At 70.0% G+C, this 111573-nt stretch carries 104 protein-coding genes and 8 pseudogenes (1 of these 112 only partly in view); 62 read left to right on the top strand and 50 right to left on the bottom strand.

Annotated features, from left to right (window positions below; genetic code table 11):
* Positions 1-239 carry the 3' end of a YbhB/YbcL family Raf kinase inhibitor-like protein gene (locus tag ACZ601_RS13595; protein WP_469536851.1) on the top strand. Its footprint begins 334 nt before the window's first position, so the window shows 239 of its 573 coding nt (coding positions 335-573); the start codon falls outside the window, past its left edge; its stop codon occupies positions 237-239.
* On the opposite strand, the gene ACZ601_RS13590 is transcribed toward ACZ601_RS13595, so the two are convergent.
* The 3 genes from ACZ601_RS13590 to ACZ601_RS13580 form a co-directional block, all read right to left on the bottom strand.
* Positions 227-1576 carry an MFS transporter gene (locus tag ACZ601_RS13590; RefSeq protein ID WP_469536848.1) on the bottom strand — a complete coding sequence of 450 codons (1350 nt, stop codon included), beginning with the start codon at positions 1574-1576 and terminating at the stop codon, positions 227-229. The genes ACZ601_RS13595 and ACZ601_RS13590 overlap by 13 nt on opposite strands.
* Complete coding sequence (locus ACZ601_RS13585; protein ID WP_469536847.1) at positions 1576-2115, bottom strand: helix-turn-helix domain-containing protein; 540 nt, start codon at positions 2113-2115, stop codon at positions 1576-1578. The genes ACZ601_RS13590 and ACZ601_RS13585 overlap by 1 nt, the downstream gene beginning before the upstream one ends.
* A gap of 156 nt (positions 2116-2271) precedes the next feature.
* Positions 2272-2895, bottom strand: coding sequence for a LysE family transporter (locus tag ACZ601_RS13580; protein ID WP_469536844.1), 624 nt, complete (start codon positions 2893-2895; stop codon positions 2272-2274).
* A 284-nt stretch (positions 2896-3179) separates the two neighbouring features.
* Between ACZ601_RS13580 and ACZ601_RS13575 the strand changes: the two genes are divergently transcribed.
* Positions 3180-4097, top strand: a complete 918-nt coding sequence (locus ACZ601_RS13575; protein ID WP_469536842.1) for a LysR family transcriptional regulator — start codon at positions 3180-3182, stop codon at positions 4095-4097.
* On the opposite strand, the gene ACZ601_RS13570 is transcribed toward ACZ601_RS13575, so the two are convergent.
* The 4 genes from ACZ601_RS13570 to pdxR form a co-directional block, all read right to left on the bottom strand.
* Complete coding sequence (locus tag ACZ601_RS13570; protein ID WP_469536839.1) at positions 4036-5586, bottom strand: hypothetical protein; 1551 nt, start codon at positions 5584-5586, stop codon at positions 4036-4038. The genes ACZ601_RS13575 and ACZ601_RS13570 overlap by 62 nt on opposite strands.
* 166 nt (positions 5587-5752) lie before the next feature.
* Positions 5753-6259: a hypothetical protein gene (locus ACZ601_RS13565; protein ID WP_469536837.1), complete on the bottom strand. Its 507-nt coding sequence runs from the start codon at positions 6257-6259 to the stop codon at positions 5753-5755.
* 119 nt (positions 6260-6378) lie between these two features.
* Complete coding sequence (locus ACZ601_RS13560; protein WP_469536834.1) at positions 6379-6879, bottom strand: hypothetical protein; 501 nt, start codon at positions 6877-6879, stop codon at positions 6379-6381.
* Between the two features lie 157 nt (positions 6880-7036).
* Positions 7037-8500 carry a MocR-like pyridoxine biosynthesis transcription factor PdxR gene (gene pdxR / locus ACZ601_RS13555; RefSeq protein ID WP_469536832.1) on the bottom strand — a complete coding sequence of 488 codons (1464 nt, stop codon included), beginning with the start codon at positions 8498-8500 and terminating at the stop codon, positions 7037-7039.
* Positions 8501-8541: 41 nt separating this feature from the next.
* On the opposite strand from pdxR, the gene ACZ601_RS13550 reads away from it, so the two are divergent.
* Positions 8542-9108: a carboxymuconolactone decarboxylase family protein gene (locus ACZ601_RS13550; RefSeq protein WP_469536830.1), complete on the top strand. Its 567-nt coding sequence runs from the start codon at positions 8542-8544 to the stop codon at positions 9106-9108.
* Positions 9108-10526 carry an MFS transporter gene (locus tag ACZ601_RS13545; RefSeq protein WP_469536827.1) on the top strand — a complete coding sequence of 473 codons (1419 nt, stop codon included), beginning with the start codon at positions 9108-9110 and terminating at the stop codon, positions 10524-10526. The genes ACZ601_RS13550 and ACZ601_RS13545 overlap by 1 nt, the downstream gene beginning before the upstream one ends.
* A gap of 131 nt (positions 10527-10657) precedes the next feature.
* On the opposite strand, the gene ACZ601_RS13540 is transcribed toward ACZ601_RS13545, so the two are convergent.
* From ACZ601_RS13540 to ACZ601_RS13530, 3 genes are all read right to left on the bottom strand, one after another.
* Positions 10658-11572 carry an RNA polymerase sigma-70 factor gene (locus tag ACZ601_RS13540; protein ID WP_469536824.1) on the bottom strand — a complete coding sequence of 305 codons (915 nt, stop codon included), beginning with the start codon at positions 11570-11572 and terminating at the stop codon, positions 10658-10660.
* The gene (locus ACZ601_RS13535) at positions 11569-12762 is read right to left on the bottom strand and encodes an NAD(P)/FAD-dependent oxidoreductase (RefSeq protein ID WP_469536822.1); all 1194 of its coding nucleotides are present in this window, start codon (positions 12760-12762) and stop codon (positions 11569-11571) included. Before ACZ601_RS13535 ends, ACZ601_RS13540 begins: the two co-directional genes overlap by 4 nt.
* A 261-nt stretch (positions 12763-13023) precedes the next feature.
* Positions 13024-13404 (bottom strand): FKBP-type peptidyl-prolyl cis-trans isomerase, encoded by a 381-nt coding sequence (locus tag ACZ601_RS13530; RefSeq protein ID WP_469536819.1) that lies wholly within the window; start codon positions 13402-13404, stop codon positions 13024-13026.
* 578 nt (positions 13405-13982) lie between these two features.
* On the opposite strand from ACZ601_RS13530, the gene ACZ601_RS13525 reads away from it, so the two are divergent.
* The 6 genes from ACZ601_RS13525 to ACZ601_RS13500 all read left to right on the top strand — a co-directional run bounded on the left by ACZ601_RS13525 (position 13983) and on the right by ACZ601_RS13500 (position 19853).
* Positions 13983-14855, top strand: a complete 873-nt coding sequence (locus ACZ601_RS13525) for an ABC transporter permease (RefSeq protein WP_469536817.1) — start codon at positions 13983-13985, stop codon at positions 14853-14855.
* An 89-nt stretch (positions 14856-14944) separates the two neighbouring features.
* The gene (locus tag ACZ601_RS13520; protein WP_469536815.1) at positions 14945-15997 is read left to right on the top strand and encodes a taurine ABC transporter substrate-binding protein; all 1053 of its coding nucleotides are present in this window, start codon (positions 14945-14947) and stop codon (positions 15995-15997) included.
* Positions 15981-16919 carry an ABC transporter ATP-binding protein gene (locus ACZ601_RS13515; RefSeq protein ID WP_469536812.1) on the top strand — a complete coding sequence of 313 codons (939 nt, stop codon included), beginning with the start codon at positions 15981-15983 and terminating at the stop codon, positions 16917-16919. Before ACZ601_RS13520 ends, ACZ601_RS13515 begins: the two co-directional genes overlap by 17 nt.
* A gap of 30 nt (positions 16920-16949) precedes the next feature.
* The gene (locus ACZ601_RS13510) at positions 16950-17891 is read left to right on the top strand and encodes a TauD/TfdA dioxygenase family protein (RefSeq protein WP_469536810.1); all 942 of its coding nucleotides are present in this window, start codon (positions 16950-16952) and stop codon (positions 17889-17891) included.
* Positions 17892-18131: 240 nt separating this feature from the next.
* Positions 18132-19313 carry an acyl-CoA dehydrogenase family protein gene (locus ACZ601_RS13505; RefSeq protein WP_469536808.1) on the top strand — a complete coding sequence of 394 codons (1182 nt, stop codon included), beginning with the start codon at positions 18132-18134 and terminating at the stop codon, positions 19311-19313.
* Positions 19314-19472: 159 nt separating this feature from the next.
* Positions 19473-19853: a hypothetical protein gene (locus tag ACZ601_RS13500; RefSeq protein WP_469536805.1), complete on the top strand. Its 381-nt coding sequence runs from the start codon at positions 19473-19475 to the stop codon at positions 19851-19853.
* Between the two features lie 58 nt (positions 19854-19911).
* Here ACZ601_RS13500 and ACZ601_RS13495 read toward each other — a convergent pair whose 3' ends face one another.
* Together ACZ601_RS13495 and ACZ601_RS13490 are read right to left on the bottom strand one after the other, a co-directional pair.
* On the bottom strand, positions 19912-20586 hold the full coding sequence (locus ACZ601_RS13495; RefSeq protein WP_469537599.1) for a DUF6328 family protein: 675 nt from the start codon (positions 20584-20586) through the stop codon (positions 19912-19914).
* 351 nt (positions 20587-20937) lie between these two features.
* Positions 20938-21288, bottom strand: coding sequence for a hypothetical protein (locus tag ACZ601_RS13490; protein WP_469536802.1), 351 nt, complete (start codon positions 21286-21288; stop codon positions 20938-20940).
* Between the two features lie 88 nt (positions 21289-21376).
* Here ACZ601_RS13490 and ACZ601_RS13485 point away from each other — a divergent pair, with 88 nt between their 5' ends.
* The gene (locus ACZ601_RS13485; protein ID WP_469536799.1) at positions 21377-21508 is read left to right on the top strand and encodes a hypothetical protein; all 132 of its coding nucleotides are present in this window, start codon (positions 21377-21379) and stop codon (positions 21506-21508) included.
* A gap of 463 nt (positions 21509-21971) precedes the next feature.
* Here ACZ601_RS13485 and ACZ601_RS13480 read toward each other — a convergent pair whose 3' ends face one another.
* A complete protein-coding gene (locus ACZ601_RS13480; protein WP_469536796.1) occupies positions 21972-22907 on the bottom strand; it encodes a helix-turn-helix domain-containing protein in 936 nt (311 codons plus the stop codon).
* A gap of 127 nt (positions 22908-23034) precedes the next feature.
* Here ACZ601_RS13480 and ACZ601_RS13475 point away from each other — a divergent pair, with 127 nt between their 5' ends.
* Positions 23035-24078, top strand: a complete 1044-nt coding sequence (locus tag ACZ601_RS13475; protein WP_469536794.1) for a saccharopine dehydrogenase family protein — start codon at positions 23035-23037, stop codon at positions 24076-24078.
* A gap of 35 nt (positions 24079-24113) precedes the next feature.
* On the opposite strand, the gene ACZ601_RS13470 is transcribed toward ACZ601_RS13475, so the two are convergent.
* Positions 24114-24245, bottom strand: coding sequence for a hypothetical protein (locus ACZ601_RS13470; protein WP_469536791.1), 132 nt, complete (start codon positions 24243-24245; stop codon positions 24114-24116).
* A 39-nt stretch (positions 24246-24284) separates the two neighbouring features.
* Here ACZ601_RS13470 and ACZ601_RS13465 point away from each other — a divergent pair, with 39 nt between their 5' ends.
* On the top strand, positions 24285-24587 hold the full coding sequence (locus ACZ601_RS13465; protein WP_469536789.1) for a hypothetical protein: 303 nt from the start codon (positions 24285-24287) through the stop codon (positions 24585-24587).
* Positions 24588-24760: 173 nt separating this feature from the next.
* On the opposite strand, the gene ACZ601_RS13460 is transcribed toward ACZ601_RS13465, so the two are convergent.
* Entirely contained in the window at positions 24761-25336 is a 576-nt protein-coding gene (locus tag ACZ601_RS13460; RefSeq protein WP_469536786.1) for a TetR/AcrR family transcriptional regulator, read from the bottom strand.
* A gap of 69 nt (positions 25337-25405) precedes the next feature.
* Here ACZ601_RS13460 and ACZ601_RS13455 point away from each other — a divergent pair, with 69 nt between their 5' ends.
* The 3 genes from ACZ601_RS13455 to ACZ601_RS13445 all read left to right on the top strand — a co-directional run bounded on the left by ACZ601_RS13455 (position 25406) and on the right by ACZ601_RS13445 (position 29249).
* The gene (locus ACZ601_RS13455; protein ID WP_469536785.1) at positions 25406-26299 is read left to right on the top strand and encodes an NADP-dependent oxidoreductase; all 894 of its coding nucleotides are present in this window, start codon (positions 25406-25408) and stop codon (positions 26297-26299) included.
* A 1119-nt stretch (positions 26300-27418) separates the two neighbouring features.
* Positions 27419-28864, top strand: a complete 1446-nt coding sequence (locus tag ACZ601_RS13450) for an FG-GAP and VCBS repeat-containing protein (RefSeq protein ID WP_469536782.1) — start codon at positions 27419-27421, stop codon at positions 28862-28864.
* Between the two features lie 166 nt (positions 28865-29030).
* Positions 29031-29249 carry a hypothetical protein gene (locus ACZ601_RS13445; RefSeq protein ID WP_469536779.1) on the top strand — a complete coding sequence of 73 codons (219 nt, stop codon included), beginning with the start codon at positions 29031-29033 and terminating at the stop codon, positions 29247-29249.
* Between the two features lie 593 nt (positions 29250-29842).
* Here the strand turns inward: ACZ601_RS13445 and ACZ601_RS13440 are convergent.
* Complete coding sequence (locus tag ACZ601_RS13440; RefSeq protein WP_469536777.1) at positions 29843-30061, bottom strand: hypothetical protein; 219 nt, start codon at positions 30059-30061, stop codon at positions 29843-29845.
* Between ACZ601_RS13440 and ACZ601_RS13435 the strand changes: the two genes are divergently transcribed.
* The 7 genes and pseudogenes from ACZ601_RS13435 (at position 30060) to ACZ601_RS13405 (ending at position 35908) form a co-directional block, all read left to right on the top strand.
* Positions 30060-30548, top strand: a complete 489-nt coding sequence (locus ACZ601_RS13435) for a GNAT family N-acetyltransferase (protein WP_440573490.1) — start codon at positions 30060-30062, stop codon at positions 30546-30548. The genes ACZ601_RS13440 and ACZ601_RS13435 overlap by 2 nt on opposite strands.
* A 1-nt stretch (position 30549) precedes the next feature.
* Entirely contained in the window at positions 30550-31131 is a 582-nt protein-coding gene (locus ACZ601_RS13430; protein WP_469536774.1) for a hypothetical protein, read from the top strand.
* Positions 31124-31924, top strand: a complete 801-nt coding sequence (locus ACZ601_RS13425; RefSeq protein WP_469536772.1) for a DUF6042 family protein — start codon at positions 31124-31126, stop codon at positions 31922-31924. Before ACZ601_RS13430 ends, ACZ601_RS13425 begins: the two co-directional genes overlap by 8 nt.
* A complete protein-coding gene (locus ACZ601_RS13420; protein ID WP_469536769.1) occupies positions 31921-32484 on the top strand; it encodes an AAA family ATPase in 564 nt (187 codons plus the stop codon). Before ACZ601_RS13425 ends, ACZ601_RS13420 begins: the two co-directional genes overlap by 4 nt.
* 71 nt (positions 32485-32555) lie before the next feature.
* Complete coding sequence (locus ACZ601_RS13415) at positions 32556-33176, top strand: zinc finger domain-containing protein (RefSeq protein WP_469536767.1); 621 nt, start codon at positions 32556-32558, stop codon at positions 33174-33176.
* A 149-nt stretch (positions 33177-33325) separates the two neighbouring features.
* Positions 33326-33747: pseudogene (locus ACZ601_RS13410) on the top strand (winged helix-turn-helix domain-containing protein); the annotation flags it as partial.
* Between the two features lie 619 nt (positions 33748-34366).
* Positions 34367-35908 (top strand): ISL3 family transposase, encoded by a 1542-nt coding sequence (locus ACZ601_RS13405; RefSeq protein ID WP_469536763.1) that lies wholly within the window; start codon positions 34367-34369, stop codon positions 35906-35908.
* 16 nt (positions 35909-35924) lie between these two features.
* Here ACZ601_RS13405 and ACZ601_RS13400 read toward each other — a convergent pair whose 3' ends face one another.
* Positions 35925-36509, bottom strand: a complete 585-nt coding sequence (locus ACZ601_RS13400) for a GNAT family N-acetyltransferase (protein ID WP_469536760.1) — start codon at positions 36507-36509, stop codon at positions 35925-35927.
* Positions 36510-36552: 43 nt separating this feature from the next.
* Between ACZ601_RS13400 and ACZ601_RS13395 the strand changes: the two genes are divergently transcribed.
* Positions 36553-36798: a hypothetical protein gene (locus ACZ601_RS13395; RefSeq protein WP_469536758.1), complete on the top strand. Its 246-nt coding sequence runs from the start codon at positions 36553-36555 to the stop codon at positions 36796-36798.
* A gap of 14 nt (positions 36799-36812) precedes the next feature.
* Positions 36813-38264, top strand: a complete 1452-nt coding sequence (locus tag ACZ601_RS13390) for a M1 family metallopeptidase (RefSeq protein ID WP_469537597.1) — start codon at positions 36813-36815, stop codon at positions 38262-38264.
* Positions 38265-38330: 66 nt separating this feature from the next.
* On the opposite strand, the gene ACZ601_RS13385 is transcribed toward ACZ601_RS13390, so the two are convergent.
* Entirely contained in the window at positions 38331-40370 is a 2040-nt protein-coding gene (locus ACZ601_RS13385) for a trypsin-like serine peptidase (protein WP_469536755.1), read from the bottom strand.
* Between the two features lie 36 nt (positions 40371-40406).
* Between ACZ601_RS13385 and ACZ601_RS13380 the strand changes: the two genes are divergently transcribed.
* Together ACZ601_RS13380 and ACZ601_RS13375 are read left to right on the top strand one after the other, a co-directional pair.
* A complete protein-coding gene (locus tag ACZ601_RS13380; RefSeq protein WP_073736290.1) occupies positions 40407-40973 on the top strand; it encodes a hypothetical protein in 567 nt (188 codons plus the stop codon).
* A 436-nt stretch (positions 40974-41409) separates the two neighbouring features.
* Complete coding sequence (locus ACZ601_RS13375) at positions 41410-43056, top strand: ISL3 family transposase (RefSeq protein WP_469536753.1); 1647 nt, start codon at positions 41410-41412, stop codon at positions 43054-43056.
* Between the two features lie 43 nt (positions 43057-43099).
* Here ACZ601_RS13375 and ACZ601_RS13370 read toward each other — a convergent pair whose 3' ends face one another.
* Positions 43100-43471: a hypothetical protein gene (locus ACZ601_RS13370; RefSeq protein WP_469536752.1), complete on the bottom strand. Its 372-nt coding sequence runs from the start codon at positions 43469-43471 to the stop codon at positions 43100-43102.
* A 293-nt stretch (positions 43472-43764) separates the two neighbouring features.
* Between ACZ601_RS13370 and ACZ601_RS13365 the strand changes: the two genes are divergently transcribed.
* A complete protein-coding gene (locus ACZ601_RS13365; RefSeq protein ID WP_469536749.1) occupies positions 43765-43944 on the top strand; it encodes a hypothetical protein in 180 nt (59 codons plus the stop codon).
* A 14-nt stretch (positions 43945-43958) separates the two neighbouring features.
* The gene (locus ACZ601_RS13360; protein WP_469536747.1) at positions 43959-45056 is read left to right on the top strand and encodes an IS630 family transposase; all 1098 of its coding nucleotides are present in this window, start codon (positions 43959-43961) and stop codon (positions 45054-45056) included.
* 23 nt (positions 45057-45079) lie between these two features.
* Here ACZ601_RS13360 and ACZ601_RS13355 read toward each other — a convergent pair whose 3' ends face one another.
* Positions 45080-45622 carry a GNAT family N-acetyltransferase gene (locus ACZ601_RS13355; protein WP_469536744.1) on the bottom strand — a complete coding sequence of 181 codons (543 nt, stop codon included), beginning with the start codon at positions 45620-45622 and terminating at the stop codon, positions 45080-45082.
* 223 nt (positions 45623-45845) lie between these two features.
* Here ACZ601_RS13355 and ACZ601_RS13350 point away from each other — a divergent pair.
* From ACZ601_RS13350 to ACZ601_RS13340, 3 genes and pseudogenes are all read left to right on the top strand, one after another.
* Positions 45846-47264 (top strand): annotated as a pseudogene (locus tag ACZ601_RS13350) (ISL3 family transposase); the annotation flags it as partial.
* 83 nt (positions 47265-47347) lie between these two features.
* Positions 47348-47788, top strand: coding sequence for a hypothetical protein (locus ACZ601_RS13345; protein ID WP_469537594.1), 441 nt, complete (start codon positions 47348-47350; stop codon positions 47786-47788).
* A 102-nt stretch (positions 47789-47890) separates the two neighbouring features.
* Positions 47891-48175, top strand: a pseudogene (locus ACZ601_RS13340) (restriction endonuclease); the annotation flags it as partial.
* A gap of 518 nt (positions 48176-48693) precedes the next feature.
* Here ACZ601_RS13340 and ACZ601_RS13335 read toward each other — a convergent pair.
* The gene (locus ACZ601_RS13335; RefSeq protein WP_469536741.1) at positions 48694-49467 is read right to left on the bottom strand and encodes an SDR family NAD(P)-dependent oxidoreductase; all 774 of its coding nucleotides are present in this window, start codon (positions 49465-49467) and stop codon (positions 48694-48696) included.
* 291 nt (positions 49468-49758) lie between these two features.
* Between ACZ601_RS13335 and ACZ601_RS13330 the strand changes: the two genes are divergently transcribed.
* The 4 genes from ACZ601_RS13330 (at position 49759) to ACZ601_RS13315 (ending at position 52818) form a co-directional block, all read left to right on the top strand.
* Complete coding sequence (locus ACZ601_RS13330) at positions 49759-50736, top strand: amino acid--tRNA ligase-related protein (RefSeq protein WP_469536739.1); 978 nt, start codon at positions 49759-49761, stop codon at positions 50734-50736.
* A complete protein-coding gene (locus ACZ601_RS13325) occupies positions 50736-51842 on the top strand; it encodes an LLM class flavin-dependent oxidoreductase (protein WP_469536736.1) in 1107 nt (368 codons plus the stop codon). The genes ACZ601_RS13330 and ACZ601_RS13325 overlap by 1 nt, the downstream gene beginning before the upstream one ends.
* Before the next feature lie 404 nt (positions 51843-52246).
* Complete coding sequence (locus ACZ601_RS13320) at positions 52247-52435, top strand: hypothetical protein (protein ID WP_469536733.1); 189 nt, start codon at positions 52247-52249, stop codon at positions 52433-52435.
* Positions 52432-52818: a DUF6415 family natural product biosynthesis protein gene (locus ACZ601_RS13315; RefSeq protein ID WP_469536731.1), complete on the top strand. Its 387-nt coding sequence runs from the start codon at positions 52432-52434 to the stop codon at positions 52816-52818. The genes ACZ601_RS13320 and ACZ601_RS13315 overlap by 4 nt, the downstream gene beginning before the upstream one ends.
* A gap of 66 nt (positions 52819-52884) precedes the next feature.
* On the opposite strand, the gene ACZ601_RS13310 is transcribed toward ACZ601_RS13315, so the two are convergent.
* The gene (locus tag ACZ601_RS13310) at positions 52885-53964 is read right to left on the bottom strand and encodes a hypothetical protein (protein ID WP_469536728.1); all 1080 of its coding nucleotides are present in this window, start codon (positions 53962-53964) and stop codon (positions 52885-52887) included.
* Between the two features lie 943 nt (positions 53965-54907).
* On the opposite strand from ACZ601_RS13310, the gene ACZ601_RS13305 reads away from it, so the two are divergent.
* Both ACZ601_RS13305 and ACZ601_RS13300 read left to right on the top strand, forming a co-directional pair.
* Positions 54908-56377 (top strand): serine/threonine-protein kinase, encoded by a 1470-nt coding sequence (locus tag ACZ601_RS13305; protein WP_469536725.1) that lies wholly within the window; start codon positions 54908-54910, stop codon positions 56375-56377.
* Between the two features lie 128 nt (positions 56378-56505).
* Positions 56506-57299 (top strand): annotated as a pseudogene (locus ACZ601_RS13300) (winged helix-turn-helix domain-containing protein); the annotation flags it as partial.
* A 423-nt stretch (positions 57300-57722) separates the two neighbouring features.
* On the opposite strand, the pseudogene ACZ601_RS13295 reads toward ACZ601_RS13300, so the two are convergent.
* Positions 57723-58316 (bottom strand): annotated as a pseudogene (locus tag ACZ601_RS13295) (alpha/beta fold hydrolase); the annotation flags it as partial.
* Between the two features lie 314 nt (positions 58317-58630).
* Positions 58631-59116 (bottom strand): annotated as a pseudogene (locus tag ACZ601_RS13290) (siderophore-interacting protein); the annotation flags it as partial.
* Between the two features lie 62 nt (positions 59117-59178).
* Between ACZ601_RS13290 and ACZ601_RS13285 the strand changes: the two are divergent.
* Together ACZ601_RS13285 and tnpB are read left to right on the top strand one after the other, a co-directional pair.
* Entirely contained in the window at positions 59179-59760 is a 582-nt protein-coding gene (locus tag ACZ601_RS13285) for an IS607 family transposase (RefSeq protein ID WP_469536722.1), read from the top strand.
* Positions 59757-61244, top strand: a complete 1488-nt coding sequence (gene tnpB / locus ACZ601_RS13280; RefSeq protein ID WP_469536719.1) for an IS607 family element RNA-guided endonuclease TnpB — start codon at positions 59757-59759, stop codon at positions 61242-61244. Before ACZ601_RS13285 ends, tnpB begins: the two co-directional genes overlap by 4 nt.
* Before the next feature lie 55 nt (positions 61245-61299).
* On the opposite strand, the gene ACZ601_RS13275 is transcribed toward tnpB, so the two are convergent.
* From ACZ601_RS13275 to ACZ601_RS13210, 14 genes and pseudogenes are all read right to left on the bottom strand, one after another.
* Positions 61300-61512, bottom strand: a complete 213-nt coding sequence (locus ACZ601_RS13275) for a hypothetical protein (RefSeq protein ID WP_469536717.1) — start codon at positions 61510-61512, stop codon at positions 61300-61302.
* A 372-nt stretch (positions 61513-61884) separates the two neighbouring features.
* Positions 61885-61989: pseudogene (locus tag ACZ601_RS13270) on the bottom strand (IS5/IS1182 family transposase); the annotation flags it as partial.
* Positions 61990-62120: 131 nt separating this feature from the next.
* Positions 62121-62849, bottom strand: coding sequence for a hypothetical protein (locus ACZ601_RS13265; protein ID WP_469536714.1), 729 nt, complete (start codon positions 62847-62849; stop codon positions 62121-62123).
* Entirely contained in the window at positions 62846-63853 is a 1008-nt protein-coding gene (locus ACZ601_RS13260) for a hypothetical protein (protein ID WP_469536712.1), read from the bottom strand. The genes ACZ601_RS13265 and ACZ601_RS13260 overlap by 4 nt, the downstream gene beginning before the upstream one ends.
* 180 nt (positions 63854-64033) lie before the next feature.
* Complete coding sequence (locus tag ACZ601_RS13255; RefSeq protein WP_469536710.1) at positions 64034-64327, bottom strand: hypothetical protein; 294 nt, start codon at positions 64325-64327, stop codon at positions 64034-64036.
* Positions 64328-64776: 449 nt separating this feature from the next.
* Positions 64777-65205, bottom strand: coding sequence for a hypothetical protein (locus tag ACZ601_RS13250; protein WP_469536707.1), 429 nt, complete (start codon positions 65203-65205; stop codon positions 64777-64779).
* 29 nt (positions 65206-65234) lie between these two features.
* Positions 65235-66230: a TniQ family protein gene (locus ACZ601_RS13245; protein ID WP_469537592.1), complete on the bottom strand. Its 996-nt coding sequence runs from the start codon at positions 66228-66230 to the stop codon at positions 65235-65237.
* A 226-nt stretch (positions 66231-66456) separates the two neighbouring features.
* Complete coding sequence (locus ACZ601_RS13240) at positions 66457-67686, bottom strand: epoxide hydrolase family protein (RefSeq protein ID WP_469536705.1); 1230 nt, start codon at positions 67684-67686, stop codon at positions 66457-66459.
* 111 nt (positions 67687-67797) lie between these two features.
* Positions 67798-68859 (bottom strand): epoxide hydrolase N-terminal domain-containing protein, encoded by a 1062-nt coding sequence (locus ACZ601_RS13235; RefSeq protein WP_469536703.1) that lies wholly within the window; start codon positions 68857-68859, stop codon positions 67798-67800.
* A 66-nt stretch (positions 68860-68925) separates the two neighbouring features.
* A complete protein-coding gene (locus ACZ601_RS13230) occupies positions 68926-69384 on the bottom strand; it encodes a nuclear transport factor 2 family protein (protein ID WP_469537589.1) in 459 nt (152 codons plus the stop codon).
* Positions 69385-69837: 453 nt separating this feature from the next.
* A pseudogene (locus tag ACZ601_RS13225) lies at positions 69838-70470 on the bottom strand (MFS transporter); the annotation flags it as partial.
* A gap of 55 nt (positions 70471-70525) precedes the next feature.
* Entirely contained in the window at positions 70526-71122 is a 597-nt protein-coding gene (locus ACZ601_RS13220) for a TetR/AcrR family transcriptional regulator (protein WP_469536700.1), read from the bottom strand.
* A gap of 122 nt (positions 71123-71244) precedes the next feature.
* On the bottom strand, positions 71245-71529 hold the full coding sequence (locus ACZ601_RS13215; RefSeq protein ID WP_469536697.1) for a GNAT family N-acetyltransferase: 285 nt from the start codon (positions 71527-71529) through the stop codon (positions 71245-71247).
* Positions 71530-71630: 101 nt separating this feature from the next.
* The gene (locus ACZ601_RS13210) at positions 71631-71816 is read right to left on the bottom strand and encodes a hypothetical protein (RefSeq protein WP_469536695.1); all 186 of its coding nucleotides are present in this window, start codon (positions 71814-71816) and stop codon (positions 71631-71633) included.
* 102 nt (positions 71817-71918) lie between these two features.
* Here ACZ601_RS13210 and ACZ601_RS13205 point away from each other — a divergent pair, with 102 nt between their 5' ends.
* Complete coding sequence (locus ACZ601_RS13205) at positions 71919-72872, top strand: Bax inhibitor-1/YccA family membrane protein (protein ID WP_469536692.1); 954 nt, start codon at positions 71919-71921, stop codon at positions 72870-72872.
* Between the two features lie 113 nt (positions 72873-72985).
* The gene (locus ACZ601_RS13200) at positions 72986-73450 is read left to right on the top strand and encodes a cupin domain-containing protein (RefSeq protein WP_469536690.1); all 465 of its coding nucleotides are present in this window, start codon (positions 72986-72988) and stop codon (positions 73448-73450) included.
* A 9-nt stretch (positions 73451-73459) separates the two neighbouring features.
* Here ACZ601_RS13200 and ACZ601_RS13195 read toward each other — a convergent pair whose 3' ends face one another.
* Both ACZ601_RS13195 and ACZ601_RS13190 read right to left on the bottom strand, forming a co-directional pair.
* Positions 73460-73843: an ankyrin repeat domain-containing protein gene (locus ACZ601_RS13195; protein WP_469536687.1), complete on the bottom strand. Its 384-nt coding sequence runs from the start codon at positions 73841-73843 to the stop codon at positions 73460-73462.
* Between the two features lie 104 nt (positions 73844-73947).
* On the bottom strand, positions 73948-75411 hold the full coding sequence (locus tag ACZ601_RS13190; protein ID WP_469536686.1) for a catalase: 1464 nt from the start codon (positions 75409-75411) through the stop codon (positions 73948-73950).
* 195 nt (positions 75412-75606) lie between these two features.
* Between ACZ601_RS13190 and ACZ601_RS13185 the strand changes: the two genes are divergently transcribed.
* The 4 genes from ACZ601_RS13185 to ACZ601_RS13170 all read left to right on the top strand — a co-directional run bounded on the left by ACZ601_RS13185 (position 75607) and on the right by ACZ601_RS13170 (position 78772).
* Positions 75607-76089 carry an SsgA family sporulation/cell division regulator gene (locus ACZ601_RS13185; RefSeq protein ID WP_469536683.1) on the top strand — a complete coding sequence of 161 codons (483 nt, stop codon included), beginning with the start codon at positions 75607-75609 and terminating at the stop codon, positions 76087-76089.
* The gene (locus tag ACZ601_RS13180) at positions 76086-76640 is read left to right on the top strand and encodes an SsgA family sporulation/cell division regulator (RefSeq protein ID WP_469536680.1); all 555 of its coding nucleotides are present in this window, start codon (positions 76086-76088) and stop codon (positions 76638-76640) included. Before ACZ601_RS13185 ends, ACZ601_RS13180 begins: the two co-directional genes overlap by 4 nt.
* Complete coding sequence (locus ACZ601_RS13175) at positions 76637-77185, top strand: CGNR zinc finger domain-containing protein (protein ID WP_469536677.1); 549 nt, start codon at positions 76637-76639, stop codon at positions 77183-77185. Before ACZ601_RS13180 ends, ACZ601_RS13175 begins: the two co-directional genes overlap by 4 nt.
* 237 nt (positions 77186-77422) lie before the next feature.
* Entirely contained in the window at positions 77423-78772 is a 1350-nt protein-coding gene (locus ACZ601_RS13170; RefSeq protein ID WP_469536674.1) for an epoxide hydrolase family protein, read from the top strand.
* Between the two features lie 63 nt (positions 78773-78835).
* Here the strand turns inward: ACZ601_RS13170 and ACZ601_RS13165 are convergent, their stop codons facing one another.
* The 3 genes from ACZ601_RS13165 to ACZ601_RS13155 all read right to left on the bottom strand — a co-directional run bounded on the left by ACZ601_RS13165 (position 78836) and on the right by ACZ601_RS13155 (position 80896).
* A complete protein-coding gene (locus tag ACZ601_RS13165; RefSeq protein ID WP_469536671.1) occupies positions 78836-79735 on the bottom strand; it encodes an alpha/beta fold hydrolase in 900 nt (299 codons plus the stop codon).
* Positions 79736-79959: 224 nt separating this feature from the next.
* The gene (locus tag ACZ601_RS13160; RefSeq protein WP_469536670.1) at positions 79960-80181 is read right to left on the bottom strand and encodes a hypothetical protein; all 222 of its coding nucleotides are present in this window, start codon (positions 80179-80181) and stop codon (positions 79960-79962) included.
* Between the two features lie 226 nt (positions 80182-80407).
* Positions 80408-80896, bottom strand: coding sequence for a TetR/AcrR family transcriptional regulator (locus tag ACZ601_RS13155; RefSeq protein WP_469537586.1), 489 nt, complete (start codon positions 80894-80896; stop codon positions 80408-80410).
* Positions 80897-81226: 330 nt separating this feature from the next.
* On the opposite strand from ACZ601_RS13155, the gene ACZ601_RS13150 reads away from it, so the two are divergent.
* From ACZ601_RS13150 to ACZ601_RS13125, 6 genes are all read left to right on the top strand, one after another.
* Entirely contained in the window at positions 81227-82108 is an 882-nt protein-coding gene (locus ACZ601_RS13150) for a Bax inhibitor-1/YccA family protein (protein ID WP_469536668.1), read from the top strand.
* A 53-nt stretch (positions 82109-82161) separates the two neighbouring features.
* On the top strand, positions 82162-83100 hold the full coding sequence (locus ACZ601_RS13145) for an RNA polymerase sigma factor (protein WP_469536664.1): 939 nt from the start codon (positions 82162-82164) through the stop codon (positions 83098-83100).
* Positions 83101-83235: 135 nt separating this feature from the next.
* Positions 83236-83844 carry an HAD family hydrolase gene (locus tag ACZ601_RS13140; RefSeq protein WP_469536661.1) on the top strand — a complete coding sequence of 203 codons (609 nt, stop codon included), beginning with the start codon at positions 83236-83238 and terminating at the stop codon, positions 83842-83844.
* 59 nt (positions 83845-83903) lie between these two features.
* A complete protein-coding gene (locus tag ACZ601_RS13135) occupies positions 83904-84077 on the top strand; it encodes a hypothetical protein (protein WP_469536658.1) in 174 nt (57 codons plus the stop codon).
* A 95-nt stretch (positions 84078-84172) separates the two neighbouring features.
* Entirely contained in the window at positions 84173-84559 is a 387-nt protein-coding gene (locus ACZ601_RS13130; protein WP_469536655.1) for a hypothetical protein, read from the top strand.
* Between the two features lie 161 nt (positions 84560-84720).
* Positions 84721-85749 carry an alpha/beta fold hydrolase gene (locus ACZ601_RS13125; RefSeq protein WP_469536653.1) on the top strand — a complete coding sequence of 343 codons (1029 nt, stop codon included), beginning with the start codon at positions 84721-84723 and terminating at the stop codon, positions 85747-85749.
* A gap of 25 nt (positions 85750-85774) precedes the next feature.
* Here the strand turns inward: ACZ601_RS13125 and ACZ601_RS13120 are convergent, their stop codons facing one another.
* Positions 85775-86575: a GNAT family N-acetyltransferase gene (locus ACZ601_RS13120; protein ID WP_469536651.1), complete on the bottom strand. Its 801-nt coding sequence runs from the start codon at positions 86573-86575 to the stop codon at positions 85775-85777.
* Between the two features lie 126 nt (positions 86576-86701).
* Positions 86702-87277 carry a TetR/AcrR family transcriptional regulator gene (locus ACZ601_RS13115; RefSeq protein WP_469536647.1) on the bottom strand — a complete coding sequence of 192 codons (576 nt, stop codon included), beginning with the start codon at positions 87275-87277 and terminating at the stop codon, positions 86702-86704.
* A gap of 241 nt (positions 87278-87518) precedes the next feature.
* Between ACZ601_RS13115 and ACZ601_RS13110 the strand changes: the two genes are divergently transcribed.
* A complete protein-coding gene (locus ACZ601_RS13110) occupies positions 87519-87983 on the top strand; it encodes a hypothetical protein (protein WP_469536644.1) in 465 nt (154 codons plus the stop codon).
* Between the two features lie 93 nt (positions 87984-88076).
* Positions 88077-90797, top strand: coding sequence for a helix-turn-helix transcriptional regulator (locus tag ACZ601_RS13105; RefSeq protein ID WP_469536638.1), 2721 nt, complete (start codon positions 88077-88079; stop codon positions 90795-90797).
* 34 nt (positions 90798-90831) lie between these two features.
* Here ACZ601_RS13105 and ACZ601_RS13100 read toward each other — a convergent pair whose 3' ends face one another.
* Both ACZ601_RS13100 and ACZ601_RS13095 read right to left on the bottom strand, forming a co-directional pair.
* Positions 90832-93630, bottom strand: coding sequence for a helix-turn-helix transcriptional regulator (locus ACZ601_RS13100; protein ID WP_469536635.1), 2799 nt, complete (start codon positions 93628-93630; stop codon positions 90832-90834).
* Between the two features lie 212 nt (positions 93631-93842).
* On the bottom strand, positions 93843-94046 hold the full coding sequence (locus tag ACZ601_RS13095) for a cold-shock protein (RefSeq protein WP_363193868.1): 204 nt from the start codon (positions 94044-94046) through the stop codon (positions 93843-93845).
* 233 nt (positions 94047-94279) lie between these two features.
* Between ACZ601_RS13095 and ACZ601_RS13090 the strand changes: the two genes are divergently transcribed.
* Positions 94280-96532: a tetratricopeptide repeat protein gene (locus tag ACZ601_RS13090; protein ID WP_469536632.1), complete on the top strand. Its 2253-nt coding sequence runs from the start codon at positions 94280-94282 to the stop codon at positions 96530-96532.
* A 2-nt stretch (positions 96533-96534) separates the two neighbouring features.
* Here ACZ601_RS13090 and ACZ601_RS13085 read toward each other — a convergent pair whose 3' ends face one another.
* Positions 96535-98775: an ATP-binding protein gene (locus ACZ601_RS13085; protein ID WP_469536629.1), complete on the bottom strand. Its 2241-nt coding sequence runs from the start codon at positions 98773-98775 to the stop codon at positions 96535-96537.
* A gap of 156 nt (positions 98776-98931) precedes the next feature.
* On the opposite strand from ACZ601_RS13085, the gene ACZ601_RS13080 reads away from it, so the two are divergent.
* The 5 genes from ACZ601_RS13080 to ACZ601_RS13060 all read left to right on the top strand — a co-directional run bounded on the left by ACZ601_RS13080 (position 98932) and on the right by ACZ601_RS13060 (position 101698).
* A complete protein-coding gene (locus ACZ601_RS13080) occupies positions 98932-99636 on the top strand; it encodes a TetR/AcrR family transcriptional regulator (RefSeq protein WP_469536626.1) in 705 nt (234 codons plus the stop codon).
* A 34-nt stretch (positions 99637-99670) separates the two neighbouring features.
* On the top strand, positions 99671-99886 hold the full coding sequence (locus tag ACZ601_RS13075) for a DUF6299 family protein (protein WP_469536623.1): 216 nt from the start codon (positions 99671-99673) through the stop codon (positions 99884-99886).
* A 98-nt stretch (positions 99887-99984) separates the two neighbouring features.
* Complete coding sequence (locus ACZ601_RS13070) at positions 99985-100179, top strand: hypothetical protein (RefSeq protein ID WP_469536622.1); 195 nt, start codon at positions 99985-99987, stop codon at positions 100177-100179.
* Positions 100180-100329: 150 nt separating this feature from the next.
* Positions 100330-101256, top strand: a complete 927-nt coding sequence (locus ACZ601_RS13065) for an alpha/beta hydrolase (RefSeq protein ID WP_469536620.1) — start codon at positions 100330-100332, stop codon at positions 101254-101256.
* A 4-nt stretch (positions 101257-101260) separates the two neighbouring features.
* Positions 101261-101698 (top strand): nuclear transport factor 2 family protein, encoded by a 438-nt coding sequence (locus ACZ601_RS13060; protein ID WP_469536617.1) that lies wholly within the window; start codon positions 101261-101263, stop codon positions 101696-101698.
* 242 nt (positions 101699-101940) lie between these two features.
* Here ACZ601_RS13060 and ACZ601_RS13055 read toward each other — a convergent pair whose 3' ends face one another.
* On the bottom strand, positions 101941-102504 hold the full coding sequence (locus tag ACZ601_RS13055; protein WP_469536615.1) for a CGNR zinc finger domain-containing protein: 564 nt from the start codon (positions 102502-102504) through the stop codon (positions 101941-101943).
* A 170-nt stretch (positions 102505-102674) separates the two neighbouring features.
* On the opposite strand from ACZ601_RS13055, the gene ACZ601_RS13050 reads away from it, so the two are divergent.
* Positions 102675-108788 carry a TcdA/TcdB catalytic glycosyltransferase domain-containing protein gene (locus ACZ601_RS13050; protein WP_469536612.1) on the top strand — a complete coding sequence of 2038 codons (6114 nt, stop codon included), beginning with the start codon at positions 102675-102677 and terminating at the stop codon, positions 108786-108788.
* Between the two features lie 83 nt (positions 108789-108871).
* Complete coding sequence (locus tag ACZ601_RS13045; protein WP_469536610.1) at positions 108872-109642, top strand: transposase; 771 nt, start codon at positions 108872-108874, stop codon at positions 109640-109642.
* A gap of 56 nt (positions 109643-109698) precedes the next feature.
* Here ACZ601_RS13045 and ACZ601_RS13040 read toward each other — a convergent pair.
* A partial coding sequence (locus ACZ601_RS13040; protein WP_469536609.1) for a hypothetical protein occupies positions 109699-111573 on the bottom strand: 1875 nt, incomplete at its 5' end.

Here is a 111573-nt window from a genome sequence, read left to right as displayed (position 1 = left end):
GGCCCGCCACCGGGGTGCGGGTGCTCCGTTCCACCATCGGACGGGGCTACCACGGCCCCGCGCCCATCAAGGGCCACGGACCACACCGCTACACCTTCCAGTTGTTCGCCCTCGGGGCCACTGCGGACGGTGCCCTCGGCGCGGAGGCGGCCGACCGGACACGGCCCCGCGCACTCCTGGGCGCCATCACCGCGCCCGTCCTCGCCCGGGGCCGGCTGACCGGCACCTACGAACGCTGACCGGGGACATGTGAGGTCTCCGCGGCACCGTCCGCTACAGGTTCACGACGACGAGCGGGCGCACCCTCCAGGACGGGGCTCCCGGCTGCCGGCCGAACCGGACCGCCGGCCGGCTCGGCGCCCCGCAGCGCGGCCTCGACCCGGCGGTTGCCGGTCATGCTCGCGGTGAGGGCCGTCATGGTGAGGAGAACTCCGGCGGCGGCGTAGAGCGGGGTGCGGACGTCGTACGCGGTGGCCAGCCATCCACCGGCGAAAGCGCCGAACGGGGCCGCGCACATGGCGAGCATCCGGGAGGTGGAGGCGACCCGCCCCATCAGGCGGGCAGGGACGATCGCCTGCCGGAGGGAGGGCGCGAGCACCATCGTGGCGCCCATGCCCGCCCCGCAGACGGCGAGCGCGAACCCGGCCACGTACGGATTCGGGGCAGCGGCAAGCCCCAGGACGGCAAGGCCCTCGGCCGCGGCCGTGCAGGTCAGCGCGGTGCCGGTGCCCAGCCGCCGGCCGAGGAAGGAGGCGATGCCCGCCCCGAGGAGCCCGCCGGTGGCCTCCGCCGTGAGCAGCAGGCCGAAGCCGAAGGCGCCGATGCCGAGACGGTCGTGCGCGAAGAGGGCGAGGACGGTCTCCACGGCGAGGAAGGCCACGTTCCCGACCGCCGGACGGAGCGCGAGCCCGAGCAGCAACCGGTCCCGGAACACGTACGAGGCCCCGTCCCGTGCCTCCCGGAGCAGCGACGCGCGGACGCCCCCGGCCGGCCGGGGCACGGCGGGCAGCGACCGTACGAGCAGCGCGGAGAGCGCGAACGACACCGCGTCGGCGACCAGCGGAACCGCCCGGCCGAGCGCGAGCAGCGCACTGCCCGCGGGCGGCCCGGCGAATCCGGCCATGGCGGTCTGGGCGCCGCGCAGCCGGGAGTTGGCGCGCTCCAGATGTACGGGGTCGCGGCCGAGCAGATCGGGCAGATAGGCCGTGGCGGCCGTGTCGAAGAAGAGCCCGCCGAGGCCGAGCAGGAAGGCGACGGCCGCGAGCAGCGGAATGCTCAGCACGCCGAGCACCGCGGCCGCCGCCGGCATCACGAGCAGCACCGCACGAGCCGTGTCCGCGACCCACATCGTGCGCCGGCGGTCCCAGCGGTCCATCAGCGCGCCGCCGACCACCCCGAAGAGCAGCCACGGCAGCGTCCCGGCGGCTGTGACGACGGCGAGCGCCATCGGATCCCGTGTCAGCGTCAACGCGAGCAGCGGCAGCGCGGCATGCGTCACGCCGTCACCGAGCGAGGATACGGTCTGAGCGGTCCACAGCCGCCCGAACCCGGTCGGCAACTTCCGCACGTCCGACATCACTTGGCCTCCCCCTCGCCCTGCTCGCGCGACCCCGGCCGGAACAGCGCGAAGGCCAGCGACACATCCGGCAGTGCCGGATCCGACAGCTGCCGGTACTCGTCGGCCAGCTCCTCCAGCCGCGCCCCCAGCTCCGTGAACTGCTCCTCTGTGAGCCGCAGATGAGCCATCCGTACATACCGCTCGCCCTCCACGGGCGCCGCTTCCAGGTCCGCCACCGCATGCCGCATCAGCACATCCGGCTGTCCGGTCCCCGGATCCGGCAGCACGATCGCCCGCGCGGCCATCGCGTAGTACCGCTCGGTGACCCCCCGAACCTTCCGCGTCCGTACGACCTTCACCAGACCGGCCCGCTCCAGCAGCCGCACGTGATAGCTGGAACTCCCCTTCGCGAGGCCCACCCGCCCGGCGATCTGCGTGATCGTCGCCGGCTCGAAGCGGAGCACGGCCATGATCCGGTGGCGCGTGAGGCTGGAGACGGCGCGTAGCTGCTCGTCGGTGGTGACGTGAAGCGTCTCGGGCAGATCATCCGTAGTCATGCGTCCCAATGGTCAACGTTTCTTGACCATTGGGCAAGGGGTTTCCGTGATTTCCGTGACCTCATTCAGAATTCGCTGTCCAAGGTGCTGAGCCGTCGCTGCCGACCGGCCGGCGCCGAAGAGCTGTCACTCAACGACTGTGCGGTGAAAGAGTGTTCAGCCGACTGCCATGTGCAGACCGAGACCGAGGATCAGGCAGCTGGAGACCACCGCGGTGACAGTGCGGCCGCGAGGACCGGTGAGGGCGCCCCCGAGCAGCCGGCCGCCGCCGGCCAGGAGCAGCTGCCAGCTCACCGAGGCGAAGGTGATGGCGGTCAGGTAGCCGGCCGACTCGGCTCCGCTCATGCGCTGTTGAGCCTGCTGCCCGAAGACCAGCGTGACGAAGTAGATGGCGGGCCAGGGGTTGAGCGCGGTCAGCGACAGATAGGTGACATAGGCGCGCAGCGGGGTGACCGGTGGGTGGGCCGGGGTGTTCGCGGCGGCATCCGGCCCGCGTCGCAGCGCTGTGCGCAGGACGCGCGCTGCCATGAGGGCCAGAATCGCGAAGGCGGTCCAGCGCAGCGGCCCCAGCACCGGCCGCACGGCCACCACCAGCGAGCTGCCGCCGAGAACCGCCGCCACCGCATAGCCCGCGTCGGCGGTGGCCGCGCCGAACGCGGCCGCGGCGCCGGTCCGAAACGAGGTCGCCGCGGTCATGTTCACCATCAGCACGGCGACGGCCCCGACCGGCATCGCGAGACCGTATCCGGCGAGCAGCCCGGCGACGACCGCAGCGGTCACGACGCGGCCCCGCCGCGCCCGAACACCCCGCACGGCCGGCCGCGCGCACCGGCCCTCCGGCCGAACCCCACCGCCCGGCCGCTGAACGGGCGTCGACAGACAGCGGACACGTCGGAGACGGCCACCTCAAGATGTTTGATCATGGTTCAGCTGCTCCTTCGACGGGCGGGCGACGACAGCGCCGCGAGAACCAGGTGAGAGAACCGGTCCGACGTTCAGATTGGAGAACTACGATCGTTCGTGTCCATCGAAGAGTTGTGCACACAATCGTGTGAGGAGGCCACATGATCGACCCGCGTCTGCAGACCCTCCGGGTACTTGCCGAGACCGGTACCGTCACCGCCACGGCGGAGTCCCTGCACCTCACCCCCTCCACCGTCTCTCAGCAGCTGCGCCGTCTCGCCGCCGAGCTGAATGTGCGTCTGCTCGAACCGCACGGCCGCCGGGTCCGGCTCACGCCCGCCGCCCGCACACTCGTCGAACACGCGGATGTCCTGCACGCGCAGTGGGAGCGGGCCGCCGCAGACCTGGCCGCGCACCGGAACAACGGTCCGGGTGAGCTGCGTATCACCTCGGTGGCGACGGCGCTCGGCCCCCTGGTGGTCCCGGCCGTCGCCCGGCTGCTCTCCTGGCATCCGGGGATGACGTACTACATCGGTGAGGATCCGGAGGCCGACCGCTTCCGGATGCTGCTGACGCGTGAACGCGACATCGCCATCGTCATTCCCGCCCCCGGCACACCCACCGCCGACGACGAACGCTTCGAACAGCACCTGCTGCTCCAGGAGCCGCAGGACCTCCTGGTGCCGCGCGCCCACCGGTTCGCCGACCGCGCCTCGGTCGAACTGCACGAGGCGGACATCGAGACGTGGCTCCGCGCCGGCGACCCCAGGGACCAGCACCTGCTGCTCACCTCGGCGTGCGCGGCAGCGGGCTTCTCACCCCGCGTCACCCACAACGCGGTCGACTGGTCCGCGATCGCGGCGCTGGTCGCCGGCGGCCATGGAATCTGCCTGCTGCCGCGCCTCGCGACGTTCCCCCAGGGCTATGAGCTCGTACGCGTACCGTTGACCGGCGACGTGCTGCCGACGCGTCGGCTGGTCGGCTTCGTCCGACGCGGCGGGGGGAGCACGCCCCTGGTCAGTGACGGGCTGCGGGCGCTGCGGGAGTCCGCTCGGCTCGGGGTACCAGGTCTCTCATGACCGACGGCGGCAGCGAGGGGTTGGCGGCGGCGGCCTCCACCACCTGCCAGTCGTCGTCGGCGAGTAGTTCGACCACGGCCCGGGGCGGAAGGGCCGGGTGCCGGGCGGCCAGGGGCCGGGCCCGGCTGTCGGCGAGACAGGCGAGCAGTGCGGGTCCCGTCGCGTTGCGGTGCCGGGCGATCTCACGCAGTGCTCTGCGGGCCGGTGGATCGTGGCGGGACAGCTCTTCGAGCAGGGCCTGCGGTGTGTCCGGATTGGCCGCCACCCCGGCCATGGCCTGGACTCCGTGCCGTCCGATCATGGCCCGCAGTTGATGCTCCGACAGGCCCAGGTGCGGTGCTATGGACTTGACCACCTTCGCGTCGGGGTCGGCGGCCAGCCTGTCGCGAACCCCGGCCGGTAGATCGCGTCGTTGGGCCAGGAACATCCGTACCGAGGGATTCGACGAGCGGGACAGCTCCTCGGCCTCTGAGGCGGTGGCGGCGGATATCCGCGGCAGCAGCGTCGGTCCGATCCTGACGGCGGCCGCGAGCCGGGGCAGTACGTCCAGCGGCACCCGGGGGTTGTGCGCGAGTGTGCGCTGCACGTCGTAGCCGCGGTCGGTGGCCAGCTTCTGGATGAGCGCCGTGTCGATCGCCGGGTTCTCCGCGAGTTCGGCCCGGACTCCGGGAATGGGATCGTCGGCGAGCTTCAGCCCTGTCTCCGGCGGCAGGCCGGGATGGGCCGCGAGGGCCCAGCGCAGCATCATGGAGGGGTGGCCGGCGAACCGGAGGAGAGCCTCGACCGGCGCGGCGGGATTCCGCAGTACCCGCTCGGCCGTTTCATGGACGGTGGATTCGTGGGAGCCGTCGCAGGAGGCGCCGGACCGCAGATCGCAGTCGGGCCGGGGGCAGTGCGGATCGTGGACGAATGGTGTCGCCACGCTGTCGCAGACCAGGCAGCGTTCCGCCGGGGGAAGTCCTTCACCGGTGGCGAGCGCGGCCAGGAGGTCCGGTGGCGTGGCCTCGTTCGCCGCCGCCGCGCGGCGGACCTCCGCGTGAGGATGACGGGCGAGCCGGGCCGCCATGCCTGCTGTTGTCCACAGCGCCAGTTCCGCGACGACCCGGATGTCCGGGTCCGAGGCGAGCACTTCTCGTACGTCGTCCGGAAGCCCGGGGCAGGCGGCCAGCTTCTCCCTGCGCCGCGCATCCGGGTCCGTGGCGAAGTGCCGTGCCCACTCCGGATCCCCGGCACGCCGGTCGAGCAGGGCGAGCGCTGCGTCCGGCTGTGTGACGGGATCGATGTCGGCGGCGGTCAGCAGACCCTCGTACGCCAGTCGTTCAGCACTCCCCTCGACCCGGGCGGCCAGGGTGACCGCCTGCTCGGGGCTGAGGCCGGCACGGCCGGCCAGGCTCTCGGCGATGTCCGCGTCCGCGACCGCGATCAGACGCTGCACCAGCTCGGAGGGCAGAGCCGCGTTGACGGCGAGGCCGCACAGTACATGATTCACAGCAACACATACTGCCCGCCCCGTGATTGGCCCCACAACCAGCAGCTGACCGGCAGCGAGACCGCCGCCGTCGCTCCGGCGCCTTAAGGGCTGTCCCACGATCCCTGGCGGGCGCGCGACGCCGGCTACGGCACCTCGCCGCGTTGTCGGAACGCCCGGATACCGGTCAATGGAGCGCTTCGAGCAGGGGAATCGTCTGCTCGGGCCCCGGTAGCGCGTTGATCTCCTCTCCGACCCGCTCGGCGGCGCTGCGGTAGGCGACGTCGGTCGCGCAGGGAATGGCGAGCGACTCGGCCGCGATCGCGGTGCCGAAGTCGACCTCGTCACGCACCAGGACGTCGGGCTTCCACGCACGCGCGCGTTCAAGGACGGCCGAGGCGTGCCGCCGTGCCCCGCGCTGGGCGAAGCCCTCCGCGAGGTGCCGCACATCCGCTTCCGGATCGGGTGGCTCCACCGTCCGGCGTTCTGCGGGCTCGGCGGCTTCCGCGGCTTCCGTACGTCTGCGCGGCTCGCTCGTGGCCAGGGCGGTGAACCCGGCGGCTGCGATCTCGGGACCCCTCCCACCCGCACCGGCGAAAGCGACCGTGTGTCCTGCCGCCTGAGCTGCTCGGGCCACCGGGATGAGAGGTCGGAAGTGTCCGCTGCCGCCGATGAACGTGAACAGGATTCGCATCGGCTGAGGCTAAGGGCTGTGCCGCCCCGGGCTACTGGCGCCGGTCGCGGGCGGAGCCCGCGCAGCGGGTCGTCCGGCGGAAACGCGCCGCCGGGGGCAACGGCGCGGAGCCGGTGCGCCTACTGCGGCAGGTTGGCCGTGGCCGCCCGGCGGAAGACGTCCGCGCACGTCGGGGACGGTGACGGCTCGCGGGCGGCAAGGACGATCAACGTGCGGCGTACTTCCGTGCCGAGTCGAATGAGCTGGAGACTGGTCCGGCCGCCCTTGTAGGCGTACAGCCGGAAGACCTTGACAGCGATTTCGTCGCGCTCGTCGGCGAAGGTGTCCGGGAGCCCGGCGAGCAGCTCGAAGTCGCACTTGCCGGTCGCCGCGTCGGCCACGGTGCTGAGGGGCAGGTTCTCGAACTCGGCCGCGGACAGGGAAGCGTCCAGCGCGACAGCGTGGCCTGCCAGGGCCGCGATGACCTCGATGAGCCGTTCCCCCACCGACGTGTCGATGCCCCAGCCCCGCAGCCCCTCCCGGCGGCGATCCCGGCGCCATACCTCCTGGTCGAGCAGTGGCAGCAGGGCGCGACCCAGGTAGGCGCAGCGAGGCCACAGCATGTCGTGGTCCCAGGCCATGTGCGATCCCTTCCGCAGGAGCCGCCGGCCCCCAACTTCCCACTCCACGCGGGGCGCGTAAAGAACGGGCCGTTCGCCGGGCCGCGATCCGAGGAGCCCCGGGCTCACGAGGATCCCGTACGTCCTCGGGAAGACAGTCGAGGAGGCCTGGGCGGCCTCACGGCCGCGGGGCCGGGGACTCGGCCGTGCTGGGTGGCAGGGCCCGGAGCAGTGCCTCTACCGCTGCCCCGTAGGCGTGCTCCGCGGGCGTCGAGTACCCGATGACCAGACCGTCCCTGGCCGGCATCGAGGCCCGTGGGTGCCGGAACCCGGCGAGGCCGTCCAGCGCGATCCCCTGCCAGGACGCGGCCTTGACCGCGGACGCCTCCGTGCCGGGCGGCAGCCGGAGGACGGCGTGCAGTCCCGCCGCGACACCGGTGGCCGTGATGTGCGGGGCCTGTTCGGCGAGGGCGGTGACGAGCCGGTCGCGGCGGTGCCGGTAGCGCTGCCGCATCCGGCGGACGTGACGGTCGTACTGCCCGGAGGCGATGAAGTCGGCGAGCGTGAGCTGGTCGAGGACGCTCGCCGACGCCTCCCGGGCGCCCTTGGCGGCGAGCACGCTCTCGACGAGGCGAACGGGCAGCACCATCCAGCCGATGCGCATCGCGGGGGACAGGCTCTTGCTGACCGAGCCGAGGTAGACGACCCGTTCGGGGTCCAGGCCCTGCACGGCGCCGACGGGCACGCGGTCGTAGCGGAACTCCCCGTCGTAGTCGTCCTCAAGGACCAGACCGTCTTGCGTGCGGGCCCAGTCGATGACCGCGGCGCGCCGGGCCGGGTGCAGCGGGCCGCCGGTCGGGAACTGGTGCGCGGGTGTGAGCAGGACGCCGCGTACCCGTGGCTCCTCGGCCAACTGCTCGACAAGGGCGCCCTGTTCGTCCAGGTCCAGCGGCACCGTCCGAACGCCCGAGCCCTCCAGGATGTCGCTGTGGAAGCGGAGCCCGTACGACTCCACGGCGAAGGGGCCGCGCAGCGTCCCGCCGCCCGCACCGCGCGAACCGTCGAACAGCAGCCGCAGCGCGTGCGCGAAGCCGGAGCACACCACGATCCGCTCGGGATCGACACGAACCCCACGGACGCGCGTCAGATAGTCGGTGAGCGCGCGGCGAAGCTCGATGCGGCCGCGTGGATCGCCGGGTCCGAAGACCTCGTCCGGCGCGGCGCCCAGCGCCCGCCGGGCGGCCGCGAGCCAGGCCGTACGAGGGAAGGAGGCGGCCTCCGGAACGCCCTGGCGCAGGTCGTGCCGGTGGGCAGCGGGCCGTACGGGGGCGGGCTTCGGCCTCCGGGCGCGCGTGGGCGGCGCGGCACCTTCCGCCACCCGCGTCCCGGAGCCCTGGCGCGCGGTCAGCCAGCCCTCGGCGACCAGTTCCGCGTAGGCGTCGGCGACCGTGTTGCGGGCCAGGCCCAGGTCGGCGGCGAGTGAGCGGTAGGGCGGCAGCCGGGTGCCCGGCGCGAGCAGTCCCTCGCGCACGGCGTCCCGCAGCGCGCGGATGAGAACGGCACGGCGACTGCCGGTACCCGACAGCTCCAGATACAGGTCACTGCCGATGCGCTCCGCCAAATTGACCCATGATTCCGGCACGAGAATGAACCTTACCCGAGGTCTTTCACGACCGTAGATTCATGATCATGACAGACAACGCGCACACCACCCGGACCGCACCGCACACCACCCGGACCGCACCGAACACCACCCAGACCGCACCCCACACGCCCGCCACAGCTCACGACCACGCCCCGCGCATCAACTTCGCCAAGGCCGCGCCCAAGGCGTTCAAGGCCCTCATCGGCTTCGATGCCGCCGCCCGCGAGGGCCTCGACCCGGCCCTCGTCGAGCTGATCCAGATCCGCGCCTCGCTCCTCAACGGCTGCGCCTACTGCCTCCACATGCACACCTCCGACGCCCGCAAGGCCGGCGAGGACGAGGCCAGGCTGCACATGATCGGCGTGTGGCGCGAGGCCCGCCGCTTCTTCACCGAGAAGGAGCAGGCCGCCCTCGCCCTGACCGAGGCGGTCACCCTGGTCTCCGACGGCGGCGTTCCCGACGACGTCTACGCACAGGCCGCCCGCCACTTCGACGAACCGGATCTGGCCCGCGTCCTCGCCCTGATATTCACCATCAACACCTGGAACCGCATCGCCCTGAGCACCGCGAAGGTCGCGGGCGAGGACGAGCGGACGGCCCACTGATGGCGGCCCAGGAGACGGCGGCCCGCCCACACCCGGCCCCCGCCAGGAGCGGGAGGGCGAGCGCCGCGACACTCGCCCTCCTCGCCTTCGCCCAACTGATCATCTCCGTCGACTACAACATCGTCTACGTGGCGCTGCCCCGGATCGGCAGCGGCCTGGGCTTCTCCGCGCAGCACCTCCAGTGGGTGATCAGCGCCTACGCCGTCGCCTTCGGCGGCTTCCTGCTCCTCGGCGGCCGCGCCTGCGACCTGTTCGGCCCACGCCGCACCTTCGTGCTCGGACTGAGCCTGTACGGCGTCTCGTCGCTGGCGGGCGGACTCGCCACCGGACCCGCTCTGCTGATCGCGGCCCGCGCCGTGCAGGGCATCGGCGGCGCGTTCCTCTTCCCCGCGACACTCACCCTCGTCGGCACGCTCTTCCCCGAGGGCCGAGAGCGCAACCGCGCCTACTCGGTGTGGGGCGCGGCAGGCGGCAGCGGACTCATCGTGGGCGCGCTGCTCGGCGGCGTACTGACCCAACTGCTCGGCTGGCGCTCGGTGCTGTACGTCAATGTCCCGCTGGCCCTGATCGGGGTGGTGGCCGCCTTCCGCCTCATCGCCCCGGACACCGCCCGGCGGGCCGGCCGCCGCATCGACCTGCCCGGCGCCCTGACCTCCACGCTCGGCGTCACAGGCCTGGTCGTCGCCCTGGTCCAGGGTCCGGAGTCGAGCTGGCTGTCCGCGACGGTCGCACTCTCCGCGACGGCGGGCGCGACCCTGCTGGCCGCCTTCCTCCTCATCGAGGCCCGCACCCGCGATCCCCTGATGCCCCTGCGGCTGCTCCGCGGCCGAGCCCTGCGCACCGGCATGGCGGTGACGTTCCTCTTCATGGCGACGATCGGCAGCCTCGCGTACTTCCTCACCGGCTATTTCCAGAACGTGCTGGGCTACGGCGCCCTGCGCACCGGCCTCGCCTACCTCGTCCCGATGCTGGCGATCACCGCGGGCTCCCTGCTCGCCGGCCGGACCACCACATGGCTCGGCACCCGGGCCGCGATGGCCGGCAGCCTGGCGCTCGGCGCGGCGGGCACCGCGACGGTGGCCCTCGCCATGGCCGCCGACGGCTCGTACGCCGCGCTGGTCCCCGGCTTCCTGGCACTCGGCCTCGGTCAGGGGACGGCCTACACCCTGATGTTCGGCGCCGCCGCCGCGGGCATCGCGGGCCACGAGCAGGGCATCGCCTCCGGTATGGCGTCCACGGCTCAGCAGATCGGCGGCGCGGTGGGCCTGGCGGTTCTGGTCGGCATAGCGGGTCTCGGCGAACACACCTCGGCGGCGGCCACGGTGGACGGCACGCGCACCGCGCTCTTCGTGGCGACGGCGGGCATCGTGCTGACGGCCCTGGTCGCCCTGGGCTTCCCCCGCAGGGCCACCCGATGACCTGGCGGGGCAGCGACGGCCGGGCGCCCGCCGTGGGTACCTGGCCACCGCAGGTCCTCACCCACCCGCGTACGGCTGGACGGCACAGGCTCACGGCAGGGCAGGGCAGGGCATGTCATCCGCCAGGCAGCTCAGGCGAGTTCACGCGGGGTCCCCTCGGTGACGGCGCGGAGCTTGTCGGGGTTGGCCACGTTATGGATGGCCGAGATACGGCCTTCCGGGTCGAAGTCGAACGACAGCGTCGCAAGCACCCGGTCCGGGGCATGGAAGACCACACCCGGTCCGCCGTTGATCGAGGTGAACTCGGCCCGCATCTCGTGGGGTTCGACCCCCTGGTAGCTGGCCGTGCCGAGTGCGGCGAACCAGCCCGCCACGCTCTTCAGGCCCACGACCGGCTTGAGTGCCTGACGGACCTTGCCGCCGCCATCGGTCCACAGGGTGACGTCCGGAGACAGCAACTCCATGAGGGCATTGATGTCACCACCGGTCGCCGCCGCGAAGAACCGCTCAGCCACGTCGCGTTGGGCGGCACGGTCGGTGGTGAACCGAGGACGCCGGGCCCGTACGTGCTCGCGTGCACGGTGCGCCGCCTGCCGGACGGCCGGCTCGGCGCGTTCCACCGCCTCCGCGATCTCCGCGTAGCTGAAGGCGAACACCTCCTTCAGCACGAAGACCGCACGCTCCAGCGGACTGAGTGTCTCCAGGACGACGAGCAGGGCCATGGAGACCGAGTCCGCGGCGACGTCGCCGGCCGTGGCGGGGCCGGTGAGGATCGGTTCGGGGAGCCAGGGCCCGACATACGTCTCACGGTGGCGACGGGTCGAACGGAGCAGCTCCATCGACAGGTTGGAGACGATCCGGGTCAGGTAGGCCTTGGGGTCGGCGACCTGGGACCGATCGGCCGCCGACCACTTGAGCCAGGCGTCCTGGACGACGTCCTCCGCATCGACGGCGGTACCGAGGATGCGGTAGGCGACGGAGAAGAGCAGGGTGCGGTACTGCTGGAAGGCCAGCTGATCGCGGTCGGTACGGGGCGGCTGAGTCATTCGGCACTCCGGATACGGGTGTAGCGGCCTCCGCGCGGCCAGAACGCGCCGGAGGCGGGAATCTTCTTCATGCGGGCGAAGGTCGGCCACGGCGAGGCGGTGACCGTCTCCTTATACCGTGCGGCCCGCTTCCCGGTCAGCACGATGCGGCGCGGGCTGTCGTCGGGGCGGGTGAACTGCACGACGCCGTCTTCGCGGCCCAGACTGACCGGTGTGTGGTAGTAGCCGAAGCGAAAGGGCTTGGGCTCCTTGCCGGCCAGCGTCCGGAGGATCGTGAGGGCCGCGTGGACACCGGTGGGCATGCCGCCCTGGCAGGTCCCGTGCATCACGCCGTAGCCCTGCCGGATCGCCGCCGCGTCGCCCACGGCGTGGACATCGGGGTGGGAGACGGACCGCAGCGCCCTGTCGGTGATCAGCCGGCCTCGCCCGTCGACGCTCAGGCCCGCGGCGGCGGCCAGTGGCGAGACGCGGGTCCCGCTGGTCCACAGCACGGCGGCCGCCGGGACGCTGGAGCCGTCCGCCAGCTCGACGCTGTCCGGCAGCACCTTGGTGACCTCGACACCGCCGAGTACCCGTACTCCGAGCCGGGCGAGTGCTCCATCCAGATGGGCCTTGGCCCTCGGGTGCAGGCCCGCCCCGGGTTCCCCGCGGCCCAGCAGTGTCACCTGGAGCTCCGGGTACCGTTCGGCGATCTCTGCCGCGGCCTCGACTCCGGTGAGGCCGCTGCCGGCGACCACCACCGTCCCGCCGCCGAGCCGGGCCAGCCGGTCCGCGAGGAGGGCGGCGTCCTGTGGGCTGTTCAGGGTGTGCGCGTGGGCATCGACTCCGGGGACGGCGACGGTGTCCGCGACGCTGCCCAGACCGTAGACAAGGGTGTCGTAGCCCAGAACCCGGTCGTCGTCGATCCGGACGGTTTTCGCCTCGGCGTCCACGGCGGTGACCCAGCCTCGGACGAATTCGGCGCCGGTCCCCTCCAACAGCTCCCGGATGCTCATCCCGGCCGTCTCCTGACCCGTGGCGGTCATGTGCAGGCGGAGCCGTTCGGTGAAGTTCTCGAAGGGGTTGACCAGCGTCACGCGCACGTCTCCACGCTTCCTGGTGCGGGCCGCGAGTTGGATCGCGGCGGCGAGACCGGCGTATCCGGCACCTAGGACCAGGACCTCGTGCTTCTTTGCCTCTGTTGCGTTCATCGCGTTGCCGCCTCTTTCGTCTCGGTCGTCCGGGCCTTGCGAACGACCACCAGACGCAAGCTGCCCGCCCGTTCGTGACATGAGGCAGACGTGACCTGCGTCACGTGACCGAGCCGTGCGCCGAGCGGCGGCCGGTAGCCCTGACATGAGGCGTCGGAAGCGTCCAACGGGCCCTGATCGCGGAGGCCGAGGTGACTGAGACCGGCCTGTCCCGAGCAGCATTCCCGGCATGCCGGGCGACCGGACGTGAGGTCGGGGGCGTCAGACCGCGACGGAGAGCAGGTCCACCACGAAGACGAGGGTCGAGCCCGCCGGGATCAGCACAGAGGGTGACTGGTTGCCGTACCCGAGGCGCGGAGGAACGATGATCTCGCGCCGGCCGCCGACCTTCATCCCCCTGACCCCGCGGTCCCAGCCCTTGATCACCTTGCCACCGCCCACGGCGAACTTGAACGCCTTGTCCCGGCTCCAGGAGGAATCGAATTCCTTTCCGGACGCGAAGGTGACCCCGACGTAGTGAACCTGGACCACCCTGCCCGGCTTCGCCTCAAGCCCGTCCCCGACGATGAGGTCGCGGATTGTCAGCTCGTTGGGAGCATCACCCTCCGGACGGTCGATCCCGGGCTTCGTCGGTTCACTCATCGCGGCCTCATTCGCTCACCGCCGGTGGCTCTCTTGCGGACCGGCCGGCGCGCAGTCACTCTATGCCGTCACCACCTCGACCGTGCCGACCGTTACCGACCGTGCCGAACGCGGCGGGCAGGGGCGCTTGCCTTTGTGACGGGCGACCACGTCCTCACCGTGGCTCTCACCATCGTGCCCATGCCGCCACCGTCCACCGGCGAGGATTCCGACGAAACGACAAAGTCCGTATATGTCAACTGATGCCTTCCTGTGGCGTCTCAGTCCTCGGCGGCCTGCTGGTGTCGCTCCGGCCGCTGTGCTAGAAAAACTGCCGTGACAGGCGATCGTCTTCTGGTGGAGTGTCTCCACATCGATCTCTGCCGCGTTTCCAGCGCTTCCTGTTGAAGCCTGCCGCGGCGTCCACAGTGATGCCTGAGTGACGTCCCCGTGAAGCTCACGGGCCGTACGGATCTCCCCTCCCGATAGGCCGCGGGCCTCGCGCGTTCGGCGCGTTCCCACCCAGCTGTGTACGCGCAACTCGCCCCGCCGATCTGTCCCCAGGCCCGGCGCCACTCCACGCCACCGGAGAGCTTTTCATGTCCATGCCCACATTTGTACAGGAGCGGTCCGCCGAGTCGGGCCCGTCCAGCGAGCAGCCTCGGGTCGACCGCCGGCCTGAACGCGCCGCTCGGTGGCGCCGTGTGGGGCTCCGGTCGGTGGCGCTCGTCGCTCTTCTCGCTCTGTGGCAGCTGGTGGTCTCGCTCCAGGTGTGGTCACCGGTACTGGTGCCGTCGCCCGGTGCCGTGTGGCGGGCGCTGCTGGAGACCTCGGGGACCCACGACGGGGTGCGCGGCTATCAGGGACACACCCTGATCGAGCACCTCGGCATCAGCCTGCGCCGAATCCTCATCGGCGCCGGTGCGGGGGTTGCCGCAGGTCTCGTCATCGGGCTCCTCATGGGCACGCTGCCGTGGGTACGGGCCGTGCTTGAGCCCGCGGTGGCGTTCCTGCGCACGCTGCCACCGCTCGCCTACTTCAGCCTGCTGATCATCTGGTTCGGCATCGACGAGGCGCCCAAGCTCTGGCTGCTGGCCATCGCGGCGATGCCGCCGGTCGCGGTGGCCACCGCCTCGGCCGTGGCGTCCGCGCCGACCGCACTGGTGGAGGCCGCCCGCGCGATCGGGGCCCGGCGCGGACAGGTCGTCGCCTCGGTCGTCCTGCCTTCCGCACTGCCCGAGATCCTCATCGGCGTCCGGCTCGCCTTCGGCATCGCGTACTCCTCGGTGGTGGCCGCCGAGACGGTGAACGGACTGCCGGGGATCGGCGGAATGATCCGCGACGCCCAGCGCTACAACCAGTCCGACACGGTCGTCCTCGGCCTCTTCGCCATCGGTATCTCCGGCCTGCTCATCGACGCCGTGCTGCGGGGGCTGGAGAACCGGCTCGCCCCGTGGCGGCGGCACGCATGACCGGGGGCCGAGCACCACTCTTCCGCGTACCGCTTCCCTCCTTTCGTACCCCTTCTCTTCCCGCTCGTACTCGTCAGAAGGACACGCATATGCCCAGAACACGCGGTTGGCTCCGCACCTCTTCGCTCGCGGCGGCACTGGGAGCCCTGCTGGTGGTGACCGCGTGCGGCCAGGGCGGTTCCGGGGAGGAGGGAAAGGGCGGCGGCAAGACCATACGGATCGCCTACCAGGCCTTCCCCAGCGGTGACTTGATCGTCAAGGAGAAGGGGTGGCTGGAGAAGGCGCTGCCGGACTACACGATCAAGTGGACCAAATTCGACTCCGGCGCCAGCATCAACACCGCCTTCGTCGCAGGGGCCGTGGACCTCGCCGCCATCGGGTCCAGCCCGGTCGCCCGAGGGCTCTCTAAGCCGCTGAACATCCCCTACCAGGTCACCTGGGTACTGGATGTGGCCGGGGAGAACGAAGCCCTGGTCGCCCGCAACGGCTCCAAGATCTCCTCGGTCAAGGACCTGGAAGGGCACAAGGTAGCGACCCCGTTCAGCTCCACCTCCCACTACAGCCTGCTGGCCGCTCTCGACAAGGCAGGCGTGAACGCCTCGAAGGTCCAGCTCCTCGACCTTGAGCCGCAGGACATCCTGGCCGCCTGGACTCGCGGTGACATCGACGCCTCGTACGTCTGGCTGCCGACCCTCGACGAGCTGAAGAAGACCGGCAAGGTGCTCATCTCCAGCCGCGAGCTCGCCGCGTCCGGAAATCCCACCCTCGACCTCGGGGTCGCCTCCACCGCCTTCATCAAGGCGCACCCGGATGCGCTGGCCGCCTGGCGGAAGGCGCAGGCCCAGGCGCTCGACCTCATTCACGACGATCCCACCGCGGCCTCCACCGCCGTGGGCAAGCAGCTCGGTATCAGCCCCGGCGAAGCGGCCGCACAGATCAAACAGGGCACCTTCCTCAAGCCGGCCGACCAGGCGGACGCCAAGTGGCTCGGCACCCCGGGCAAGGTCGGCGGGCTGGCGGACAACCTGCGGAGCGCCGCGCAGTTCCTGGTCGACCAGAAGCAGATCGACGCGGCACCCGACCTCGACACGCTGCGCAAGTCCGTCTACGTGGAAGGGCTCACCGATGCCGTCGCTCCCTGATGTAGACAAGGACAGCCGCGCCGCCGACAAGGACAGCCGCGCCGCCGACGAGGACATCGCCCATGTCGATGGGGCAGCGGCCCCTGCTGCGGAGAAGGAGGACCCGACCGGCACCACGCGTGCCGAACGGGCCGCTGCGGAGGGCGCAGAAGCGGCGCCGACGGCTGTCTCCGTGCACGACGTACGACATACATACGGTCGCGGTGCGGAGGCGGTGACCGCGCTCGGACCGGTCACACTGGAGATCCCGGCCGGTGAGTTCCTCGTTCTCGTCGGTCCCTCCGGATGTGGCAAGAGCACCCTGCTGCGGCTGATCGCGGGCTTCGAGCGGGCCTCCCAGGGGAAGGTCACCGTCAACGGCGAGACCCCCGAACCCGGCCGACAGGCGGGAATCGTGTTCCAACAGCCTCGACTCTTCCCCTGGCGCACAGTTGGCGACAACATCGCTCAAGCGTTGAAGTACGCCCGCGTTCCGCGGGCCGAACGTGCCGGCCGCATCGCCGAACTGCTGGAGCGGGTCGGGCTGGCCGACACCGCCGACCGCCGCACCTGGCAGATCTCCGGAGGCCAGCAACAGCGCGTCGCCATCGCCCGCGCACTGGCGGGCGGCAAGCGACTCCTGCTGCTCGACGAGCCGTTCGCTGCGCTCGACGCGCTCACCCGCGAGCGGCTTCAGGAAGATCTGCGGACGGTCAGCGCGCAGACCGGAACCACCTCGGTCTTCGTCACGCACAGCGTCGACGAAGCGGTCTTCCTCGGCACCCGCACCGTCGTCCTCTCCGACAGGCCGGGAACCGTCGCCCTCGACATCCCCATCGGCCTGCCCAGAACCGGCGTCGCCCCCGACGACCTGCGCGGCCTGCCCGAGTACGCCGCGCTGCGCGCCGAGATCGGAACAGCCGTACGTAACGCCGCCCGCTGACCGCACCCCCGCCGAACCGGAGGAGAAGACATGACCGCCGCCACCGAGACCCCGACCGGCACCCCGCCCGCCCTGCGCGACCACCGCGTCCCCGCCGACGGACTCTACGAAGGCCCGCGCACTCTGCGGCGGGTGCCCGAAGGATGGACAGACCGGCCCTACGAACTGTTCACGGTGGTCCCGTCGGGGCGGGTCATCGGCGCGGAGATCCACGGCCTCGACCTGTCGCGGCCCGTCGGCCCGGCTCTGGGCGCGGAGCTCGACAGGGCGCTGCTTGAGTGGAAGGTGCTGTTCTTCCGCGACCAGCACCTCACCTCCCGGCAGCAGCGTGACTTCGCCGGACACTGGGGGGAGCTGGAGACCAACCCGCTGCTCGCCACCGGCGACGACCCCGAGGTCGTCCGCCTGGACCGGACGGCCGTACCGACGTTCGAGAACGTCTGGCACGCCGATGTGACCTTCCGCGAGCGCCCGGCCCTCGGGGCGGTCCTCCAACTGCGGGAGGTGCCTCCTGTCGGCGGCGACACCCTGTGGGCGGACATGGCCGCCGCCTACGACAACCTGCCGCCGGAGGTGAAGGAGCGCATCGAGGGAGCGCGGGCCGTGCACGACTTCATTCCCGGGTTCTCCCGCTTCTACCCGGCGGACCGGCTGGCGCCGCACCAGGAGGAGTTCCCGCCGGTGGAGCACCCGGTGGTGCGGCGCCACCCCGGTACGGGACGCCGGACCCTCTTCGTCAACGCCTCGTTCACCACCCGGATCGTGGGCTTCTCCAGGGAGGAGAGCGACCGCCTGCTGCGGCTGCTGTTCCAGCAGGCCCATGCCCCGGAGTTCCAGGTCAGGTTCAGCTGGCGCGCGGGTGATGTGGCGTTCTGGGACAACCGGGCCACCCAGCACTACGCGGTCAACGACTACGCCCCGCACCGCCGGGTGGCCGAACGCGTCGCCATCGCCGGCGACCGCCCGTACTGAGAGCCGTCCGTCAGCCGCGCCCCGGAGCCGCTGTCCGGAAGCCGTCCGGGAACGGCTCCGGGACGGCCCCCAGGGGCGCGTCCGGCGCGGCGTCACCCCGGACCGAGCCTGATGGTGTCTCCTGTCGGGTGCGGTGCCTGGCCGGTGCCGTGACCACCGGCGGGTATTCCTGGTGGATCACCGGGTAGGCGGTCGGGCAGCGGAAGAGCTCGACCGATTACGCGGCGTGAGGGCGGACAGATGGCTGACGGCATGCTGGAAGAGGACCTCTACCGATTCGAGGAGCTGCTGGACGACGGGGAGCGCAAGACACTCCACCGCGTCCGGGAGTTCCTCCGCGAGGAGGTGGCCCCGCATGCGGACACCTGGTGGGGCAAGGCGTCCTTCCCACACCACTTGATCCCGCGTTACGGGGAGTTGGGCATCGCCGGCCTGGCCTTCGAGGAGTGCGGCACCAGCACGGCGAGCAGCCTGCTCAGCGGCTTCATCGCGATGGAGATGGCCCGCGTCGACGCCTCGATGGCCACGTTCTACGGCGTACACGCCGGACTGGCCATGGGCAGTATCGCCCGCTGCGGTTCCGCCGAGCAGCGCAGCCGCTGGCTGCCCGCGATGGGGCGGATGGAGAAGATCGGGGCGTTCGCGCTGACCGAACCGCAGGGCGGGTCCGATGTCGCGGCGGGTCTGCGGACCACAGCGAGGCGTGACGGCGACACCTGGGTGCTCAACGGTGAGAAGCGGTGGATCGGCAATGCCACCTTCGCCGATCTCGTGGTCGTCTGGGCCAGGGAGGACGGAGGCGAGGGTGGCGTACTCGGCTTCGTGGTCGACAGCTCGACGCCCGGGTTCTCGGCGAGCATCATCGAGAACAAGATCGCCTTGCGAACCGTGGAGAACGCCGACATCGTCCTGAAGGACTGCCGAGTCCCTGAGGAGAACAGGCTCCAGGAGGCCCACGGCTTCCGGGACACCGCAGACGTCCTGCGGCACACCCGGAGCGGTGTGGCCTGGGAAGCCGTGGGCGTCATGCTGGCGGCATACCGCATCGCCCTGGACTACACGCGTGAGCGCGAGCAGTTCGGCGGGCCGGTCGCCCGCTTCCAGCTGGTCCAGGACCTGCTGGTACGCATGTTGAGCGACGCCACCTCCTGCCTCGGGATGGTCGTGCGGCTCGCCCAGTTGGAGGACGCGGGCACCTTCCGCGACGAGCACTCGGCAATGGCGAAGGCCCACTGCACGACGCGTATGCGCGAGGTCGTCGGCTGGGGGCGCGAGCTCCTGGCCGGCAACGGGATCGTGCTCGACTACAGCATCGGTCGCTTCGTCGCCGACGCCGAGGCGCTCTACTCGTACGAGGGGACCAGGGAGATCAACACACTCATCACCGGGCGCGCGGTCACCGGACTCGGCGCGTTCGTCTGAGCCGCCGGGGGAGGGGCACCCAGGGCCCGGAGGCTGGGACTCGGGATCACCAGGTGCCGGGATCACCAGGGTCGACGCCGTCGTCGGGCAGGGGTGGGCGAGCCGGATCGCTGTGGCTGCGCCCTCTGCCCGGAGCACCTGGGCAGAGGGCGCCGTGGGGTGGCGATGGCAACGAGCGGCGGCTCCTCCGCTCCCTCTGCCGACGGGACGACCCGCGGACAGACCTTCCCCGAGCTCCTGGCGTGCTCGAAAACCATCGTCGAGGGAACGCTGAAAGATGTCCGCTCCGCAGGCAAGTCGCATGTGCGGGTGACCATGTCGGTGGACCAATGGCTGAAGCCCAGGACGGGACTCGACACAGCCACCTCCGACCTGGCCGACCCCACCGAGCGAGACCCGGAAGAGGCCTATGGCCAGGGTGACCGTGTGCTCATGGTGATCCCGTCGAACGCTGATCAGATCGCTACCGCGGCTTCCCCTTCCAGGGGCAGGAAATCCCAGCGACGAGAGACCGGATCATCCGCACGCTGCCAGGCGTGACCGACGCCGACTGCCCGACAGACTTCCGCTGACCCGCGAATCCCAAACGATGGCAGAGTCAGGAAGGCGCCTGAGAGCGCGAAGTCGGATGGGCCGAGCGAGTCCGGCCCTCACCGCTGTCGCCGGCCTGCTTGGCGCCCCTGTCCCTGTCCCTGTCCCCCTCCCCGTCGTCGGCGCGGCGGGCTGAGCGGAGCTTGAGGACGAGCGGCAGCAAGAACCACGCTGCGCCGAACCACACCATGACGGCTCCGACGAGCAACTCCGCCAGCGTATCGGTGAGGACGGTGTGCAGCAGGAGCAGAAGTGTGCACCCGATGGTGAGCGCGAGCAACACCATGCCGCACACCATGAACCGGCCCGCGATGACGACCACTTCGTCCTTCATCTGGGACCCCGAGAGGAACCGGTGCAGCGCGACGGGCGCTATGAGCGCTCCGATGGCGGCGGCTCCGAGTACGACGGTAACCACGTAGACGCGGTGATCGAAATCTCCCAGGCGTTCGAATCGCTGGGTGAAGGCGACGCTGAGGAGGAAGCCGAAGAGGATCTGGATACCGGTCTGCGCGACCCGTGTCTCCTGAAGGATCTCGTTCCACCGCCGGTTGACCCGCTCTCTGGGGTCCTCCCGCGACGGCTCCTCCGGGCCTCTGACCTTCTCACGCCCCGGGTCGGAGACGATCGTGCCAGGCGCCCTCGCTCTGCCGTTCTCGCTGTCCGAGGGCGCGGAGTCCATTGACTTCATGTCGCCTCCTCTCATTGGCACACATGTGCCCCCAGTGGAGTCGGCCACGCCCTCATCAGCGACGGAACCCGAACGAGCCTCCAAGGTGCGCAGGCTGGGGGCACACAAGGACATCCGTGGCCCGTACCCCACCGCTCCTCCCGGGCCCCCAAGAGACACGCCTGGTCGACGAGGGCGACGAGTCGCTGAGACGACGCCGTGCCAGAGCTGTGAGTGGTGTTGGTGGTGGCTGGGCGGGGCTCGGGAAGCCGGGCTTCGGGGGCCGCGATGGCGCGGTGCCGAATTCCTCTACCGCGTCGGCGACCTCAAGCGCTGAGCACGCAACTGGCCCCGCGCCGCCGTCTACTTGTATGCCTGATTCAGCTCCCAGATCCCCCATACGATCACAGCCAGCGGAATCAGAACGGCTGCGGCGCCGAGCACGACACCCGCCCGCGCCCGGAAGCGATCGGCTCCCTCTCTGCCCCTCAACCTGCGCAGAGTGATGATGCCTGAGACCACCGCAGAGATCCCCACGGGCACGACGAAATACACGGGCAGAAAGCGGACCCATATCGGGACCAGAGGGGGCAGAAAGGGACAGGCCACCATTGATACGGCGGCAGCGCCCAGTACAAGCGCCGTCGTCCCCGTCGACTCCTGCTGCGCCGCCACCTGTTCACTCGATCCGGCTATCTGCTCATCGGAACTCATGTTCGGGATGTTAGGCAGTAGGTATCGCACTCCGCTTGGGCGCGAGTACCTAGGTTGTCCTGAGTAGCCCGCTGCCGGACCACTGCGAGTGGGACGAAGCGCAACCGCCGACAGTGCCTGGAAAGGCAAGGGCACGCGGACGGTGGAGCAGATCATCGCCGGTGCTGCCCGGCGCTGGGCTGTACACGCGTACGCGGACGCGCTCTACTCGGCGGACTGATGATCTGCGGGTTTTCGTCGGTGGTGGTTCGGCATTGTGGTGTCAGCGCGGTAGCTATCGGGTTTCTGCTGTTCGGCGTGGTGTGGTCAGGGATTCGATCGGTGACACGAAGCCAGATTTGGTGCTGATGATTTTGTTGATGGTGCAGGTCGGTTGGTTGCCGGTCGGTTGAAGCTTCCTACGGTGGGAGCTTCAGGTTGTAGCGGATTCCTCTTGCAGTGAGCCGGAGTTGTTCACCGTTCTGGACTGTGATGAGCGGGAACAGCGAGCTGCCTGGGGCGCGGTCCAGCAGGCTGGACCCCTCCCCAGCCCTTCACGATCGAACATCAAGGTGACGCTCTGCGACGACACCCCAAGACCTGCGCCAGAACCGAGCTTGAGCAGCGTTTGTTCACCACGTCGGACGGCACCGTGCTTTGGCACTGTTCGATTGGCCGCGAGGGTCTTGGAATTACTCTTTCAGTCAGGGACGGAAGGTGCGGCGGTAGGTGTCGGGTGGGACGCCGACACTGCGGTGGAAGTGGCGGCGCAAGGTCGTGGCGGTACCCATGCCGGTGGCCGCAGCGATGGTGTCCACCGTGGCATCGGTGGTCTCCAGCAGTTCTTGGGCTCGACGAATGCGCTGGGTGTGGAGCCACCGCAGTGGCGTGGTGCCGGTGAGGTGCTTGAAGTGGCGGCCTAGGTGGCGTGAGCTCATCCGGGCCTGGCGGGCCAGATCCTCCACGGTCAGTGGCTGGTTCAGCCGCTCCAGCGCCCAGGGCAAGAGCTCGCCCAGGGGGTGGTTGCCCGGGGCGGGGAGAGGGGTGGCGATGAACTGGGCCTGGCCGCCGTCTCGGTGGGGCGGGATGACCAGGCGTCGGGCGATCTTGTTCGCGTTGGCCGAGCCGTGGTCGAGGCGGACCAGGTGCAGGCACAGGTCCATGGCGGCGGCCTTGCCCGCGGAGGTGAGGATGTCGCCGTCGTCGACGTAGAGGACGTCCGGATCGACGGTGGCCGCCGGGTGGCGCCGGGCCAGTTCCCGCGCGTGGGCCCAGTGTGTGGTGGCGCGCCTGCCGTCGAGCAGTCCTGCCGCGCCCAGGACGAAGGCGCCCGTGCACAGCGAGGCTACGCGGGCGCCGGCCGCGCCGGCCGCACGCACCGCCTCGATCAGCTCGGCAGGCGGGTCGCGGTCGGTGTCAGCCCAGCTGGGGACGATCACTGTGTCCGCGTGCGCTAGATGGTCGAGCCCGTGGTCGGGTTCCAAATGGAAGCGGCCGACGTGCACCGGACCGCTCCCGCAGAGGGAGAAGTCGTACCAGGGGTCCACGATGTGGGTCAGGTCGGCTCCGAAAATCTCAACGGCCACGGACAGTTCGTAGTGGAGCATGCCGTCGGTGACGGCCAGTGCAACAACGGGCATGTCTGAAACTGTACGCACCATGTCGTTTCCGACGATCGTGCGAGGCGCTTCCGGACGGACAGGATGGGGGTGTCAGGCCGCAGCGGATGGACCTCGCAGCGGGCGTTCGAGTGCAGGGAGCGATCTCATGGGATCAGGTCAACTGGTGACGGTGTTCGGCGCATACGGCCACACCGGGCGGTTCGTCGTCGCGGAACTCGCCGCCCGTGGGTTCGTCCCGGTGCTGTCCGGGCGCAATGCGCAGACCTTGGAGGAGCTGGCCCGAGAACGCGGGCTGGAGGCCCGGGTGGCGTCGGTCGACGACCCGGCCTCGCTGGACCGGGCTCTGGTGGGAACGGCGGCGGTCATCAACTGCGCCGGTCCTTTCGCCTCGACCGTCGGCCCCGTGATCGAGGCCGCGCTCCGCGCGAAAGTCCCCTATCTGGACGTGGCCGCCGAGCTTGAGGCCAACCTCGACACCTTCGCCCACTACCACGAGCGGGCCCTGGACGCGGGAGCTGTGATCGTCCCGGCCATGGCCTTCTTCGGCGGCCTCGGCGACCTACTGACCACCGCCGCGATGGGCGACTGGACCGATGCCAACGAGGCACACATCGCCTACGCGCTCAGCAACTGGAACCCCACCGCCGGTACCCGGCTCTCGGGGGCGGTCTCCCGCGAGCGGCGCGGCGACCACCGCCTGCGCTACAGCGGCGGACAGTGGGAGCACCGCACCGGCGCCGCGCCCACCCTTGAATGGGCCTTCCCGGAACCGATGGGACCGCGGCAGGTCATCGGGGAGTTCACGATGGCGGACGTCGTCACCGTCCCCCAGCACCTCTCCATTCCCGACGTGACCACCTACATGACCGTCGAGGCGGCCCGAGACGTCGCCGCCCCCCACACGCCGGCCCCGACCGCCACCGACGAGAGCGGGCGCTCGAACCAGACCTTCCTCGTCGACGCCGTCGTCCGCTCCGGCGGAGCCGAACGCCGGGCCACGGCCGGCGGCCAGGACATCTACGCCGTCACCGCACCCCTCGTCACCGAGGCCCTCGAACGCGTCCTGACCGGCCGCACCAAGACCGTCGGCGTCGCCTCCGCCGGCGAGATCTTCGACGCCCCCGACTTCCTGCACGCGCTCGACCCGCACATCACACTCGACCTGCACCCGCAGAACCAGAACACCTGACCCGAGCCATCCGCCCTGCCCTCGGGCGCGCACCCTCAGCGGGCCGTGACGGCATGGACGCCGGCGTCCCCGTTCGATTCCCTCACCTTCAACGGCAGGGGCAGCGGAACGTACTCGAAACGGAACGTGCCTGCCACCAGGTCCCGCTGGAGTCGGAGAGCGGCCATCTGCGACCCTCCGGGTATACCCCAGGTGTCCGAGCCGCCGTGCAGGACGTAGAAGCCGTGCTCCCCGCCAGCCCGCTCGGGGGCGTCCCCCGCTACGGCGGTCCGGTCGCCCTGCTGACGTCCGCGACGATGTTCAGCGCAGGTGAGACGTACGCCCAGGTCCTCATCGGCCGGCCAGGCGGGACCGTCCGCATGGGGGCGAACACGCAGGCACCTTCTCCGACACCCTGGACCACACACCACACACCGCACACCGCCACGGCGGTCTGGCTTCCGGACGAGGAGTTCCTTACCCGCCGTGGAGAGACCTTCGACGGCGCGGGCATCCCCCCATATCCGTAGACCGGTCTTCACCGAGGAGGAGTTCGCGACGGACCGGGACTCGGCCTTCGGCGCGGCGTCGCGGTACGCGGGATCAGAAGCTGTACCGGGTGGAGCCACGCGCCCGTCGGCGTGGCGTGTCGTGGCAGAGCAACTGTGCGGGGCCGCCGCCCCTCGGGAGTGACGGACACGCCCTAGGGGGAGGTGACGCGCCACGCCGCCTCGATCATCTCGAAGATCTCGTCCACCGCGGCCTGCGGGTCGGGCGCCTCGCGGGCCAGTGCGTACGCGTCGATCACGAACCTCGCGATTGTCCGGCAGGCCGTTGTGGTCCGTGCCAGGTCAGGATCGGCGGCCATAACCGCCGCCAGCGTCTCCGCATGGCGCAGCCTCATCGACTCCTCGTACTCCCGCAGAGCGGGGGACCCGGCGATCATGTGCCAGACCGTGGCGTTGCCGTCTGCGGTGCAGTGGCGCACGAGGGCGTGGATCTCGCGGCGCAGTGGGGGGAGGAGCGGCTCGTGCGGCGCCCGTCCGGTGACCGCCTGGGTGAGGCGCTGCTCGAAGTCCGTGTCCTGCTCGAACACCAGGGCCTCTTTGGAGGCGAAGTGGGAGAAGAGGGTGGTGACGGCTACATCGGCTTCGGCCGCCACGTCACGGATGCCCACCGCGCCGTACCCGCGTTCCGTGAAGAGCCGGAGGGCGGTGTCGGCGATCTTCTGGCGGGTCGCGGCCTTCTTGCGCTCACGGCGTCCGGACTCAACGGTCATGCATTGACGCTAGCAGGTGGTAAATCCTAACTGTTTCAAAAAGCTAACCGTTAGTGTTAAGTTCTCGGCATGAAGAAAGTGAACTTCGCCGAGTTCGGCGGTCCGGACGTCCTGCGCCTCATCGATGCCGAGGAGCCCCACGCCGGCCCCGGCCGGATACGCGTCGCCGTGAGAGCGGCGGGCGTGAACCCCGTCGACTGGCGGATCCGGGAAGGGCAAGTTCTGGGCGCCCACCCGACCGAATTGCCCGCCGGAGTCGGGCTGGACGCCGCCGGGGTCGTGGACGAGGTCGGTGAGGGCGTCGACGGGATCGAGATCGGCGACCACGTGTTCGGCGAGGGCTCCAGTACGTACGCCGAGTTCGCCGTCCTGTCGGCCTGGTCCCGGATGCCCGAGGGACTGCCGTTCGAAGAGGCGGCCGGGTACCCCTCCGTGGTGGAGACCGCGCTGCGCGTCATCCGCGAGGTCGGTGTGCTGCCGGGGCAGACGCTGCTGGTCAGCGGGGCGTCCGGGGGAGTCGGGTCGGCGGTGCTGCAGATCGCCCGCGACCGTGGCATCGCGGTGATCGGCACGGGCAGTGCTTCGAACCAGGAATATCTGCGCGGCCTTGGCGCCCTCGCCACCACGTACGGCGAGGGCTGGGCCGAGCGGGTGCGGCAGCTCGGCCGGGTCGACGCCGCTCTCGATCTCGCCGGTTCGGGAGTGATCCGCGAGCTCGTCGATCTGACAGGGGATCCGCAGAGGGTCGTCTCCATCGCCGATCTCGGCGCGCCGGAGTCCGGGGTCCGGTTCTCCGGCGTGGCCGGGAGCGTGCCGGAGGCGCTCGCCGAGGCCGCCCGTCTCATCGCGCGAGGGAAGCTCCACATCCCGGTCGAGAAGGTGTACACGCTCGCCGAGGCCGCGGCGGCCCACATCGACAGCCAGGCCGGCCACACCCGCGGGCGTCGGGTCATAGTCGTCTGACCAGGCCCACGCGCCGGCCGTGACCGGAACCGGGAGGGGACGGGCACGGATGCGGGACCTCGCGGGTTCGGGGCTGCGTGCGAGGAGTACGCGCCCGGACCCTTCCGTGGTCCGCCGAACCGCTGCCCGGCTGGGAGGGCGAGAAGCAGCTGCACTCCGGGTTCCACTCCGGAAAACCGGACAGTCCCGGCTACACGAAGGAGCAGGCCCGCCGTCTACCGGGCCCGGGTGCTGGAACCGTCCGCGACCCTGATGACACACCCGCACCGGGGTTGAGATGTCGTGGCAGATCCGGCCGCAGCGGGCCGGACGTCCCGCGATGCTGCACTCCGGCGGCTGCACCCGCTCCTTCGGGGAGGGCGTGTTGATCAACCGGCCGGAGGCGCAGATCGCGCAGGCGGCCCCGACACCGCAAAAGGGGCCGGGCCGGTGGTTTGAGCGGAAGCTCGACGGACACCACACCGCCGTGCGGCACACCCAGGAGACCGTGATTCTCTACGACCGGTTCAGGCAACCGAACCCGATCGATGTCGAATCCAGGCCAACCGGGTTCGGGCCAGCACCTGGTCCACGTAGACGACGAGGCAGCCACGACACGTCGCCCTCCCACCCTCCCCACAAGCCGTCAGGACGGCTGAAGCTAGGCCAGTATGAGGCCCGCCCACCCAGTCCGTATCTGCTGTGAGGGGTGATCAGATACGCGCCGGTGGTCATGTCCTCTTCCGCCCAGCCGGTCACCTCGATCAGCTGCCCGTCCGGCGGCCCACCGGTCAGCTCGCGGTAGTCGCGTCCGGGCGGCGCCCCCGGTGGCGGGTCATCACGCTCGCTGCCGTACACCCTCTCGGTCCCTGTGCCACGAGACCAATCTGGTGCGGCGCCGGGTTCACCAGCACGCAATCGGCGCGACACCACCGCGAAGACCCCACTGCGCGTGACGCAACACCTGCCCCGTACAACCCTGAGGCCCCTCCAACAGTCCATACCTGCACCGAACGACGTGGGTGCGCGCGCGTACGCGCCTGAACGCCTGCCCACTCGCGCACCCGCGCCGACCGATCGAACGAATTCCGAGTGCCGTACCACCGGACATCCGGCCTGCCGCAGGAGAAGAAGACCCACATGCACCAGAGCCTCCGTATCGCCACCGCTACCACTGCCGCGGCCGCGTTCACCGGCGCGCTGCTCGTCGCCGGGGCGGCCGGCGCCTCCGCCGCGCCTTCCAGGCTGCAGGGCGACTTCAACGGTGACGGCTACCGCGACCTCGTCATAGCCGCGCCCATCGGCAAGATCTCGGGCAAGGAAGGGGCCGGTTACGTCACGGTCGTCTACGGCACCAAGAGCGGCCTCGACAAGTCCAAGCACACAGTCATCAGCCAGGCCACGGCGGGCATCCCCGGCACTCCGGAGGCCAGTGACTACTTCGGTGACCGGCTCACCACAGGCGACCTCGACGGCGACGGGTACACCGACCTCGTGGTCGGTGTGCACTCCGAGCGGATCGGCTCCACCGACTCGTCCGGTGTCCTCACCGTCATCTGGGGCGGGGCGACCGGCCTCAAGACCGCCACCGACATCGCGTCCCCGCTGCCCAAGTACCGGAACGAACTCGGCTGGGCCCTGGCGACCGGCGACTTCGACGGCGACGGACACACCGACCTCGCCGCCGGTAGCAACTCCACCCCGAGCCTGAACATCTTCAAGGGCCCCATCTCCCGTACCGGCAAGGCCGCCGCACTCGTCGGCATCGACACCACCGCCGCCACCGGCATCTACCCGGACAAGCTCGTCGCCGGCAACGTCAACCGGGACGGCGCGGCCGACCTCCTCGTCATGGGCCAGCAGGAGAGCGGCAACGGGTACGCCACCCGCAGCGTCCTCTACAAGGGCAGCTCCACCGGCCTCAAGGCGTCGAGCAAACTCGCGGGCGGCTACGCGGCGGCCATCGCCGACGTCGACAAGGACGGTTACGAGGACATCATCACCGGCAACTTCATGGAGAAGTCAGCCGGGGAACCGAACGGCGGTCCGGGCGGTGCGGTCACCGTGACGTACGGAAGCGCCTCCGGACTGTCCACCCGGACCCCTGTCCGGATCACCCAGGACACCGCCTCGGTGCCGGGCACCGCCGAGAAGAACGACCACTTCGGGTGGAGCGTGTCCGCGGGGGACACCAACGGCGACGGGTACGCCGATATCGTAGTGGGCGCCCCGGGTGAGGCCCTCGGATCAAAGCAGTCGGCCGGCACGGTCACCGTGCTGCGCGGCTCGGCCAAGGGACTGACCGGGATTGGCTCGAAGAGCTTCTCCCAGGACACAGCAGGAGTCCCCGGAGCCGCCGAGGCCCGTGACGAGTTCGGCGCCTCCGTATGGGCCACGGACAGCAACAACGACGGCCGTGCGGAACTGGTGGCCGGTGCCGCCGCGGAGAACAACGGCGTTGGTTCGGTCTGGCTGTTCAAGACGGGTGCCAGCGGCATCACTGCGACCGGATCGACGTCCTTCGGTCCGGGATCGGTCGGCGGGCCTGCCGGCATCTCCTACTTCGGCGACAACTTCGCCAACTGATCGCTCGGGCTCTGACAGACCCCTTGGGCTCTGGTCGTACCCACGTACGCTCAGGTTCTGCCCCTGTGCGTACGTCGGTACGTCCCCTTCAGTTATCCGCGAGGCTGCGCTGGGGTTCTTCAAGGTTGTCCTCGGCCCCGTCTTTGGGGCGCTGGACAACGATCTGATGCGCCGCTTCGCGCACAGCGGTACCGAATGCCGCCGCAAGCTCCTCAACGGCCAGTACCGGGAGCTGGACAAACAGCTCCGCGCTCTCCGACGGGCGCAGGAGCGCATCAAGGAGAACCCCGAGATCGGACTGGACGCGCTGGCTGCTCTGGGCTTCGGCGTCGCGGAACTCGGCATGAGCGATGCCGACCTGACGGCTCTGGCAGGAGCGGTATGAACGGCGTTTCCTACTCCTCGACCCAGTGGCACGACTACTGGAAGTCCAGGTGCCGGCGACCTAACGTGAACAGCGGCGCGGAAACCACATCGCCGATGTGATCGCGGCCGACGGATGCGTGGTGGAGATCCAGCACGCGAGCATGTCCCCGACATCATGGGCCGCGAACTGGACCACGGCCACATGGTGTGGATCTGGGACGGCCGCTCCGCCTAGGCCACACCGATGCCCTCTCACTCACCGCCTTCGCCAACGGCATCGTGAGCTTCCGGTGGAAGAACCAGCGCCTCAACCTCCGTACGTGCCGGCGCCCGTGCTTCCTGGACTCTGGATGCTGGGGGAGTCCGGGAAACAGATGCTGCTGAAGGTCGACATCCTCAACAAGGACGGAACGGGCTCCGGTCAGCTGGTCACCCACGACATCATGCGGCTGTGGATCGTCTCCGGCCTTCCTCGCCGTCCCTCGCCGAGCTCCCCGAAGGCTGCGGCATCCGGCGGTGAAATTCGCCGCGGCAGTCGCTCAGCACCACCATCCACCTGCCGGGCCCTGTACCAAGTCTTGCAGTTCGGGGCCCGGTTGGGCGCGGGAATGGTCAGTAGCCATCGCGTTCGAAGGGCGGCCCGCACTGCTCGATGAGGTCGCAGGTACACGTACCGTTCTCGTAGGAGGCCTTGTCGCACTCCTCGTAGTACTCCCGTACCGCGGCTTCGATGACCGGCCGCCGGACCTGCCCAGTCCATCGCTGGAGAAGGCCATCACCGCGTGCCTGGCCCCCGAACCCGCCGACCGCGAAGGAGCTGACCACCCGCATGGTGACCCTGCGCGCCCTGCGCCCCGACGACGCCACCGCCCTCACCCGCGTCTACAGCGGCGCCTCCATCCGGCACACCACCGGCAAGCCCCTCACGCTCGAACAGGCCCACGAGAAGATCCGCGCAGCCCTCGCCCGAGCCGCCGAAACCCCCCGTGCACAGTGGAGCTGGGGCATCCTCACCGCAGACGAGATGATCGGCCTGATCTCCCTACGGCGACGAACCCCGTCCGTGGGCACCATCAGCTACATCCTCCGCGAGGACACCTGGGGCCACGGCTACGCCACCCACGCCGCCCACCACGTTGTTTCCGTCGCCTTCACCACCGCCGGCCTCAACCGGCTGGAGGCCATGCACCACCCCGACAACCCCGCCTCCGGCCGCGTCCTGGCCAAAGCCGGGTTCACCCGCATCGGCACATCCGACCGGCACACCGATGACGGAACCGTCCCCTACGAGCTGTACGCGCTGGAGAGCAGTGCCTGACATGAAGCTCAACGACCTCGGCCCGCTGATGGCTCGCCGCCAAGACAGCGGCCTCAGTTTCGAGCGCTTCCGCGCCGCCCCGGCACTGGCTGATCTGCAATGGCCCAACGACGTCCTGAGGGACTTCCTCTTCGACCACGGCGACAATGGCCACTTCGTGGACGACTACGGAGACGTCGATCTGTGCGCCATCACCTGGAAGCTGGAGACGATCCCGGCTGCGGCCTTCCCCATCATGCCGACTGGCGAGAGCGACGTCGGCTGCATCGAGAGCTACGCCGCCGACCCGGTGCACTGGGTCAAGGTGCGGCCCCCGGAAGTCGGCCGGTACTGGGAAGAGCACGGGACGTGGCTGCGCACGCCGCTCCTCATCGACCGGCGCCTCCTCGACCCGGCGGACAGCGGACTGCAGGTCCTGGAGGGCCCGCACCCGCGTCGGAGTGCTGCGCGGTCGCCTCCGCGAGCAGCTACGCGTCGCCCCTCACCACCAGGCATGGGTGGGACGTCCGTGAGAACCTGCCTCGTCTCGCTGCGTACGCTGCGAGCATCGAGGTGTTTTCGAGGAGGAGCTGCGGATGACTGAGAAGGCGTCTGTGCCCGGGCCGCGCCGGGACATGGCGATGCACAACGACTGGTGGGTGTCGGGCTGGGAGCACGTGCTGCCCCGTCAAGGCTTCCCGCTGACCATGTTGATCGGGACCGCGAGCCGGCCTGGCTTCACCGGCTCGCTGGACGACCTGGTGCACGAGATCTTCGACGGGCAATGGGACATGATCGGCGGCGACCTCGACGGCGCGCTCACCTTTTCCTGGCCTGATGAGGAATGGGACTACGAGACGGCGCCGGAGGGCCGCGAGGCATGCGAGGCGGCCCGCTGGGAGCAGTTCAGCACCATGCTGACGACCGCCGGCTTCCCGGTACCCACCACCGTGCGGGACCTGTCCGAGCTGTACCTGACGTGGGGCCTGGCCCGCCGCGAAGAGACACCGGACGGGCTCCAATGGTCCATGCCCGCCGCGCTGCCGCTGCCGGGTGACCTGCTGCCCCTGGACCCCGAACTCACCGAGCGCCTCGACGGGATCCGCTGGACCATGCGCACCGGCCCGCTCCTCGACACCCTCATCGACCACCTGGTCGACGATCTGGGTGAACCGGCAGAGACCCTCACCTCCCTGGACCGGCTGGCGGAAGCCACGGGCCAGGACGTCGACGACACCCGGCTCGCTCTTACGGAACTCGTGAAATCCGGCGACGCCCGTGTCCAGCGCGGCGAGGAACCGGCCGACGCGGAGCGCCTGGAGGCCCACCGCCGCTTCCGCCTGGTCATGGACTGGGAGCACTTCCACGAGAACCGCATCCAGGTCAGCCGCGGGTGACCGAGACCGCGCACGGCACCGTGGGGACCAGCGGCACGCGCCTAATCGTGCTCCGAGGCAACAGCGCCTCGGGCAAGTCGTCCGTCGCGGCCGGCCTGCGCGAAAAGTTCGGCCGCAACCTCGCCATCATCGCCCAGGACAACCTCCGCCGGATCGTGCTGCGCGAACGCGACCGGCCCGCCGGCGCCAGTATCGGTCTGATCGACCTCACCGCCCGCTACGCCCTGGACCACGGCTTCCACGTTGTCCTGGAGGGCATCCTGTACGCCGACCGCTACGGCACGATGCTCCAGGACCTGGTGCGCGCCCACCAGGGCGTCACACGGTGCTACTACCTCCACGTGCCCTTCAAGGAGACAGCGCTCCGGCACGCGTCGAAACCAGATGCCGAGTACCTTGCGCACGTCAACGAGGACCACCTACGCGACTGGTACCGAGAGAAGGACCTGCTCCCCAATGGCCTGGAGACCGTTGTCGACGCGGCCAGCACCCTGGACGACACGGTCCAACAGATCTACTCCGAGAGCGGCCTGGACGGTGTTCTCCCGATCGACCGCTGAGGGGTGCCACCCGCAGGTACGGTCATAACCACGGCATCGACGACAGCACACACCACCGGACCCAGGGGGCAATGGGCGTGGAGAACGGATCGGACAGCATCCCGTGGGGCGGCGAGTGGCGACGCCACCTCCGCTCCGATGCCGAGATGGATCTCGTGCGCTCGTGGAAGCGCCGTGTCGAATGCCCGACTTGCAAGGCAGCCGCAGGGCGGGCCTGCCGCACCGCGGGTGGCAGCCCGACCAACGAACACCGTGCACGTCGTGACGCCGTCGGCCCCATCCCGTACACGAAGTGGCGAAAGGAGGGCCTCATCCCGGAGCAGCGGACGTACACGATTCCGGCCGTGCTCAAGGAGTCGGAGAAGGCCCGCGCCGACTTCAACGTGGACACCGCCCTGGCCGACGGTGTGGCGGTCGTCCGCATGTTCCTCGCCGACCGGCTCGGATTGTTCCTCCAAGGCGAGGAGGCCATGGACCGCATCGACGACGCCGTGCGCAAACTCATTGAGGTCCGCGGCCCGGTGGGGACGGCCGACGTGGTCACTGTCCTCGCCGGCCAAGTCGCCTCGCTGCTGGCTGCGAACGCCGGACCCGACACCGATCCGGAGGCACTGTTCGACACGACGATCCGCGCGCAGATCGACATGGCCCGCAGGATGAATGCGGTCGAGAAGGAACGAGCCGACGGCTGACCGGCCGGTCAACACTGACGTAGTCCCACCCACTAACCTCCTGCCGATGCAGTACCAACCTGCACGCCTGGCGGTGTCCCGTTACTGAGATTGAACTCGTGAAGTCATGGGGGCTGACGGTTGGTGCCTGCCTGCGGTATCACCGGAGGATGAGGTATCCACAGGGTGGTGGGTTGACTGCTGAACGGCCGTGCAAGCGCGAGGAGTTACGGCTTCAGGCGGCTGAGCGGTTTGCCCTGGGCGAGGGCAGTTCAGCGATCGCCAGGGATCTGCGGGTCAGCGTCCGGTCGGTGCAGAGATGGCGTCAGGCATGGGCCGAGGGCGGGCCGCGATCCCTGCGATCGCAGGGGCCTGCATCGCTGCCGCGCACGGCTGGGAGGACCAGCGCTGGACTCTGAGCCGTGTGAAGACGGTGATCGGACGGCGCTTCCACCTCACTTACACGATCCAGGGCGTACGCAAGTTGTTGGCGCGTAACGGCTGGTCCTGCCAGGTTCCGGCCCGTCGTGCCGTGGAGCGCGATGACGGCGCGGTGGCTGGGTGGGTCAAGGAGGTGTGGCCCCGCGCGGAAGACTAGCGGCGGCCGTCAATTCACCTTGGCCTGACACAAGATCAATGATCAGAGTGCTTGCACTCGGACTCCCACCCGGGGTCCGTCACGAACCGGCTCAGCCGGTAGGTGGTCGGCAGTGCCAGGCGCCCGCACAGCGTGTCGATCCGGATCATCGACCCGTCGACTCCTGCCTCCCGAAGGCGGCGCAACTGCGTGCGCATCTCCGCCTGGTCCCGAGTCTCAACGATCACTTCCCACTGCCCCGCGTCCGGCGCGGCGCGAGCGGCAAGCCGCTGAGTCTCGGCCTCTTGTCGCCGCCTCCTTTTCCCTTGTCCTGGCACCAGTCCAGACTCACTGGCCGACCTCAGAACGGCAAGGCAATTGGATCGAGCACGCACATCCCCGCTCGGTGATCATTTGTCAGACACGACCTAGTGCCGTCAGTTGTTCATGGTTTGGGCTCTGGCACACATTCCGTGACGCGGGCACTGTGAGTGACGGTCGAGGGTCGTGTTGGCCTTCGGGAAGTTGCCTAAAAATGATCAGTGGAGATCTTGGATAGGTGACAGTTCGGGTTCGTGGAAGAGATGACCATCCGGCTGGAGGAGTTGCTGTTCCCGTCGATCCCGGTGTCGCGGTGTCGTCGGTCGACGTGAGCAATGAGGCGGTATTGATAGAGGCCCGGTGCACGATGCTCGGGGCCGACTGCGCTGGGTGCGGGGGCTGGTCGAACCAGGTTCACAGCTCCTATTTGCGGTTTCCCGCTGACGTGCTCAGTGCGGGCAAGCGGGTTCGGCTGTGCCTGCGGGTCCGCCGGTTCGTCTGCGGAAATGCCTTGTGTGAACGACGGACCTTTGTCGAGCAGATAGCCGGGCTGATCCGACGATACGGCCGGTGGACCGAGCGGCTGCGGTCGACATTGGCCGCAGTCGGCCTCGCGCTCGCTGGCCGGGCTGGTGCCCGCATGGCTGGGGTCTTCGGAGTGGCCGTCAGCCGCAGCACTGTGCTCCGGCTGGTCGAGGCCCTGCTTGATCCCGAACCACCGGTGCCGCGGGTGCTCGGCGTCGACGAGTACGCGACGCGCAAGGGCCGTTTCTATGGGACCGTGCTGGTCGACGTCGAAACCCGACGGCCGGTCGACCTGCTGCCCGACCGGGCAGCATCCAGCCTGGCCGCCTGGCTGGCCGAACGCCCTGGCGTAGAGGTCGTCTGCCGCGACCGTGCACCGTTCTTCGCAGAAGGAGCCACCATCGGGGCGCCCCAAGCCGTGCAGGTCGCAGACAGATGGCACTTGTGGCACAACCTCAGCGAGGCCGCCGAGCGGTGCGTTGCCCAGCACCGTGGCTGCCTTGGAGTCCTGGCTCGTGAACCAGTCGAGTTCGCAGCTGCGGCTCCACCGCCCAAGGAGATGACCGGATCACCATGGCCAACAGGCCACCGGTTCGCCGACCGTATCCGGGACAGGCATGCCATCGTCCACAGCCTGCTGGCGGCAGGACACAGCCGACGGTCGATCGGCCGACAGCTCCACATGACCCACCGCACAGTCAAGCGCCTGGTTGACGCTGTCGTCCCCGAGGACCTCTTCCAGGGACAGTGGCAAAACCGCCCCACAGTCCTTGACGAGTACAAGCCCTATCTGGACGACCGCTGGAACCACGGTTGCACCAATGCCTGGGCCTTGTGGGAAGAGATCGTGCCGTTGGGCTACAAGGGCAGCTACCAGCGAGTTCGCGCCTACTTGCGGGAGAAACGCCTCTCACCTGGACCGGTCTCCGCCCGGCCGCCGACCCCTCGGACGGTCTCCGGGTGGATTCTGCGGCACCCCGAAAACCTCACAGAGAGCGAACAGATGCGGCTCAAGGCTGTGCTGGCTCATTGCCCAGAACTGGACGCCCTCGCCGGGCACGTCCGGTCCTTCGCCCGGATGCTCACCGAGCGCGGGGGCGAGCGACTACCGGAGTGGCTCGACGCCGTCCGGCAAGACGACCTGCCCACCATCCACACCCTCGCCGCAGGCATCGACCGCGACCGAGACGCCGTCATCGCCGGCCTCACTCTGCCCTGGAGCTCCGGCGTCGTCGAGGGACACGCCAACCGGATCAAGATGCTCAAGCGCCAGATGTTCGGCCGTGCCGGCTTCGCTCTCCTGCGTAAGCGAGTACTCCTCGCTACATGAGGGGCGGTTGCCCGATTCAGGCGGTGACCTTGGCCGCAATCCTGGCCAGCAACTTGCCACGAACGATTGGCCACTCGTCTGTGAGCAGGCTGTAGTACAGCGAGTCACGGCGCGTGCCGTCCTGGCGCACCATGTGGCTGCGGAGCGTCCCTTCGTAGATCAGTCCCAGACGCGTCAAAGCCTGCTGGGACCGCTCATTGAGGTTGTCGGTGCGCAGAGCGATCCTGATGAGACCCAAGGCGTCGAATGCATGGCCGAAAAGCAAGAGCTTGGATTCGGCATTATAAGGGCCGCCCCAGCAGGAGCGATCGAACCACGTCGCACCGATCTCAGCGCGACGCTGAGCCATATCAAGCTCATAAAGGCTGGTCGAACCGATCACCACCCCGTCGGCTAGACGTTGGACCGCAAAGCACTGGCGGGCTGGATCCGCCAACATCTGGCTGAGCATTGCCCGCATCTGTTCCAAGGATTCAGGACGAGGCCGGGGCATCCACCGCCATACCGCGGGGTCTGACGCGGAGGGAAAGAGGGCTTCGGCATGGTCAACAGACAACGTAATAAGGCGGACACTGCGACCGGTGAGAGAGTCTTTACTCATGTCGACACGGTAGCCCTGGCGTCATAGACGCACAGGTGAAGTGGTGATCACCGCCGACTTCTCACTCACGGTGTTCGTCTCACGGAATGTGTGCCAGAGCCCGGAAGGGTCAGTAGGCCTGGAGTTCGACGAGCAGGCTGTGGATGTGCGCGTCGGCACCGACGAGACCCTGGCCAACCTCGTCAGCCGCAAGGCGCGTAAAGAACTTCTGCCAGTCTTGAAGCAACCAATGGACGATGCCGACGTTCTGACGTCTCGCGCCCTGCGATCGATGGGAGACACGAGATGAAACCGCATATGGCGATGGGAAGCCGCCCTCGGTCGGCGGTCCCGGGCTGTCTGTCCGGCTGGGCTCCGGCCACAGCGCTCCTCCTGGCCGTGACGACATCCTGCACCGGCTCCGCACCGGGAAACGGTGGCGTCGCGGCCGGAAAGCCTGGCACGGCCGGAGTAGGAGATCGGCTCTTCCCAGGGCTCGGCAATGGTGGCTATGACGTGGTGCACTACGGGCTGACGCTGGATTACGTGCCCGAGACCAACCACCTGAAGGGCACGGCGATCATCACAGCGCAGGCCACCCAGGACCTGAGCCGCTTCAACCTCGACCTTTCAGGGCTGCGGCTACGCGGCACCACGGTGCAGGGAGCCAAGGCCCAAGTCGCCCGCGCAGGAGATGAATTGCTCGTGACACCGGCGAAGACGGTGAGGAACCGCGAAGTCTTCAAGACAGTCGTCACCTACGACGGCACACCGCGCACGCTCAAGGACGACGACGGAGGCCTGGAGGGCTGGATGGAGACCGACGACGGCTCGACGGCCCTGGGTCAGCCGTCCGGCTCCATGACCTGGTTTCCGGGCAACCACCACCCGTCGGACAAGGCCACGTACGACACCACGGTCACCGTGCCCAAGGACGAGGACGGCGACCCCTACGACGTGATCAGTAACGGCAAGCTGATCACGGAGGAGGACAAAGGGAAAACGGTAACCCGCCACTGGCGAACCGAGGAGCCCATGGCCAGCTACCTCGCACACGTCTCCATCGGATACTTCGAGACCCACAAGGGGCGGACGGACGATGACGTGCCCGTCTACGTCGCCATCGACCCCGACGAGGCCGAAGACTCCGCCGATGTCCCAGACCTGGTGCCTGAGATCGTCGACTGGGCCAGCAAACTCTTCGGCCCCTACCCCTTCTCCTCCGCCGGTGCCATCGTCGACCACCTGCCAGGGCTCGACTACGCCCTGGAGACCCAGACCAAGCCCTACTTCGGCGAGGCGCCCGAAGAGGCGCTGCTCGTGCACGAACTGGCACACCAGTGGTTCGGCAACTCCGTCACCCCACGCGAGTGGAAGGACCTGTGGCTCAGTGAGGGTCTGGCCACCTACGCGGAGTGGCTCTGGGAAGAGGAGCGGGGCGACAGGGGCACCACGGAGATCTTCGAGGATTACTACGACGGCACGGACACCGAGAGCGAGGGCATCTGGGCGTTCCCGCCGGCGGATCCGCCCGGCGCAGGACGCGTCTCAGATCCGCCTGTCTACGGACGCGGTGCCATGGTCGTGCACAAGGTGCGCAGGGCTGTCGGCGACGAGACCTTCTTCGACATCCTTCGTACCTGGACCCGGCAGCACCGGCACGGCAATGTTGACACCCGGCAGTTCATCGCCCTGTGCGAGAGCAAGTCCGGGAAGGACTTGAGCGCGCTCTTCAACATCTGGCTCTTCGACGAGAAGAAGCCCTCCCGGATGTGAGGAGGGCGATCCGACGAGAGAAGGGCTCTCCCCGAGGGAAGGCCCTTCTCCGGCCCGCAGAAGGCCCTATGCAGGCGGGTACACCAACGTGATCTCGCGGTTCAGGCCGGTCTCGTCCGCATCCGGGTACATGGACACTTCACCGTCGGACCACCGCACCAGGAAGTCGTCCGGGTGGCGGTTGTCCGTGTAGTCGCCCGCGCCCAGGACGGTGGCGTGCGTCCAGAGCCGGTTGGGCTTCTTGACCTGGCTCTCGCCGTGGAAACCGTTCTGGTCGACGTCCTTGTAGAGGGTCAGCTCTCCGTCCGTCCAGCGCACGATGAGGTCGTGCTGGTCGTTGCCGGTGAAGTCGCCCGACGTGATCGTCGCGGCGTGCTTCCAGGTGCCGTTGGGCGCGGCGAGTTTCTTCTCGCCGTGGAAGCCGTCGCGGTTGACGTCGGTGTACAGGGTGACTTCACCGTCGCTCCAGCGGACCAGGAGATCGTCGGCCCACTTGTTACTGGTCGTGTAGCGACCACCGGTTATGGAAGTGGCGTGCTTCCACAGATCATTGGGCTTTTGCAGCTGTACCTCGCCGTGGAGCCCTTTCTCGTCGACATCGGGATACAGCGTCAGTTCGCCATCCGTCCAGCGGACGATGAGGTCGTCGCGGTCGGCCCCGGTGAAGTCGCCCGCGGCCATGGTCTCGGCGTGCTTCCAGGTGCCGTTGGGCGCGATGAGACGAATCTCCCTGTCGAAGTTGTCGCCTTCCTCCCCGGCACCTCGGTACAAGGTCAACTCGCCGTCGGACCAGCGCACGATCAGGTCGGAGTAGTCCCAGGAACCCGGATTACCGTCAGTGAAGTAGCCACCCGCCATGACCTCGGCATGCTGCCAGGTCTCAGCTTTGCCCAAAACACCACGGCCCGCCGGCTGACGGTTGTTGACCGCGTCGTCGTACAGCGACTTGGCGTCACCGTCGAGGTAGGAGCTGTAGGAGATCTCGTCCTTGTCGCCGCCCGTCTTCCAGCCGCCGATCACGCCGATGATGCCCCAGTCGCTGCCTCGCTTGATGAGGAACGGCCCACCGGACGCACCACCCGAGTACTTGTCACAGGCGATGCGCAGGAAGCTGCCCGGGATCTTAGGGTCGGTGCTGTCGTATCGGACGGTCTTGTCCGTGCAGTCCAGCGGGCGCTTCTGGTTGGCCGGGTAGCCGATGAGGCGGGTGGGGTTGTGGTTGTACCCGGCATTGATCATCAACTCGGCGCCGCCGACAACGTCCTCGACGTTCTTGCCGCCGCGCGGTTCGAGCAGCAGGAAGTTGAAGTCGAGGTCGGCCGCGGCGTCCGGGCCCTTGGCCAGGTACCGCTTGTCGACATAGATGCGTCCGGGCTTGACAGTGAAGGAGCCGTGCGGCTTCTTCCCGTCGTCGTACTGCGGGACGAACGCGAGGTTTTTGCGCGCGTCCTGGTCGTCGAAGCAGTGGCCGGCGCTCATCACGATGTTCTTGCCGGGGCTCTTGACGACCGTGCCGCCGCAGAAGCGGCCGGTCGCGGTGCCGTCGTTCCAGAAGAAGGTGCCGACGATGGGCAGCCCTTCGAACGGCTGACTGGCGGCGCGCCCCGTCCTGGGCGGGGCGGGAAAGTGCTTGGCCTCCTGCTCCTTGACGGGCTTCGCGGCCCGCATGCGCTCTGGGGTCCAGTAGTCGTCGGCGTCAGCCGGCGTGAACCCGCGCGCGTCGTCGTCCCCGCCTGCCGGGACGGGGACCGACGGAGCGGAAGACTGCTCCTTCGGGACAGGGGCAGACGGAACGGAAGGCTCCGTCGGTTGCACGGAGGCCGGCGGAACGGAAGGCTCCGTCGGTTGCACGGAGGCCGGCGGAACAGAAGGCTGCTCCGGGGCCGTCGGCGAAGCGGAGGACGGCTGCGCCGGGGTGCTCGGGACGGAGCTCCCCGAGGGAGCCGGATCGCCCTGGTCGGCAATCGCCGGAAAGCCCGGCAGCAGCATGAGTGCTGCGGCGCCCGCCGCAGTACCCAGCGCTCTGCGTATTCTCATGGTTGTTCCCCCACACGAAAAGATGACGCATGCCACGCCGTCTGGCGTGGCTGTGTCAAGGTCAGTCAAGATCGTATGACTACTAATGGCACGGGGAAAACGCATATGCTCGACTTCACACGTTCGTCCATCCGCTGCGGACTTGCCGCTACTGCCCTGCCGCTGATGTTGCTCGGGCAGGCCGGAGCGGCCCACGCCGATCAGCTCCCCTTCCCCAAGCAGGGGTACAGCTTCGTCGGTGGCCCCGCGGCGCCTGGCGAGGTAGTGAACCTCACGGTCAAGGAACGCCCCGGCAACCCGCACCCGACGGACGTCGAGGTCTCAAGCCCTGCGCTGACCGACGACACCGTCCTCGGTGACACCAGGAGAGCCTGGGTGGGCGCGGGCCGGATCAAGAAGACGGTGAAGCCCGGAACGTATCCGGTGACATTCACGCTGCGACACAAGAGCGCCGAATGCGTGACGGAAGAGGACCGCGACTACGTGTGCGACTATCCCGCGATCGTCCTGCGCTCGAAGGTGACGGTATCGGGTCAGGACGAGACTGCGGCATCGAGCGAAGGGCCAGGCTTCGGTGGCGGATTGGCCATCGGTATCGCGTCGGGCGCCGTGGCGACACTGGCGGTGGGTGGGGTACTGCTGCGCCTTCGCCGCCGCCAAGTTCCGTCTTGACCCTCGTCGGCACCCCGGGGCCCGGTTCAGCGCGTCGAGCTGCCGGTCGAGCCGTTGTGATCCGGTGCTGACCCGCATACCCCATACGGATGTCGGTCAGTACGCGCGGCCACGCGGAGAGTAGATGTTGTCGGCGGCGTCCAGCGCCTCGGTCAGGGCGTCCCCCGGACAGGAAGCCCTCAAGTAGCCATCGGTTTCTGAGGATTGGCCGCAGGTCACCGGAACGAGCTCGACTGCCGCGACGAGGAAGAGTGCCCCAGTTGCGGGCACACCACCGGCAAGACCCTGCTCCCGCCGTACGCGGCCGGCATCATCGCCGCCCATCCGCTCACCGCTGACTTCCTGTACCTACTGACACACCTCATGGCAGAACCACTGACATCCAGTGGCAGACTCCGCTGACGTCCCGAGGCTCTGGCACTGATCTTGTGGTCTCGTGACGCAACGTCATCGGATTCCGTCATCATGTGTGGCGTGCGATCTTCGAGGTCTTGAAGTGTTGTTGCCGCATCTGGCTGGCCTTGTCTCAGTGGATGAAGTCGAGCGGGCGCCGGGCGTGATCCGTATCGTGGCGAGGGCACGGGCCTCCGAGGGGCTGTGCCCGGCGTGTGGCACGGCCTCCTCGCGTGTGCATGGCCGCTATGAGCGAAGCTTGGGCGACAGCGCGATGGGCGGCTCGGCAGTCGTCATCCGACTGCGGATTCGCCGGTTCTTATGCCGGAAGCCGGAGTGCACCACGGTCACGTTCGCCGAGCAGATACCAGGACTTACCTCCCCACATGCGCGTTTCAGCCCGTTACGGCTGGAGGCTATGAGGGCGATCGCTCGGGCACTTGCCGGCCGGGCGGGGGCCCGGCTGGCTCGGATGCTGGGCATGCCCGTCAACCGCATGACCTTGCTCCGCCTGCTCAGGCGCCTGCCCGATCCCGAGTTGACCACCGCACCGTCCGTGCTCGGCGTCGACGATTTCGCGTTGAGACGCGGACACGTCTATGGAACGGTCCTGCTCGACATGGACACCCATCGACCGGTCGATCTTCTGCCAGGGCGGACGGCTGGAATCTTCGCCGCGTGGCTGCGCGAGCATCCCGGAGCGCGGGTCATCTGCCGGGATCGCGCGGGTTCCTATGCCGACGGAGCCCGCACCCGAGCCCCCGACGCGTTGCAGGTCGCCGACCGATTCCATCTGTGGCACAACCTCGGCGAGGTAGTCGATAAGACGGTCCGCTCCCACCAGACCTGCTTGCGCCCGGTCCCGCACTTGGATCGCGACGCCGAAGAGGAGCCTCCGTCGGGAGCCCCGCAACCCGGGTTCCACGACGTCAACGGCCGGGAGCGACGTCTTGTCACACGAACCGTCGAGCGCCATTCGGCGGTCCACCGGCTCCTGGCCGAGGGCGCGTCACTCAACGCCATCTCCCGCCGTCTCGGCCTGGCCTTTCGCACTGTTCGCCGGTTCGCCCGCGCGGCGACCGCCGACGAACTTCTGGCCGGAGCTGTCCACCGCCCCAGCAAGCTGGACGAGTACAAGCCCTACCTGACCCGTCGATGGAACGAGGGATGCCGGGACGGCGCCCGGCTCCACGAAGAGATCAAGGCCGACGGCTGGAACGGCGCCGCGCGGACGGTCCAGCGATACGTGAGCACCTTCCGCGGCCACGCCATTGCCGAGCCGGCCCCCGCCCCACCACCGAAGCCCCGACATCTGACCACCTGGATCATGTCCCACCCCGACAACCTCGCCCCTGACGAAGCCGTCCGCCTCAAGGCAGCTCTTGAGGAGTGCGCCGAGCTCCGCTCCCTCGTTGGGCACGTCCGGGACTTCGCGCAGATGATGACCAAGCGCGACGGACACCGACTCGACGACTGGATTGCCGCGGCCACGGTCGAGCAGCTGCCCAACCTGTGTTCCTTCGCCCGCGGCCTCCGCCACGATCACGCAGCGGTCTCCGCCGGGCTCACCCTGCCCCACAGCTCCGGCGCCGTGGAAGGAACCGTCAACAAGATCAAGATGCTGAAGCGCCAGATGTTCGGCCGAGCGAACTTCGACCTCCTCCGCATCCGGGTCCTCCACACCCTCTGATCCACAGAGCGTTGCGAGGCCACCAGTGCCGGACACGACTTCGTCATATGGCCGGATGCCGGCCGGTGCCAAGGAAGCGTGTGACGGAAGAATCGAGGAGGTTGCCGAACTCCTCCGGGGTGGTGATCTGCGGGCATTCGGTGGTGACCTCGTTGTCGGTCAGTGCGTCGAGGTCTGCCCAGCCACCTCGGAACAGGACGAGGTGCACCTCAGTCCAACCGTCGGTGCCCAGGATGCGTACGCCGATCGAATCCGGGTCGGCGACGACGGCCCGGTCGGTCTCCAGCCGCTGAGGCCAGAGAAGGGTCTCGTCCCGCCAGGTGATCGGTCCGGGGCTGAGTCCGAACGCAGTCCAGGCGGGAAGGCGTGCGGTGATCTCGGCGGCAGCTTGGTCGAGGTCGATGGCGTGGTCCATGGAGCGATCTTCGCTTGGTGGAGCTCAACCGCGAAGTGCTGGCTGTGTTCTGGTGACGGACGACACGGGTGAGGCACGCACGGTTAGCGACCACAAGATCAGTGCCAGAGCCGAACACGGTTCTGGCACAGATCTTGGGGAGTCGTCGCGGAGCGTCACCTCGATGTTCGATTGCGAGGGGGCTGTCCGTGTGAGACCGCGTACGCCTTGTGCTGCGACAGCCGTAAGTGACGCTCCCTCAGGTGTCTCCTGGCTGCTGCTGTCGGCGGCTATGGGCGGTGATGGTGCTGGTCATGCAGACCGATGCGCCGTTTTGGGACTCGCTGGTGTTCGAGGGGATCGACGATGTGGAGGTCGAGGCGGTTTCGGCCGCGTTCGGCACGGTCGAGGTGGTGGCTAGTGGCTCGTTTCGGATGATTGGACGGGTAATTGATCCTTCGTCGGTGAAACGGCAGGCTGCTTCCAGGTCGTGATCGTGGAGGTGGTGGTGGGGCGTCGCCCGGGAGTGTTCGTCCGGCCGGTCAGCATGGAGGAGGGGCGTCGGCTGCAGCGGATCAGCCGGACCTCGAAGGATCCGGTGAGGCTGGGGCGGGCGATCGTGGTGATGATGTCCGCCCAGGGCCAGTCGGTGCCGGACATCACCTCGCTGATGCAGGTCAGCGCCGAATATGCGCGCGATGTGATCCACGCGTTCAACGAGCGGGGGTTCGAGGCACTGGACCCAAAATGGAGAGGGGGACGCCCCCGCGCGATCAGTAGTCAGGTGCGTGAGCACATCTGTCTGATCGCCCGGACATCCCCTGCCGACTGGCGCATCACCGCGTTCTCCACCTGGAGCCTGACCAAACTCGCCGAGCACCTGGTCAAACAGCAGGTGGTCCCCGCGGTCAGCCGCGAGACACTGCGGCGGATACTACGCGAGGGGAAGGTCTCCTGGCAGACCACCACGACCTGGAAGTCCTCCAATGACCCGGACTTCATCACCAAGATGCACCGGATCCTGGCCCTCTACGACACCCCGCCGGCCGACGGCCGGGTGGTGTGCGTGGACGAGTTCGGGCCGCTGAACCTGATGCCCCGCAAGGGCAAGGCGTGGCGTCCGCTGCGGTCACCCCGCCGGCTGCGGGCCACCTACAACCGCTACGACGGGGTGATGCACATGCTCGCCGCCCTCGACCTGGCCACCGGCAAGATGTACTACCGCATCCGGCAGCGCAAACGCTGGCGCGAGTTCCTGTCCCTGCTCAAGGCCCTGCGAGCCCGCTGGTCAGGGGAGAAGCTGTACATCGTGCTGGACAACTTCTCCCCGCACAAGCACCCGAACGTCCGTGCCTGGGCGTTCGCCAACGACGTCGAACTGGTCTTCCTGCCGACCTACGGCTCGTGGCTGAACTGGATCGAAGCCGAGTTCGCCGCCCTGCGCTACTTCGCCCTCAACGGTACCGACCACCGCAGCCACGGCGAGCAGGACGCCGCCATCGGCGCCTACATCCGCTGGCGCAACGCCCGGGCCGAGCCGAAGACCGGCTTCGCCACCGACTCGCCCATCCGCACCTGGGACCGGTATCCGGCCCAGGCGGCTTGACCAGCCTCCCGCCGAACCAGGTCTCAGCTCACCCCTGCCAGGCCGAGCGGAGACCTGCCCGTGGTGGCCAGGCGGCGGGTCAGCACGCGAGTGGTGCTGCCGTCGTCCTCGCTGATGTCCCCGACGTGTTCGAAGCCGATCCTGTCCAGCAGGTTCAGCGAGGCGCTGTTCAGTGCGGTTACCGTGGCGTGCACCTCGGTCAGCCCGAGGGTGTCAAAGCCGTAGCCGACGACGGCCCGGGCCAACTCCGTCCCCAGACCGGATCCCCACGCCGCCGCGGCCAGCGCGTAGACGATCTCGTGGCCCCCGACCACATCGGTCGGCTTGATCTCGGCATGCCCGATCAACGCACCGTCCCTGCGAACGGCCCAGACATCGAACAGGTCCTGGGCATAGACCTTCGTGAAGATCCGCCCGAACAGGGCCCGGTCCTCCTCCTCGGAAGCGGGACCGTCACCCATCCACTGCGACACCCTCACATCCTGGAACAAGGCCACGAAGCCCTCTTCGTCCCCGGGAACGTAGCGGTCCAGGAGCAGTCGCTCGGTGCGCAGGGTCGGGGTCATGGACGGCGACGCTACCCACCCGACGCCGCGCCCGGCAAACCACTTTCACCAGCGCAAACTTCACCCGGCCCAGCACCAGCCGCCATAGCGTCAGGCCGTCCACACCGAGGAATCGCCTCAGGACGATTGCCCGGTCAACCATCCGAGCCAAGCCACTAGAGGCCGCGCGGCTGGCTCTGCATGTCCGGGATGCGGATGCTTCTCGGACCGGGTCCACGACCGTTACCAGCGAAGGCTGAAGGATCTTCCGCTCGCTGAGCAGAGCTTTGTGATCCGGCTGACGGTCCGGCGCTTCATCTGCGGATCGGTGGACTGCCCGCGTCGGACGTTCGCCGAGCCGTTTCCCCGGCTGGCCGCCCCGCACGCACAGTTCACCACGCGGCTCAACCATGCCTTGGAGCGAGTGGGGCTCGCGCTGGCCGGGCGGGCCGGCGCCAGGCTGGCTGCCCAGTTGGACTTCGGCGCGGGACGGATGACCTTGTTACGCAGGGTGATGGCACTACCCGATCCGCAGTTCACAACGCCGCGAGTGCTGGGCGTGGACGACTTCGCGATCCGCCGCGGCCAGACCTACTCCACCGTCTTGACCAGCGTCGAAGACCACTGCGTGGTCGACGTGCTGTCGACCCGTGAAGCCGGACCGCTGGCCGCGTGGCTGGCCCGTCATCCCGGCGTGGAGATTATCTGCCGGGACCGGGCGAGTGCCTACGCCGAGGGCGCCCGCCGCGGTGCCCCCGACGCTCTGCAGGTTGCTGACCGGTTTCATCTGTGGCAGGGCCTGGGCCGGGCCGTGGAAACCTGCGTCGCCGCCCACCGCGACTGCCTGCGCGATCCTTCGCCCAGCGGCATGTTGCCGAGGGCCATCCCGGGTCCTGGCCAGCCGCAGGACGACTCGGAGCCCGTCGGCCGGCGAGCCGAGCGGAAGAAGGCAGCGCACGCCCTGGTCCACGACCTCCTTGCCCAAGGCCACTCACGCCGGGCGATCGCCCGACACCTGGGCTGGGGGCTCAACACCGTCCTTCGGTACGCAAACGCCCCACGCTGGCAGGAAACCTTCCGCGAGAACCGGCCCCGGCCCAGCAGACTGGACCCCTACAAGCCCTACCTGGAGCGACGCTTCGCCGCGGGATGCACCAGCGTCACCCACCTCCACCATGAACTCGTCGCCGGCAACGCGCCCGTCACCTACCAGATGGTCCGCGCCCACATCGCGACGCTCCGCGGGGCTCCTGCCGGCGCGCCGCCCCGACCCCTGACGGTGCGGCAGGTAACCGGCTGGCTCACCCGGCACCCCGCCACGCTGAGCGAGGACGACCGCGCCGGTCTGAAGCGCGTCCTGGCCCGCTGCCCCGAACTGGACAAGGCCGCCGTGCACGTCCGCGACTTCGGCGAGATACTCGGCAACCGCCTGGGTGCAACGCTCCCTGCCTGGATCGACTCGGTCGAGGCGAGCCAACTACCCGGCCTCACCGGCTTCGCACTCCACCTGCTCCGGGACCTCGACGCCGTGACAGCGGGGCTCACCCTGGACTGGAGCTCCGGCAGTATCGAGGGCGCCGTAAACCGCATCAAGAAGATCAAGAGGCAACTCTATGGCCGAGCCGGATTCGAGCTTCTCCGCAAGATGATCCTGCTTCAATAACCTTCAGTCCCGCACCAGTGGCTGGCCCAGCCAACTCGATCGACGCAGGGCACAGGGGCTCGTAGTCTCCCGCTGTGACGGATATGACTGAGGCGCGAGACGCCTTCAAGAACCGATGCACCAACGCCGCATGCACACTCGCATCGTGCGTCGGCTACACCATCAGTCGCATCTCGTTCGACGCCTTCCCCGAGGAGGACTCCCTGGAGATCACCCTCAGGGAAGGGCCGTGGAAGCCGGACGTAGTGCTCTCCCTCTCCAATCTCCACCACGTCTCGGTCGACAAGCCCCCGCAGACCGTCGGCAGCTCCATCGACGAGATCTCCTTGATCTACCTCCCGGTGCTCCCACAACCGTGGCCTGCGGGCGCCGCTGACCGCGTCCGACGGTTCGACGGACTCTGCGAACTCGCATGGCTTCGGATCGTCGGACCGGCCGAAGTTAATGCCGTCGCATCGATCGTGACCATCTACACCGCAATGAGTGACGACCGGGCCTCAACAGTTCAGAATCACCTGTGCTGACGGCCGCATCGTCGCTCGACCCCTGATCGAACATCGAGGTGACGCTCCGCGACGACTCCCCAAGATCTGTGCCAGAACCCCTCAACAATCGACGAAGCCACCTGGAAGAACCCGGACCTCGAACCCCGCGACTACGAGCAGATCGCCCTTCAGCTGACCGGGCACGCCCGCACGGTCGCCGCCGATGTCCGGCGACAAGCTGCCACCCTGCCCAAGAGCGACGGCTGCGGCGCCCTCGCCGGAGTCGTCCTCCGCGAAGCCGACAGTCGGCTCTCCGTCCCGCTGGAACGAACCGTGCGCTGCGTCCAGAACCGTGCTCGCCTGGTTCGTGCCCTCTACGAACGCCTGGACCGGCTGGACTCCGCGCTCGCCCCGGAGAGAGGCTGAAGCGTCCTCCATCGAGGCGAAGGACTCTGGTGGTGGAGGCCGTGGCGGGCGGGACGGCTGCCCCTGAACGTCCGGTCCCCCACTGAATAGCCCTGTCTTCAGCTGCTCTCCGTCAGCGGTTCGTCTCCGGGTCGTCTGCCTTGTGTCAGCCTGACCTCCGGATCCGAGCTGCCGGGATCGGAGAGCGGGGCATCCTCGTCATCGTCTTCGGCGGGGCTCTGGAGACCCTTTGTCAGCGCGGATGCGGCGATCTGGTTGATGGTTGGCTGATCGACTTCGGCTGCGCCGGTCTCGGCGAACCCGCCGTCGACCTGATCGCGGCCGGGTACGTCCTCCCGCCGCGGCCCGCCCCGCCTTCCGGGTCGCACTGGACCCGGACGACGCGATGTGGACACGTGCCCACGGCTGGGCCCTGTCGATCACCCTCATGGAATTGAACTGCTCCAAGGAGACGAACCCCGTCATGGCGCCCACCGCCCGCCACGTCATCGGCGAACTCCTCGCCGGCGGCCCGGCGACTACAGGTGTCCGCCACCGTCGATGACGACGACGGTGCCGGTGCTGAGCCGCAGCGATGTGACGGCGCCGATCAGGGAGCAGGCCACGTCGTCCGGGTCCGCGGCGATCCGGAGCGGCGCCGACGCGGCTTGGGCTCGGACCGCGGCCGGATCGCGGCCGGGGACGAAGCCGGTGTCGACCGCTGCTGGCGAGAGGTTGAAGACGCGCACCTGTGGGCCGAGCACGCGCGCCAGGGATGTGGTCATGACGTCCAGGCCCGCCTTGGCCGCGCAGTAGGCAATGCTGCTTCCCAGCCCCGTGGAGCCGGATATCGAGGAGATGTTGGCGATAACCGCGTCGCCGGAGGACCGTAGGAGCGGGGCGAACGCGCGAATCACGGAGAAGGTACCCCGTACGTTCACCGTCAGGATCCGGTCGAACTCTGCGTCCGTCAGCCCTTCGAGGTCGCCGTGGTCCACCTGCTTGGTGGTGCCGGCGGAGTTGACCAGTACGTGCACCACACCGTGGCGGTCGGCGACGAGGCTAGCGGCCTTGCCCACGGTGGTGGAGTCGTCGAGCGGTATGTGTGCCGAGCTGTGACCTTCACCGGGTAGGGCGGCGACGACGCCCTCCGCACGGGCTGCACCGGAGTTGTAGCCGACGACCACGTGGGCTCCGGCCTCCGCGAGACGCCGGGCACACGCGGCCCCTATGCCACTGCTGCCACCGGTGACGACAGCCACCTTGCCGGTCAGATCGAAGAATCCAAGGCCACCCGTACGCAGTTCGGCCATGAGCACATCCTCGTTTCGGCAAGAGCATCGTCAGAGAAATGGTCCACACTATCGCCGGGCCTATCGGTGGGCAACGAGTGAAGGCGTACCCAACAAAACTGGCCGATCATGGACGTAAATAATGATCACACTGATAGGGCAGCGTCCTCTTCCCGATACCGAAGGGCGTCCGGAAGGATCAGGCCATAGCGGCGGGTTGGCGTTTGTCTCCGGGCGACGAGACGCAGAAACGAGGGGAAACCCCGGAGCGGTCACGCGACCGGTAATCGCCACAACTTCATCGGAGTGACAGTGAGTTTCTCGCCCGCACAGTCGTATCAGTGGACCGGCCGGATCCTTCAGGCTTTGCGTAGAAGTCTTCTTGATCACGATTTCTTGGAAATCCTTCCCGCGCTGCTGTCCTCTCAGAGCGAGCCGGGCGCACGGCACTCGATCGCGGTCCTGGGGGACCGGGCGCGCCCACAGGTGAAGGACGAGGGCGGCCGCGTTTCAGTGGAGGGAAAATGGGCGTATCAGCTTCCCGTGAGCCATTCCGTGGAAAAGCAGATGGCTCTTGAGCATGCGGACCGGGTCTACTGCGTCACCCCGTGTCTGCGTCTGCTCATGGACGGCGAGGACACGTCGGGAAGGCACCTGTACACGTTCTTCCAGGTGGTGGTCGAGTGGCGGGCCGGGGACGCGAACGAGGTGTTCGGCGTCACCGAGGACATCCTCGGCGGGCTTGCCGCCCAACTGGAACCGATCCTCCCGGAGGAGGGGCGCGGGGCTGCGGAGCGCTTGGCCGGCCTGCGGAGCGGCCCTTACCCGCGGGTTTCCTTCACCGAGGCGCTCGAACTTGCCGGGAGAGGACCTCGGGAGTCGCAGAACACCGATCTGACCCATCACGAGGAACGGATTCTCACCGAGAAATTCACTTCACCGTTCTGGATCCACCGTTATCCGCTCGGCGTGCGCGACTCGCTGTACCAGCAGGGTGAGGACGGGCTCCAGGAGACCTACGACCTGATGCTGCCCGCAGGCCACGGTGAGCTCGCCACGGGAGGGCTCCGGCCGAAGGACGCGAACGAGATCTCCGAGCAGTCCCGGTTGCTCGGCGGCGAACCGAATCGCGTCTACGCGGCGTGGAAGAAGCGGTCCGGGATACAGACGGCCGGCTTCGGGCTCGGCCTGGAACGGCTGGTACGCCATATCGCCGGTGCCGACAGCGTCCTAGACCTGCTGGCGGCCCACGATTCCGGCCCGAACCGGCACATCGGGTCGGGCGAGTAATGACACTGACCTTCCATTGGTTCCTGCCCACGTACGGCGACGGCCGGAACGTGGTGGGCGGCGGCCACGACGTCGCCGCCGGCAGCAAGGAGGAACAACGGCCCGCCACCGTCCGCTACCTCGCGCAGATCGCCGTCGCCGCCGAACAGCTGGGCTTCGACGGTGCGCTCACCCCGGCGGGTGCCTGGTGTGAGGACGCCTGGGTGACCACCGCGATGCTCGCGCGGGAAACGGAACGCCTCAAGTTCATGGTCGCCTTGCGGCCCGGCTTCGTCTCCCCGACCCTCACCGCGCAGATGGCCGCCACCTTCCAGCGCCATTCGGAGGGCCGGCTCCTCCTTCACGTCGTCACCGGTGGCGAGAGCCGGGAGCAGCGCGCCTACGGCGACTTCCTGGAGAAGGATGCCCGGTACGGCAGAACCGGCGAGTTCCTGGACATCGTGCGACGGCTGTGGGGCGGCGAGTCGGTCGACTTCAGCGGATCGCACCTGCGCGTGGAGGGCGCCCGGCTCGGCCGGCTGCCCGACCCGGTGCCATCCGTCTACTTCGGAGGATCGTCGCAGGCGGCCATCGAGGTCGCCGCACTCCACAGCGATGTCTACCTGACGTTCGGGGAACCACCCCTGCAGATCGCGGAGAAGCTGGCCCTTGTACGCGCACTCGCCGCACGGGCCGGGCGGCGACTGCGTTTCGGCATCCGGCTTCATGTGATCACCCGGGACACCGCCGGGCAGGCGTGGGCCGAGGCCCGGCGGCTGCTCGAAGGATTCGGGCCCGAGGCGATCCGCTCGGTCCAGGCGGGACTGCGCGACAGCGAATCGGAAGGCCAGCACCGGATGAGAGCGCTGCATGGAGGGCGCTCCGACGGCCTGGAGATCACGCCCAACCTGTGGGCCGGCATTGGCTTGGTCCGCGGCGGAGCGGGCACGGCCCTGGTGGGAGGGCACCAGGAAGTGGCCGACCGGATCATCGAATATCACCGGCTCGGGATCGACGAGTTCGTGCTCTCGGGGGTTCCGCACCTCGAGGAGGCGTACTGGTTCGGTGAAGGCGTCCTCCCACTGCTCGCCCAGGCGGGACTCTGGAATCACCCGGCGCACGACTGATCGGAACGCCCCGAGCCGACCGGACGGTCGGCTCGCCGGAGAGAACCACCGCCTGTGGCGTCGGTTGTCAACGGCCATTGAGATACCTAGGTAGGTGGCCGTTGGGTGTCCAGGCTGGTGGCCATCAGAAATCTAGGCGTGTGGCCAGTGGTGTTCCTGGGGTGGGGTCAGTTCAAGGGGACCACTCCCTTGCCGGCGAGGGCCTCGGCGAGGCGGTGTGAGTCACCGGTGGTGGTCACGAGGTGAGCGTGGTGCATGAGGCGGTCAGCCCGCGCCCTCATCCGGGCCGCGATCGACGCCCTGGAGTGAACCTCCCGCAATTCTCCGCAATCCGATTGAGGACCAATCCACTTCCTCCGCAGCGTCGAACACCACCGACACCCCAGCAACGGAGGCGGTGCCCCATGAGCGCACCCACACCCACCGACCCTCAGCCGGAAGGCCGTGGCCTCCAGCCGCCCGACTTCGGCTGGCCTTCCCCCACGCTGCTGGAACGAGCAGACCGCGGCTACGCCCGCTTCCTCGCCGTCCAGGCCCCGGACGCCCACACCGGCGACCACGGCCAGGACGACGACGCGGCGAGCACCCGATGAGTGGCACCACCATCGTGCTCCACGACCCCCACGGCCTCTTCGAGGCCGGACTGCCCCTGGACCGCGCCCCGCACGAAGCCCTCGTGACCGCCGTCCTCGCGTGGAAGAACCCGGACCTCGCCCCCAGCGACTACGAGCAGATCGCCCTCCAACTCACCGGGCACGCCCGCGCCGTCGCCTCCGACGTCCGGCGCCACGTCGCCGCCCTGCCCAAAAGCGACGGCCGCGGCGCCCTCGCCGAAGTCGTCCTCCGCGAAGCCGACGGCCGCCTCTCCACCCCGATCGAAGGAACGGCCCGCTGCGCCCAGAACCGCGCCCGCCTTGTGCGGGCCCTCTACACGCGGCTGGACCGCCTCACCGAGCCCGTCCCGGCCGCGGCTTAACCCGACGGCCCGATGGGTCGGACACCCCTTGAGGACGCCGCGTCCGCGCCCGGAGGCCCACAGCAGCTACGCGTCGTCTTCTTCTTCGTCGGGGCGATCGAGATCCTGGTCCAACGCACGCAGCAAGGCGTGGGCGAGGAGGATTGCTGGCAGAACGAACTCCGGACGGTAGGCGTCGGGCGAAGCCTGGTGCGCTCCAAGGTGGCGGTTGAAGGTGTCCTGGGTGGCGCCAGGCCCGAAGGCGTTTCGCATGCCCGCGAGCACCAGGTAGTGCTTGAACTGCCGCAGAGTGAGATCGCCCCAATCGTCCGCGTCGCCCAGGGCACTGCCGATGGTGCCGTGGTGCCCGGCCCTCGGCGGGTAGGTCACCTGGGGGAAGGAACGCCGGGTCCAGGCGTTGCCGTGCTTCTTCATCGCGGTCTCGAGCACATTGCCCGCCAGGGCTTGGGCGCCCTCACCGAAGCCGGCCCGCGCGGTGCGGGTGGCAGCGCTCAGGATGGCGACCATGCCGGTCAGCTCAGGATGGGTGACGCTCTGGAGACTGGCGTCGACGTCGTGGAGAACGTCTCCGCGGCGTTCACCCAGGAGGGCATAGCGCTCTTGGCGCTCCTCGAGGGGGAACAGGGCTTTGACGATCTCGGCCCGGGGTGCCCACGCGAGGGACAGCCCGTCGTCCTCACCCATCTCCAGAATCGTGTAGAGGTCCTCAGCGTCCAGGCCGACGAGATTGCCAGGCAGGAAAAGGGCCGCTGTCGCTGCGAGTTGGTCCAGCAGCGTGCGGGGAAGCGACACGCTGCGCACGACGTCACTGATGCGGCCGTGCCAGTCGTAGATGTCCCTGAGATCGCTCTGCAGTGCCAGGATGGGCTCAGCGATCGCCTGGTAATGGCGCTGGGCGTTCAGTGCAGCCTGGTAGGCCGTATTGCCCGGTCCCATGACGCTTTCGATGGTCCGGCGGGTGGACTCCATCTGTCGGATGTGGCGGCGGGTGGGCTCCAACATCTTGTCTTGCCAGGCCGAGATCTGCCTGATCGACTCCATGAAGCCGGACAGGTCGTAGTTGGCGCCACGACCCTGGTGCGGCTCCGCTTCCTGGCCGAAGTCTTCATCGCCGTCTTCTGCGTCTGGGGAGTCCTCGCTATTCATGCCCCCATGATCCTGAATCCGTCACGCGTGAGCACTCATATTTGCGGCACCGTGCTCTGTATGAGGAGCCCGTTATGCCCGGAACCGCGTCCGGCTCGTACGGGTCCTCTACACGCGGCTGGACCGTCTCACCGAACCCGCCCCGACCGTCAGATAGCCCCGCGGAGGCCACCCACGATCCCAGGGGCTACGTGCGATGCCACGCCGCCCGGACCCACGGCATCAAACTGGAGTGCGTGTTGGCCCTGGGGCGCGATGCCGCTGGCACCGGGGGCGAAGTCGGCGCTGGTGGGTGACACCTGCGCCCTGCCGTTCGTTGATCCCGCATGCCTGTACTGCCATCCCCTGAAGAGATCTACGCCGCCCGCACAGAAAAGGGTGCCTGGACGCGTGCCACGCTCGCCGAATGGGGCATCCCCTGGCCTCCCGTGAAGGGATGGAAGGATGAGCTGATCGCACGCTGGGAGACCGCCCAGCAGGGCCACCCCCCCCGACGCCGCCTCCGTCGACGCCGCCCCCGGACACGCTCGGCTTCGGCTGACCACACAGCAGCGGGGCCGAACGGGATCATCCTGCTCGGCCCCGCTGCTCGTTCCCGGCTGCTTACCTGCTGAGGCGGATCCGCGGCCCCCACACGAACTTGAGGTCGTCCAGCAGAATGACAAGTGGCGCGGTGTCGGAGCTGAGCTAGGGGCGAACCATTAGCTCCATCCCGTCAACGGAGCTGGCACTTACAGCTTCCCGCTGCCCCACGGACTCGCGCGCGACAGCATGCTGAGGTTCCGCCGCGAGGACGGCCTCACCAAAATGCTCCAGACCGTCATGCAGCCGGCAAGGGCACGCCCTCCTCAGCATGCCCGCTTGAGTGAACGCGGATCGGGTGTCGGAGTGCTCCGGCATGATGATTCAGACAGAGCGGTCGAAGATGGCGAGGCGCGTGCTCATGAGATTGAAACTGGCCCGTGAATGGGTCGTTGGCGAGCCCATCGGAGAGCGAGGCGGCTTCGGCGCCGTCTACGCAGCGCAGGATGTCAACGGCTTGCCCGCCGCAGTGAAGATGGTCCCGAAGCGGCCTGGCGCGGAACGGGAGATGCTGTTCACCGAACTCGATGGCGTACGCAACATCGTGCCGATCCTTGACAACGGTGAGCACGAAGACCACTGGGTACTCGTCATGCCCCGGGCGGAGAAGTCCCTGCGGGCACACCTGCAGCAGCACGGGCCTCTCGCCCTGGCCGAGGCCGTGCGCGTCCTTACGGACATCGCCGAGACCCTGACCGACCTTGACGGCCAGGTCGTCCACCGCGACCTCAAGCCTGAGAACGTCCTGCTTCTCAACGGCCGCTGGTGCCTGGCCGACTTCGGCATCGCCCGCTACGCCGAAGCGACCACTGCACAGCAGACCTATAAGTTCGCTGGCACCCTTGCCTACATGGCCCCGGAGCGCTGGAAGAACCTACGGGCCACGAGCGCGAGCGACATCTACGCCTTGGGCGTCCTCGCCTACGAGCTCCTGGAGGGCACCACGCCCTTCACCGGGCCGTACGAGCACGACTACCAGGACCAGCACCTCCACGGCACTCCACCGCCGCTCACCACCGCACCCGCCCTGCTGGCTGCGCTGATCACCGAATGCCTTTTCCGCGCTCCCCAGGGCCGCCCCGCGGCCGGCAATGTACTGGAGCGACTGAGGCGCATCCCCACCGCATCCCTGGCGGGCGGGCTGGCCGCCCTGGCCGAGGCGAACCGGGCCGAAGCCGCACGTCGCTCCGAAGCCGACCGCCAGGCGTCGGCGGAAGCCACGGAAGCCGAGCGGCGCCGGGACCTCCTGGAAGCCGCCCGCACATCGCTCAGCCTCATCTCCGACCAGTTCCTGACCACGATCACGAACATCGTCTCCACGGCCGAGGCACGCAGGGACAATCAGGGAGGCTGGACGGTCCGCCTGTCCAGTGCCCAGCTGACCTTCACCGGCGCCAAGGCGACCGACCCCAGCGTCTGGAACGCCGAGACGATGGCGCCGTTCGATGTGATCGCCCACGCGGCCATCCAACTCAAGATCCCGCAGAACCGGAGTGGCTACGAGGGCCGTAGCCACTCCCTCTGGTACGCCGACGCCAAGGCGGTCGAGCGGTACCAGTGGTTCGAGACGGCCTTCATGGCGATGCCGCTACGCGGCGGGATGTCAACGATGGACCCGTTCGCCCTCGACCCCCACCATGAGGCCCGTGGTGCAGTCGGCCCAGGCATGGCCATGAACCAGGTGGCCTGGCCCTTCACTTCTCTCTCGATCAGCGATCTGGACGAGTTCATCGACAGGTGGACGAACTGGTTGGCCGTGGCTGCCAGCGGGGAGCTGGGACACCCCAGCCGCATGCCCGAGCGGGAGCCGCAAGGGTCGTGGAGGAAGTGACGAGTTGAGTGCACGGGAGCCAGCCCCACCTGCTAGGGCAGGCTCCCGTGGTTCTCATGGTTACTGAGATTGAACTCGTGAAGTCATAGGGGCTGACGGTTGGTGCCCGCCCGCGGTATCACCGGAGGATGAGGTATCCACAGGGTGGCGGGTTGACTGCTGAACGGCAGTGCAAGCGCGCGGAGTTACGGATTCAGGCGGCTGAGCGGTTTGCCCGGGGCGAGGGCAGTTCAGCGATCGCCAGAGATCTGCGGGTCAGCGTCCGGTCGGTGCAGAGATGGCGTCAGGCATGGGCCGAGGGCGGTCCACGATCCCTGAGATCGCAGGGGCCTGCATCGCTGCCGAGACTCAAGGAGAAGCAGTTCGCTCAGCTGGAATCGGAGCTGGCCAAGGGGCCGGCCGCGCACGGCTGGGAGGACCAGCGCTGGACTCTGAGCCGTGTGAAGACGGTGATCGGACGGCGCTTCCACCTCACTTACACGATCCAGGGCGTACGCAAGTTGTTGGTGCGGAACGGCTGGTCCTGCCAGGTTCCGGCCCGTCGTGCCATGGAGCGCGATGACGACGCGGTGGCTGGGTGGGTCGAGGAGGTGTGGCCCCGCGCGGAAGACTAGCGGCGGCTCGTGGAGCCTGGCTGGTCTTCGAGGACGAAGCCGGCTTCTCCATGACGCCGTCGCATGCCAAGACCTGGTCCCAGCGCGGCCGGACCCCGGTGGTGCGGGTCCGCGGCCGCTCTCGCAGACGGATATCGATCGCCGCGCTGACCTGCTACAAACCCGGCCACCGATCCCGGCTGATCTACCGTCCCCGCCGGGACGACGGCCGGCGCGACGGGCGCAAGAGCTTCTCCTGGCGCGACTACCGGGACCTTCTGATCGCAGCCCACCAACAGCTCGGCGGCCCGATCGTCCTCATCTTCGACTGCGGGCCGAGGGCAGTCTCAGCCGCGGTCATGTGTCGGCGACCGCACAGTGCCTGAATATTTCGGACCGCACTGTGTGGAGGTGGCTGGCCGACGCCACCACCACACCCGCCATCACTGCGTCCCCGGGCGCCCGCCGTACGACCCGCCTCGAGATCACCCCTGAACTCCCGGTGCTTTTGGCGTACTGGCACGGCAATGCCTCCGCGGTCCACCGCGAGCTCGTCGCCCGCGCCCGCACGGGAACCACCACATCCCCACCACCGGACACTGGCCCTTCCGCCTGACGAACCGGCCGTGCCGCCGCCTCGCTCTTCCGTCCCGGGCGGCGCCCTCCACAGGCCGTCCCGCTGCTCGACCCGGTGCCTTCCTTGGCGACGGTCCTGCGGACGGTCCGCCGGGACCTGACCGCGACGGAGAGGGCCGGATACCGCCAGTGCCCCGAGGCCGCCCGCGCCCATCGTCCTGATTTTCCTGCCCCATGGCTTCGGGGTCGCCGCGGTACCAGGCGTCGGGATCGGCGTTGATGACGCGTTCGGGGATCTCCGGCTGGGTGAAGAAGAACCAGTGCCACCACGCGGTGGCGAACCGGGCATCCGCACGGGTCAGGTGCTCGCTCAGCGGCAGGCCGTCCACGAACGCCACCCGGGTCACCGCGGTGGGGTGGTCCAGCACCAGGCGGAGCGCCACAGCAGCCCCCCGGTCGTGGCCGACGAGATCGAAGCGCTGGTGCCCGAGCGTCTGCATGACCTCGATCATGTCCTTGGCCACGGCGCGCTTGGAGTGCGGGACATGATCCGAAGCGGGCGCCGGGCCGCAGGAGCGCCCGTACCCGCGCATGTCGGGGCAGACGACGCTGTAACCGCGCCGCACCAGGACGGGTGCGACCCGGTGCCAAGTCGCCGACGTGCGTGGGTGGCGATGCAACAACAGGAGGGGCGGGCCCTCGCCCCCGTGCCGAACGAAGACGGACGCCTCACTGGTGCGCACCGTCCTGGTGGTGAATTCCTCGAACACGAAACGACCCTTCCGCTCCGGGGCTCAGCCCGCGCTACCCCACCGTCTCACCTGCCCATGAGGAGCCCCGGCTGAGCCGGGACACGATGGTTGGAACCATGCCATGCATGGTGGAACCAGTTCCGGTGACCACTCAACCGATTTGGTCCAGGTCACAGTTGATCTGGGCCGTTTCGTGTCCTGTCTCAGGTGAACTGCTTCGGCGGCGTGACGTCACAGGGCGGCACCCAAGGGGGTGCCGCCCTGTGACGTGTGTTGGGGCTGGGCCAGGTGCCTGGCTACGTAGTGGCGGACGGAGGCGTACACCCTGGCCGTCAGTCCATGCCCTTCTTGCCCGGCGTCCAGAACGGCTTGGTCAGGACCGCGCGCCGGTCCCACCCCGCTTCCTGGACGAGCACCCGCCGCACTGCTTGCACGTCCCGTGCCTCTCCGGCGACATACGCGATCCCGCCGGGTTCGGGGGCGAGACGTCGTACCGCGTCCGGCAGTGACGTCTCACCTCGGAGTACCCAGTCGAGCCGGTCGCCGCCCGCTAGGGGCAGCTGGTCCGCAGCTGTCGCCGTCTCGACGCACCCGGAGACGACGGCTTCCCCGGGCAGCGCCGCGAGCATCGCACCGAACGCGACCGAGGCCGTCTCGTCGCCCACGAAGAGGTGGCGGGCGGCGTCGGGACGCAGTGTGAAGGTGCCCTCGGGGCGCCGCAGCCGCACCTGTTCGCCTGGTGCGACGGTGCGGCCCCATTGGGCGCCCGGTCCGCCCGCTGCGTGGTCCAGCACGCACAACTCGACGCCGCCGGAGGGTAAACAACTGTTCCTATTTCTTTCAGTGGATATGCGGTGCCCTCTGTGAATATCGTGGTGTTGTGAAGCTTTCTGAGTGGGCGGCGCGTAACGGTGTGCACTATCAGACTGCGTGGACGTGGGCGAAGGAGGGCCGGATGCCGGTTCCGGTCGTTCAGACGCCGTCGGGTACGTGGCTGGTGACGGTGCCCGTCCTGGAGTCGGTGGGCCGGGTGGTGGTGTATTGCCGTGTGTCGTCGGGTGATCAGAAGGCGGATCTGGAGCGGCAGGTGGCGCGGGCGGTTCAGGGGGCGACCGCCCGGGGCCTGGCGGTCTCGGAGGTGGTGACGGAGATCGGGTCCGGTCTGAACGGGCGCCGCCGTAAGCTGCACGGGCTTCTGGTCGATCCGGGCGTGGGGACGATCGTGGTCGAGCATCGGGACCGGCTCGCACGGTTCGGCGTCGAGCACCTCGAAGCGGCGTTCTCGGCCTCGGGGCGTCGCCTGCTGGTCCTCGACCCGGCTGAGACCGCCGATGACCTGGTGCGGGACGTCACCGAGGTCCTCACCTCGATGTGCGCCCGCCTGTACGGCCGGCACTCGGCGAAGAACCGGGCGGCCCGCGCTGTCGCTGCCGCGACCGCCCCGCAGGACGTGGCCGGATGAAGAAGTTCGTCCCGCAGCCGGGCTTCGCCGTGTCTGCGCACAGGCTGGCTCTGGATCCGAACGCCACGGCCGGAGCCCGTCTGTATTCGCATGCGGGTGCGGCGCGGGCTGCGTACAACTGGGCCGTTGCCCATGTCACGGCGGTGTGGTGGCAGCGCAGAGCCGAAGCCTCGTACGGGATCGCGGAGGATGAGCTGACACCGTGGCGGTCGTGGTCGTTGCCGTCATTGCGGAAGGCATTCAACGAGGCCAAGCGGACCGATCCACGGTTCGCGGGGTGGTGGGAAGAGAACTCCAAGGAGGCCTACAACACCGGTCTGGCCAACGCTTCGGCCGCCTTCGACACCTACGCGAAGTCCAGGAACGGGAAGCGCAAGGGGGCGCGGGTGGGTGTGCCGCGTTTCAAGTCGAAGCGGAAGGCGCGTCCGGCATGCCGGTTCACGACGGGCACGATCCGTATCGAACCCGATGGCAGGCATGTCACCCTGCCCAGGATCGGAACGATCCGTCTCCATGAACACCGCTCCGATCTGCGTGCCCGTATCGACGCGGGCACGATGCGGATCCTGTCCGCGACGGTGCGTCTGGACCGGGGGCGCTGGTTCGTCGCCTTCCAGGTCGAACAGCGAAACGAGCTGGTGCGGGTCGCCCGCCCGGATACCGCGGTCGGGATCGACCTCGGCATCACCTCCCTGGCGGTCCTCGCGGACAGCGACGGGAACGTGACCGAGGAACCCAACCCCCGCCACCTGGACCGCGCACAGAAACAACTAGCCCGTGCCAGCCGTGTGGTGTCCCGGCGCCGGGGCCCCGACCGGCGCAGGGGGCAGAAGCCCTCCCGTCGGTGGGAGAAGGCGAACCGGGTCCGGAACAAGGTCCATCACCGGGTCGCGAACCTGCGCGAGGACACCCTCCACAAGCTGACCACCCGCCTCACCTCCGAGTACGGCACCCTGGTGGTCGAGGACCTCAACGTGGCGGGGATGGGCCGTAACCGGCGGTTGTCACGCCGGGTCGCGGATGCGGCGTTCGGCGAGATCCGCCGCCAGTTGACGTACAAGACCCGCCGCCACGGGACACGCCTCGTTGTGGCCGACCGGTGGTTCCCCTCCTCGAAGACATGCTCACGCTGTGGTGCGGTGAAAGCCAAGCTGCCCCTCAGCGTGCGCGTCTTCGAGTGCGACATCTGCGGACTCGTCCTGGACCGGGACACCAACGCCGGACACAATCTGCTCGCCCTCACGACCCGCACCACACGCATCACGCGCACCACCCGCAGTACAGGTACCGGAGTGGCCGGAGACCTGGACCCCACCGTCACGGTGAGGTCGAAGCCCCGTGGAGCCGACCGTAAGACCCGCACCACCCGCCCACGCCTCACGGCGCGGGCGGGGCGGGCAGGTGGCACAATCCCCGACCCCAGAGCCGGGACAGAAACGGGAGACCGTCAACAGGACATCAGAACGCAACTCGCACTCTGGTGACACCGTTACGGACCATTCCGGCAGAAACGCCGGAATTGCTGAGATCTACTGATGATTAAAGCAACGGGTCGTAGTGCCAGATCGAATACGTACGGAGGGTGAGTCCGCCGACCAGGACTCGCACCTGCTGGCCCGGCTGGACCTCCAGGCCGGCCAGCTGTCTGCCGTCGATGCGCAGCCGACGCATCCGGGCAGTGACCTGCTCGGCCTCGGTGACGGTGCCGCGTACGGTCAGAAGATCGAGGACGGGGTTCAGGACAGCGGGCATGAAGGGCTCCTCAACAGGGCGGGTTGTCGTACTCAGCGGGAGGCTGAACGCGATAGTACGCGTTTTACGAGGGCTCGCGATAGTGCGTGTTGGGGTGACGTCGCCGTAACCGGCGACCATGGCCGCCGTCGCCGCCAGGACCAGCAGAGCGACCGTGCGCAGGGCCGGGCCCAGGACGGAGCTCAGGTCGGCGTGGGCGGACAGGTGATGCCGGTGGCCGCGACGCCCAAGGCCGCGCCGGCCTCCCGGGCCGCGTGGTGCCGAGACCGGAGCCCAGGCCCGCCTGGTGCGGCGGGAGCGAGGTCGCCACACCGAGGGTGAGGACCGGCATGGCCAGGAGCCAGCAGGCATACGTTCAGTCCGGAGCCTGTTTCATCCTGTGTAGCGGTTCGCTTCGACATGGTGCAGAACGAGGATGGCCTGCACGATCGCGGTTGCGTGGCGCGGGCGGCAGCGCAGTCTGATCAGGATGGTCCATAAAGCGTGGCCAGGTTCCAACCATCGCGTCCCGGCTCACCGGCACTCCGCCAACTGTCGAGCTCGGTGGCCAATCAGCTTGCTCAAGCGCCAACTATCGCGCTCAGCCACACGTCCTATGACTTAGCGCTCTACTTGGCCCCTACGGCCAACCGAACGCTCAGCGGCGGGACCGACGAGCTTGGCCTTCGGGGGTCAGGTGCCGCCGAGGCCCATGCATCGAGTCCGTCGTAGATATGTGCCCTGAGGCAGTGGGGGGCGTCAAAGCCGGAGGCTTCGCCGCGGTAGACGGCGATCAGTGAGTCCTTGCCCCGCCACCAGGTGTCAGCAAGTCCCTGGACTTCAGGTACCGGCTCAAATCCGTCGAGGTGCAGCTCCTCAACGGCGTCACCCTTGATCTTCGTGATCGTCTTGGCCCAGTAACCCGCATGGTCGGCCAGAGCCAGGGCTTCCACCCACCCCTCTGTGCTGGCGTGCAGCGGTGTCCAGTGGTCGGCGTCGATCCCGAACTCGCCTTCCGGCCCGATCATGAACCCGTGGGCCATCGAGACGCGACAGCCGCCGGCGGAGAACCGCCATCCGCCCACGGCCGAGCCTTCGGGCACATCGGCTTCCAGAACCCGCGGGCCGCCCTCGTATGCGGGGGCAGGGGGCAGAGCGATGCCGCCCCAGCGCTCTTGGAAGGCGACAGCCCGGTCGATCTCCGCAGGTGGTATCCCATGTTGTAGCCATACCTCCCGACAGAGCGTGAGGTCGCGGCGGGGAACACGGAGCCCGTGCCCCTCGACGAAGTAGCGAGCTCGTCGGCTCAGGCTTTCAGGCGCCTGAGGGATCAGTGGCACTCGGGTGTCCGCCGTCATTGCTTCTGCCTTTCGCAGGGAAAGGTTGATTCGGCCGGGCGCGGTGGTGCGGACGGCTGCGGAGCGCGGGGCCAACGGACGGGGGCGTCGCCGGGGCCGCCGGTGAGCCAGGAACCATCACCCATGGGGACCAGCTCGTACGGGTTGCCCACCTCGACGGTGATCTCGCCGCTGAGCGTGCCAGTGCGTACGTCGACCAGGTGGTAGCGGAACCACTCCTCCTCGTCCTGACTCTCACCGCCCAGGGTGACGATGGCCGTGTACTCGGTCAGGTAGCCGCCGCTCCATTCCACGAAGGCCTCCTCCGGGTCGTACCCGAAGGCTTCAATGGGGAGGGTGAAGAGCACGCCCCCGTCGGGGTGGTCGTGGAAGGCAACGTCCGCCTGCCCGTGGTCCACGGTCATGAACTGCTGCCCTGACGGCGCCAGGTCGATCAGGCAGCGGTCCGACCACGGGTACGTCACGAACTCCGGCTCGCTGTCCGCCCCGCCCGTACCCCGGAGAATGACGGAGCCGTCCTGGCCCTCACCAACGTCGAGGTAGACGCTGCCGTCCACGGGATGCACGTGGTGGGAGGCACCGTGCCCGACCGTCTCCAGCTCCCGGCGGGTGACAACCACACCGCTGTCGGCGTCGTGCACCACCCACTGGTCCCCGCCCCCGCGTCCCGCCATCGCGTCCGGCCGGTAGACCCACACTGTCCGGCCGTCCTGAGACAGCGCACAGCCAGGCCGGTGGCCATGGCGTACGTCAGAGTGCGGCTCGAAGTCCGAGGCCCACATAAGGTCGCCGGCACGCGCGAGGCAGACGACTCCGACCAGCGTCGTGTACACGACCCGCTCCAGATCCTGCCGGACCACCGACGCTACGACCTCGTCGCCAGCCCGCGGCTGGAACACCGCTGCGGGCTCCAGCGTCCTGTAGGCGCCGGCGCCCACGACGTAGGCGTGGATCCGCCCGTCGCGGTGACGCGTGATGACCTTCGGTGGCGGCTGAGGAATCATCCGCTGAGGCTAACGCCCAGGCCAGGCTGCTCAGGAGCGGGGGCGGCGGGCGCCCGAGCAGGGTAGGCGCGGGTCAGCTAGAGCGCGAAGTGGCCATGCGTATCGGTCAGTCAACTGCTGTGACTGAGCGCGATATCTGGCCTGCCAGGAGCCGGCTGGCTCACCCGGCGCACGTACAGATCACCACCGGGCGCGCAGTACGCCGTCGCTGTCCGGGAGGGCGGCACAGAGCAGCGGGTGGTGTTCGGCGAGGGACAGGGGCAGGGCGCAGGCGGCTCGGGCATCGGCCACGTGGGCGACGAACTCCTGGTAGTCGGTGTCGTCGACGATCGCGTGGCTGATCGTCCCGTCCTGTGCCTCCCAGACGGACACGATGGATTCCTCCCGGGGTAATGCGGTGAGGACGGCGCCGACGTCCGGGGCCAGGTCGGGCCAGACGGTCAGCAAGGCGCGCGGGCCGAGACCGGCGCGCACTGTGCCGAGGTTTTCCGGCGTGGTCGCGGAGCATGGCACGGACCATTTCCAGGGCGACCGGAAGGGAGACCTCGGCCCCGTCGTGGTAGCCGGTGAGGTCGGGCGGGAAGAGCCCGCCGAGGCCGTAATCCGCAACTGAGGGCTCCCCGCCGAAGTGGACGAAGCCCGTGACCGCAGGGTCGCGGATCTCCAGCCGGTCGATGCCTGAGCCCTCCGCGAAGGCGGCCACCGCCGCAAGGTAGGCCGCTTCGACGGGCCCGTGGTCGCTGATCGTGTCCTCGGTGCCGGTGTAGTGACCGTGCTCGTAGCGGTCGGCGGGGTCGTATTTAGTGATCCGGTGGACGAAGGCCGGCGGCACGCTACTCCTCGGACGGGGCGGAAGGAGTGCCCAGCGTAGATCCAGGTCCCGGTTCCGCGACCAGGGGGAGTCGGTCCCCGCATCGACGGGTTCAAGGCCCGACGGTCATCTCATCAGGAGCGGTGAGCCTCGTCGAGGAAGGCACCTCGGTCGCGGCCGCGATTTCGGCGATGCGTTGAACTGCGCCCTGGTAGGCGTCCGCGTTGCCCGGCATCTTCTGCCAGGCGCGGATGGTGACGCTTGCGGGCTGGAGTGCGCCGGGGGTGATGCCGAGGTAGCGGGCAGCCGCGGCGCGGGAGCCACCGCGGTTCATCTGGACGAGGCGGATCGCGGCGTCTCTGCGCAGTTGGGTTGCGGGCCCGTTCAATTCGTCCAGTGGCCAGGCCCAGGCGTCCGGAAGATGTTGCGGGATGTTCTTCGGGTCGAGCAGGCCCTGGCGGCTCGGAGGCTGTGGGAAGAGCGCGGGTGGCCCGACAATTCCGTGACGCAGGTGGGTGCTCTCGTCGATGGCGGTGTTCATGCCGGATGAGCAGTGTGGGGCGAGGCGCTTCAGCCGGCGATATCCGGCACGGCTGGAGGGAAGCCGGGACAGCACGCGGGCGAGGACTGTCTGACCGCCCGGGTCGTCAGGAACCGGACGACGAGGGCCATCAGGGCGGCGGCCCGCAGCGGATCGCCAGGCGGGTGGTCGACAGAGCGAGCCAGCCAGCCGTCCCCTTGGGCTCCGGATCGTTCCGCAGGCGCTCGGCTCAGGGCCTCGGCGTGAGCGGCGACCGCGTCCAAGTGTTCGGTGCTGGTGAGGACTTCCGCCGTGGCCGGCCAGGTGCTGCAGATGGCGAGCGTGGCGGCACGGACATCGTTAAGGAACCGTTGGGGCGAGGTAGGCCGGCCCAGACTCTCGACCTTCTGCCCGGCCACGGAACGCGCGGCCGCGGACAGCCGCTGTTGAGCGTGCACCATCGCCTCGGTTGGGGCAGACGGATGGTCCAGCTGCTGGGCGCATGCCGGAGCCATGGCGGCATGCGCCGGGTGGAGGCGGCTACGCGGTGACGGGGTGAGCTGAGTGGGTCGCCATCTTCCGTCGGCCCGGTAGCCGTTGGAGAATGCGGGCGCCTGGCAGTTGGGGCACCGCCAGTCGAGAATGCGGTGGTGGCGTGTGCAGAGGAATGTGAGTGGGAGCCGCCACGAGCCCTGCCAGACCGCCCCGCCCGGAAGACCGGCAGTGTCTGCCAGGCAGGCGGGGCAGTACCGGCTGAAGGCCGTGAAGACCCAGCCGTCGTTGGCCATGTCGATCTGGCTCTGATGTCGTCCCGGGTAAACGGGGTGTAGAGGGGGATAGCTGGGGGCCTGCGTCGCGAGGGTGAGCGCGTGAACCTCGGGCAGGGCGAGTCGGCAGACGGTGGCGGTCTGCCGGGATTGTTTGTCGTCCAGGCGGACGAGGTGGTGGGTGGGGAACGTCGTCCCTGCGGTGAGTCCGCACCGGTGCGCGAAGTCGAGCGGAGAGATGCCGATCCGGTGGGCGAGACGCAGATGGTAGCCCGCCAGCAGTACCCAGGGTGAGGGGGAGGCCGTCGAGGAGGGTCTCGGTCAGGCACTCGATGCCGCTGGTGAGCGCTTTAGTGCAGCCGTCCTCGATAAGGCGTTCGAGGAGGCCGACGACGCCGTTGGTGCGGGTGAAGAGGTACTCGGGCATGCGGCCCGAAGTGAGCATTCCCGGCTGGGTGTTCAGCAGCCGGAGTGCGCTCAGGTATGCGGTATCGGCCACAGGTGATCAGCGTAGCTTCCGGAAGGAGGCACGCAGGTCGTTGATCCACGCCTCAGGGTTCTCGTAGGGACCGAAGTGGCCGCCCTTCTCATGGACGTTCACGTCTCGGATGTCGGCGTAGAACCGGGCGCCGCCATTCCGGAAAATGCTGGCCCGCTCCTCGGCCGTCTCCGCACCGGGGGAGGAGTCGCCCAGCAGGAACGTGAAGCTGGCCGGGGCCTGCACGTACGGGGTCTTGTCGTTGACCGGCTGCGGAGGGTAGAGGCTGGCGTTCTTGTAGGCGCGGATCGAGGAGCCTATGGCGTCGTTGACCCAGAAAATGGTGGCGAAGGTCAGAATGTCGTCGACAGGCCAGTTCTCGTCGAAGTCGGCGTTGCGGTCGCTCCAGGTCTTGTACCGCTTCAGGATCCAGGCCAGCATGCCGGCCGGGGAGTCGTTCAGCCCGTGCGTGATCGTCTGGCCGTCGAGGATGTGGGCCGCCACGTGTGAGGCGTAGATGTTGTTGCGCCGCACGAGCCGGGTCCGCTCCGCCGACGGGAGGTCCTCGGTCTGCTGGCCTCCGGACAGGTCCCAAGCGCGGTCGCCCTGGAACATGACGGGCGGCATCTCGTTGCCGAGATGGATGCCGTAGAGGGAGTCGGCGTACTTATGGCCCATGCGGGAGCCCACCAGCGCGCCGTAGTCGGCGGCGCCGATCCCGTACTTCTCGTAGCCGAGCACGTCGGTCATCAGCGTGTGGAAGCGGTCCGCGATGTCCGCGTAGTTCTCCCTGGGGTTGGTCAGCGGAGTGGAGAAACCGAAGCCGGGCAGGGAAGGAATGATCACGTCGAAGGCGTCGGCGGGGTCGCCACCCGAGGCGGCCGGGTCGGTGAGCGGTTCGATGACTTTGTTCCAGTGGGCACTGGTCCACGGCCAGCCGTGCGCGAGAAGTAGGGGGATCGGCGCCGGCCCCTTCCCCCGTTCGTACATGAAGTGCACAGGGGTGCCGTCAACGTCCACGCGGTGCTGGTTGAAGGCGTTGAGCCTGGCCTCGGCGGCGCGCCAGTCGAAGCCGTCGGCCCAGTACTCCACCAGGGGCTTGAGGTAGGCGGTGCTTAGGCCGTACCGACCGTCCTCGTTCTCGGGGTCGGCGGCGAATCGTGTCAGCCTCAGCCGCGTCCTCAGGTCCTCGAGGACCTTCTGCTCGACGTTGACGGTGAACGGGGGAAGGGCTTGGCCCGAGGGGGGAGTGTGCATGGTGTCCGCTCCTGTCATAAGGGGGTGTCCACTGGTTCACAGCAGAACGGGGAACGCCTGTTCGTCAGCGTCCGGGGCGCCTGGCGAGGGGGCGGCCCGACGTGTGCACACCTACGGCTCAGTATGTGGGTGGGATGCGCCGGATCGGTCCGCCCCCTCCGTGGGAAGAAGAAGCCGCTGGTCACCGCGTAACAGGATGCGACGGAACGTCTCCGGCAGGTCGGCGACGAACGCTTCGGGGTTTTCGTGGTGGACGAAGTGTCCGCCATTCATGTGGGCATTCACGTTCACCGGGTTGAAAGCACCGCGCGCGGGCCCGTTCTCGAAGGCTGCGATGCGCTCCTCGGGAGTGTTGACGCCGGGCGGGAAGTGGTCACCGACGAGAAGAGTGAAGCTGGCCGGGGGTTCCACAGTGGGCCGGCGGTCGTGGGAGGGAACCCACGGGTGACGCTCGGCGTTGCGGTACATGCGAATGGAGCTGTCGATGGACTGCGTCACCCAGAAGATGGTGGCCTGGGTGAGGATGAAGTCGCGGGGGAAGTTCTTGTCGAAGTCGCCCCGCTTGGCTCTCCACTTCTTCCACCGCTTCAGCAGCCAGACGAGCATGCCGATGGGCGAGTCCTGCATACCGTGGGTGAGGGTCGAACCGTCCAGCATGTGCGCCGCGACGTGGGACACATAGGTGTCGACGAAGTCCTCCAGGTCCGCCCGGATCTCCGGCGAGGCGTCCTCGGGGATCTCGGCGCCGTCCGTGAGGTCCCAGAACCGCTCGTTGGCGAACTGCCCCCGAGGCAGACCGAGCGCGCTCGTGACAAGGGCCCCGTGGTCGGAGCCTGCGGCCCGTACTTCTCGTATGAGGCCGTAGCTGAACTCGCCGGGCCACGGCCAGCTGGGATGGATGATGAGCCGGGTCGTCTTCGGGCCCTTGCCGCGCACGTGGACGAAATGCACCGGCGTGCCGTCGATCTCGACCGTGTGCCGGTTGTAGGAGTTCAGCCGCTTCCCCTGCGCGCGCCAGTCGAAGCTGTCGGCCAAGTACTCGATGAACGGCTTGAGATAGGCGGTGCTGATGCCGTAGTACTCCTCCTCGTTGTCCAGGTCGTCGAAGAACCGGGTGTTGAGCAGCCGGTTCCGCAGGTCGTCCAGGACGTCTTGGCGGACGTCGTTGCTCACGGCTCCGCTGCTTTCGGGTCGGGGTCGGCGGGGTCGAGCCGGATTGATGGGTGTCGCCCGGGATGGTCAGACGGAGAAGTCCAGGCGGACGCGGGTCTGCTTGAGTTCGGCGATGTACCAGGTGCCGGCTGTCTTGACGAAGCGCGCGTGGTAGTGACCGAACCCGTGCATGCCCCGGAAGGGAATGTCCTCCGACAGTTCGGCGTCGTCGGGGCGGGTGATGATGTCCTCCATCGCCCATACGCCGTGTGCGTTCGTCGCTGAGTCGACGTCGATCTCGTCGGAGAACAGGTGGTGGACCAGGGTCACGCCGGGGCCGCCGCTGCCGCCCACCATGGCGACGATCCCATCCCGGCCCTCCATGCGCATCCACACGGAGCCGTCCGGCTTGTGCGGGGTGAACGAGCCGTCCGGGGTGAACAGGTCGGCCAGGTCTTGCCAGCGCTGGTGGTCCGCGTAACGGACGTAGCGGGCCATCAGGCGGCGCAGGTCTTCGATGGTGACGAGACGCTCGGTGGAATCCATGGCTGGCTGTCCTCGCTTCGGTGGAGTGAACGGGCGCCCCGGCGGACGGTCGCTCGGCCGGCTGGTCGCCTTGGTCCGACGGTGCCTGGTCCGGAAGCGGCGTTCCGTTTCTGGACTTGATGGTCCAATTATGAGCCCATGTGGTGTGGACTGGCAAGTCCAAACGGCGTGGCCCGCATCACAATAATGGACGTGTGGGTCCATTTTGTGGGTACTGCCCTGCGATGTTGCCTCCCTGCGTGGGGCGATGCTGTCGGGACACCTGGCCACAGACATGCTCCGCCGTCGGATGCGGCCCCAATCAAGCAGACACACTGGTGCGTTGCATCGGTCATCCGACTGGGTTCTCGACTTACTACTGCAACCGTGTCTGGAGTGACGGCGGTTCAGGTCAGGGGTGGTGGCCCCGTCGTTTGTCGTGGCTGATGCGTGCCCGGTGTTGCGCTTGACGTCGCCAGTGGGACCAGTCGGACTGCCGGTGCGTGGCAGGAAGAACCCCACGGCGAGGGCCACGAGCCCGTTGGCGAGCGCCGGCAGCCAGAACAGCCAGGGGACCCCGAGCGTGGTCACGATGGGGTCGGCCACGAGCACTCCGAGTGCGCCACCGACAGAGCTGACGGCGGCGATCGTGCCGACTGCGGTGCTGACGCGATGCGCGGGCAGCAGGTCGCGCAGGAGCCCGAAGGCCAGGGGAAGGGCGGCGTCGCCGGCACCCTGCAGGACCCGGCCCACGATGAGCACGGGCAGGCTGGTGGCAAGGGCGCCGACGGCACTGCCGGCAGCGAGCAGGACGAGTACCGCGACCAGCACGCGCCGCTTGCCGATCTGGTCGCCGAGCGGGCCCAGGACGGGCGTCAGGATGGCACTCGCGAGCAGGAAGCTGGTGAGTACCCACCCCACTCCGAGTTGGCTCGTGTGGACATGTCCCCGGAGTGCTTCCAGACCCGGATTCACCACGGACTGGACCAGGGCGTACGAGACCGAGGCCACGGAGAGAAGGATCAGCGCGCTCCGTGCCCCTTCCGCGGCCGCGGAGTGGGGGTGAGCGAGGTTCTGTATCGGTTCCGACTCAACACTGGATGGCATGGTCCAGTCTTGGGTCTTGAAGTATGGACGTTCAAGTCCATTATTGCGTCGGGCGTCAGTCGGTACCCGCACCGGCCGGGCGCAGGGAGTCCGTCGTGGTCGTGAGGGCGGCGGTCAGGTAATCCGTGCGTCCCGTGGCCTGAAGCATGACGACGCCACCCTGAATTGCGACCAGAATGCTGCGCGCGCGGACCCGGGCCGCCTCCGGCGAATCGTCCGTCAGAGCCTGTACGCCGAGAAAGAGAGCCTCCTCCCACTCGGTGAACAGGCGGGCGAGGATGGCCCGCGCCTCCACAGACGACTTGCCAAGTTCGGTGGTGAGGCTGCCCAGGGGGCACCGCTGCCCGAGTTCGATGTAGTGGTCGACGACTGCCTGCCGCCAGCTCAGCCACGACTCCCAGGTGGACAGATCGCCCAGGAACGGCTGCTGCACGTCGAGAACCTGCTCGGCCTCGTACTCGGCGACGGCCGTCAGGATGTCGGCTCTGCCGTCGGGGAAGTAGTGAAACAGCTGGCTCTTGCTGGTCGCCGTGGCCGCTCGCACGTCGTCGAGCGTTGTCTCGGCGGCGCCCTTTTCCCTGCTCAGAAGCGCCGTGGCAACGACGATGCGCTGCCGGGTCGCCCTGCCCTTCGCGGTCAGTCCCTTGTTCATCCGCCCATCGTCCCACAAATTTGGACTCGATGGTCCATCGCGAGATTCGGCTCACCCGCCCTGCCGCATGCGACGACAGGAGAGCTGTCGCCGACGTGTGTGTGTTTTGCCCGCCCAGGGAGTCAGGCCGTGAAGGAGGACCAGGATTTTTCGGTCCGGAAACCGGCCTGCTGGAAGAACGACTCTGTCGCGCTGTCCGAATGCAGGTATGCCGCGTGTGCTCCGGATCCTGGCGCGTCCTGTGGCATTGCCCCGGTCACCACCTGCCCGGTCCCGCGTCGCCGGTACTCGGGCAGGGTGCCGATGTTGGCGAGTCCTACCTGTCCTTCCGTCAGGATCTCCAGTCCGGCCGCCGCGGGCACGCCGCCCGTCTCGGCGACGTACGCGCGCACGAAGGGGCGGCCCACGGCTGCGCGCGCCGTGCTGACTGGGTTTCCGTTATGCGCGAACGACACGCGCTCCGGCCCGACACGCGCTCCGGCCCGATACGGGCCCGGAAGCTCTGGGTTCAGAGGAACGCGCTGTTCGCGGGGCCGTAGCCGAACATCGTCACGGACTGCGACCAGGACCACACCTGGGCGGCGTCGGGCCACGCCTCGACGCCCGGCTCCGCCGGAAGGCCGGTCGGTGGCGTGGAGGGACGGAGGACGGGTTCCGCCGGCGCGTCAAGGTCCGTCGCGGGTATGCAAGACATGGTGTCGCCTGCCTGTCTGGGGTGTGTCCGTTCCGAGGTGTCCCTTCAGCATGCCCCGACATATGTAACCAGTCAAGACGGTTATTAAGTTTAATAACCGTCTTGACTGGTTACATCCGTCATGTGAAGCTGATGCCTCCTAGCAGGAACGACCACACCGAAGCGGGCGAGCACGTGCAGACCTATGAGAAGCAGACGGACGAGCAGCAGGCCTTCGAGCACCGGTTCGGCGAGCTGCGGGCGGCGGAGGCCTACCGGGCGTGGCTGATGGAGGAGCGTGTCCTCAAGAGCAGCAACCCCGTGCTGTCGCGCCGCCTGACCCCTGGGCCCGGAGCCGGATCCGCCCCCGGGAACCGGACCTTCGGTGCCGTCCTGACGGTGAATGCCGTCCTGGCCCGGACGAGCGCCGCGCTCGGCACCGCGGCGTTCGCCGCCCTCTTGGCGCTGACAGCCCTGCCGATCGGCCACAGGGACCTCGGGGCCTTGTACGGACTGGCCGGCGGGGCGGCCCTGACCGCCCTGGCCCTCGGGGTGGTCCAGTACCGTCGGCACCGGCCCTCACCTGCGCTGATCCTCGCCTTCGCGGCCTTCGAGGGCTTCTTTCTCGGCATCCTCGCGAACACGGTCTCCACGCACTTCTCGCCCGGGGCGCTGGTCCAGACGGTCCTGGGCACCCTCGCGGTCTTCGCCGTCGTACTCCTGGCGTCGCGAGGAGGCCTGCTGCGCACGGCGCACCGCGTCCGAGCCTTCGCGGGAGCGGCCGTGGCGGGACTGGTCCTGCTCGCGGGGGTGAACGCGCTGCTCACCGTCCTCACCGACGTCGAAGGGCTGGGCTTCCGCAGCGGGGTTCTCGGTCTCGTCCTCGGCGTCCTCGGCGCCGGTCTGGCGGCCGGATGCCTCTCTTTGCACCTACGGCAGGTCGAGGCCGCCGTCGCCGACCGCGTCCCCGCCGAGCGGGCCTGGACGGCGGCTTTCGGCCTCGTACTGACGCTGGTGTGGCTCTACGTCGAGACGCTCCGCCTGTTCACACTCGTCCGGGAGGACGACGTCTGCTGAGACGCACACGTATGACTTATTCGGCAGCCTTGTGTGCCTCCGAGCATGTGGATATGTTGGAGAAACCAGTCACACCTCTGCAAGTCAGCCTCCGTCGATCCCAAGGGGAACCAGTGACCATCAATCGACGTGCCCTGCTCCGTACCAGTGGCGTCGCGGCAGCCGGCGCCCTCGGCGCCGCCGCCCTCTCGTCCTCCGCGCAGGCCGCGGACACGGCCGGCCCCGCGCACCCCCACCACCCGGTCGACCCCGACCCCACCGCGGGTGTCACCCGGACCCTCCTCCAGGAACACCCGTCACCGGCCGAGGGCTGGGAGACGGTGCAGACGCTGGTGCAGATCCCCCGCCACAAGGAGTCGGGGCGGCACAGCCACCCCGGCGTGGAGGTCGGCTACATCATCCGGGGTGACGTCCTGATGAAGTTCGACGACCGGCCCTCGATCCGCCTGCGCACGGGCGACCCGTTCTTCATCCCGTCCGGGGCCATTCACAACGCCGTCAACGTCGGCAAGGTGACCACGATGATGCTCTCCACGTACGTGGTTGACGAGGACGAGCCGCTGGTGACCACCTACTGAGCCGGCAGGCTACCGAGCCGGCAGCAGGTGGTCGCGGCCGAACATGGCGGCCGCCGCACGCGCGGTCGGCGTACCGGAGTCGAGATCCGCTCCCGCCTCGACCAGGACGGCGACCACGTCGTCCGCTCCCTTGAACAACGCGCCCGCCACGGCGACCTGACCGCGGGCGTTGGGCACGTCCGGGTCCGCGCCGAGCCGGAGCAGAGTCCCTACCGTCTCCGCGTGGCCGTGGTAGGCGGCCAGCATCAGCAGCGTGTTGGCTCCCGCGTCGGCCGCGTCCACCGGCAGCCCGTGCTCCACGAACTCCGTCAGCTGCGCGCTCTCCCCGGCGCGGGCCAGATGCATGGCGAGGGCGACGACGCGCTCGGTCTGCTCGGGCGTCAGCGGGGTCATACGGTCTCTCCTCGGCATCGGTACATGCGGCTCATGGCACACATCGGTCACGCCCCGCACACCCGGGTCACGGGTGTGCGGGGCGTGGGTCTTCTCGGCGTCGCTCAGAGCCGGCCGGCGGCCAGCGCCTCGATCGCCTTGCGGACACCCTCGCCGTAGGCCGGGTCGGCCTGCGTGCAGTTGTGGATGTGCCGCTCGACGGTCTGCGCGGACGCGCCGTCGATCGCCCGGGCGGTGTTCTCGAAGAGGACCTGCTGCTGCTCGGGGCTCATCAGCCGGAACAGGTTGCCGGGCTGCTCGAAGTAGTTGGCGTCGTCCTCGCGGAAGTCGAACCGGTCGGCGACCGCGCCCACGGCCTGGCGCGGCTCGCGGTAGGCGGGCTGCTCCGGCCAGCGGCCGTACGAGTTCGGCTCGATGCCCGGGGCCGCGCCCTGGTTGCCGTCCACGCGCATGGCGCCGTCGCGGTGGTAGGAGTTCACCGGGTTCTTCGGGGCGTTGACCGGGATCTGGTGGTGGTTCACACCGAGCCGGTACCGCTGGGCGTCACCGTAGGAGAACAGGCGGCCCTGCAGCATCCGGTCGGGGGAGTAGCCGATGCCCGGCACCACGTTGGCCGGGGTGAACGCGGCCTGCTCCACGTCGGCGAAGTAGTTGTCGGGGTTGCGGTTGAGCTCCCACTCGCCAACCTCGATCAGCGGGTAGTCCTTCTTCGACCACACCTTGGTGAGGTCGAAGGGGTGGAAGCGGTAGTTGTCCGCGTCGGCCTCCGGCATGACCTGGACGAACAGCTTCCACTTCGGGAAGTCGCCGGTCTCGATCGCGTCGAAGAGGTCGCGCTGGTGGGACTCGCGGTCCTTGCCGACCAGCGCCTCGGCCTCGGCGTCGGTGAGGTTCTTGATGCCCTGCTGGGTGCGGTGGTGGAACTTGACCCAGAACCGCTCGCCCTCGGCGCTGACCAGGCTGTAGGTGTGCGAACCGAAGCCGTGCATGTGCCGGTAGGAGGCCGGGATGCCGCGCTCGGACATGACGATGGTGACCTGGTGCAGGGCCTCGGGGAGGTTGGTCCAGAAGTCCCAGTTGTTCTCGGGGTCACGCAGGTTGGTGCGCGGGTCGCGCTTGACCGCGTGGTTGAGGTCGGGGAACTTCAGCGGGTCCCGGAAGAAGAACACCGGGGTGTTGTTGCCGACCAGGTCCCAGTTGCCCTCGTCCGTGTAGAACTTGAGGGCGAAGCCGCGGATGTCCCGCTCCGCGTCGGCGGCACCGCGCTCGCCCGCGACGGTCGAGAACCGGGCGAACATGTCGGTTTTCTTGCCGATCTCGGAGAATATCTTCGCGCTGGTGTACCGCGTGATGTCATGGGTCACGGTGAACGTGCCGAACGCGCCCGAGCCCTTGGCGTGCATCCGGCGCTCCGGGATCACCTCACGGTCGAAGTGGGCGAGCTTCTCCAGAAACCACACGTCCTGCAGGAGCATCGGCCCGCGCGCCCCGGCGGTCACGGAGTTCTGGTTGTCGGGCACCGGTGCGCCGGCGACCGTGGTCAGCGGCTTCTGGTTGTTCTCGGGCAAGGCTCGCTCCTCTATGAGTGTCCGTCACATGCGGCCAGTCTGGAAAACATCCTATGTTAGACAGTATCCAAGTCAAGCGGTGGACCTACTCAGATCTTTGACCGTCAAGTGACTGATGGCCCGGGAATCCGACACGGTCACCATGGGGGAGGCGACGACCACGAACACCCACCATGGAAGGGGACACCCGTCATCATGCACGGCGAACAATCCGATCGGCGGGCTCGCCTCGCGCAGGCCGGGGCACTGCCCGCGCTCTCCCTGGTGATCGAGCGGGTCCTGGACGAGGACCTACGTGTGCCGGTGCACGCGGAGTTCCGCTTCGATGCGGGGATGCCGCTGATCGTGTCCGCCACGTTCACCCACGGCTGGTCGTCCGTGACCTGGAACATCGGCCGGGAACTGCTCCATCGCGGCCTGTTCGAGGACGTCGGCGACGGCGACGTGCAGGTCTGGCCGACCCAGTTCGACGAGGACAGGGCGTGGCTGATACTCGACTCCGAGCGCAGGAGCGCCGTCTTCGAGCTGCCCGTCCCGCCGCTGGCCCACTGGCTCCACTCCACGTACCGGCTGGTGCCGGCCGAGGCGGAGGCGGACACCCTGGACTGGGACGGCTTCCTGGAGAACCTGCTGGCCGACGGCGGGCTGCGACGCCCCACGGAAGGCAACCCGTCGTGAGCGGCGAACAGTCGGCTCTGCGGGTGCGCCGCCCGGCGCCCCCGCCTCCGCTCTCGCTCCTGGTCCGGCGCGTGACGGAGGGGGGCGCGCGCCATCCTGTGCGCGCGGAGTTCCGGTTCGACCCGGAGGTCCCCATGGTCGTGACGCTCGCCCTCACCCCCTGGCGCGGGCCGGGCGTGACCTGGCGCATCGGCCGGGATCTGCTCCACCGCGGCCTGTATGCGCAGAGCGGCGAGGGCGACGTACAGGTGTGGCCCACGCAGTGCGACGAGGGGGACGAGGCGTGGCTGCTGCTGGAGTCGGGGGCCACGAGCGCGGTCTTCGAACTCCCGGTCCCGGTGCTCGGGGAGTGGCTCGAGGCCACGTACCGGAGCGTCGTGGCGACGGCGGAGACGGGCGTCCTGGACTGGGACGCCTTCCTGGCCGGGTTGCTCGACGACGAGGAACCGCCGGTCGACGGCCCGGCGGCGACGGTGGAGCGTGACGCCGGACGAAGTCACCGTTTCATGGGGTTGCATTCCGACGGCTCACCGTTCAGTATGGTTACGTGAATCATGCCTTTCCTTGCGGGACGCTCCCTCTCGACTTCGTCGGCACGCTGCGTGCGCGACGCAACGACCTGCCGACGGAGAAGCTCGCCACCCCCGAGCTGCTCGACGACTGGTTCGTCGAGTCCGGGATGCTCGATCTGGCGCCGGGTGCGAGCGAGGTTGACCTCGCCCTCGCCGTGGACCTGCGCGAATCCATCTACTCCCTGGCCGTGGCGCGGATGGACGGCATGCAGCTGCCCTCCGACGCGGTCGCCGAGCTGAACCTCCAAGCATCCGGCATGCCCGTGACGCTGCGGCTCGGCCCGGACGGCGCGACCCGCACCGGTTCGGTCTCGCAGGGCCTCGCGGCCCTCGCCCGCGAGGCGGTCGAGATCCTCGGCGGCGAGGACGGGGACCTGTTGCGCGAGTGCGCCCGCCCCGAGTGCACCCAGACCTACCTCGACCGCTCGCGTGGCCACCGCCGGGAATGGTGCGCCATGCGGACCTGCGGGAACCGGGTCAAGGCCGCCACCTACCGGGCCCGCCAGCACAGCACGCAGGGCTGACCCCCCCCCGCCCCTTCGACGGGCCCCTCAGGCTGCCATGCCTGAGGGGCCCATTCGTCGTTCCCGCGCGCACTCTTTGTCCCCCCGGGCGCCTTGGCCGGCCCACTCACACGTATGACTCGTAATCTACTTGACTGGCATTCTGAGATACGTATTATCGCGATGTGTGAACAGGTCACCGTCTGAACCGGTAACTGTAAGGGCCGGCTCAGCATCAGCGATCCAAGGAGCCCCCACATGGACATGACCGCAGAGACCGGCGGCGCCACGGGCCGCCGCCGCTTCATGGGGCTCGCCGCGGGCGCCGTCGCCGCCACGCAACTCGGCCTGGCCGGCGAGGCGCAGGCGGCGACGGCGGGACCGGCCACCCCCGTCCCGGCGTCCGCCCCCGGTACCCCCGAGCCGGTCCCCGGCGTCCACCCCTTTCGCATCAGGGTTCCGCAACAGGACCTCCGTGACCTGCGGCAGCGCCTGCGGGCGATCCGCTGGCCGGACCGCGAACTCGTCCGCGACCGCTCCCAGGGCGCCCAACTGGCCAAAGTCCGCCCGCTGATCGAGTACTGGGAGAGCGGATACGACTGGCGCAAGGTCGAGTCGCGGCTCAACGCGCTGCCGCAGTTCATCACCGAGATCGACGGCGTGGACATCCAGTTCGCCCACATCCGCTCACCACATCACGACGCCCTGCCGATGCTCATGACGCACGGCTGGCCGGGCTCGATCATCGAGCTCCTGAAGATCATCGACCCGCTCACCAACCCCACGGCCCATGGCGGGCGCGCGGAGGACGCCTTCCACCTCGTCCTGCCGACGCTGCCCGGGCACGGCTGGTCCGGCAGGCCGAAGACGACCGGGTGGAACCCGGGCCGCATGGCGACCGCGCTCCACGAACTCATGCACCGCCTCGGCTACCAGCGGTACGTCTCCCAGGGCGGCGACCACGGTTCGATCATCGCGCAGATCCAGGCCACGCAGCGGATGGAGGGCCTGCTCGGCATCCACGTCAACATGCCGGGCACCGTGCCCCCGGACGTCCTGCGCCACCTGCGCACCTTCGACGCCGCTCCCTCGGCCCTCTCCGCCCGCGAGAAGGTCGCCTACGACCGGCTGCTGCACTTCTACCGCGACGGCTTCGGCTACGCGGCGATGATGAACGAGTCCCCGCAGACCATCGGTTACGCCCTCGCCGACTCACCCCTGGCGATGGCCGCGTACTACTACGACAAGATCGCGGAGTGGACCGACTCCGGTGGCGAGCCCGAGAAGGTCCTCACCTACGACGAGATGCTCGACGCCATCTCGCTGTACTGGCTGACCAACACCGGAGCGTCCTCCTCCCGCCTGTACTGGGAGGGCACCCAGACCGGCGGCGGCCCGTTCAACGCGGTCGACATCCCCGACGTCCCCGTGGCGGTCACCGTGTTCCCGGCCGAGATCTACCCCGCGCCGCGCAGCTGGGGCGAGAAGGCGTACGGCAACCTCATCCACTGGAACGAGGTCGACAAGGGCGGCCACTTCGCCGCCTGGGAACAGCCCCAGCTGCTGGCCCGCGAACTGCGCACCGCCTTCAGGTCGCTGCGGGACTGACGTCCTGCCGCCCCGCGCGACAGGGCCGCATCCCCGCAGGGTGCGGCCCTGTCGCGGCGGTCGCTACGGGGCTTCGTGCTCCGCGCCGGCCGGGGTCTCCTGCACGAAGGCCCGGACCGCGGCGCCGAACACCTCGGGCTCCTCGATGTGGCCCATGTGCCCGCTGTCCTCCAGCACCACCAGGCGGGCGTCGGGGATCAGTTCGTACATCTCCTGGGACCAGCGCGGTCCGCAGATCACGTCGTACCGCCCCACGATCACCAGTGCCGGCACGGTGAGGCCCTTGAGGGCGACCCGGTCGTCGATGAGGTCCGGGGCGAGGTACTCGTCGAGTCCGGAGATGAAGGTGGCGCGCACGGCGTCACGGAACGGGGCGTACCGCTCCTCGTTCTCCCAGTAGTGCGCGAAGTAGGACGGCAGCACACCCCGGGCCACGGCCTCGGTCGAGGCGTCGTCGCTGATGCGGGACATCGCTCCGAACGCGGCGAGCACGCCGTCCAGTCCGGGGTGGCCGGCGTACCGGGCCGCGAACTCCTGAACCCTGCGGCCCGCTTCCTCGCCGTGCTCGGGACCCGTGACCGGCGCGCCGTCGTACAGGATGACGCCCGCGAGCTGCTCGGAGCGGTGCAGCGCGTGGTAGGCCGCGACGAAGGCACCGTGGGAGTGGCCGAGCAGGTGCACTGCGGGCACGTCGAGGCGGCTGATCAGCACTTCCAGGAAGCGGCTGTAGCGGTCCCGGGTGTATCCGTGCGGGTGGGACGGGAGCCGCCCGGAGTCGCCGGTGCCGATGGGCTCCACGTAGACCATGGTCAGGTGCTGCTCCAGGAGCGGCATGCGCAGGTACTCCCAGTGGATGCCGGGTCCGCCGGAGAGCGCGACACAGACCGGGCCGGTGCCGTGCACGTGATAGCGCTGGGTGACGCCGCCGAGCGTGAAGGAGTGGGTGCCGGAAGAGAGGGCCATGGTGACCTCCGCGTGTGGTGTGGGACTGCGCTGACACCGACATGGCGCGCGGGGGACCGGGAAGTTCGATCGCGATGACGTGACCTGCGACACACCCCCGGGAAAGGTGTCGCGCGCCGGTGTCCGTCTCTCCGGCGGACCGATGAGGACACATGCCTCGCCGGCGCCAACGGCGAGGCATGTCGCTGTCACCACCCAGGGGGGCCGGGCCCGCGGCCTGCGCGTCAGCCGGACTGCGCGGCCGTCGTGGTCCGCGGGGAGTCGACGAGGGTGTAACTCACCGACCGCTCCTGCTTGTGGCGCCGGATCTTTCCCTTGGCGACCAGCGGTTCGAGGGTGTTGCGCACGACCTGCGGCGCCGGTGCGCGATCCGGGTGTTTGCGCATGAGCTCCTCGCGGAGCTCCTTGGTCGGACGAGGCTCGTCATAGGCGGCGAGCAGCTCCATCAGCAGCCTTCCGAGCAGCGGCTGCCGTGACTCCGGGCCGGCGGCGGCTCGCGGCCTCGTGCCGGGCCGTGCGGGCGAGGACGGGCTCGTCCTGCGCCTGTTCGGGCGGCGGGGGCGGGACCTGGGGGGATGTCGGCCCGCTCGGCGAGCTTCATGATGTCGACGAGGAGAGCGGAAGGGCGAGGTGTGCCCGCTGGTGTGCAAATCTGCGCCGCGCCCCGGCCGGTCAGGCTGGTCCGAGGCCCGTCAGCAAGGTGTCGACGACGAGGTCCGCCGCCTGCCCGTCGCTCAGATCGGGCAGGCGCCGGACCACGAGATGCATCAGCTCGGGCAGCAGCGCTTGCGCCCAGCCGTCCGGCGCTCCGGCCCGGAACGTCCCCTCGTCTACGGCCCGTTGCACGAAGGTGTCGACCTCCCGGACCGAGGCGTCGCGCCGCTCGCGGATGGCGTCGTCGGCGAGCATGCGGGTGAGGTCGACCGGCCAGGTGCGGTTCACCGCGATGATGTTCTCCACGTAGCGGTGCAGGGCCACCGCGACGGGGGCCTCGCGCAGGCGGGCGTCGGCGATGGCCCGCTCGATGGCCTCCAGCCGGGACACGTAGATCGCCGCGAGCAGTTCGTCGCGGGTGGCGAACCGCCGGTAGACGGTCCTGCGGTCCACACCGGCCTCCGCGGCGATGCTCGCGATGCTCGCGCCCGGATCGGCGGCGAGCATGCGTGCGCCGGTGGTCAGGACGGCTTCGAGATTGCGTGCGGCGTCGGCCCTCATGGGCGCCAGCCTAATCGAATCTTGTGAATATACCCGCGTGAAGTGGCACGTGTGCGTGCGGATGGTGCCGCCAAGCACCTCATGGATGGGTCGATCCGTGCCGTGGATGCCTGTGCGTCGCACCGATAACCGGAGAGGTGGCTTGCGGGTCGAGAAGTAACCTGTCAGAGTGGTTACTCGAACGAGGCGCTCGCCGGAGCGGCATCCGCACCGTCCACACGACTTCACGGACACACGACAGCGGCCGCGCACCACCGCGGCCCCGGAGGGAACGTCATGCGCAGTAGTAATCCGGTCCTCTCCCGATGGGGCCGCGGCAGTGGCGACGGCTCCGCCGACCGCTCGATCCAGCGCCTCGACCCCGTGCCCGTCGGCGCGGTGAGCGGCGCGGACCCGGCCGGCCCGGTCCTCACCAACCCCTACGCCGGGCCCGCCGATCCGTCCGCCGCGCAAGGCGCCGGGACCGCCGCCGGGCCGGCGATGACCATCGACGACGTCGTCGTGCGCACCGCCGCCACGCTCGGCACGGTCGTGCTCACCGCCGCCCTCTCCTGGATACTGCTCCCCGTCGACAGCGCCGGGATCGGCCGGTCCTACGGCATCGCCTTCGCCGCCGCCCTCGTCGCGTTCGGCCTGTCCATGGTCCAGAGCTTCAAACGCACACCTTTGCCGGCGCTGATCCTCGGCTACGCGGCCTTCGAAGGTGTATTCCTCGGCACCGTCTCCAGCGCCACCTCGGCGTGGACCGCGCCCGGCGTCGTCGTCCAGGCGGTGCTGGGTACCATGGCGGTGTCCGCGGGTGTGCTGATCGCCTACAAGCGCCGCTGGATACGTGTCGACCGGCGCTTCCAGGGTTTCGTCCTCGCCGCGGCGACCGGATTCCTGCTGCTGCTTGTGGCGGACCTGCTGTTCTCCGCGTTCAGTGCGGGCAACGGCCTGGGCTTCCAGAGCGGTGCCCTCGGCATCGTGTTCGGCATCGTCGGCATCGCGCTCGGCGGCGCCTTCCTGGCCCTGGACTTCAAGCAGGTCGAGGACGGCATCACCTTCGGCGCCCCGCGCGATGAGGCCTGGTTCGCGGCGTTCGGCCTCACCACCACCCTGGTGTGGATCTACCTCCAGGCGCTCCAGCTCCTGTCGATCCTCCAGGGCGACAACTGACCGCCCGCCCGGCCCACCCGGGCCGGACCGCACCGCACACGGAAGGGCAGGCCATGAGCACGGTGCTGACGGATGCCGAACAGAGCGAGGACACGGCCCTCACGCTGGCGGCGCAGCACGGCGACGTGAGCGCGCTCGGGCTGTTGCTTGAGCGGCACCGTCCTGGCATGCGGGCCGTCGCCCTGAGCCTGCTGGGCCCCGGCCCGGACATCGACGACGTCATGCAGGACGCCGCCCTGGTGGCCCTGCGCAGCGTGGGTCAGGTCCGTGACCCGGCCGCCGTGGGCGCCTGGCTGCGGATGGTGGTGCGCAACCGCAGCCGTTCGCTGCTGCGCGACGCCCGCCGGACCGAGCCGCGCGAGGAGATCCCGCTGCCGCCGGTGCTGACCACACCCGAGCAGGTCCTTGACCGGCACGCGATGCGGGACTGGATCTGGGAAGCCGTCGAACACCTCTCCCCGAAACTCCGCCTGCCGGTGGTGCTTCGCTACTTCACCTCCGGGGTCACCTCCTACCGGCAGATCGCCGAGACCTGCGCGATCCCGGTCGGCACGGTCCGCAGCCGGCTCAGCCAGGCCCGCACCGAGCTCGCCCGGACCCTGCGCGCCACCGCGGACGGGGTACACGACGACATCCGGCGGCGGACCGAGGCCGCATGGCAGGAGGCGCACGAGACGCTGGCCGCCGCGGAACGCGGGGAGTTCGCCCGGGTGGTCGCGGACCGCTACTCCCCGGAGGTCTCCCTGCTCAAGGGCGATCAGCGGCTGGGCGGTACGGGACTGCTCCTGGCAGGCATGGACAGCGACCTCACGGCAGGGGTGCGCCAGCGGCCCGCCCATGTGATCGCCGGACGCTCGCTGATCGTCTGGGAGATGGACCTCATCAACCCGCCGGACGCACCGGACCACTGTCCGCCCGGCGTCGCCTGGATCATGACGGTGGACGGCGGCCGGATCGCCCGGGTGCGGCTGTACCACACGCCCCGCGGCTGACAGGCGCCGGCGCGGACGCCCCGTCACCGACCCCGCCGCACACATGTGGCTCCCGTGGGAGATCATGAGGTGTGCGCCCGCCAGCCGACGAGCTGCGGCCCGCCCCTAGTCACGCACGAGACACGGAGACACCCCATGACCTACCGCAAGGGCCTCGTCCTCGACTTCGGCGGTGTGCTCACCACGCCGCTGCTCCCGGCCGCGCTCGCCTTCGAGAAACGCGAGGGGCTGCCGGAGGGCACCTTGCTTCACACCCTCTACCTGGACGAGGAGATGGTCCGGCGGACCGAGGAACTCGAACGCGGCACGCTCACCCAGAGTGAGTGGAACGCCGACGCCGCCGGCCGGCTCGGCGTCGCGCCGGCGAACCTGATGGGGCGCATCTTCGCCGACCTGCGCTCGGAGCCCTCGCTCATCGCAGTGGCCGACGCCGCCCGCCGGGCCGGGGTGAAGGTCGCGATCCTCTCCAACTCGGTGGGCACGGCGCCGTGGAACCTCTACGCCGGATACGACCTGGCGTACGACGCCGTGGTGATCTCCGAGGACCACGGCCTGCGCAAACCGGAACCGGCGATCTTCGAACTCGTGCTGAAGGAGCTCGGGCTCACCGCCGACGAGTGTGTCTTCGTCGACGACACCCAGCAGCACCTCCCTCCCGCCGCCGCCCTGGGCTTCGCCACGGTGCACGCCCAGGACCCGCGCAGCACGGTCGCCGAACTGGAGGCCCTGCTGGGCCTGGCGTGAGCGACCGACCGACCGACACAGGCTCTCAACCTCCGCCTACGTTCGACAAGGGGCAGATCATGGACACGTATTCCTCTTTCACCGGCCGCCCGAGCAAGGACCAGCAGGCGCTGCTGTCCCGGGTGAACTGCAACGACCGACGCGAGCCGGGCAAGGAGGCCGCCGAGATCGAGGAGATCACCCGGCGCACCGGACACCTGGCTGCCGCCACCTATCTCGGTCTCTTTCTCTGACTCCACCAGGCGAATGTCTCAATCGCAACTTCCGCATGTTCGTTGAATGGACAAGTGTGTGGGCACAGCGACCACACACATACAGGGAGTGCGACATGAGCAGATTCTGGCAGCGCCGTCTCGTCGGCGTGGCCGCCGTGACGTCCGGAGCGGCCCTGTTCGGGGGCGTCGGTCTGGCCCAGCCCGCCGGCGCCGTCGAGTTCGGCGGCATCGCCTTCTACGCGAACCGCGACTTCAGCGGCAAGGAAGTGCGCGTCGACGCATCCGACTACGAGTGCCACACCCTTCCGCAGGCGATGTACTCGGTGGAGAACTTCTCCGGGACCAACTACATGGACGTCTACTACAAGGCCGACTGTGCCGTGGGCGTCCCGGACTCCCCGTACACCGACGCCTTCCTGCGCCTCGGCGACCTGATGCAGAGCGGCACCGAGGTTCCGTCCGGCTTCCGCAGCTACCGGGTGCTGGCCCGGACGCCGTAGCCGTAGCGGTCTCCGGCCGCACACCTTGACGCAGACACACCACCTTCCTCCCTCCTTGACATGTGTGCAAGGAGGGAGGAACCTTATCACCAGTCAATACGGTGACACTGAGGCGGCGGATGTGCGTCACGTATGTTCCGCCGGGTGACGAGAGGAACGACGTGATCAGCAGACGCAGGGTGTCCCAGGCGGTGGCGATGGCGGCCGGCACGGTCGGGCTCTCCGGAGCGGGCCAGGCCGTCGCCGCCGGCCAGGAGACGGCCTCCGCCGCGTCCGGGGCGTACCAGGGGCTCGGCCCGCTGCGGCATGTGCGCACCGACGTCCTGGACATCGCCTACCACGTCGTCGGTCCGGCCGACGGTGCGCCGGTCATCCTGCTGCACGGCTGGCCGTTCAGCCCGGTCGGTTCCTACGCGGAGGTGGCGCCGCCGCTCGCCGACCGCGGTCTCCGGTGCTACATCCCCTACCTGCGCGGCCACGGCGAGACCCGGTTCCGCCACCGGGGCACCTTCCGTTCCGGGCAGCAGGCCGCCATCGGCGCCGACCTGATCGAGTTCATGGACGCCCTCGGCATCCGGCGGGCCCTGTATGCCGGGTACGACTGGGGCGGGCGCGCCGCCAACGTGGCCGCGGCCCTGTGGCCCCACCGCTGCGCGGGCCTGGTCTCCGTGAACGGCTACCTCATCCAGAACATCGCCCGCGCCCAGGAGCCCCTCGCCCCCTCCCTCGAACTGGGCTTCTGGTACTTCTTCTACTTCCTCACCGAGCGCGGGGCCAAGGGCCTGGAGCGCAACCGGGAGGACCTGGGCCGCGTCGTCTGGCAGCGCAACTCGCCCCAATGGCAGTTCACCGAGGCGGAGTTCGCGCAGACCGCGCAGTTGTGGACCAACCCCGACTACGTCGCGGTCACCCTGCACAGCTACCGCCACCGCCTCGCCGCCGCCCCGGGCGCGCCCCGCTACGCCGAGCTGGAGCGCCGCCTCCTCGCCACGCCGACGATCCCCGCGCCCACCGTCACCCTGGACGGCAAGGCCGACGGCGTGACGCCCTGGACCGACGGCAGTACCTACAAGCCGCACTACACCGGGCCCTTCGCCCACCACGTGGTCCCTGGCGCGGGCCACAACCTGCCCCAGGAGCGCCCGGACGCGTTCGTCTCCGCGATTTCGGAGGTCCACGGCCTGGGCTGAGCCCGGGCCCGGCCAGGGCACCGGGTCAGTCGTGAAGCGCGTAGAAGCGCATCGGCGAGTTCGGCTCGAAACCGATCCGCGGGTAGACCGGCGCACCGGCGACCGTCGCGTGCAGGGTCGCCCGGCGCGCTCCGGTGGCCCGCGCCCCCTCGTACAGCGCCTTGCGGGTGACCGCCTCGCCGTAACCGCGGCGCTCCCAGGCCGGATCGGTGGCGACGAGCGCGACGAACAGGCGCCCCTCGGCCTCGACGGTGGCGGCGCAGGTCACCGGCACGCCGTCGCGCACCCCGAGGTAGGCGTGCACCTGCTCGCGCCACATCGTGGAGCCGGCGAGGCCGTCGCGGCCGTCCTCCACCTGGAAACCGTAGGCACGTGAGTTGATGTCGGCGTACGCCAGCAGGTGTGCGTCGGTCGTCACCCGGACGAACGTCAGCTCGGGGTGGGACGGCTCGGGCAGCGGCAGGAAGTCTCCGGCCATCCCCGTGCCGGGGAAGGCGTGCACGAGCCCGGCGCGCCCGGCCGCCGCGTCCAGCGCGGCGACCGCGTCGTCCTGGGGGAGGTCGTCGAAGACCCACAGGAAACCGGGCCGCTTCTTCGACCGCATGATCTCCGCGGCCTCGTCGAACCGCCGGCTCACCAGGGCGGTGTCCGCGCCCACCTCGGTCAGCGTGAGGCAGTTCCAGAAGGGGAAACGGCAGTCTGCCCAGCGGACGGCGATGCCGGGCAGATCACGGACGTCGGCGTCCGGGTCACGGTCGAGCACCATGGCACGCCAGACCACGGTGAGTTGTTCCATCGATTCGATCGAGTCGGCGAGCGCGTGCATCAGTACTCCTGAGGTCTTCGCGTGGGGTCGTCGCGTGTGCGAGATGGTGTGCCGCTCCTGGTGAACGTCAAAAACGGACCGGGAGTTCGCCGGCCCGCACACCTCACCACGGCGGGGCCGGATCCGTCAGTCCAGCACGCGGAGCGCGCCGGATACGGCGGACTCCAGAAAGGCGCGGTCCGCCCGCGCGTTGCCCATGACGTGCAGCCCCTGGATGAACGTGGTGAAGAAGCGGGCCAGTTCCACCGGCTCGTGTCCCGGCCGCAGTTCACCGCCGGCCCGGGCCCGCTCCAGCGCGTCGACGAGCACCGACTCCACCGCCGCCATGGTCGCCTTCACCCGCTCGACCGTGGCCGCGTGGGCGGCGCGCTCGGTCGCCGCGTTGACCAGCAGGCAGACCCGCTCCGGGTCCGTGACATCGGCCCCGGCCAGGGCGAGCAGCAGCTCCCGTAGCGCGGCGCGCACATCGGTGGCGGCCGCCATCCGCTCCCCAAGGGTGTGCACCAGTTCCTCGCAGTAGTGGCCGAGGGCCCGGGCGTAGAGGCCCTCCTTGGAGCCGAACGCCGCGTACAGGCTGCTGCTGCCGATGTTCAACCGGGCCGTCAGCTGGGGCATCGGTGTGGCGCCGTACCCCTGCCTGGCGAACAGGCGGGCGGCCCGCTCCACTGCCACATCCGTGTTGAATGCGCGAGGGCGCGCCATAGGTATGTCCCTTTCCGGTGTTCGCACGTGTGGAGACTGTCGCAGACCCGCGGGCCGGAGGCATGAGTCGATCGACTGCACGGTTGACCGGGGGATCGGGACCCTGGGAGCGTGCGGTCCGGACGGCAGGCGGGCGTGTCGCGCGGGCAGTGACCAAATACTTATGTTCGAGAGCCTGTCCGGCGGAAGATCTACGGCTAGCCTCGACAGCGTCGATGGCACGCACGGTCCGAGGACGAACATGCAGCTGCATATGAAATATCTGCTGGAGCCGGCCAGTGCGCCCCGGCTCGCGGCCGATATCGTCGCGGCCGCATCCGACATCAGCGACGCGGAGCTGGACTACAGCACGGACAGCATCGGCCTGGTGGAGGAGATCGTCGACGGCTTCCGCAGCGACGGCGTCACCGGCGGCGAGGTCGCCGAGTCACTCGTCTCCTTCGGCTGCTACGTCGGGGAGATCCTGATCCGGCACGGCGGCGGGGCCTGGTGCCATGTTCCGGCCGCGCACGGAGCCGTCCCCCTGGTCGTGGAGGTGCCGGGTAGCGGCCTGTGTTCGCCGATCGACTGGGTCTTCCGCCGGCTCGAACACGGCCCCGCCGTCAGCATCCGCGGCCTGTACGCGCAGGCCGGGCGCGCCGACGCACGCGTACCGGGCCCCGAGGGAGCCGGGAATCACGACGTGGCTGAGAAACCTGAATGTTAAAGTATTCACTTCCGGACCCGGTCCCGACGGCCGACCGGCCGGGGCGCACATGTGGCCCGTGACCATGTGCCAGGCCTTGCGGGGGAGAAGGACATGGGTACGCACCTGCGGTCCGACGACCGCGCGCTGATCGGCCGCGCGCACGAACGCGAGCTGGTGGCCGCCCTCCTCGCCGGCCTGCCCGGCAGCAGCCGGGTCCTGCACCTCGGCGGCGGCCCGGGGACCGGGAAGAGCGCCGTCCTGCGGTACGCCGCCCACACTGCGGCCCGAGCGGACATCCCCGTCCTGTCGACGTCCTGGGCCCCGGCCGAGCGGGACCTCCCGCACGCCGCCCTGCATGGGCTGCTCCGACCGCACCTGGCCCGCCTTGGCGACCTGCCGCACCGGGAACGGGAGCTGCTGGAAGCAGCCTTCGGCGGGGGCCCCACGGCAGCCGCGCCCACGGACCTCACACGGGCCGCTCTGTGCCTGCTGCGGACGCCCCCGGACCCGGTCCTCCTGTGCATCGACGACCTCGACCGGCTCGATGCCGAGAGCCGCGCCACCCTGCGCGCGATGGCCCACCTGTGCGGCGACACCCAGGTACGCATGATCGTCGCCGAACGGGCCGCTCCCGCCGACTGGCTGCCCGCGAACGCACCCGCCGGCGTCCTTGCGCCGCTCCCCGCCGACGAGGCCCGCGCGCTGCTGCGGCGCGACGGCCGCACGACGGCGCCCACAGAGGAGGAGCTCGTCCTCGCGGTGGCCCGGGGCAACCCGCTCGCGCTCACGGAACTGTCGCCGAACGGGAGCGGCTTCAGCGAGGCGGCCGGCCTCGGCCTGCTCCCCGCCTCCCCCCGGCTGGCCGAGGCGTACGAGGAGGACCTGGAGGCGCTGTCGGCCCCCGGCACCGGCGTGCTGCTCACAGCTGCGCTGAGTGTCTCCTCGGTCCTCCAAGAGATCCTGGACGCCGCGACGCGCGTGCTGGGCAGCGGGCAGGACGCGCGGGCCGGGCTGGACGAGCTCACCGCCCGCGGGCTCGTCGTCGCGCGCGAGCACCGCGTCCACTTCCCCCAGCCGCTGATCCGCGTGGCGGTCCTGCACCGGGAGCCGACCGCCCGTCGCATGACCGCCCACGCGGCACTGGAACACAGCGCCAAAGACCCCACGCGCGCCGCGTGGCACGCGGCCCAGCGCGCGGCGGGCACCGACGAGGACCTCGCGCGGCGCTTGGAGACCCGGGCCGCCGGGCCCTGGCCGGGCACCACCCTGCTGGTCGCCCTCGCCGCGCTCGAAGGCGCCGCGCGCCTCTCCCCGGACCCCCAGCGCCGCGCCGACCGGCTGCTGCGCGCCGCCGAACTGGCCTGCCACCACGGCCTGGACGCGCAGGCCCGCCGGCACGCGCGCGGCATCGACCCCGCCGAACTCGGTGATCTCGGCCGCGCCATGCTCCTGTGGCTGCACGACCTCCTGCCCGGCGGCTCCCCGACCGGCCACGAGCGGATCGGCCAGCTCTGCTCGGCGGCCCGGTCCGTCGCCGCCACCCATCCCGAACTCGCACAGAAGCTGCTGCACACCGCCGCGGGCCGGTGCTGGTGGCAGGAGACCGACGACGCCGAAAGGGAGCTGGTCGTCCGTACCGTGCACGAGCTGCGGAGCCCGCCGTGGAGCGCGCGCGACCTCGTCACCCTGGCGCTGACCGACGCTCTTTCGATCAGCCGCGAACCGCTGCGGCTGCGTGCATCGCCCGCCCCGGACGAGCGGCTCTTCCTCGGCCAGGCGGCCCACCTCACCGGCGACCTCGAACAGGCCGCGCACTTCCTCGACGGTGCCGAGACCGTCGCGCGCGAGGGCCGTCGCACCGGACGGCTGCCACAGATCCTGGAGGCCAGGGCCCTGGGCGGGATCTGGCTGGGCACCGAGTGGCAGACCGCGCGGGCGCGGGCGACCGAGGCGAGGACGATCGCCGCCGAGCTCGGCCACGCCAACTACGCGGCCCGGGCGGTCGGGGCCCTCGGGGTCATCGAGGCGCTCCAGGGCCGACACGACAAGGCCCTGGAGCGGGCCGCGGCGATCGAGGAGGCCTCCCGCCACCTCGGCCAGGGCCAGCACCTCAACCTCGCCACCCTCACACGTGTACTGACCGCCTCCGGCACGGGACGGTACGCGGAGGCATACACCCAGTTGCGTTCGTCGTTCACCGAGCTGCTGACCCCGTACTCGTTCCAGCAGTTCTGGGGTCTCGCCTTCCTCGTCGAGGCCGCCCTGCCCGCGGGCGAGACAGACGACGTCCGGGCCGTCGTCGAGGAGGTCGCGCGCCGCACCCGCTCGGGCCGGGCGCCCATGCTCCGGCGCATCCTGGCCTACGCCGACGCGGCGCTCGCCCCCGACGACGAGGCGCAGGCCCGCTACCACGAGGCCATCGGCGACGACGCCGCCCGCTGGCCGTTGCTGCACGCGATGACCCACCTGAACTACGGGGTCCGGCTCCGGCGCCGCCGCCGCGTCGTCGAGTCCCGCGGGCCGCTCGCCACGGCCGAGGTGCTCTTCCTGGCCCTCGGAGCCACCTCCCGCGCCGAGCTGGCGGCCTCGGAGCTGCGGGCGGCAGGCCGGCCGGTTGAGGACACGGAGTCCGCCGGGGACACCGCGGCCCGCCTGCTCTCCCCTCAGCAGCTCACCATCGCCCGCCTCGCCGCCCGGGGCCTGACCAGCCGGGCCATCGGCGAGCAGCTCCACCTGTCGGCCCGCACGGTGGCCTCGCACCTCTATCAGATCTTCCCCAAGCTCGACGTCACCTCCCGGGCGCAGCTCGCCGCGCGCAAGGACCTCCAGTGACGTACGTACGACATACGTGGGCGCGCCCATGGAGTCAGGCAGGAGCCTGGCCGCCCGCTCCCAGCACACCGGCCAGCTGCGCCCGTGCGGTCACACCCAGGCGGGGGAAGATCCGGTACAGATAGGCGCCGATCGTGCGGGGGGAGAGCCCGAGCTCTGCGCCGATCTGACGGTTGGACAGGCCGCGCGCGGCGAGTCGGGCGATCCGCATTTCCTGCGAGCTGAGGATGTTGGCCGCGCAGGCCGCGGGTGCGCCCGCGGTGACGGTGTCGGCCCGCTCACCGGAGGCCCGCAGCTCCTCGGTGATCCGCGTGACGCGGGCGTCCGCGCCCATCATGGTGAAGGTGGCAGCGGCCTGGCGCAGCGTGACGCGGGAGTCGGTGAACTCGTGCCACCGGCGCAGCCGCCGCCCGTGCGCGAGGCGCAACGACGCCTCCAGGAACGGGCTCTGGGACACATCCATGGCCAGGGCCCGCTCGTACAGGGCCCCCGCGTCCCCGTCGTCCGCCAGGACTGCCTCGGCCACGGCGAGGCCGACCGCGACGAGCGGGGCCCGCTCGGGCCCCAGGTCCCGCTCCAGCAGCCGCAGCCGGGCCCGTGCCGACTCCGCCGCGTGCACGGCCGCGGCCGCTTCCGCGAAGGGGACCAGGGCGAACAGGACCGCGGTGCAGCGCCCGGGGTCGGCGAGCAGCCGCGCGAGGGTGGCGTAGCCCGCGGCGACGTCGCCGCTCTCCACCTGGGCCCAGCCGGTTCCCACGGCGAGGATCTCCTCGATCGCGCTCACCGACTGCCGTGCGATCTCGACATCGTGCGCGTCGGCCGGCTCCGGCACGGCGCCGGTGCGCAGCCCGCGCGTGAGCCGTTCGAGCAGGCCCGACGCCGTCGCCTCGCTCGTCAGCCCCCGCTCCCCGGCCTGCTCGCCGCAGCGCCGGAAGATCGTCTCGGCCTGCCCCCAGTCGCCGGTGACCAGACGGGCGAGACCCTGCCGGAGCAGGACGAGGGGCAGCCGGTCGGGCAGGTCGTGGAAGCGGCAGCGGCGCTCCGCCTGCCGGTGCAACTCCAGCGCCCGCAGCGGGGCGCCGCCGCGCAGGGCCGCCTCCCCGAGGCGTTCGAGGTCGCGCAGGGCAACGTTGTTACCTCGGCCGGCCGCCGCCAGCCGCGCGAGGACGGTGGCGGCCCGGCGGACCGGCGCCGCCGTGGCCATGGCATGCAGCAGCCGCGGGTCGTGCGAGGCGTGCGACGGCAGGGCGTCGAGGTAGGTGAGTAGCGCGTCCGCGCGCGCCGTGTCGGCGGCGACGGCCGGCGCCGTCAGCTCCGCCAGTTCCAGGGCGCTGTCGACCTCGGCGGCACCGGCCGGCAGCGGCCAGCCGTCGGGCTCCGTCAGCAGCCGGGCAGCCGGGTTGTCACCCCCCGTCACCGTCCGCGCGTACAGGGCGCCGAGCGGCCCCAGAGGGTGCGCGAGAGCCCTGCGTGCCAGGGCCCGCGCCGTGCGCCCCCAGCCCGCGTCCCCGGCGAGCTGGGCCGCCCGCAGCAGGCAGCGGCCCCGGTCCTCGGAGCCGCTGTAGAGGTCGGCAGCGCGCCGCAGCAGGCGCAGGGCCAGCGCCGGGTCGTCCTGCCGCAGGGCCAGGCGGTGGACGTCCTCCACACGGCCGGCGAGCTCCGGGTCGGCCCCCTCGGCTGCCTGGGAGAGGTGCCACAGCTGCCGTACGGAACCCTCGGTCAGCTCCGCGGCGAGCGCCGCGTGGGCGGCGCGGCAGCGCCGGGGCCCGGTCTCGCGGACCACGGCGCCCGCCATGGCGGGGTGGCCGAATACCATGCGCATGCCGTCGAAGACGACGAGGCCCTGGCGTTCCGCGGGCTCCATGGTGGCGAAGTCCGCCGGGCGCCCTCCGAGCCGGGAGGCCACCGCGAGCAGCAGCGGGAGGTCGGCCGTCGGATGCAGCGCCGCCACGAGCAGCAGGTCCCCGGTCGCGGTGGGCAGCCGGGCGGCCCCGGGGGCCAGGGCCGCCGCCAGCCGGTCGGAGGAGACGGGCAGGTAGGGGACGCGGTCCTCGGTCCAGGTGGGCAGCTCCAGCAGCGCGAGGGGGTTGCCCGCCGCGGTCGCCATCAGGTCGTGCAGGGTGTGCGGGTCGTGGCCCGGGCGCCGCATCGCCAGCAGCGTGGCGGACTCGGCCGGGGTCAGCGGGCCCAGCGGCAGTTCGGGGAGCCCGGCCAGGGAGGTACGGCGGGGGTGCGGCCGCGAGGTCAGCAGCAGGCCCAGGGGGAGCCCGGCCGTCCTGCGGGCGACGAACGCGAGCACGTCCGCGCTGGTCGGGTCCAGCGCGTCCCAGTCGTCGACGGCGATCAGCAGGGGCCGTTCGGCGCTGACCGACTCGAGCACGCGCAGTACGGTGAAGGGCAGCCTGGCCCGGTCCTCGTGGACGAGGGCGCCGTCGACGAGCAGCCTTTCCAGGGCGGGCAGGTCCTTGCCGCCGAGCGGGACGCGCGCGTCCCCCAGCAGGGGCCAGAGGATCTGCAGCAGGCCGGAGAGCTCGTCCGGGCTGCCGTCCCGGCTGCCCGCGCAGCGCAGCACACACATGCCCTCGGAGGACGCCAGCTCGACACCGGCCGCCAAGAACTCCGACTTGCCGGTCCCGGCTTCGCCGCACACGACCCGGGTCGCTCCGTGCTCCGCCGCGTCCCGGACGAACGCCTGCAGCCGCCGCAGCTCGGCGCCGCGGCCGACGAGCCTCTTGCGCCCCACCGGGCGGCGGGGCACGCCACTGCCGGGCCGGGGTGCGCGTCGGCCGCTCTCCACCACGGAGAAGGCGGAGACCTCGGTCCGAGTGTTCATCAGTGCCCCCTGGTCCGGGACATCGAGCGGTCCCCTCCCGATCACGGGGCGCTCTCATGCCTGAGCCCATCCCACCGGACAGCGGTCCGCGACAACAGGCAGTTCGCATGCAGCTTGCCTGTTGGTGGGGAGGACGGCGAACAGCTGAGGGCGGACGCGACCGGTGACCGCGCCCGGCCCGGGCCGGTTGTTCAGTGTGCCCGGGGGGTGGTTCAGCCCCGGACGATGTTCTCGGCCTGCGGGCCCTTCTGGCCCTGGGTGATGTCGAAGGTGACCGTCTCGCCCTCGACGAGCTCGCGGTAGCCGTTGCCGGAGATGTTGCTGTAGTGGGCGAACACGTCGGGTCCGCCACCGCTCTGCTCGATGAAGCCGAAGCCCTTTTCGGAGTTGAACCACTTCACGGTACCGCTGGCCATACTCCCGCCCTTTGACTCTCGCCCGGCGAGGTGCCGGGCTGGGATGCCGACGGCACTGCCCGACGATCACGGGCAGGCCATGCACCGTCCTACCCGACGAGGTGTGCACACACCAGGCCGCCGGCGGGAGAGTCGACCGTAAAGGATTGCTCGATCCAGAACTGCTACCTTTACGCCGTCGAAGTCGCGGCGGCTCCGGGCGGGCGGGCCCCGTACTGGCTGGCTGGGTGGGAATGAACAAGAGCACGTTCGGTCGGCTGCTGCGGGAGGCGCGGCAGCGTTCGCTGCTGACGCTGGAGGGCCTGGCCGAGTCGTCCGGCGTGAGCGTGCGGGCCATCAGCGACATGGAGCGCGGGCACAGCCTGCCGCGCCGGGCCACCCTGAGCGAGCTGACGGACGCGCTCGAACTGGGCGAGGTCGAGCGGCGCCGCCTGGTGCAGATGGCCACGCGCACCGCGCCCGACCGCCCCGTACCGCAGCAACTGCCGCCGGATCTTGCCGTATTCCGCGGCCACGAGGCGGCCCAGGACGCGGCCCGCGCGATCACCGACCGGATCTCCGCGGACGGCGCGCACCTCGTCTTCGCTATCGGCGGCATGGCCGGAGTGGGCAAGACCGCCTTGGCGGTGCACTGGGCGCATCGGATGGCGGACCGCTACCCGGACGGCCAGCTGTACGTGAACCTGCGCGGCTTCGAACCCTCCGGGCAGCCCCTGGACCCCGGCGAGGCGCTCGGCGGGTTCCTCCGGGCCCTCGGCGTGCCCAGCAGCGACATCCCCGTCGGCGTCGGGGAGCGCGGCGCCCTGTTCCGCCGCCGGACCGCGGCGCGGCGGCTGATCGTGGTCCTGGACAACGCGCGGGACTCCGCCCAGGTGTGGCCGCTGCTGCCCGCCGCCGGCTGTCTGACCGTCGTCACCTCCCGCGACCACCTCTCCGGCCTGGCCGCGGGGGAAGGTGTGTCCCGGATCAGTCTCGACGTGTGGACACCCGAGGAGGCGCTGGCGGCGCTTGCGGCCCGGATCGGCGAGGAGCGGTGCCGGGCCGAACCCGAGGCCGCCGCCGAACTGGTCGAGCTCTGCGGCCACCTGCCCCTGGCCGTCGCGGTCGTCGGGGCCCAGCTGGGCGCCGAGTCGCGGCTGCCGCTGCGCCTGGGCGTCCGCGAGCTGCGCCAGACCCGGCCGCGCCTGGACGCCCTCGCCACCGACGACCAGCGCGTCGATGTACGGGCCGTCTTCTCCTGGTCCTACCGCGCGCTCACCACCGCTACGGCCCGCTTCTTCCGCTACATGTCCGTGCACCCCGGCCCCGCGCTGTCCGCCGAGGCCGCCGCCTCGCTGGCCGGCGTCGGCATGACCGCCGCCCGCCGCCACCTGCGGGAGCTGACCACCGCCAGCCTGCTGTCCCGGGACGCCGACGGCCGCTACGTCCTGCACGACCTGGTCCGCGCCTACGGCACCGAGCTGTTCGACCAGGAACACGACGACCGTCTCGCGCCCCGGGCGCGCCTGCTCGACTACCTGCGCCACAACGCCCACCACGCCAACGTGTTCGTCACACACCTGGACCCCGGCCCCGACCTCCAGGCCGTCGAGGGGATCGTGGAGGTCGCGCTCGACGACCGCGACGAGGCGCTGAGCTGGTTCCGCCAGGAGGAGCCGGCGGCCGGCGCCGCGATGCGGGCCATGGACGCACCGGCGCTGCTGCGCCCCCTGGTGAACCTCACCCTGGAGTGGATCGGCTACAACATGGTTGTGGGCCGCTGGCCCGAGGAACTCCCCCTCGCGCGCGCCGGCCTGGACGCCGCTCTCGCCCTCGACGACCCGGTCGCCACCGTGCGGATCCGATCGATCCTGGCCCGGACCCTGCTGGAGACGGGCCAGGACGCGCAGGCCGAGTCGGTGATCGAGCTGATGCTCGGGCAACTGGACCGGCTGCCGCCCCAGGACCGGGCCCGCGCCGAGCGGGAGATCGGCTACTTCCGCATCCGCCAGGGCCGCTTCGCCGACGCCCTGCGGCACGCCCGCTCGACCCTGACGATCCACCGCGGGCTCGGCAGCCAGGGCGGCATCGCGAGCGCGCTGAGCAACGTCGGCTGGGTCCTTGCCCAGCTCGGCGAGGACCAGCAGGCCATCGACACGTGCGAGGAGGCCATCCCGCTGCTCCGCGCGGCCGGCGACCGGCGGTTCGAGGCGGGCGCCTGGCAGGGGATCGGCAACGCCCGCAAGGGCCTGGGCGACCTGGCGGCGGCGGTCGTCAGCTTCGAGAAGGCGCGCAGCCTCTTCGCCCAGCTCCACGACGACTACAGCCAGGCCGGGGTGCTCGACCATCTCGCCACGGCCCAACTGGAGCTGGGGGACGTGGAACAGGCCCGCGCGAGCTGGACGCGGGCCGCCGAGCTGCTCGGCGCCCTGCGCAGCGCGAGCGCCGCGAAGATACACGCCAAGGTGGCGGCCCTGCCCCCGCCGGGCGCGCCGCCCGCCCGCTGACGTCAGTGGGGCGCGGCGACTCCCTCGGCCCTGGCCCGCAGCTCCGCGGCGCGCGGGTTGTCGATCCCGCTCAGCAGCTCGGCGGCCCGTAGCCAGCTCGCCCGGGCCTGCTCAGCGTCGCCCCGCTCTTGTTGCGCGGACGCGATGTGGTCCAGTACGTCCGCCTGGTTGTAGGCGTCGAGGACCTCTTCGTAGAGCTGGAGCGATCTGCGGTAGTCGGCGATCGCGGCGTCCAGGTCGCCCAGCCGGTGCCGGGCGTAGCCGATGCTGTCCCAGGTCGCCGCCTCGCTGCGGCGGTTGCCGGTCTCGCGCAGGATGGGCAGGGCTTGTTCGCACATGTCGATCGCCTGCCGGTGCTCGCCGAGCAGCGTCAGGTACCAGCCGACGGCGTTGAGTTCGCGGGCCGCGCTGCCGCGGTCGCCGAGCGTGCGGAAGAGCGCCAGGGCCCGCCGGGCGTGCTCCAGGGCCTCGGTGTGGCGTCCCTGCCGGCCGCGCACCCAGCCGATGGTGCGCTCGGTGGCCGCCTGCAGCGCGGGCGGCAGGCGGTTCAACTGCGCGAGCATCAGGGCCACATGCTCCTCGGCCTCCTCGACCTGGCCCGTCTCGGCGAGCGCGCGGGCCAGGCTGGAGCTGTTGCGGACGACGGCGGCCGGGTCGTCCAGGACGAGGGCCGCCTCCAGACCGATCCGCTTGGCGGAGATCTCGTCGGCCCAGCGGCCGAGGACGGAGTAGTAACTCACCCAGTCGTGGGTGAGGTCCACGCGGTAGCGCAGCAGCCGGGGGTCCTCCATGGAGCGCAGGGCGGCCGCGACCGTCGGCTCCTCCTGGCCGAACCACTCCAGCGCCTCCTCGCGGCTGCAGACCGCGACCCGCACCACGCCCTCCGCCGGGGGAGCGGTCGGTTCGAGTCCGGGGCGCCGGTCGAGCACCCCGGTGGCCGCGTTGGCGTTGTGCTGCAGATAGTCCAGGAGCCGGGTCTCGGCGCCGAACCGGTCGTCCTTCTCCCGCTCGACGAGTTCGGCGCCGTAGACGCGCAGCAGATCGTGCAGGACGTACCGGCCCTCCGCGTCGCGCGACAGCAGGTTCGCGGAGGTCAGCTCCCGCAGGTGGCGCCGGGCCGGGGCCATCGCGACGCCCGCGAGCGAGGCGGCGGCCTCCGCCGAGACCGACGGCCCCGGGTGCAGGGACAGGTACCGGAAGAAGCGGGCCGTCTCGGGAGCCAGGGCCCGGTAGGACCAGGAGAGGACGGCACGGACATCGCCGTGCCGGTCATCGGCGGACAGGGCGTCGAGGCGTGAGCGCGACTCCCGCAGCTCGCGCACGCCGACGTGGAGGGGGACGTGCGGATCGGCGCGCAGCTGGGCGCCCACGATGGCGATGGCCAGCGGCAGATACGCGCACAGCTCCACCAGGTCCGCGGCGGCCGCGGCCTCGGTCCGGCACCGCTCCTCGCCGATCCGCGCTTCCAGCGCCGCCAGTGCCTCCTGCCTGCTCCACACGTCCAGGTCGACCGTCGAGGCGCCCTCGGCGACGGCCAGACCGGAGAGCCGGCTGCGCGAGGTGACGATGGTCAGACACTCGGCGGAGGCCGGCAGCAGCGGCCTGACCTGCTCCTCGTTGCGCGCGTTGTCCAGGACGACGATCAGCCGCCGGGACGCCGTCCGCTCCTGGAAGAGGGCACTGCGCTCCGCCGTGCCGCGCGGTACGTCACCGCTGGGCACCCCGAGCGCGTCGAGGAACCCGCCCAGGGCCTCGCCGGGGTCGAGCGGCAGCCCGGAGTCGTCGAAGCCGCGCAGGTTCACATACAGCTGGCCGTCGGGGAATCGGTCCGCCACCTGGTGGGCCCAGTGCACGGCGAGCGTCGTCTTGCCCACCCCCGCCATGCCGCCGATCGCGGAGATGACGACATGCCGGCCGGTTCCGGCCGCTCCAGGTGTGAGCTCCTCGACCGCGGCCAGGGCTTGTTCGCGGCCGCGGAACGCGGCGAGGTCGGGCGGCAGCTGCCGCGGCACCTGCCGGGTGCGCTGCGTGGAGGCCTCGACGAACCGCCGGCGCTCGTCCTCGGCCAGCCCCAGGGCGTCCATCAGTTCGCTCAGCGTCGCCCGGCGGGGCAGGCTCTGGCCCCGCTCCATGTCGCTGATGGCGCGGACGCTCACGCCGGACGCCTCGGCCAGGCTCTCCAGGGTCAGCAGCGCACGCTGCCGCGCCTCCCGCAGGAGCCGCCCGAACGCCGTTCTATCCATCCACACCCTCCGAGGCCCTGCTCCGGGGCCGTGAACCTACCAGTTGTGGAACGATCGTCGCGGAACGTTCCGCGAGCTGAGTTCTACAAGAGGCCACTGGTATTTTATAGTCGATCCGCAGATGACAGCGGCCTTGCGACGCCCGGGAAAGCGACGATGACAGACGACCGGCCGGCGCAGTTCCAGCGGGCGCGCAGCGCCGAGCAGCGCGAGATCCGCAAGCGCGACATCCTTGACGCCGCCACCCGGCTCCTGGCGGAGATGCCCGTCCGGGACATCAGCCTGCGTGAGCTGAGCCGGCGGGTCGGGCTCTCGAAGACCAACGTCGTGCGCTACTTCGTGACCAGGGAAGCGGTCTTCTTCGAGCTGCTCAACCGCGAACTCGCTCGCTGGATCGAGGAGTTGCCCGCCGAACTGACGGCCGGCCCGGCGGTCGGGCCGCTGCCGCCGAAGGGTGTGACCGAGGCTGTGGCCCACTCGCTCGCCGACCGCGACACGCTGTGCGAACTGATCGGCTCAGCGGGCTCCGAACTCGAACGGAACATCTCCGCCGAGTCGGTGCGCGACTTCAAGATCACCCACACCCGACTCCTCGGCTCCCTCGCCGACCTGCTGCGCGCGCACCTTCCCGCACTGGGTCCGCCCGCCGCCCGCGAGGTGGTCTCCCTGACCATCGTCTGCACCGCCGGTCTCTGGCCCTTCGCCCACCCCTCCCCGGCCGTCGCCGAGGCCCAGCGGGATCCGGAGCTCGCCGCCACGAGGGTCGACTTCGCCGAGCGCCTCGCGCGGACCCTGCACCTGGCCGTCACCGGCCTGCTCGCGCTGGAACGAGAGGGCACGGACTCGCCACCGAAGGGATGACGATCGGCCGCCGGGCCCGCGGCGGCCGCTAGGAATGGACTCCCCCACGCGGTACGGCGTGGGCGGGACGGTGGCCGTCTGTGACGGCGTCGAGCACCGGTGGCAGAACACCGGCAACGTCCTCGAGGGTGCGGTCAAGCCAGACGCCGTCCAGGTCGAGGCCACGATCATGGAACTGCGGTCCCGGCCCGGCCTGCCGCTGCCGTACTTCCACGCGCTGCACAACGAGGAGGTGGCCCTGAAAGGCTGATCCGTCTACGTAACCGTCTTGACTGGTTACGTGTGAGCGTGGAGACTGGTGGTTGTCCGGGACGCCTACGGACGTGATCCACGAAGTGGAGGACGGTCATGAACCAGGAAGCCGCCATCGACACCGCCGCTGCGGCGCGGCACGCGCGCTTCGGGAAGCTCCCCGAGCGCATCCGCGCCGAGGACACGGTCCAGGGCGTGGACAGCAGGCTGGACGCCAAGGTAAACGGCGGGTACAACCCCGAGGGGCAGTGGCAGCACTTCTCCTGCTTCGCCCTCGATCTGGGTCTGTAGCCACCGGTGCGGGCGATCCGGAGCAGGGGTGAGGGGGAAGGTTCCTTCCCAGGCAGAAACCTGGCTCTTTTCCCTCCGTCGATCCGGCGCGATCGTAGAGATGTTCCCGGACACGGGAGAGAAACCCACACACATCTCAGGGAGATTCACATGTCCCAGACCAGCTTCACCTTCTACAGCGCCGGCCTCCGGATCGCCGCACACCTGTACACCCCCGACACCCCGGCGGCGGGCCCGCACCCGGCCCTCGTGGTCGGTCACCCCGGCACCAGCGTGAAGGAGCAGACGTCCGGCACCTACGCGCGGCGGATGGCGGAGCGCGGCTTCGTCACCCTCGCGTTCGACGCCGGGTACCAGGGCGAGTCCGGCGGCCTGCCGCGCGGCCTGGAGGACCCCGCCCAGCGGGTGGAAGACTTCAAGGCCGCCGTCTCCTTCTTCGCCACCCGCGACGAGGTCGCCGCCGACCGCATCGGCCTGCTGGGCATCTGCGCCTCCGGCGGCTACTCGCTCTCCGCTGCCGGCGGCGACCACCGCGTCAGGGCGGTCGCCACCGTCAGCGGGGTGGACGTCGCCCGCCAGCTCCGGCTCGGCGCCGACGGCACCCAGGACCCGGCCGTCTTCCAGAGCCTGCTCGACGCCGCCGCGCAGGCGCGCACCGCGGCGGCCCGCGGCGAGGACCCCGGCGTCATGACGATGTTCCCCGAGACCGCCGAACAGGCCGGCCAGCTGGGCGGTGAGCACGGGGTGGAGGGCTTCGAGTACTACTGCACCCCGCGCGGCGAGCACGAGCGGTCGGCGAAGTTCTTCGCCTGGGAGAGCATCGACAAGCTCGCCTTCTTCGACGCCTTCCACGCCGTGCCGCTGATCGGCCCCCGCCCGCTGCTCCAGGTCATCGGTGGCCGCGCGGTCACCTCCTGGATGGCCGTCGACGTCCACCAGCGGGCCACCGGCCCCAAGGAGCTGTACTGGATCGACGGCGCCAGCCACGTCGACCTGTACGACCGCAAGGAGTACATCGACATCGCCATCGACAAGCTCACCGACTTCTACACCACCCACCTCGGAACGGACCACTGACGCCATGAGCACCGCCGCGGACACCCGGGCCATCACCAACCTGATCGCGACCTACGCGGAACTGGTCGACACCGGAGACCTGGCCGGCCTGAACGAGCTGTTCGCGGAGGGTGTGTTCATCGGCAGCCGCGGAGCGGTCCAGGGCCATGACGGCGGTGTGGAGCGGATGCTCCGGGACACCGTGATCCTCTACGAGGACGGCACACCCCGCACCCACCACGTCACCACCAACATCGCCGTCGACATCGACGAGCGGGCGGCCACCGCCACCGCCCGCTCCTACGTCACGGTGTTCCAGGCGGCGCCCGGCTTCCCCCTGCAGCCCGTGGCCGCGGGCCGCTACCGCGACCGCTTCGCGCGCCGGGACGGACAGTGGCGGTTCGCGGAGCGCCGGATCGACATCCACCTGGTGGGCGACGTCAGCCACCATCTCCGCGGCTGACCGGCCGGCGCTGTTCGAGGCGGATGCGTCTCTCTGCGTCGGGCTGATGGTGCGTCGTGTCGGGCTGGTGGTGCGTCGGCCGGCGCAGTGCGCGCCGGGGCAGGGGCGATGGCACACCTGGGCAGCAGGGCACCGGCAAAAACGTGACTTGACCGTGCGGTGCGGGGGCATCGCTAAACACGTATCTCGCAATATGCCCAATGGATCCTCAACGTCCACACCTTGGCGGGTATCTACCGCGTTCAGGCGGCGTCGCGAGCGAGTTCGCCCTGCTGGCGGGCGCGGTAGGCGGCGGCCTTGAACCGGTTGCCGCGCGTGCTCATGCCGCACCACTGGCGCAGCATGCCGTGCGAGCGGTCGAGGTAGACGCGGGTGCACTCCGGGGCGGCACACTCCTTGAGCAGGGCGGCGTCCGGGCCGCCGAGCAGCTCCACGGCCTCCCGGGCCACGGCGGCGAGCGCCTCCTGCTGCGTCGCCCGCGTCCAGCGCCCGGCGGGCGTCAGCTGCGGCGCCGCGGGCAGGACGCGGGCCGTGTCGTTCACGAACGCCAGGGCCCGTGGGTCGGGTGCGCGGCTCGCCCGCCGGGAGGTGATCAGGTCGTAGACGGCTTCGCGCACGTCACGGGCGTGCGCCAGGTCGGCCGGGGAGCCGGGCGACCTGGCGTCGACGAGCCCGGACTCCAGGAACCAGGCTGCCGGCCGCTCGGGCGTGCCAAGCGTTTCGAGCTGTCTGGTGCGCCGTGCGCGCAGCGTCGCGGCGAAGTCGAGTGCGGGGTGGCCACAGACTAAGGCGTAGTCGAGTCTCATGTATGTAACCATTTTGGCAGGTTGCTACCTTCCCGGCAAGGAACCGCGCATCGTCGGACAGCCTTCAGATGTGAACACGTATAATCGCCACACACCTGCACCGAGCCCGGCCCACCGTCACACCCGGAGCGCGGCATACCCGGAGCCCGGCAGGAGAGCGGAGGTCGGACATGAGCGTCGCCGGGCACGGTGCCGGACCGGAGTGCTTCCCGCTGGCCGAGGATCTGCGGCAGCTGATGGGCAGCGAGGCAGGGGAGACGGACGTACGCGCCGCCGTGGAGCGGGCGGCCCAGATGCTGCGCGAGGTCTATCCCCAGGTGCTGGCCGGCGCCCTGGACACGGCGGGCGTCACCACCGGGCCCGCGCGGACGGACACGCCACGGCCGGCCGACGCCCCCGCCACCTCCCTCACCAGCCGGCTGGACCAGGCGGCCCGCCTCTTCGGCAAACAGCCGGCCGATCTGGTCCAGAAGTACGTGGCCGAGGCGCACACCCTGCTGTGGCAGCGCAATGTCGAACTGCCGCCCCTGCCCGGCGGAACCGGCCGGGCCGACCCGGCCGTGCTGAAGACCGTCCGGGACGCGGTGGCCTGGACCCTGTACACGGCGACGAAGGACGAGGCGGACCACCTCGCCCTGGCAGCCCGCTCCGCCCTCGACATCGCGGCCCCCGGGCCGACCGGTCTCGGCGGCGCGCCCCGCACCGACCCCGCCTCCGCACCCACCGCGAGCACCAGCGCCGCCGCGGCCCACCCCGCCCCGCCGACCCCCGCCGGGACGTCCGCGCCGGACCCTGCCGGCCGCGGTGTGCTGCGGACGATCCGGCGGGGCACCGACGGCAAGGGCGTCGCCGGGTGGGTGCTCAACGAAGGTGTCCCGGAGCGGGAGCGGGAGCTCAGCGCCACGTACGGCATACGTATCGGCCCGCGGCCCGAGGACGAGGGGCAGCGGCACTTCAGCCACTCGACGCTCGCCCGCATCGAGCAGGTGCTGTCGAACCTGCCGCCCGAGCACGTCCGGGACAACCCGCACCTGCAGTCGATCGAGATGGCGGGGCCGGAGCACCAGGGCGCCGCCAGTGAGTACGACGACGGCAAGAGGGCTGTCCACGTCACCCTGCCGCTCCACCTGCCGTCCTGGTTCGTCACCGAGCTCAACCGGAAGAGCGGCTGGCAGCGGTGGGCGATGGACCTGGCGGCGCGCGCGGACTACCAGGGCGACAGCCTGCGGACGGACCTGAGCCTCGGCCGCGTCTCCGAGCCGCGGCATGTGATGGCCGGCGTCTCGGACGCGATGGCCCAGAACAACTTCATGAAATGGACGCTCACGCACGAGATCGGCCACTCCGTCGACGAGCGCATCGACTGGCAGATGATGCACAGCTTCGAGACCCGGTTCGGCGGCTGGATCCAGCACGGGACGAACTCCGTCTCTGTGGCCAGGGCCGTTCTCGGCAAGTACGGGATGACCCCCGAGCACTTCATGGTGCCGAGCAAGGACGGCCGGCTGCACCTGCTGGAGGCCGTGGCGGACGCGCTCGAAGCGAATCCGGACCGTCGCAAGCCGGACCTGCTGAACCATCTGCGGGACGAGTTCCCCGACCTGCCGGAGGAGTTCAAGCACGGGCTCGACGAGATCGGCCGCTTCGGACGGATGGCGCACGCCCAGCCCTGGACATTCGACGACGCCGGTGGGGACGTGCTGCACGTCGGCCCGCGCGCCTACCACGTCGACCACTACTACAACTGGGTCAGCTACCTGCACGCCGAGCGCACGAACCACGGCCTGTCCAACTACCAGTTCTCCAGCCCGAAGGAGTGGTTCGCCGAGACCTACGCGGCGTACCACGGGCCGAGCGATGCCGCCCGCGAACGGCTCCACCCGGCGGTGCTCTCCTTCTTCACCGACGAACTGCCCGGCCACGTGCGGCCGGAGCCGGCAGCGGCGCCGGGGTCCTCCGGACCGCACGAGGATGACGCGCGGCCCGTGTCCGGACCGGCCGGCGGCTCGTCCTCGCGGCCCGCGGCGCCGCCGACGGCGGGTGAGCCGTCCGCACGGCCGTCCGCACGGCCGTCCGCACGGCCGGCCACCGCGGCCACGGCGGCCCCGGCCGCCGGACCGGCGGTCCGGGAGACCCCGCCCGACGCGGCGGACGCCCATCTCGCCGGCTGGGCCCGCACCCGCAACTGGACCCTCGACCAGGCCCGCCACCTCCACGACGAGGCGGCCGGCCTGATCGCCCCGATCGACGGCCACCGGCCGGTCGCGGACCACACGGCGGCCGGCGGTGAACACCGTCTGCGGGCGACGCGGGTCGCCACCGTCGTCGCGGCGGCCCGCGCCGACGCCGGCAGCGGTGGCAGCCGCGGCAAGAGGCCCGAGCACACACCGCCCGACGCCGCGGACCACGCGGCCCGGGACGACCGCGACGCCCTGATCGTCGCGCGTCTGGAGGACGTCTCCCGCGCCTTCAACGAGGCGAGGGAGGGGCCGCGGTTCGACGACGCCGTCCGCGCGGCCCGGGACGTCATGCCGGACCTGAGCCGCGACGACCTCCTCTTCCTGCACGAACACCGCGCCCCGGCGCAGGAGAACCCGCACGCGCTCTCGGTCGCCGACCTGGTCGACAGTCTCCGGGCCGGCGTCGACTACACTCGCCCGGCGGGCCCGCACGCCGACGCGGCGGCGGCCGCCGCCCGGCTCGGCCCGGACCTCTTCGGCGTACGCGGTGCCCCGGACGCCCCCGCATTCCTGCGGGACTTCGACTTCGCGCGCCTCGACAGCGCCCACCGGGCCGCCTTCTTCGACGCCGTGGATCTGGCGCGGGACACCACGCCGACGGCGGACGAACTGCGGCGGCTGCCCGGCAACTCCGCCGGTGTGGTCCACTCCCACACCACGTGGGTGTCGGCGGACTCGCGGCCGGGCATCAAGAGACTGGCCATCCCGCGGCTGCTGCACTCGATCTGGCTCGGCGGTCCGCTGCGTGACGAGGGCTCGATGTCGGAGTTCCGTGCCCACATGGCGCAGGGCAAGGGCCGCAACCCCGACGTCACGTTCGTGCTGTGGACGGACGTGACCCGGGCCGAGGCGGACGCGGCCCGTGCGCTGCCCGCCGGTTCCGGGCAGGGATGCCTCTTCGAGGTACGGGACATGCTGGAGTGGGCCCGGCGCGACAACGTCCGGCTCGTCAATGTCGGCGAGGTGTTCTCCGCGCAGACACCCATGCACCTGTCCACGCTCTACGGAGCGGAGGTGGCCAGGCGCACCGGCGCCGGGTACGCCGCCGCCAGCGACATCCTGCGCATCGAGGCGCTGGAGCGCTTCGGCGGCGTGTACTCCGACGGCGACAACCAGGTCCGCGCGGGGCTCGATTCGGTGATCACCGCCACGCTCAAGAAGGCGGGCGGGTTCGCGATCGGCCAGTACTTCAGCCGTTCGACGAACGCCGTGCTGATCTCGGCCGCCCGGCACGGGGCGCTGCGCAGCTACCTCGACGTGATCGGGCACAACTACACGCGAACTCCCTTCCAGAACACGTACGTCGGTGCGCACGGGGGCCTGGCGAATGCCGCGCTGGAGGAGCGGGCACGTCAGGAAACCACCGTCCTGGGAGCCGGCGACGCGGACATCCGCACACGTGTGCTGTACCGCACCGGGCCGAGCCCCTCCGTCTTCGCCCCGCTGCGGGAGGCCCAGGGCCTGTCACGGGACAGCCATGCGGACATCCCCTGGGACCGTCATTTCGACATCGGCTCCGGGCAGTCGTGGCTTGAGGGGAAGCCGAAGGAGGGCGGCTCCGAGCAGGCCGCCGCCCGGCCGCCGTCGACCCCCGCCGAATCGGTCGACGTGGCCCGCTTTGTCGCCGCGTCCCTCGTCTACGACCTGCACGACCAGCCCGGGAACCTCAACCTGGCGTTCTACGACCCGGTGGTCCGGCGCACCGCGGACCCGGACGCCGTCTGGACCGCGGTCATCGAGGCGCTGGCCGGCATCCCCCAGGTACGCGCGCGGGTGTCCACGGTGACCCTCCTCCGCGGCCCCACGGAGATGCATCTTCCGCCCGCCGTGAGGGTGTTGCTGGCATGGCGGTGGCGCGATGATCCGAGCCAGGACGAGACGCGGCGAGGCATCAGGGGGGCGCGGCTGCTGGATCCGGCCGGTGTGGACCCGGGGGACGGTCTCGGAGCGCCCGGGCATCAGTGGGCCGGGCATCCGGCATTGGCCGACGTCACCCGGGCCAGGCAGACCTTGGAGGGCCTCGACGAGACCCGGCGCCAGACCCTCTTCCAGGAGACCGGCCGGATCATGGCCAACCGCCACCGGGAACCCGCGATCATCCGTACGGACGTCACGCCAGGATCGGCCGACGCGCACTATCTCGGCCTGCACGACGACATGGCGACGCTGATCGCCGCACGCCTGCACACCCACCCGGGCACCGGCCTGCCGGACCACGAGAGCCCGGCCCGGATCCTGTCCGAACGGCTCCGGCAGACGTTCGAAACCCACGCGACGGGCGGCGCGGCGGCGGGCGGGATCCGCGAGTTCCTCAAGCGGAAGCAGAAGGCCCCCGCCACTCCGGCCACAGCCATCACTTCCACCACGGCGCCCACCCAGTCCGCACACCCCCACGCGCCCGTCGCGTCCGGCTTCACGGCCACGCCTCTCGTCTCCAGGGACGTCCGTGACTGGCCGGCCCAGGTCCATGTGGAGTGGCGTCCGGGGCGGAACGGCGGCGTGTACGTCGTCGACGCGGGGCCGGCCGGCCGCGCGGTCGTCAAGCTCCACAAGGACGCCGGGCCCAGCCTGTTCGCGGATGAGGTCATCCGCTCGGTCGGTGAGGTGCACGTCCCCCGAGCCCAGGTGTTCCACCGGGGTTCAGGCGCCGCGCGCGGGCTGGTGGAGCTGATCGCGCGGCACGATGCCGACTGGGCGGAGCACGCCGATGGCCTGGCGGAGGGGTTCCTCCACGTCACCGTCTCCGAGTTCGCCGAGGGTGTCCGCATCGACGAACTCGGCGTCCAGCACCGGCGCGCACTGCTGAACGAACCCGCCGCGCTCCGTCAGCTGGGTTCGCTGATGCTGGTGACCGACTCCCTCGTCGGCACCACCGACCGGCTCGGCAACCACCCGACCGGACACTTCGTCAACTGGGGCAACGTCCTCTACGACGCCGGCAGCCACCGCATCGTGACGATCGACAACGACACCACGCTGCTGCGGCCGGGCTTCGACGCGGTGGCCCACGCCCAGACGGTCGAGGAGCACTGGGCCCACGGCTTCGAAGAGGCGGCCGACTTCCTCTACGGCCACCGGCCGGGGCTCTCCACCGGCATGTCCGACGGCGAGTACCGCGACAGCGCGACCTACGCGATCGAACAGGGTGCGCTGGATGCCCGTAGTCGGATCGGCTCCCGCTTCGCCCGCTACGCACCGGGTCTGGCGCAGCGTCATATGTCGCTGTTCCCCCAGGAGCACGCCCCCGACCGCGTCGCGATCGGCGCGCTGGCGGACTGGGCCGGGTACCGGTGGGGCGCGGGGGCGGAGGGGCTGAGCGAGGAGGCGGGGCTCGCGCGCTTGCGGGCGGCTGTCGCCTCCGGCGGTGTGGCCGGGGCGAGTACGTCGGCGGGTACGAGGCCGGTCGTGATGCGCGCGGAGGTGCAGAGCGGGCCGGCGGGAACCGCGCTGCGTCAGGCGCTGCGCGGCCGGCTGGACCAAATCCCGCTGGGAAGCGCCGAGTTCGAGCGGGTGCAGCGGGTGCTCGACACCTGGGAGCCCGGCTGGCACACCCAGGCCCCCGACAAGGTGCCGCCGCCGCACGAGGCGGCGGCGCAGACACCCGAGGTGGCGGCCAAGACGCCCGAGCGGACGGCTCCCTCCCGGGGGACGCGCGGGCAGGAGCCCTGGCGGCCGCCCGTGCCCGGGCCGGGGAGGTGGTTGAGCGTGGACGTGGTGCGCCATCCCCAGTGGTTCGCGCTGGAGGAGCTGACCGGGCTCGACCCCGAGGAGATGGCGCGGGTCACGGACCTCGACCTGACGGACGGTTCGCGGCTCTCCACCGACGTGCGTGACGCCGTACGGCGGGCCGTCACCACCATCCGCGAACACATCCGCGACATTCCCGGTGTGGGCCTCGCCAACGCCGATCTCCTGGTGACCTCACCGGCCGGCGGGCAGGCGGTGTGGGGCGTGGTGGCCCAGGCGCTCGCGGACGACCTGTCCCACCGGATCAAGCTGGTCCTGGGCGGCAGGACGGGGCCGGTCATCGAGGTCTGCCCCTGAGGGCTGGTCCGCGAACCGGCCCGCCCGCCGGGGCCCCGGCTAAAGGTTGTTGCAGAACGCCTGGGATAGGGCATTCCTCTTGTATGGGTGGGGTGTTGCGGGCTGAGTCGTTGTGGGTGGAGACGTTCACTGGCTTGCGGATGGGCCGGTTCGAGAAGTTGGTGAAGGCGGTACGGGAGCGGGGAGGAAACGGTCCTGGTGGAGGGCGCCCTTGGTGCCTGCCACTGGCGGACCGGGTCCTGCTGGTGGCCGTCTACTACCGGACCAACCTCACAATGCGCCAGCTCGCCCCGCTCTTCCGGATCTCCGCAGCCACCGTCTGCCGGGTCATCCATCGCCTGCGGCCGCTCCTCGCGATCGAGCCGGCGCAGCGGCCGGTCGCGGATGTCGAACGGTTGTGGATCGTGGACGGAACCCTCGTCCCGGTCCGCGACCGCACGTTCGCCGCGTCCTCCCGCAATTACCGGTTCTCGGCGAACGTGCAGGTCATCATCGATGCGGACAGCCGCCTGGTGATCGCATCGGCCCGCCCCGTCCCCGGGAACAAGGCCGACGCCCACGCCTGGCGAGAATCAGACCTGCCCGCCATCGCCGCCGGGACAACGGTCATCGCGGACGGCGCCTACCTGGGCACCGGACTGATCGTCCCGCACCGCAGAAGAGCCGGACGCCCACTCCTGCGCGGCCAGGAGGAGGACAACACGGAACACCGCCGCGTCCGCGCCCGCGTCGAGCACACCTTCGCCCGCATGAAGAACTGGAAAATCCTCCGCGACTGCCGCCAGAAAGGAGACGGACTCCACCACGCCGTCCAAGCCGTCGCCACCATGCACAACCTCGCCATGACAGGCTGAACCACCAGGTCAAACACCACCCCGGCCTGCCCACACCCACCCTTCTGCAACAACCTTTAGTCGGGCGTGCAGATCTTCAGCAGCAGGCGGCCGTCCGTGTCCCGTACGACCGGGACGCTCCGGTCGAGCGTCACGGCCACGTGCTGCGTCACCTGGAGCACCTTGTCCAGCTGCGCCCCGTCCGTGGGCGCGGTGATGCGGAGCTCGTGCCCGAGCGGCCCAGTGGGGACGTCGAGTTGGGCTCTGAGGGACCGTACGGCCGTCTCCGCCAGCGCGCCGGCCAGCTCCGGGGTGAGGTCGATGTCCAGGGCACCCGCGGGCAGCAGCTCCGCCAGAGCGACCTGGTGGGCGGGGCTCGCCCCGCCGTCCGGGGCTGCGTGCGTCCCGCTCCCGGCTCCGGTGTGGGGCTCGGGCCGCGCGCCTGCCTGGGGCCGCGTGGGCGGGGGCTCGTGGGCGAAGAGGCTCTGGCCCAGCTCCGGTGACCGGACGACCGGGGCGTGGTGCGGCAGGCTCTCGGTCCAGCCCTGGGGGCCGTCCGTCACGAGCCTGCCGTCACCGTTGACGTGCAGGGCGCCGTCCGGGGCGAGGACCGGCGCGCCGATGTGGTCTGCGATGCGCTGCGCGAACGAGGGGCCGCCGTGGGGGCCGGGGGCGGCGGCGTGCGGGGTCGGCAGGACCAGGAGGCCGCCCGGGCTCCAATTGGTGTGCGCGGGAAGCCAGTTCGGCAGGTCGGCGAGCGGGACCTCGTGCGCACCCAGGTGCAGCGCGTCGCCGGTCGGGCCCGGCGTACCGAACAGGAGCAGGGGTGTGGCCCCGCCCCGTACCGCGCCGCCCGGAAGCACCGACGCCGCGGTGGCCTGCCCGCTGAGCGGGCCGTGCCGGACGATCTGGGCGGTGACCAGGTCCAGGGCGCGCGTGTAGCCGTTGCCGACGGGGCCGCTCCGCGGGTGGGGGACGGGCGGCGCGGCGCCCAAGGGGTCCGCCTTCGGCTGTACGTGATGCCACCGCACGCTCAGGATCGCCGCGGCCTGGGTCGTCGCCCGGGTGAGGGTCTCCGGGGGCAGGGCCGGGTCGCCGATGGTGGCCCGGGCGGCGTCGATGTCGAGACGGGCCCCGGTTGCGGGTTCTGTTCGCGTCGGCTCTGCCGGAGGCTTCGTGGAGGGGGCGGCGGGGCTGTCTCCCTTGGCTCCGGGGGAGGGGGATGCGGTAGGGGAGGCGGGTGCGTCGGCAACGGACGTGGTCGTCTCCGACGGGCGGCCCGGGGCGGGGTCGCCGCCGCGCGACGCGGTCACGGCGGCCGGGTCCGATTCGAGGTGCGGGCGCTCGTGCTGTGTGGGCCTCGGCGCCTCGTGGATGACCTGCGTGGCCGTACCGGCTCCTTGGTTCAACGTCGTCCCGTGCCCTGAGCCGCCCTCGCCGCCACCGGACGTGTGCGCGCCGATGTCGTCCAGGGTCGTCGGACGCCGGGGGCCGCCGTCCGTACGGACAGACGTCACCTTGCCCGGGGTCGGGCCGGCGCCGATGGGTGGGACGTTGACGGTGGTGGGTTGGCCGTCGGTGTTGATGCGGGCTGCGGGTGGGGTGTCGAGGGTGTTGCCGGTGCCGGGGAAGGGGTCGGGTTTGGTGGTCTTGTTGCCGCTGGTGGGTGGGGTGTTGACGGTGGTGGGTTGGCCGTCGGTGTTGATGCGGGCTGCGGGTGGGGTGCCGAGTGTGTTACCGGTGCCGGGGAAGGAACTGTCGGGTTTGTCGGTGATGGTGGAGAGGTCGGCGGGTCGGTCGTGGCCGGTGCCGGTGCGGTGTGGGGGGATGGGGGCGCTGGTGCTGCTGGACGAACTTGCGCCGATGGGTGGGACGTTGACGGTGGTGGGTTGGCCGTCGGTGTTGATGCGGGCTGCGGGTGGGGTGTCGAGGGTGTTGCCGGTGCCGGGGAA

It is taken from the genome of Streptomyces sp. NPDC104307, from assembly GCF_055584045.1.
This window is presented reverse-complemented; position numbering and strand designations above follow the sequence as displayed.

What these genes read in the sequence shown, in the direction of transcription:
- ACZ601_RS13120 (WP_469536651.1), bottom strand. Translation starts at nt 86,575, where the DNA reads ATGCACGCGCTCGCCGACTCGATCGAATCGATGGAACAACTCACCGTG.
- ACZ601_RS13070 (WP_469536622.1), top strand. Translation starts at nt 99,985, where the DNA reads ATGAACCAGGAAGCCGCCATCGACACCGCCGCTGCGGCGCGGCACGCG.
- ACZ601_RS13415 (WP_469536767.1), top strand. Translation starts at nt 32,556, where the DNA reads ATGGGCGTGGAGAACGGATCGGACAGCATCCCGTGGGGCGGCGAGTGG.
- ACZ601_RS13065 (WP_469536620.1), top strand. Translation starts at nt 100,330, where the DNA reads ATGTCCCAGACCAGCTTCACCTTCTACAGCGCCGGCCTCCGGATCGCC.
- ACZ601_RS13480 (WP_469536796.1), bottom strand. Translation starts at nt 22,907, where the DNA reads ATGCCCGTTGTTGCACTGGCCGTCACCGACGGCATGCTCCACTACGAA.
- ACZ601_RS13435 (WP_440573490.1), top strand. Translation starts at nt 30,060, where the DNA reads ATGGTGACCCTGCGCGCCCTGCGCCCCGACGACGCCACCGCCCTCACC.
- ACZ601_RS13165 (WP_469536671.1), bottom strand. Translation starts at nt 79,735, where the DNA reads ATGGCCCTCTCTTCCGGCACCCACTCCTTCACGCTCGGCGGCGTCACC.
- ACZ601_RS13315 (WP_469536731.1), top strand. Translation starts at nt 52,432, where the DNA reads ATGAGTGGCACCACCATCGTGCTCCACGACCCCCACGGCCTCTTCGAG.
- ACZ601_RS13145 (WP_469536664.1), top strand. Translation starts at nt 82,162, where the DNA reads ATGAGCACGGTGCTGACGGATGCCGAACAGAGCGAGGACACGGCCCTC.
- ACZ601_RS13080 (WP_469536626.1), top strand. Translation starts at nt 98,932, where the DNA reads ATGACAGACGACCGGCCGGCGCAGTTCCAGCGGGCGCGCAGCGCCGAG.
- ACZ601_RS13060 (WP_469536617.1), top strand. Translation starts at nt 101,261, where the DNA reads ATGAGCACCGCCGCGGACACCCGGGCCATCACCAACCTGATCGCGACC.
- ACZ601_RS13560 (WP_469536834.1), bottom strand. Translation starts at nt 6,879, where the DNA reads ATGGCCTGGGACCACGACATGCTGTGGCCTCGCTGCGCCTACCTGGGT.
- ACZ601_RS13510 (WP_469536810.1), top strand. Translation starts at nt 16,950, where the DNA reads ATGACCGCCGCCACCGAGACCCCGACCGGCACCCCGCCCGCCCTGCGC.
- ACZ601_RS13100 (WP_469536635.1), bottom strand. Translation starts at nt 93,630, where the DNA reads ATGAACACTCGGACCGAGGTCTCCGCCTTCTCCGTGGTGGAGAGCGGC.
- ACZ601_RS13535 (WP_469536822.1), bottom strand. Translation starts at nt 12,762, where the DNA reads ATGAACGCAACAGAGGCAAAGAAGCACGAGGTCCTGGTCCTAGGTGCC.
- ACZ601_RS13455 (WP_469536785.1), top strand. Translation starts at nt 25,406, where the DNA reads ATGAAGAAAGTGAACTTCGCCGAGTTCGGCGGTCCGGACGTCCTGCGC.
- ACZ601_RS13540 (WP_469536824.1), bottom strand. Translation starts at nt 11,572, where the DNA reads ATGACTCAGCCGCCCCGTACCGACCGCGATCAGCTGGCCTTCCAGCAG.
- ACZ601_RS13105 (WP_469536638.1), top strand. Translation starts at nt 88,077, where the DNA reads ATGGGTACGCACCTGCGGTCCGACGACCGCGCGCTGATCGGCCGCGCG.
- ACZ601_RS13110 (WP_469536644.1), top strand. Translation starts at nt 87,519, where the DNA reads ATGCAGCTGCATATGAAATATCTGCTGGAGCCGGCCAGTGCGCCCCGG.
- ACZ601_RS13365 (WP_469536749.1), top strand. Translation starts at nt 43,765, where the DNA reads ATGCAGACCGATGCGCCGTTTTGGGACTCGCTGGTGTTCGAGGGGATC.
- ACZ601_RS13430 (WP_469536774.1), top strand. Translation starts at nt 30,550, where the DNA reads ATGAAGCTCAACGACCTCGGCCCGCTGATGGCTCGCCGCCAAGACAGC.
- ACZ601_RS13155 (WP_469537586.1), bottom strand. Translation starts at nt 80,896, where the DNA reads ATGCTCGCCGCCGATCCGGGCGCGAGCATCGCGAGCATCGCCGCGGAG.
- ACZ601_RS13160 (WP_469536670.1), bottom strand. Translation starts at nt 80,181, where the DNA reads ATGGAGCTGCTCGCCGCCTATGACGAGCCTCGTCCGACCAAGGAGCTC.
- ACZ601_RS13045 (WP_469536610.1), top strand. Translation starts at nt 108,872, where the DNA reads ATGGGTGGGGTGTTGCGGGCTGAGTCGTTGTGGGTGGAGACGTTCACT.
- ACZ601_RS13260 (WP_469536712.1), bottom strand. Translation starts at nt 63,853, where the DNA reads ATGATTCCTCAGCCGCCACCGAAGGTCATCACGCGTCACCGCGACGGG.
- ACZ601_RS13130 (WP_469536655.1), top strand. Translation starts at nt 84,173, where the DNA reads ATGAGCAGATTCTGGCAGCGCCGTCTCGTCGGCGTGGCCGCCGTGACG.
- ACZ601_RS13450 (WP_469536782.1), top strand. Translation starts at nt 27,419, where the DNA reads ATGCACCAGAGCCTCCGTATCGCCACCGCTACCACTGCCGCGGCCGCG.
- ACZ601_RS13150 (WP_469536668.1), top strand. Translation starts at nt 81,227, where the DNA reads ATGCGCAGTAGTAATCCGGTCCTCTCCCGATGGGGCCGCGGCAGTGGC.
- ACZ601_RS13585 (WP_469536847.1), bottom strand. Translation starts at nt 2,115, where the DNA reads ATGACTACGGATGATCTGCCCGAGACGCTTCACGTCACCACCGACGAG.
- ACZ601_RS13055 (WP_469536615.1), bottom strand. Translation starts at nt 102,504, where the DNA reads ATGAGACTCGACTACGCCTTAGTCTGTGGCCACCCCGCACTCGACTTC.
- ACZ601_RS13090 (WP_469536632.1), top strand. Translation starts at nt 94,280, where the DNA reads ATGAACAAGAGCACGTTCGGTCGGCTGCTGCGGGAGGCGCGGCAGCGT.
- ACZ601_RS13475 (WP_469536794.1), top strand. Translation starts at nt 23,035, where the DNA reads ATGGGATCAGGTCAACTGGTGACGGTGTTCGGCGCATACGGCCACACC.
- ACZ601_RS13240 (WP_469536705.1), bottom strand. Translation starts at nt 67,686, where the DNA reads ATGCACACTCCCCCCTCGGGCCAAGCCCTTCCCCCGTTCACCGTCAAC.
- ACZ601_RS13425 (WP_469536772.1), top strand. Translation starts at nt 31,124, where the DNA reads ATGACTGAGAAGGCGTCTGTGCCCGGGCCGCGCCGGGACATGGCGATG.
- ACZ601_RS13050 (WP_469536612.1), top strand. Translation starts at nt 102,675, where the DNA reads ATGAGCGTCGCCGGGCACGGTGCCGGACCGGAGTGCTTCCCGCTGGCC.
- ACZ601_RS13575 (WP_469536842.1), top strand. Translation starts at nt 3,180, where the DNA reads ATGATCGACCCGCGTCTGCAGACCCTCCGGGTACTTGCCGAGACCGGT.
- ACZ601_RS13230 (WP_469537589.1), bottom strand. Translation starts at nt 69,384, where the DNA reads ATGGATTCCACCGAGCGTCTCGTCACCATCGAAGACCTGCGCCGCCTG.
- ACZ601_RS13590 (WP_469536848.1), bottom strand. Translation starts at nt 1,576, where the DNA reads ATGTCGGACGTGCGGAAGTTGCCGACCGGGTTCGGGCGGCTGTGGACC.
- ACZ601_RS13520 (WP_469536815.1), top strand. Translation starts at nt 14,945, where the DNA reads ATGCCCAGAACACGCGGTTGGCTCCGCACCTCTTCGCTCGCGGCGGCA.
- ACZ601_RS13490 (WP_469536802.1), bottom strand. Translation starts at nt 21,288, where the DNA reads ATGAGTTCCGATGAGCAGATAGCCGGATCGAGTGAACAGGTGGCGGCG.
- ACZ601_RS13305 (WP_469536725.1), top strand. Translation starts at nt 54,908, where the DNA reads ATGAGATTGAAACTGGCCCGTGAATGGGTCGTTGGCGAGCCCATCGGA.
- ACZ601_RS13250 (WP_469536707.1), bottom strand. Translation starts at nt 65,205, where the DNA reads ATGAACACCGCCATCGACGAGAGCACCCACCTGCGTCACGGAATTGTC.
- ACZ601_RS13135 (WP_469536658.1), top strand. Translation starts at nt 83,904, where the DNA reads ATGGACACGTATTCCTCTTTCACCGGCCGCCCGAGCAAGGACCAGCAG.
- ACZ601_RS13115 (WP_469536647.1), bottom strand. Translation starts at nt 87,277, where the DNA reads ATGGCGCGCCCTCGCGCATTCAACACGGATGTGGCAGTGGAGCGGGCC.
- ACZ601_RS13460 (WP_469536786.1), bottom strand. Translation starts at nt 25,336, where the DNA reads ATGACCGTTGAGTCCGGACGCCGTGAGCGCAAGAAGGCCGCGACCCGC.
- ACZ601_RS13390 (WP_469537597.1), top strand. Translation starts at nt 36,813, where the DNA reads ATGGGAAGCCGCCCTCGGTCGGCGGTCCCGGGCTGTCTGTCCGGCTGG.
- ACZ601_RS13220 (WP_469536700.1), bottom strand. Translation starts at nt 71,122, where the DNA reads ATGAACAAGGGACTGACCGCGAAGGGCAGGGCGACCCGGCAGCGCATC.
- ACZ601_RS13445 (WP_469536779.1), top strand. Translation starts at nt 29,031, where the DNA reads ATGCGCCGCTTCGCGCACAGCGGTACCGAATGCCGCCGCAAGCTCCTC.
- tnpB (WP_469536719.1), top strand. Translation starts at nt 59,757, where the DNA reads ATGAAGAAGTTCGTCCCGCAGCCGGGCTTCGCCGTGTCTGCGCACAGG.
- ACZ601_RS13440 (WP_469536777.1), bottom strand. Translation starts at nt 30,061, where the DNA reads ATGCGGGTGGTCAGCTCCTTCGCGGTCGGCGGGTTCGGGGGCCAGGCA.
- ACZ601_RS13355 (WP_469536744.1), bottom strand. Translation starts at nt 45,622, where the DNA reads ATGACCCCGACCCTGCGCACCGAGCGACTGCTCCTGGACCGCTACGTT.
- ACZ601_RS13275 (WP_469536717.1), bottom strand. Translation starts at nt 61,512, where the DNA reads ATGCCCGCTGTCCTGAACCCCGTCCTCGATCTTCTGACCGTACGCGGC.
- ACZ601_RS13195 (WP_469536687.1), bottom strand. Translation starts at nt 73,843, where the DNA reads ATGACCCCGCTGACGCCCGAGCAGACCGAGCGCGTCGTCGCCCTCGCC.
- ACZ601_RS13075 (WP_469536623.1), top strand. Translation starts at nt 99,671, where the DNA reads ATGGACTCCCCCACGCGGTACGGCGTGGGCGGGACGGTGGCCGTCTGT.
- ACZ601_RS13505 (WP_469536808.1), top strand. Translation starts at nt 18,132, where the DNA reads ATGGCTGACGGCATGCTGGAAGAGGACCTCTACCGATTCGAGGAGCTG.
- ACZ601_RS13265 (WP_469536714.1), bottom strand. Translation starts at nt 62,849, where the DNA reads ATGACGGCGGACACCCGAGTGCCACTGATCCCTCAGGCGCCTGAAAGC.
- ACZ601_RS13470 (WP_469536791.1), bottom strand. Translation starts at nt 24,245, where the DNA reads ATGGCCGCTCTCCGACTCCAGCGGGACCTGGTGGCAGGCACGTTCCGT.
- ACZ601_RS13400 (WP_469536760.1), bottom strand. Translation starts at nt 36,509, where the DNA reads ATGAGTAAAGACTCTCTCACCGGTCGCAGTGTCCGCCTTATTACGTTG.
- ACZ601_RS13185 (WP_469536683.1), top strand. Translation starts at nt 75,607, where the DNA reads ATGCACGGCGAACAATCCGATCGGCGGGCTCGCCTCGCGCAGGCCGGG.
- ACZ601_RS13335 (WP_469536741.1), bottom strand. Translation starts at nt 49,467, where the DNA reads ATGGCCGAACTGCGTACGGGTGGCCTTGGATTCTTCGATCTGACCGGC.
- ACZ601_RS13515 (WP_469536812.1), top strand. Translation starts at nt 15,981, where the DNA reads ATGCCGTCGCTCCCTGATGTAGACAAGGACAGCCGCGCCGCCGACAAG.
- ACZ601_RS13370 (WP_469536752.1), bottom strand. Translation starts at nt 43,471, where the DNA reads ATGGACCACGCCATCGACCTCGACCAAGCTGCCGCCGAGATCACCGCA.
- ACZ601_RS13495 (WP_469537599.1), bottom strand. Translation starts at nt 20,586, where the DNA reads ATGGACTCCGCGCCCTCGGACAGCGAGAACGGCAGAGCGAGGGCGCCT.
- ACZ601_RS13320 (WP_469536733.1), top strand. Translation starts at nt 52,247, where the DNA reads ATGAGCGCACCCACACCCACCGACCCTCAGCCGGAAGGCCGTGGCCTC.
- ACZ601_RS13085 (WP_469536629.1), bottom strand. Translation starts at nt 98,775, where the DNA reads ATGGATAGAACGGCGTTCGGGCGGCTCCTGCGGGAGGCGCGGCAGCGT.
- ACZ601_RS13550 (WP_469536830.1), top strand. Translation starts at nt 8,542, where the DNA reads ATGATCATGACAGACAACGCGCACACCACCCGGACCGCACCGCACACC.
- ACZ601_RS13530 (WP_469536819.1), bottom strand. Translation starts at nt 13,404, where the DNA reads ATGAGTGAACCGACGAAGCCCGGGATCGACCGTCCGGAGGGTGATGCT.
- ACZ601_RS13325 (WP_469536736.1), top strand. Translation starts at nt 50,736, where the DNA reads ATGACACTGACCTTCCATTGGTTCCTGCCCACGTACGGCGACGGCCGG.
- ACZ601_RS13525 (WP_469536817.1), top strand. Translation starts at nt 13,983, where the DNA reads ATGTCCATGCCCACATTTGTACAGGAGCGGTCCGCCGAGTCGGGCCCG.
- ACZ601_RS13380 (WP_073736290.1), top strand. Translation starts at nt 40,407, where the DNA reads ATGCTCGACTTCACACGTTCGTCCATCCGCTGCGGACTTGCCGCTACT.
- ACZ601_RS13095 (WP_363193868.1), bottom strand. Translation starts at nt 94,046, where the DNA reads ATGGCCAGCGGTACCGTGAAGTGGTTCAACTCCGAAAAGGGCTTCGGC.
- ACZ601_RS13565 (WP_469536837.1), bottom strand. Translation starts at nt 6,259, where the DNA reads ATGCGAATCCTGTTCACGTTCATCGGCGGCAGCGGACACTTCCGACCT.
- ACZ601_RS13345 (WP_469537594.1), top strand. Translation starts at nt 47,348, where the DNA reads ATGACTGAGGCGCGAGACGCCTTCAAGAACCGATGCACCAACGCCGCA.
- ACZ601_RS13140 (WP_469536661.1), top strand. Translation starts at nt 83,236, where the DNA reads ATGACCTACCGCAAGGGCCTCGTCCTCGACTTCGGCGGTGTGCTCACC.
- ACZ601_RS13545 (WP_469536827.1), top strand. Translation starts at nt 9,108, where the DNA reads ATGGCGGCCCAGGAGACGGCGGCCCGCCCACACCCGGCCCCCGCCAGG.
- ACZ601_RS13210 (WP_469536695.1), bottom strand. Translation starts at nt 71,816, where the DNA reads ATGTCTTGCATACCCGCGACGGACCTTGACGCGCCGGCGGAACCCGTC.
- ACZ601_RS13170 (WP_469536674.1), top strand. Translation starts at nt 77,423, where the DNA reads ATGGACATGACCGCAGAGACCGGCGGCGCCACGGGCCGCCGCCGCTTC.
- ACZ601_RS13310 (WP_469536728.1), bottom strand. Translation starts at nt 53,964, where the DNA reads ATGAATAGCGAGGACTCCCCAGACGCAGAAGACGGCGATGAAGACTTC.